Annotated in this window: 85 protein-coding genes, 2 other RNA genes and 3 pseudogenes (1 of these 90 cut by a window edge); 47 read left to right on the top strand and 43 right to left on the bottom strand. The window is 65.9% G+C overall.

Annotated elements, in window-relative coordinates; genetic code table 11:
• Window positions 1-924, top strand: partial view of a DUF885 domain-containing protein gene (locus tag LN450_RS19180; protein ID WP_011346878.1) — the 3' end only. Its footprint begins 1014 nt before the window's first position; only the last 924 of its 1938 coding nucleotides appear in the window; the start codon falls outside the window, past its left edge; the stop codon is at window positions 922-924.
• A gap of 80 nt (window positions 925-1004) precedes the next feature.
• Here the strand turns inward: LN450_RS19180 and mmuM are convergent, their stop codons facing one another.
• The 4 genes from mmuM to LN450_RS19200 all read right to left on the bottom strand — a co-directional run bounded on the left by mmuM (window position 1005) and on the right by LN450_RS19200 (window position 4671).
• The gene (gene mmuM / locus LN450_RS19185) at window positions 1005-1970 is read right to left on the bottom strand and encodes a homocysteine S-methyltransferase (protein WP_011346877.1); all 966 of its coding nucleotides are present in this window, start codon (window positions 1968-1970) and stop codon (window positions 1005-1007) included.
• Entirely contained in the window at window positions 1967-3364 is a 1398-nt protein-coding gene (gene mmuP / locus LN450_RS19190) for an S-methylmethionine permease (RefSeq protein ID WP_011346876.1), read from the bottom strand. Before mmuP ends, mmuM begins: the two co-directional genes overlap by 4 nt.
• A gap of 144 nt (window positions 3365-3508) precedes the next feature.
• Window positions 3509-3934: a hypothetical protein gene (locus LN450_RS19195; RefSeq protein WP_011346875.1), complete on the bottom strand. Its 426-nt coding sequence runs from the start codon at window positions 3932-3934 to the stop codon at window positions 3509-3511.
• Between the two features lie 56 nt (window positions 3935-3990).
• Window positions 3991-4671, bottom strand: a complete 681-nt coding sequence (locus LN450_RS19200; protein ID WP_011346874.1) for a hypothetical protein — start codon at window positions 4669-4671, stop codon at window positions 3991-3993.
• 640 nt (window positions 4672-5311) lie between these two features.
• Here LN450_RS19200 and gloA2 point away from each other — a divergent pair.
• The 18 genes from gloA2 (at window position 5312) to LN450_RS19290 (ending at window position 21635) form a co-directional block, all read left to right on the top strand.
• A complete protein-coding gene (gloA2, locus tag LN450_RS19205; RefSeq protein ID WP_041855113.1) occupies window positions 5312-5701 on the top strand; it encodes an SMU1112c/YaeR family gloxylase I-like metalloprotein in 390 nt (129 codons plus the stop codon).
• A 204-nt stretch (window positions 5702-5905) separates the two neighbouring features.
• Entirely contained in the window at window positions 5906-6451 is a 546-nt protein-coding gene (locus tag LN450_RS19210) for a hypothetical protein (RefSeq protein WP_011346872.1), read from the top strand.
• Complete coding sequence (locus LN450_RS19215; RefSeq protein WP_011346871.1) at window positions 6441-7004, top strand: hypothetical protein; 564 nt, start codon at window positions 6441-6443, stop codon at window positions 7002-7004. Before LN450_RS19210 ends, LN450_RS19215 begins: the two co-directional genes overlap by 11 nt.
• A gap of 89 nt (window positions 7005-7093) precedes the next feature.
• Window positions 7094-7543, top strand: a complete 450-nt coding sequence (locus tag LN450_RS19220; protein WP_011346870.1) for a DUF2147 domain-containing protein — start codon at window positions 7094-7096, stop codon at window positions 7541-7543.
• A 246-nt stretch (window positions 7544-7789) separates the two neighbouring features.
• Window positions 7790-9874: a methionine--tRNA ligase gene (gene metG / locus LN450_RS19225; RefSeq protein ID WP_011346869.1), complete on the top strand. Its 2085-nt coding sequence runs from the start codon at window positions 7790-7792 to the stop codon at window positions 9872-9874.
• 374 nt (window positions 9875-10248) lie between these two features.
• Complete coding sequence (locus LN450_RS19230; RefSeq protein WP_008578249.1) at window positions 10249-10839, top strand: HAD family hydrolase; 591 nt, start codon at window positions 10249-10251, stop codon at window positions 10837-10839.
• A gap of 1 nt (window position 10840) precedes the next feature.
• On the top strand, window positions 10841-11269 hold the full coding sequence (gene rnfB, locus LN450_RS19235; RefSeq protein WP_008578248.1) for an Rnf electron transport complex subunit RnfB: 429 nt from the start codon (window positions 10841-10843) through the stop codon (window positions 11267-11269).
• A gap of 613 nt (window positions 11270-11882) precedes the next feature.
• Window positions 11883-12671, top strand: coding sequence for a hypothetical protein (locus tag LN450_RS19240; RefSeq protein WP_011346866.1), 789 nt, complete (start codon window positions 11883-11885; stop codon window positions 12669-12671).
• Window positions 12672-12756: 85 nt separating this feature from the next.
• Window positions 12757-13125 carry a hypothetical protein gene (locus tag LN450_RS19245; protein WP_005911668.1) on the top strand — a complete coding sequence of 123 codons (369 nt, stop codon included), beginning with the start codon at window positions 12757-12759 and terminating at the stop codon, window positions 13123-13125.
• Between the two features lie 58 nt (window positions 13126-13183).
• Window positions 13184-13747, top strand: a complete 564-nt coding sequence (locus LN450_RS19250) for a sigma-70 family RNA polymerase sigma factor (protein WP_003485439.1) — start codon at window positions 13184-13186, stop codon at window positions 13745-13747.
• A complete protein-coding gene (locus LN450_RS19255) occupies window positions 13744-14577 on the top strand; it encodes an anti-sigma factor (RefSeq protein WP_005924881.1) in 834 nt (277 codons plus the stop codon). The genes LN450_RS19250 and LN450_RS19255 overlap by 4 nt, the downstream gene beginning before the upstream one ends.
• A gap of 224 nt (window positions 14578-14801) precedes the next feature.
• On the top strand, window positions 14802-15800 hold the full coding sequence (locus tag LN450_RS19260; protein ID WP_005911662.1) for an acyl-CoA desaturase: 999 nt from the start codon (window positions 14802-14804) through the stop codon (window positions 15798-15800).
• Entirely contained in the window at window positions 15797-17047 is a 1251-nt protein-coding gene (locus LN450_RS19265) for an NAD(P)/FAD-dependent oxidoreductase (protein ID WP_041855037.1), read from the top strand. Before LN450_RS19260 ends, LN450_RS19265 begins: the two co-directional genes overlap by 4 nt.
• On the top strand, window positions 17047-17931 hold the full coding sequence (locus LN450_RS19270) for a DUF1365 domain-containing protein (RefSeq protein ID WP_041855036.1): 885 nt from the start codon (window positions 17047-17049) through the stop codon (window positions 17929-17931). The genes LN450_RS19265 and LN450_RS19270 overlap by 1 nt, the downstream gene beginning before the upstream one ends.
• Window positions 17928-19223 (top strand): SAM-dependent methyltransferase, encoded by a 1296-nt coding sequence (locus LN450_RS19275; RefSeq protein ID WP_011346862.1) that lies wholly within the window; start codon window positions 17928-17930, stop codon window positions 19221-19223. Before LN450_RS19270 ends, LN450_RS19275 begins: the two co-directional genes overlap by 4 nt.
• Entirely contained in the window at window positions 19220-19765 is a 546-nt protein-coding gene (locus tag LN450_RS19280) for a DUF2878 domain-containing protein (RefSeq protein ID WP_011346861.1), read from the top strand. The genes LN450_RS19275 and LN450_RS19280 overlap by 4 nt, the downstream gene beginning before the upstream one ends.
• The gene (locus tag LN450_RS19285) at window positions 19762-20544 is read left to right on the top strand and encodes a DUF1295 domain-containing protein (protein ID WP_003485452.1); all 783 of its coding nucleotides are present in this window, start codon (window positions 19762-19764) and stop codon (window positions 20542-20544) included. The genes LN450_RS19280 and LN450_RS19285 overlap by 4 nt, the downstream gene beginning before the upstream one ends.
• Window positions 20545-20561: 17 nt before the next feature.
• Complete coding sequence (locus LN450_RS19290; protein WP_011346860.1) at window positions 20562-21635, top strand: SAM-dependent methyltransferase; 1074 nt, start codon at window positions 20562-20564, stop codon at window positions 21633-21635.
• 157 nt (window positions 21636-21792) lie between these two features.
• Here LN450_RS19290 and LN450_RS19295 read toward each other — a convergent pair whose 3' ends face one another.
• Both LN450_RS19295 and LN450_RS19300 read right to left on the bottom strand, forming a co-directional pair.
• Complete coding sequence (locus LN450_RS19295; RefSeq protein WP_003485457.1) at window positions 21793-22140, bottom strand: RidA family protein; 348 nt, start codon at window positions 22138-22140, stop codon at window positions 21793-21795.
• A 10-nt stretch (window positions 22141-22150) separates the two neighbouring features.
• Window positions 22151-23029, bottom strand: coding sequence for a DUF998 domain-containing protein (locus LN450_RS19300; RefSeq protein WP_011346859.1), 879 nt, complete (start codon window positions 23027-23029; stop codon window positions 22151-22153).
• A gap of 92 nt (window positions 23030-23121) precedes the next feature.
• Here LN450_RS19300 and mprF point away from each other — a divergent pair, with 92 nt between their 5' ends.
• Window positions 23122-25686, top strand: a complete 2565-nt coding sequence (mprF, locus tag LN450_RS19305) for a bifunctional lysylphosphatidylglycerol flippase/synthetase MprF (RefSeq protein WP_031421814.1) — start codon at window positions 23122-23124, stop codon at window positions 25684-25686.
• A 291-nt stretch (window positions 25687-25977) separates the two neighbouring features.
• Here the strand turns inward: mprF and LN450_RS19310 are convergent, their stop codons facing one another.
• The 7 genes from LN450_RS19310 to LN450_RS19340 all read right to left on the bottom strand — a co-directional run bounded on the left by LN450_RS19310 (window position 25978) and on the right by LN450_RS19340 (window position 31410).
• Window positions 25978-27351, bottom strand: coding sequence for a virulence factor (locus LN450_RS19310; protein WP_011346857.1), 1374 nt, complete (start codon window positions 27349-27351; stop codon window positions 25978-25980).
• 69 nt (window positions 27352-27420) lie between these two features.
• Window positions 27421-27615: an oxidoreductase-like domain-containing protein gene (locus LN450_RS19315; RefSeq protein WP_011346856.1), complete on the bottom strand. Its 195-nt coding sequence runs from the start codon at window positions 27613-27615 to the stop codon at window positions 27421-27423.
• A gap of 60 nt (window positions 27616-27675) precedes the next feature.
• Window positions 27676-28281, bottom strand: a complete 606-nt coding sequence (locus LN450_RS19320; RefSeq protein ID WP_011346855.1) for an HD domain-containing protein — start codon at window positions 28279-28281, stop codon at window positions 27676-27678.
• A gap of 35 nt (window positions 28282-28316) precedes the next feature.
• Entirely contained in the window at window positions 28317-28919 is a 603-nt protein-coding gene (gene thpR / locus LN450_RS19325; protein ID WP_011346854.1) for an RNA 2',3'-cyclic phosphodiesterase, read from the bottom strand.
• Between the two features lie 271 nt (window positions 28920-29190).
• Complete coding sequence (locus LN450_RS19330) at window positions 29191-29646, bottom strand: PA2169 family four-helix-bundle protein (RefSeq protein WP_011346853.1); 456 nt, start codon at window positions 29644-29646, stop codon at window positions 29191-29193.
• Window positions 29647-29865: 219 nt separating this feature from the next.
• Window positions 29866-30036, bottom strand: coding sequence for a hypothetical protein (locus LN450_RS19335; protein WP_014089715.1), 171 nt, complete (start codon window positions 30034-30036; stop codon window positions 29866-29868).
• A 162-nt stretch (window positions 30037-30198) separates the two neighbouring features.
• Window positions 30199-31410 carry an MFS transporter gene (locus LN450_RS19340; RefSeq protein ID WP_041855035.1) on the bottom strand — a complete coding sequence of 404 codons (1212 nt, stop codon included), beginning with the start codon at window positions 31408-31410 and terminating at the stop codon, window positions 30199-30201.
• Window positions 31411-31629: 219 nt separating this feature from the next.
• On the opposite strand from LN450_RS19340, the gene LN450_RS19345 reads away from it, so the two are divergent.
• The gene (locus LN450_RS19345; protein ID WP_011346850.1) at window positions 31630-32748 is read left to right on the top strand and encodes an alkene reductase; all 1119 of its coding nucleotides are present in this window, start codon (window positions 31630-31632) and stop codon (window positions 32746-32748) included.
• 547 nt (window positions 32749-33295) lie between these two features.
• Here the strand turns inward: LN450_RS19345 and LN450_RS19350 are convergent.
• Window positions 33296-33631, bottom strand: a complete 336-nt coding sequence (locus LN450_RS19350; RefSeq protein WP_011346848.1) for a zinc ribbon domain-containing protein YjdM — start codon at window positions 33629-33631, stop codon at window positions 33296-33298.
• A 114-nt stretch (window positions 33632-33745) separates the two neighbouring features.
• Here LN450_RS19350 and LN450_RS19355 point away from each other — a divergent pair, with 114 nt between their 5' ends.
• From LN450_RS19355 to LN450_RS19375, 5 genes and pseudogenes are all read left to right on the top strand, one after another.
• Complete coding sequence (locus tag LN450_RS19355; protein WP_014089712.1) at window positions 33746-34795, top strand: cation diffusion facilitator family transporter; 1050 nt, start codon at window positions 33746-33748, stop codon at window positions 34793-34795.
• 342 nt (window positions 34796-35137) lie between these two features.
• Window positions 35138-35604, top strand: a pseudogene (locus LN450_RS19360) (FKBP-type peptidyl-prolyl cis-trans isomerase).
• A gap of 152 nt (window positions 35605-35756) precedes the next feature.
• Window positions 35757-37133, top strand: a complete 1377-nt coding sequence (locus LN450_RS19365; protein WP_011346844.1) for an Hsp70 family protein — start codon at window positions 35757-35759, stop codon at window positions 37131-37133.
• Between the two features lie 189 nt (window positions 37134-37322).
• Window positions 37323-37508, top strand: coding sequence for a hypothetical protein (locus tag LN450_RS19370; protein ID WP_008578219.1), 186 nt, complete (start codon window positions 37323-37325; stop codon window positions 37506-37508).
• A gap of 425 nt (window positions 37509-37933) precedes the next feature.
• The gene (locus tag LN450_RS19375; protein WP_029818992.1) at window positions 37934-38527 is read left to right on the top strand and encodes a mechanosensitive ion channel family protein; all 594 of its coding nucleotides are present in this window, start codon (window positions 37934-37936) and stop codon (window positions 38525-38527) included.
• Window positions 38528-38710: 183 nt separating this feature from the next.
• Here LN450_RS19375 and LN450_RS19380 read toward each other — a convergent pair whose 3' ends face one another.
• Window positions 38711-38977, bottom strand: coding sequence for a DksA/TraR family C4-type zinc finger protein (locus LN450_RS19380; RefSeq protein ID WP_011346842.1), 267 nt, complete (start codon window positions 38975-38977; stop codon window positions 38711-38713).
• Between the two features lie 172 nt (window positions 38978-39149).
• Here LN450_RS19380 and LN450_RS19385 point away from each other — a divergent pair, with 172 nt between their 5' ends.
• Window positions 39150-39404 carry a DUF2789 domain-containing protein gene (locus LN450_RS19385; RefSeq protein WP_011346841.1) on the top strand — a complete coding sequence of 85 codons (255 nt, stop codon included), beginning with the start codon at window positions 39150-39152 and terminating at the stop codon, window positions 39402-39404.
• Window positions 39405-39562: 158 nt separating this feature from the next.
• On the opposite strand, the gene LN450_RS19390 is transcribed toward LN450_RS19385, so the two are convergent.
• Complete coding sequence (locus LN450_RS19390; protein WP_003489471.1) at window positions 39563-39736, bottom strand: DUF1328 domain-containing protein; 174 nt, start codon at window positions 39734-39736, stop codon at window positions 39563-39565.
• A 380-nt stretch (window positions 39737-40116) separates the two neighbouring features.
• Between LN450_RS19390 and LN450_RS19395 the strand changes: the two genes are divergently transcribed.
• From LN450_RS19395 to LN450_RS19410, 4 genes are all read left to right on the top strand, one after another.
• The gene (locus tag LN450_RS19395; RefSeq protein ID WP_306432167.1) at window positions 40117-40644 is read left to right on the top strand and encodes a YgjP-like metallopeptidase domain-containing protein; all 528 of its coding nucleotides are present in this window, start codon (window positions 40117-40119) and stop codon (window positions 40642-40644) included.
• 102 nt (window positions 40645-40746) lie between these two features.
• Window positions 40747-40824: non-coding RNA, sX9 sRNA (locus LN450_RS19400), on the top strand.
• A 16-nt stretch (window positions 40825-40840) separates the two neighbouring features.
• Window positions 40841-42097, top strand: coding sequence for a 2OG-Fe(II) oxygenase (locus LN450_RS19405; RefSeq protein ID WP_011346839.1), 1257 nt, complete (start codon window positions 40841-40843; stop codon window positions 42095-42097).
• A gap of 156 nt (window positions 42098-42253) precedes the next feature.
• The gene (locus LN450_RS19410; RefSeq protein WP_005924809.1) at window positions 42254-43354 is read left to right on the top strand and encodes a Glu/Leu/Phe/Val dehydrogenase dimerization domain-containing protein; all 1101 of its coding nucleotides are present in this window, start codon (window positions 42254-42256) and stop codon (window positions 43352-43354) included.
• Between the two features lie 98 nt (window positions 43355-43452).
• On the opposite strand, the gene LN450_RS19415 is transcribed toward LN450_RS19410, so the two are convergent.
• A complete protein-coding gene (locus LN450_RS19415; protein ID WP_011346838.1) occupies window positions 43453-46287 on the bottom strand; it encodes an autotransporter serine protease in 2835 nt (944 codons plus the stop codon).
• Between the two features lie 154 nt (window positions 46288-46441).
• Between LN450_RS19415 and LN450_RS19420 the strand changes: the two genes are divergently transcribed.
• The 12 genes from LN450_RS19420 (at window position 46442) to pdeM (ending at window position 57977) form a co-directional block, all read left to right on the top strand.
• A complete protein-coding gene (locus LN450_RS19420; RefSeq protein ID WP_003489456.1) occupies window positions 46442-47617 on the top strand; it encodes a thiolase family protein in 1176 nt (391 codons plus the stop codon).
• A 122-nt stretch (window positions 47618-47739) separates the two neighbouring features.
• Window positions 47740-48081 (top strand): hypothetical protein, encoded by a 342-nt coding sequence (locus LN450_RS19425; protein WP_003489455.1) that lies wholly within the window; start codon window positions 47740-47742, stop codon window positions 48079-48081.
• Window positions 48082-48309: 228 nt separating this feature from the next.
• On the top strand, window positions 48310-48636 hold the full coding sequence (locus LN450_RS19430; protein ID WP_011346837.1) for an XAC1346 family secretion chaperone: 327 nt from the start codon (window positions 48310-48312) through the stop codon (window positions 48634-48636).
• A 107-nt stretch (window positions 48637-48743) separates the two neighbouring features.
• A complete protein-coding gene (locus LN450_RS19435) occupies window positions 48744-50453 on the top strand; it encodes a diguanylate cyclase (RefSeq protein WP_011346836.1) in 1710 nt (569 codons plus the stop codon).
• A 233-nt stretch (window positions 50454-50686) separates the two neighbouring features.
• Entirely contained in the window at window positions 50687-51244 is a 558-nt protein-coding gene (locus LN450_RS19440; RefSeq protein WP_011346835.1) for a bactofilin family protein, read from the top strand.
• Window positions 51241-51606 (top strand): hypothetical protein, encoded by a 366-nt coding sequence (locus LN450_RS19445; protein ID WP_008578205.1) that lies wholly within the window; start codon window positions 51241-51243, stop codon window positions 51604-51606. Before LN450_RS19440 ends, LN450_RS19445 begins: the two co-directional genes overlap by 4 nt.
• 61 nt (window positions 51607-51667) lie before the next feature.
• Window positions 51668-51742, top strand: a non-coding RNA gene (locus LN450_RS19450) — sX9 sRNA.
• Between the two features lie 243 nt (window positions 51743-51985).
• The gene (locus tag LN450_RS19455; protein ID WP_011346834.1) at window positions 51986-53008 is read left to right on the top strand and encodes a ligase-associated DNA damage response exonuclease; all 1023 of its coding nucleotides are present in this window, start codon (window positions 51986-51988) and stop codon (window positions 53006-53008) included.
• Complete coding sequence (locus LN450_RS19460; RefSeq protein WP_029818981.1) at window positions 53005-53238, top strand: hypothetical protein; 234 nt, start codon at window positions 53005-53007, stop codon at window positions 53236-53238. Before LN450_RS19455 ends, LN450_RS19460 begins: the two co-directional genes overlap by 4 nt.
• Window positions 53235-54839 (top strand): ATP-dependent DNA ligase, encoded by a 1605-nt coding sequence (locus tag LN450_RS19465; protein ID WP_011346833.1) that lies wholly within the window; start codon window positions 53235-53237, stop codon window positions 54837-54839. Before LN450_RS19460 ends, LN450_RS19465 begins: the two co-directional genes overlap by 4 nt.
• The gene (locus tag LN450_RS19470; protein ID WP_011346832.1) at window positions 54836-57337 is read left to right on the top strand and encodes a ligase-associated DNA damage response DEXH box helicase; all 2502 of its coding nucleotides are present in this window, start codon (window positions 54836-54838) and stop codon (window positions 57335-57337) included. Before LN450_RS19465 ends, LN450_RS19470 begins: the two co-directional genes overlap by 4 nt.
• Entirely contained in the window at window positions 57327-57977 is a 651-nt protein-coding gene (gene pdeM / locus LN450_RS19475; RefSeq protein ID WP_011346831.1) for a ligase-associated DNA damage response endonuclease PdeM, read from the top strand. The genes LN450_RS19470 and pdeM overlap by 11 nt, the downstream gene beginning before the upstream one ends.
• Before the next feature lie 18 nt (window positions 57978-57995).
• On the opposite strand, the pseudogene LN450_RS19480 reads toward pdeM, so the two are convergent.
• The 10 genes and pseudogenes from LN450_RS19480 to rlmD all read right to left on the bottom strand — a co-directional run bounded on the left by LN450_RS19480 (window position 57996) and on the right by rlmD (window position 67759).
• A pseudogene (locus tag LN450_RS19480) lies at window positions 57996-59266 on the bottom strand (FAD-dependent oxidoreductase).
• Between the two features lie 94 nt (window positions 59267-59360).
• Window positions 59361-59567: a transcription antiterminator/RNA stability regulator CspE gene (gene cspE / locus LN450_RS19485; protein WP_003488188.1), complete on the bottom strand. Its 207-nt coding sequence runs from the start codon at window positions 59565-59567 to the stop codon at window positions 59361-59363.
• A gap of 87 nt (window positions 59568-59654) precedes the next feature.
• On the bottom strand, window positions 59655-60407 hold the full coding sequence (locus tag LN450_RS19490) for an S-methyl-5'-thioinosine phosphorylase (RefSeq protein ID WP_011346828.1): 753 nt from the start codon (window positions 60405-60407) through the stop codon (window positions 59655-59657).
• A gap of 87 nt (window positions 60408-60494) precedes the next feature.
• Window positions 60495-61049 carry a hypoxanthine-guanine phosphoribosyltransferase gene (locus LN450_RS19495; RefSeq protein WP_003488192.1) on the bottom strand — a complete coding sequence of 185 codons (555 nt, stop codon included), beginning with the start codon at window positions 61047-61049 and terminating at the stop codon, window positions 60495-60497.
• Window positions 61049-62053 (bottom strand): beta-N-acetylhexosaminidase, encoded by a 1005-nt coding sequence (nagZ, locus tag LN450_RS19500; protein WP_041855112.1) that lies wholly within the window; start codon window positions 62051-62053, stop codon window positions 61049-61051. The genes LN450_RS19495 and nagZ overlap by 1 nt, the downstream gene beginning before the upstream one ends.
• Before the next feature lie 115 nt (window positions 62054-62168).
• Window positions 62169-63809 (bottom strand): cryptochrome/photolyase family protein, encoded by a 1641-nt coding sequence (locus LN450_RS19505; protein ID WP_011346826.1) that lies wholly within the window; start codon window positions 63807-63809, stop codon window positions 62169-62171.
• Window positions 63810-63926: 117 nt separating this feature from the next.
• The gene (locus tag LN450_RS19510) at window positions 63927-64922 is read right to left on the bottom strand and encodes an NAD(P)/FAD-dependent oxidoreductase (protein WP_011346825.1); all 996 of its coding nucleotides are present in this window, start codon (window positions 64920-64922) and stop codon (window positions 63927-63929) included.
• A gap of 16 nt (window positions 64923-64938) precedes the next feature.
• The gene (locus LN450_RS19515; RefSeq protein ID WP_039416709.1) at window positions 64939-65622 is read right to left on the bottom strand and encodes a DsbA family oxidoreductase; all 684 of its coding nucleotides are present in this window, start codon (window positions 65620-65622) and stop codon (window positions 64939-64941) included.
• Between the two features lie 225 nt (window positions 65623-65847).
• Window positions 65848-66345, bottom strand: a complete 498-nt coding sequence (locus LN450_RS19520; RefSeq protein WP_011346823.1) for a CYTH domain-containing protein — start codon at window positions 66343-66345, stop codon at window positions 65848-65850.
• Window positions 66346-66424: 79 nt separating this feature from the next.
• Window positions 66425-67759 (bottom strand): 23S rRNA (uracil(1939)-C(5))-methyltransferase RlmD, encoded by a 1335-nt coding sequence (gene rlmD, locus LN450_RS19525; protein WP_039416713.1) that lies wholly within the window; start codon window positions 67757-67759, stop codon window positions 66425-66427.
• A 158-nt stretch (window positions 67760-67917) separates the two neighbouring features.
• On the opposite strand from rlmD, the gene LN450_RS19530 reads away from it, so the two are divergent.
• Window positions 67918-68640, top strand: coding sequence for a response regulator (locus LN450_RS19530; protein ID WP_011346821.1), 723 nt, complete (start codon window positions 67918-67920; stop codon window positions 68638-68640).
• A 400-nt stretch (window positions 68641-69040) separates the two neighbouring features.
• On the opposite strand, the gene recO is transcribed toward LN450_RS19530, so the two are convergent.
• The 10 genes from recO to rpoE form a co-directional block, all read right to left on the bottom strand.
• Window positions 69041-69763: a DNA repair protein RecO gene (gene recO / locus LN450_RS19535; protein WP_008574279.1), complete on the bottom strand. Its 723-nt coding sequence runs from the start codon at window positions 69761-69763 to the stop codon at window positions 69041-69043.
• Window positions 69764-69900: 137 nt separating this feature from the next.
• Window positions 69901-70677, bottom strand: a complete 777-nt coding sequence (locus LN450_RS19540; protein ID WP_228884927.1) for a hypothetical protein — start codon at window positions 70675-70677, stop codon at window positions 69901-69903.
• A gap of 26 nt (window positions 70678-70703) precedes the next feature.
• The gene (era, locus tag LN450_RS19545; RefSeq protein WP_011346819.1) at window positions 70704-71606 is read right to left on the bottom strand and encodes a GTPase Era; all 903 of its coding nucleotides are present in this window, start codon (window positions 71604-71606) and stop codon (window positions 70704-70706) included.
• Window positions 71603-72283 (bottom strand): ribonuclease III, encoded by a 681-nt coding sequence (gene rnc / locus LN450_RS19550; protein WP_011346818.1) that lies wholly within the window; start codon window positions 72281-72283, stop codon window positions 71603-71605. The genes era and rnc overlap by 4 nt, the downstream gene beginning before the upstream one ends.
• Window positions 72273-72680 carry a DUF4845 domain-containing protein gene (locus LN450_RS19555; protein WP_016850781.1) on the bottom strand — a complete coding sequence of 136 codons (408 nt, stop codon included), beginning with the start codon at window positions 72678-72680 and terminating at the stop codon, window positions 72273-72275. Before LN450_RS19555 ends, rnc begins: the two co-directional genes overlap by 11 nt.
• Window positions 72681-73481: a signal peptidase I gene (gene lepB, locus LN450_RS19560; protein WP_011346817.1), complete on the bottom strand. Its 801-nt coding sequence runs from the start codon at window positions 73479-73481 to the stop codon at window positions 72681-72683. It abuts the gene before it with no gap.
• Between the two features lie 105 nt (window positions 73482-73586).
• Complete coding sequence (lepA, locus tag LN450_RS19565; RefSeq protein ID WP_011346816.1) at window positions 73587-75377, bottom strand: translation elongation factor 4; 1791 nt, start codon at window positions 75375-75377, stop codon at window positions 73587-73589.
• Between the two features lie 189 nt (window positions 75378-75566).
• Window positions 75567-77144: a DegQ family serine endoprotease gene (locus tag LN450_RS19570; protein ID WP_039416718.1), complete on the bottom strand. Its 1578-nt coding sequence runs from the start codon at window positions 77142-77144 to the stop codon at window positions 75567-75569.
• Window positions 77145-77253: 109 nt separating this feature from the next.
• Window positions 77254-78150: a sigma-E factor negative regulatory protein gene (locus LN450_RS19575; protein WP_011346814.1), complete on the bottom strand. Its 897-nt coding sequence runs from the start codon at window positions 78148-78150 to the stop codon at window positions 77254-77256.
• Entirely contained in the window at window positions 78147-78767 is a 621-nt protein-coding gene (gene rpoE / locus LN450_RS19580) for an RNA polymerase sigma factor RpoE (protein ID WP_003488227.1), read from the bottom strand. Before rpoE ends, LN450_RS19575 begins: the two co-directional genes overlap by 4 nt.
• Window positions 78768-79003: 236 nt before the next feature.
• Here rpoE and LN450_RS19585 point away from each other — a divergent pair, with 236 nt between their 5' ends.
• The gene (locus LN450_RS19585; RefSeq protein WP_011346813.1) at window positions 79004-81085 is read left to right on the top strand and encodes a 3-hydroxyacyl-CoA dehydrogenase NAD-binding domain-containing protein; all 2082 of its coding nucleotides are present in this window, start codon (window positions 79004-79006) and stop codon (window positions 81083-81085) included.
• A gap of 215 nt (window positions 81086-81300) precedes the next feature.
• Here the strand turns inward: LN450_RS19585 and LN450_RS19590 are convergent, their stop codons facing one another.
• The 6 genes from LN450_RS19590 to LN450_RS19615 all read right to left on the bottom strand — a co-directional run bounded on the left by LN450_RS19590 (window position 81301) and on the right by LN450_RS19615 (window position 88205).
• Window positions 81301-82266 carry a cation diffusion facilitator family transporter gene (locus LN450_RS19590; RefSeq protein ID WP_011346812.1) on the bottom strand — a complete coding sequence of 322 codons (966 nt, stop codon included), beginning with the start codon at window positions 82264-82266 and terminating at the stop codon, window positions 81301-81303.
• Between the two features lie 213 nt (window positions 82267-82479).
• The gene (gene mmsB, locus LN450_RS19595) at window positions 82480-83382 is read right to left on the bottom strand and encodes a 3-hydroxyisobutyrate dehydrogenase (RefSeq protein WP_170811189.1); all 903 of its coding nucleotides are present in this window, start codon (window positions 83380-83382) and stop codon (window positions 82480-82482) included.
• Window positions 83383-83532: 150 nt separating this feature from the next.
• A complete protein-coding gene (locus LN450_RS19600; protein ID WP_057680276.1) occupies window positions 83533-84714 on the bottom strand; it encodes an enoyl-CoA hydratase/isomerase family protein in 1182 nt (393 codons plus the stop codon).
• Window positions 84714-85511, bottom strand: coding sequence for an enoyl-CoA hydratase (locus LN450_RS19605; RefSeq protein WP_011346809.1), 798 nt, complete (start codon window positions 85509-85511; stop codon window positions 84714-84716). Before LN450_RS19605 ends, LN450_RS19600 begins: the two co-directional genes overlap by 1 nt.
• Window positions 85508-86689 (bottom strand): acyl-CoA dehydrogenase family protein, encoded by a 1182-nt coding sequence (locus LN450_RS19610; protein WP_039417777.1) that lies wholly within the window; start codon window positions 86687-86689, stop codon window positions 85508-85510. Before LN450_RS19610 ends, LN450_RS19605 begins: the two co-directional genes overlap by 4 nt.
• Window positions 86690-86699: 10 nt before the next feature.
• On the bottom strand, window positions 86700-88205 hold the full coding sequence (locus LN450_RS19615; RefSeq protein ID WP_039417779.1) for a CoA-acylating methylmalonate-semialdehyde dehydrogenase: 1506 nt from the start codon (window positions 88203-88205) through the stop codon (window positions 86700-86702).
• Window positions 88206-88343: 138 nt separating this feature from the next.
• Here LN450_RS19615 and LN450_RS19620 point away from each other — a divergent pair, with 138 nt between their 5' ends.
• Window positions 88344-89729 carry a helix-turn-helix domain-containing protein gene (locus LN450_RS19620; protein WP_011346806.1) on the top strand — a complete coding sequence of 462 codons (1386 nt, stop codon included), beginning with the start codon at window positions 88344-88346 and terminating at the stop codon, window positions 89727-89729.
• 515 nt (window positions 89730-90244) lie between these two features.
• Window positions 90245-90618, top strand: a pseudogene (locus LN450_RS19625) (TonB-dependent receptor); the annotation flags it as partial.

The raw sequence follows: 90618 nt of genomic DNA on the forward strand, positions 1-90618 counted from the left end.
GATTTGACCCCGGAACAGGTGCATCAGATCGGCCTGGATGAGGTCGCTCGCCTGCAGGGAGAAATCCAGGCAGTGGCCAAACAGGTCAAATTCCGCGGCAACCTGCCCAAGTTCTACAAGTTCATGCAGACCGACCGGCGCTTCGGCTTCCGCAGCGACACCGAGTTGCTGGGCACGTACCGCAGCCTGCAGGGCCGCGTGCAGCTGGCGGTGCCGCGGCTGTTCAACACCCAGGGCATGCCGGCGCTGGAAGTTCGTGCGGTGGAACCGCAGCGTGCGCAATCGGCCGCCAGCGGCTCGTACATGCGCCCAAGCGGCGACGGCAGCACGCCGGGCATCTTCTACGTCAACACCTCGGACCTGCCTTCACGCAAGACCTGGGAGGCCGAGAGCCTGTACCTGCACGAAGCGGTGCCCGGCCACCACTACCAGCTGGGGTTGCAGCAGCAGTTGACCGACCTGCCCAAGTTCCGCCGCCTGGGCGGTGAGACCGCCTACATCGAAGGCTGGGGCCTGTATGCCGAATCGCTTGGCCGCGAGCTAGGGCTGTATGACGACCCCTACAACTACTACGGCTATCTGCAGAACGCCTTGTGGCGCTCGATTCGCCTGGTCACCGACACCGGCCTGCACAGCAAGGGCTGGACGCGTAGCCAGGCCATCGACTACATGGTGGACAACTCCGCCATGAGCCGTGCCGATGCCGAAGCCGAGGTCGACCGCTACATGGCCATCCCCGGCCAGGCGCTGGCCTACAAGGTGGGCGAGATGAAGATTGCGCAATTGCGCGAGCAGGCGCAGCGCGAGCTGGGCCCACGCTTCGATGTCCGCGCCTTCCACACCGAAGTACTCAAGGACGGCTCGGTGCCGCTGGATATCTTGCAGGACAAGATCCAGCGCTGGATCGCCACGCAGAAGGGATAAAGCGTACGGCTACGGTAGTTGGACGCTGCTGACCCGTTACTGCGGGTAGGCCTTCGATGCGCGCGCGTTCGCAGGTCGGGTCAGCCCAGCGCACGCGCCGCCGCCAGCGCGGCGATATCGCGCGGTGCGGTGCGGCAGCAGCCACCGATCAAGCGCGCGCCAGCCGCCAACCAGTGCGCATGCTGGTCGGCCAACGTGAGCGCAGCCCCGTGACCGGCATGCCAGCGCTTGTCGCTGGCGTCGTAGTGCTCGCCCGAGTTCGGGTATACCACCAGCGGTAGCGCAGTCAGCGCCGCAAGGCTGTGCAATGCAGCCCTCGCCTGATCCAGTGCAATGCAGTTGATGCCCACCGCAATCACCTGCGCGCAGGCATCCAGCGCCGGCACCACCTGCGCCAGCGGCGTGCCGTCGCTCAGATGCGCCGCATCGCGCAAGGTGAAGGAAAACCAGGCATGCAGCTGCGGAAATTCGTGTTGCAGTAACTGCCGCAGCGCCACGATTTCGCTGGCCGATGGCAACGTCTCGCAAGCCAGCAGATCCACGCCCGCCTCGGCCAGCGCGGCGATGCGCGGGCGATGGAAATCCATCAACTGCTCGATCGGCAGCACGTAGTCGCCACGATATTCCGAGCCATCGGCCAGATACGCGCCATACGGCCCCACCGAGCCGGCCACCCACAGCGGCGCCGCATACGGGTGCAGGGTCAGATGATCGGCACGCGCCTGCGCCGCCAGCGCCACGCTGCGAGCGATCAACGCCTGCGCTTGCGCAGCATCCAGTCCGCGTGCGGCAAATCCCAGCGGCGTGGCCTGATAACTGGCGGTGATCGCGCATTGCGCACCGGCAGCGAAGTAGTCGCGATGCACCTGATAGATCAGCTCCGGCTGCTCCATCAGCACGCGCGCCGACCACAGCGCATCGTTGAGATCGCAGCCGCGCTGTTCCAGCTCGGTGGCCAGCGCGCCATCCAGCACCACATACCCATCGTGCTGCAAGGCCTGGCTGAAAGGTGCGTTGGCACGCGGCTGGCGTGGAAGAATCGTCATGCGTGCAGTCTCCGGGCCGCAAGCCATTGGGTCAGTGCGTAGGCGCCATAGCACAGCGCGACGAACGGAACACCGCACCACAGCGCAATGCGCTGCTGCGGATCAAATGCCAGGCCGATGCAGGCGAGCAGACACAGCGAAAAGCCCAGAATTGGGGTCCATGGGTACCACGGCGCGCGATACGCCAACGTTTCCAGCGCAGCGCCATCGCGCAGCAGTTGGCGACGGAAACGGTAATGCGCCGCGCAGATGCTCAGCCACACCACCACGACCGCGAATCCCGAGACCGCCGAGATCGCAACGAACACCGTCTCTGGCGCATACACGCCGGTGAGCAGCGCCAGCAAGCCGCCCAGCATGCTCAGCGACACGGCACGCAGTGGAATGCCACGGCCGGTCAAGCGCGCCAGGCCACTCGGCAACGTGCCTTCATTGGCCAACGACCACAGCATGCGCGCGGCTGCATACAGACCGGAATTGGCCGCCGACAGGATCGCAGTGAGGATCACCGCGTTCAAGATGTCGGCTGCATATGGAATGCCCAACAGCTCGAAGGCGCGCACGAACGGGCTGGTTTCCACCGCCGCTTGTTTGGCGGGAAGCAGCGCCGCAAGCACCAGCACCGTGCCGACGAACAGCACCACCAGCCGCACCAGCGTGGTGCGGATTGCCAGCGGAATCGCGCGTGCAGGCTGGGCGGTTTCGCCGGCCGCCACACCAATCAACTCGGTGCCGGAAAATGCGAAATTCACCGCCACCATCGTCATCAAGATCGGCAGCGCGCCATGCGCAAACCAGCCCTCGGCGCGCAGATGGCGCAGCCCCGGTGCGGGCGAACCATCGGCCAACGGCAACAGACCGATCACCGCCGCGCCGCCAAGCACGATGAATACCAGGATGGTGACCACCTTGATCAACGAAAACCAGAACTCGCCTTCGGCAAACCAGCGCGCCGAGACTGTATTCAGGCCGAAGATCAGCGCGCAGAACAGCAGGCACCAGGGCCACGCCGGACTGTGCGGAAACCAGTACTGCATGCAGAACGCTGCGGCAGTCAGGCTCGAGCCCAATGCCACCGTCCAGGTCAACCAGTACAACCACGCCACCACGTAGCCGGTCGCCGGGCCGAGGTAACGCGCGGCATACACGTGAAACGCACCGGTTTGCGGCATCGCCACCGCCAGCTCGCCCAGGCATTGCATCACCAGGTACACCACCAGTGCGCCGATCAGATACGCCAATACCGTGCCAAGCGCGCCGGTGCTGGCAATGATGTACCCGGTGTTGAAAAACAGGCCGGTGCCGATCACGCCGCCCAGCGACAGCATCACCAGATGGCGCACCTGCATGCTGCGCTGGAACTGCGGCGCGGTGGCAGACGACGATTCGGGCATGGGTGCATCTGATCGGGTGGAAGCTTTATGCTGCCACGCGCAGCCAGACGGGCACAGCCGTGCGCGGGCCAGCCGTGGGCGAGGGCCCGCCTCTGACTGGCGGGCGGGCGGTGATGCTGCCGATCGGTTCGTTCGCCGTGCCGGTCAGGGATCGAGCCGGCAATAGGCGCCCGGTGTATAGCCGAAGCTCTCGCTCATCGCTTTGCGGAACTCGGCGAACGTGAAGTCGGTCGCCACCCGCATCAACACGCCGGCATAGGCACCGCCGGTTTTGCCGTTGCTGCCGGTGCCCCACTGCACCTGCCAGGTTGCGTAGGTATTACCGTCGTGGGCCTGCGCGCGCTGCAGGTCCACACGCAGGCCTTTGACCAGTTCCATGCCCGAAATCACGCCTTCGCTGTTGGCGTAGCTGGCGGGGACCTGGATCACGGTACCGTCGTTGACATCGCTGCGGCGGATGCCGAGATGGTTGGCGATCTTCGCCGCCAGGTAGTCGTCGAGCACATGCTTGCGGATCGCGTTGCTGGCACTACTGAAGGTGCCGGTGCCGTTGTTGGTGTAGGTGGTCATGGAGAAAGTCCTCTGGTGTTGGGTGGATGACCGGATGGCCGACGGTGCCGGGCCGGTCAGAGCTGGTGCAGGCGTTCGATGAACCGCGTGCGGTCCTCGGTGCGCTGGTCGGTGGCGATCAGCGGCCTGCCCTGCCAGGTCGCCTTGCCGACGCGGGCGAGGGTTACCTGGGCATCGGTGAGATCGGCGGCCTTAACCTCCACGCTCTCGGTCAACTGCGCATAGCGGATCAGCAACCGATCACGTGCGATGTAGACCACCTGGCTGGACGTCGCCGTGTCCATATTGATCTCGATCTGCTCCACCAGCGCCGGCAACCGGTGCGATGTCAGCAGTTCGAGGCGATTGACGCTGCAGATGCACGACCAGCCGGCAAACATGCCGTCCTCGGTGAGCAGGGGAGCAAATTGCGGCAGCCAGGCCAGCGAAAAGCAGCTATCGACGATCAGCGCCGGCGTGCGGATGCCGATGGTGACCAGATCCTCGATGAAGCTCGTGACCTTTTCGACACCTGTGCAGTCGTTTAACTTGGTCGGTGCTCCTTGGTTGTCGACATCGCCGTGGCCGCCGCCGATCCACAGCGTGTCGTAATGCAACTGCGGCGTGCCCTGCTCGGTGCGCGGCAAGGCCGCGACGATGGCGTCGCGATCGGGCAGCGTGCCGGCCGGGTGCCGGATCACATGCACGCCCTGGGGGATGGATTTGAGATGCTGCGGCTGGAACGCAAGAATGGACATGGGCAGGCTCGGTTGGCATGGAAGGACGATGCCGCGGCGGCGTCATGCAAACGCACACCGGTACGACATCGGTGTCCAGCATCGGCGGCGACGACAGTGCAGCCCATCGGCAAACCCCTGACATCGGCCTGCCACGCGGAGGATGTGGGCGGACAGCGCCGCGCTGCCCTTCCGCATCTGCGGCCAGGAATCGCGCATGCGGCACTGCAGGTCCGTGCAGGGGCCGTTGGCAAATCAGCCGTGCTGTCGTCCTTGATGTGCACGCACGGGCGCCGCGTTACGCGCATTGCATCGCTCCCGCCGGATTTCGATTCGGCCATCCTGCGACCGTGCGCAAACGGGCACAGCCGTGCGCGCGCCGTGAACCAGGGCCTGCGGCTAACGCTCGGGCGATTATGCTGCCGATTGGTTTCTGCTGGTCCTCTGACATGCCGCACCCTTACCTTCGATCTGCGCAAACATCCGTGCACTGCCTGCTTGCCGGGCGCTTGCCCATAAATCCGCCAAGGCCACAGCACGCTGCGTGCGATAGCGGTGCTGCGTCCTGCATCGCGGACGGGCGCCTGCCATCTGCATGCGAGGCGCCGTCGAGCGCGCCGGCACTGCCCGGCCGGTCAACGTCAATGCGCCGGAGCGCGGCATGATGCTCGCCGGCATCCACCATGTGGCGATCATCGCCGGCGACTACGCGCGTTCCAAACGGTTCTATTGCCAGATCCTGGGCCTGCGCGTGCTCGACGAGCATTACCGACAGGCGCGCGATTCGTGGAAGCTGGATCTGGCGCTGCCCGATGGCGGACAGATCGAGTTGTTCTCGTTCCCCGCTGCCCCGGCAAGCCCCAGCCGCCCTGAAGCCCAAGGGCTGCGCCACCTTGCGTTTCGCGTCGCAGATCTGGACAGCGCGGTTGCGCACCTCAATGCATCCGGCGTGGCCACCGAAGACATCCGCATCGACGAATACACCGGCCGCCGCTTTACCTTTTTTGCAGATCCGGACGAGCTGCCGCTGGAGTTGTACGAGGTCGGCTAGCGCGTATGCCTGACGGAACCGCAGTGCAGCGAGGCACGCGTACCCGTTGAGTCATGCGCCGACCTTCGCCTCGCTAAGGTGTCGACCGCGTGACTCAAGCGCAGGGGCGAGTGGCCGTTATCAAGAGGCTGGCGTCATGTCGCCGCGGTGGCGTCGCAGGCATGGATGCGGCACAGACAACGTACGCCATGCCGGACCTGACGCATGTTTCATTTCATCTTGCGCATCGTTGTAGCCGTGGCGATCGTACTTGCCGGCTGCGGTTTTCTTTTCCCCAAGCGCTATGTCGCGCCAAAACCTGGCGAGCCGTTCGCCACCCTGACGCTGGCCAAGCCCGCCAGGCCCAACCCGATACCCATCGAGCCGGTCCAATACTTCGATGTCTTCGACGATGCCAGCTGCGCAAAGGGTGGCCATGGCGGATTTCTGGGCGCACTGACGCCGCCCGTCAACGGCGTGCTCGGGAAGTTGAGCAACAATCAGTCTCGCGAGGCGTATTCGGTTGTCCCCGACAGACAGCTGTTTTTACGTGCACGAATGGTGCAAACGCTCGACTCGCGTCGTCGGAGCCTGACCACAAACAATTGCACCAACCTGGTGACATTCACGCCCGCGCCTGGCGAGCACTATGTCGCTAGCCAGCTCTATGATGATCAACGCTGCCTACTTACCGTCATCGACGAAAAGACCGGCCTTGCCCCGGCAGATTTGGAAGTTGTTCCGATTTCAGGCGAGTGCCATGCCGACTAGACGCATCCTGATCGCGGCACTGGTCGCGCTTCTGGCCGGTTGTGGGATGACGCGCAGCGCGTCGATTTCCTTGTCGACCTTCGATGAGCCACGCGATGGGCCGCGTGCGCGTATCCGCTTGGTCACCGAACGACCCGCACCCGTGCTTTATCCAAACCGCACATGCGTCGGCGGAGCGATCCGTGGCGCCGGAATTGCGCCAAGCTCGCGGCCCGGTCCGTTCGGCACGGGCGCAGGGCAGAAGATAGGGATACCTGCCGTTGCCGTCAGCGGAGGACGCTACGTGACTGAAACGCAGATCAAGGCAGCCGAGCCGATCACCCTGTCGCTGTCGGCAGGTGGCTGCATGGACAACCGCTGCGTAGTGAACGTACCGCTATGTACCGTAAGCCGCAGCTTTGTCCCTGAGACCGGCCAGGATTATGTCGCCACCCTCCTGTTGCAAGGGCAGCAGTGCGAGGTGGAGATGTTCCGCATCGTCACCCAGCAGGGACGAACACGCCTCATGGCCGAGCAGACGGTGGCGGCATCGCGTTGCCCCGTTTCAAACTGAACGCCCTGACTTTCCCGCACCATACCCCACGGTATACATTCGCGATCAGGCCGCCGACGGCGGCCCTAGCAAACCCTGGGAGGGGAACCATGCGCAAGACCTTCAAGACCCTGTTGCTCGCGCTGCCGCTTGCGGCCGCTTCGCTGATGGCCCATGCGGCCGATTCGCCGGTGGGCCGCTGGACGACCATCGACGATGAAACCGGCAAGCCCAAGTCGGTGGTGCAGATCGAGCAGACCGCCAATGGCACGCTGAGCGGCAAGGTGGTCGAGATCCTGCAGTCGTCCAAAGGGCCCAACCCGGTCTGCGACAAGTGCGACGGCGCACTCAAGGGCAAGCCGATCAAGGGCATGACCATCCTGTGGGGCCTCAAGCCCAACGGCACCGCAGTGTGGAGCGGTGGTTCGGTACTCGACCCGGCCAAGGGCAAGACCTACAAGTCCAAGATCACCCTCACCGACGGCGGCAAGAAGCTGCAGATGCGCGGCTACGTCGGCATCGAAGCGCTGGGCCGTACCCAGACGTGGGTGCGTGAGTAATCGGGATTCGAGATTGGTGATTCGGGATTTGCAAGAGCGGGCGTCCTTCGGGGCGCCCTTTTTTGTGCACAGGCGCATTTTGGGGCTTGCCTGCAAGCAGGATCAACGGCTGCCGCTGCTGCAGAGATGGCTAACGCCGCGCGGCTCGACAGGCAGGCGGCTTGATCCTGCTTTGACGAATCCCCAATCCCCAATCCCGGCTCACGACTAATGCGATAATCGCGCGTCCCCCGCATTACGCCCGCCATGACCCGCACCGCACTCGTCACTACTGCCCTGCCCTACGCCAACGGCCCGCTGCATCTTGGCCATCTGGTCGGCTACATCCAGGCCGATATCTGGGTGCGCGCGCGCCGGTTGCGCGGCGACAAGACCTGGTTCGTCTGTGCCGACGACACCCATGGCACGCCGATCATGCTGGCTGCAGAGAAGGCCGGGGTGACCCCGGAAGCCTTCATCGCCAACATCCAGGCCAGCCACGAGCGCGATTTCGCCGCGTTCGGCGTGACCTTCGACCATTACGATTCGACCAATTCGCCGGTCAATCGCGAGCTCACCGAAGCCTTCTACGCCAAGCTGGAGGCCGCCGGCCACATCAGCCGCCGCTCGGTGGCGCAGTTCTACGATACGGCCAAGGGCATGTTCCTGCCGGACCGCTACATCAAGGGCATCTGCCCCAACTGCGGCAGCCCCGACCAGTACGGCGACAACTGCGAAGTGTGCGGCGCCACCTATGCGCCCACCGAGCTGAAGGAACCGAAGTCGGTGATTTCAGGTGCCACCCCGGAACTGCGCGATTCGGAGCATTTCTTCTTCGAAGTGGGCCATTTCGACGGATTCCTGCGTGAGTGGCTGGCTGGCGACGTGGCATTGCCCGGGGTCAAGGCCAAGCTCAAGGAATGGCTGGATGCCGAGGGCGGCCTGCGCGCCTGGGATATTTCGCGCGATGCGCCGTATTTCGGCTTCCAGATTCCCGGCCAGCCTGGCAAGTATTTCTACGTGTGGCTGGATGCGCCGATCGGCTACCTGTGCAGCTTCAAGACGCTGTGCGCGCAGATGGGCGAGGACTTCGCCTCGCATCTGGTGGCCGGCACCCAGACCGAGCTGCATCACTTCATCGGCAAGGACATCGTCAATTTCCACGGCCTGTTCTGGCCGGCGGTGCTGCACGGCACTGGCCACCGCGCGCCGACCCGCCTGCACGTCAATGGCTACCTGACGGTGGACGGCGCCAAGATGTCCAAGTCGCGCGGCACCTTCGTCATGGCGCGGACCTTCCTGGATGTCGGCCTGGAACCGGAAGCGCTGCGTTACTACTTCGCGGCCAAGTCTTCCGGCGGCGTGGACGACCTGGACCTCAACCTGGGCGATTTCATCGCGCGGGTCAATGCGGACCTGGTCGGCAAGTTCGTCAACCTGGCCAGCCGCTGCGCGGGCTTCATCGGCAAGCGCTTCGACGGCAAGCTGGCTGATGCGCTACCCGATGCCGCCCAGTACGACCGCTTCGTCGCCGCGCTGGCGCCGATCCGCGAGGCCTACGAGCGCAACGATGCCGCCAGCGCGATCCGCCAGACCATGGCGCTGGCCGACGAGGCCAACAAGTACATCGACGACACCAAGCCGTGGGTGATCGCCAAGCAGGACGGCGCCGATGCGCAGCTGCAGTCGGTCTGCACGCAGGGCCTGAACCTGTTCCGCATCCTGGTGGCCGCGCTCAAGCCGATCCTGCCGCGCACCTGCGCCGAAGCCGAAGCCTTCCTGTCGGCGCCGATGACCAGTTGGGAAGACGTGGTCCGCCCGCTGACAGCGCACACGATCCAGCCCTACACCGCCCTGTTTACCCGTATCGACCCCAAACTGATTGACGCCATGACCGACGCTTCCAAAGACACGATGGCCGCACCCGCAGCACCGGCAACCACCACCAAGCCCGCACCGAGCAAGGCCGACGCAAAGCCTGCCGCCGTTGCCAATCCCGAATCCCAAACCACCAATCCCGGCTTCATCGGCATGGATGACTTTGCCAAGCTAGACCTGCGCATCGGCAAGGTGCTGGTGTGCGAATTCGTGGAAGGCTCGGACAAGTTGCTGCGTTTCGAACTGGACGCCGGCGAACTGGGCAAGCGGCAGATCTTCTCCGGCATTCGCGCCAGCTACGGCGAGCCGGACGCACTGGTCGGCCGCAGCGTGGTGTTCATTGCCAACCTGGCCCCGCGCAAGATGCGTTTTGGCATCAGCGAAGGCATGATCTTGTCGGCCGGCTTCGACGGCGGCGCGCTGGCGCTGCTGGATGCCGACAGCGGCGCACAGCCGGGCATGCCGGTCAGGTGATGGGATTGGGGAATCGGAAATCGGGAATCGTAAAAGCGGAGTCTACAAGGTCTGCTGATTGCGAGCTTGAGAATCGCCATACCCGACATCCACACACACCGATGTGAGCTTGAGAGGCTGACAAAACGTATTGGAAACACGAACTGATGAGGGATGCGCGAACAGCACGCTCTCAAGCCCCTCTTCTGCAGGAGAGGGGTTGGGTGAGGGTCCGGGGCGAAGCTCTGGTGTGGTTGTCACTGCACGTGGCTTCGCTCGTACCCTCACCCGCCCCTGCGGGGCACCTTCTCCCCCATGAAGGAGGACAATGTCCCGGTGGGAGAAGGGACATCCGGCACGGCTTCAACCAACTCCAATCCACCATCCACGCCCCAATGCACCTGGCCCTGTTCGACTTCGACCACACCATCACCACCTGCGACAGCTATGGCCGTTTTCTGCGCAAGGTGGCAACGCCGGCGCAGGTTGCGGCGGCCAGATGGCAGGCGGGGCCATGGGTGCTGGGGTTCCGGATGGGCGTGGTGTCTGCCGCCGCACTGCGCGCGCGGGTGACGCGGCTGGTTTTCAGCGGCCGCTCGCTCGATGAGATGGACGCGCATGGCGCCGAATACGCGCGCACCGCGCTGCCAGGCATGCTGCGCGGCGAGATGATGCAACGCATCGACTGGCATCAGGCGCAGGGACATGAAGTGGTGCTGGTGTCGGCGTCGCTGGATCTGTATCTGCAACCGTGGTGTACCCAGCATGGGTTGTCGCTGATCTGCAATCGGCTGGAACACGCTGCAGGTGTGCTGAGCGGGCGCTATGCCGACGGCGATTGCGGGCCGCACAAGGTCGCGCGGATTTGCAGTCAATACGACTTGCATCGGTACGACTGCGTGCACGCCTATGGCGACAGCCGCGAAGACAAACCGATGCTCGCGCTTGCGCAACAACGCTGGTATCGCGGGCATCTGCTGCACTGAAATGGCCGCGACGTCCGCCCCTGCACCCGATCTGGTCGAACGCCTCGACCGCCTGCTGCCGCAGACCCAATGCGGGCAATGCGGGTATGACGGCTGTCGTCCGTACGCGCAGGCGATGGCAGATGGCCAGGCGACGATCGATCACTGCCCGCCCGGCGGCGATGCCGGGGCACGCGCCTTGGCGCAGGTGCTGGGCGTGCCTGCACGTCCCTACGATCGCAGTCGCGGCGCACACAAACTGCCGCAGGTGGCCTGGATCGTGGAAGCCGACTGCATCGGCTGCACCAAGTGCATCCAGGCCTGCCCGGTGGATGCCATCGTCGGCGGCGCCAAGCACATGCACACGGTGATCGCACCGTTGTGTACCGGTTGCGAACTGTGTCTGCCGGCGTGCCCGGTGGATTGCATCGAGTTGCATCCGACCGGCTGAGGCTGCGGTCAGCGCGATACCGCGTCCAGTCGATGCCTGCATGTTCATGGATCGGCGCGCAGTCCAGCATGACCACCAGCTGCGAAAGGCGGATTTCGAACTGCGCGACAGGCAGGCGATGCCCCGATCGATCAGTGGCCTGCCGCATGCAGGTTGGAAGGCAGGCATCAAGAACATCGGCACCGCCGCAAGCGGGTTGGCATTGGTCCGAATCTCCGGGTTACAACCGCGTTTGGCTGCGCGCCAGTCGCATGCGCATGCAAACGTGTGCCACCGACATGTCGATGCGCCACGCTGCGGAGCGGTGGCCGCGAGCCACCGCGGACTGCGCGACCTGATCGCGCTGCGCGCGCATGCGCCCACCGTTGGAAACGTTGCACCACGCGCGCGCCGTGGCATATGCCACCACGCTTGCCGTCACTCTCGCTCGCCCATGGCGGCAAGACCACCGGTTGCCACACGAGGCCGTGCCGCTGCAGCACTGTCGCCAACCACTCCCAAGCCAGCCACGCCAGCGCCCACCACCCCGCCGTCAGGAACGTCCTGACGCAGCCGGCGCATCCGTGCTGCGGCCGCGCCCGTATTGGTAGGCACTCCCATCGAGGATCTGCCGATGCGTCCACTTGCCGCCACCCTCGCCGCGCTCACCGTCCGTTGCCGGCCGATTCCGCCGTTGTTGCTGCTGGTGCTGGGCAGCCTGCCGCTCGGCGCAGCCGCGGTGACGCGGGTGGACGGCGATGCGTTCGATGGCGAGAGCGGCGCGTTGCGATATCGCGAGTCGCACTGGTTGCTCGACGATGGCGGGCGGCTGGTGCTGTACCGCTGCCCGGACGGGCGAGCGTTCGCGCGCAAGCAGGTCGATGGCGGCGGCAGCTCGCCTGATTTCAGCCTGATCGATGGACGCGACGGATATCGCGAAGGCGTGCGCCAACGCAATGGCGCACGCGAAATGTATCAGCTCGCCCCAGGCAAACCCGAACGCCGCACCACGCTGCCGCCTGGCGGCGGCGCGCGGGTGATCGATGCCGGGTTCGACGCCTATCTGCGCGACCAATGGGACCCCATTGCACGCGCGCCGCAAAAGGTGGACTTCGTCTTGCCCAGCCTGCAGCGGCAGTTGGGCTTCCGGGTCGAACGCCTAGGCGATGCCGCCGGCCAGCGGCGCTTCCGCATCAGTCTGGATGCCTGGTACGGCGCGGCGGTGCCATCGCTGGAGGTGCGTTATTCGCTCGCCGACAAGCGGCTGCTCGAGTTCCGCGGAGTCGGCAATCTGCGCGATGCGAACGGCCGCTATCCGCGCGTGCGCATCGTCTTTCCGGACACCCCTGCGCGCGCGGCCAGTGCCGAGGAAGTACGTCAGGCGCGCGAGCAGCCGCTGGCCACCTCGTGCAGCGCCTCGTGAACCACGCCCGCGCCATCTTCACGTCCGACCACGCGCGCTTGCGTACAACGGCCCGGGCACCCATTCCCCGTACAGGAGCACCGTCGTGGCAAAAGCCTATCTCTGGATCAATGCAGTGCTCTACTTCGTCCTGGCGGTGTGGTGCACGCTCTCTCCGGCCAAGACCGCAACGGCGGTGGGCTATACCCAGCTCTCGCCGGCCGGGCAATCGGAGTATCTGGTCATCTACGGCGGGTTGCAGTTGGGCATGGCGTTCCTGTTCGGCTACTTCGCGTGGATCGATCAAGCCCGCACCGGCTTGGTGGTCGCCCTGGCGTTCTATGTCCCCATCGTGCTGTTCCGCAGCGTCTCGCTATCGCGCTTGTGGCCGGTCTCCGCACCCACGGTTGCGCTTGCCGGCGTGGAGATCCTGTTGTTGCTTGCCGCGGTGCTGCTGTGGTTCCAGCGTAAGTGAAAGACACGCTCGGCCCAGTCCGGTAGCATCGCCCCCACCTCACCCAACGCCCGACCGCATGAGTGCCATTCCTGGCCACGACGACGATGAGACCGGACGCCTGCTGACCGCAACCGCGGGCGGCGACCGGCATGCTTTCGAAGCGCTGTATCGGCAGACCTCCGCCAAGCTGTTCGGCGTGTGCCTGCGGATGATCCCGCAACGTGCCGAAGCCGAAGAGGTGCTGCAGGACGTGTTCACGCTGATCTGGCACAAGGCCGGGCAGTTCGACCCGAGCCGCGCACGCGGGCTCACCTGGCTGGCGATGATCGCGCGCAACAAGGCGATCGATCACCTGCGCGCCAACGCGCCGCAGCGCCGCAATGTGGCTCTGGACGATGCCGGCGAACTACGTGCCAGCGATGCCTCGCCGCTGGATCGCACCGAGCGCGCGAGCACGCGCCGGCGCATCGATCACTGCCTGGCCGAACTGGAACCGCCACGCAGCGAGTTGATTCGCACGGCGTTCTTCGAAGGCATCACCTACGAGGAACTCGCCGCGCGCACCGATACGCCGATCGGCACGGTCAAGAGCTGGATCCGTCGGGGTCTGGCCAAACTCAAGGCATGTCTGGAACGATGAGTACGCCCTTTCCCATCGACCAGGAACCGCCGCGCGACGTGCTTGCCGGCGAATACGTGCTTGGCCTGCTGAGCGCAGAAGAACGCCTGGCGGCCGAACAACGCATCGCCACCGACGGCCAGTTCGCCCAGGCAGTGCTGCAGTGGCAGGAACTGCTGGCGCCGCTGCTGGAAGAAATCGTGGCGCAGACGCCGCCGGATCAGGTGTGGGTACGCGTGCGCCAGGCGCTGGGCTTCGATACGCCCTTGCGCGCGGTGCCGTCTGCAGCGCCGGTCAGCACGACCGCGCCTGCAGCGCCGTTGTGGAACAGCGTGCGGTTCTGGCGCTGGGCCAGCGTCGGTGGCCTGGCCACGGCAGCGGTCTGCGTGCTCGCCCTGCTCAATCTGCGTACGCCGCCGCCACCGGTGCAGCCGCCGCACACTGGCGAAGTGGTGCAGACCCCGGTCACCCCGCCTGCGACCAATCCACCTGCCGCGACCGGGATCGCCATGACCTCGACCCTGGCCACCGAAGACGGTCGCCCGGGTTATGTGGCCTTGATGGACGCCGACAAGCACACCATCACGGTGACGCCGCTGGACCGCACCGCCACCGCCGACAAGGTGCCGGAGTTGTGGCTGATCACCCCCGATGGCAAGGCGCATTCGATGGGCACCTTCGACGATCAACGTGCACGCCGTGCGCAGATTCCCGATCAGTTGATGCCCATGTTGAGCAACGAGGCCATTCTGGCCGTCACGCTGGAGCCGCCAGGCGGCGCACCCGGTGGCGTTGCCACCGGCACCGTGGTGGCCAAGGGCGGCATCAGCACGCTGGCGATGGCGCCCTGATCCAGCGCGCCTGACCTCGCCTGCGGCCACTTCGCAGGCGGGGCTCTCCAAGACAGCCTCATCCGCGCCGGTATTCTGTGACGCGGGCAATGTGTGCGCAGCTGCGCGATTCGTTCGCGACGCCAAGCGAACCCCACCCATGCGTGCGACGATCAAGCGGCCTGGTGCATCTGTTTGCCGGCAGCGTCCGTACTGGGTCACGACTACTCTATGGAGAATCACGCGTGCCGAGCACTGGCCTCGACCCTCACGCCGCAGCGCCGCAGCCCGCCACCGCACCACCGCGTGGCGGGCTGGCCGCACGCGTCGGCAGCCTGCGGCGCTGGGTGGATTCGCAAACCGACGAGCCCCTGGACGAAGCGCGTGCCGATCGCATCGACTGGCTACGTGCGGTGCCTTTCATCGCCTTGCACCTGGCCTGCCTGGCGGTGTTCTGGGTCGGTGCGTCCTGGTTTGCGGTGGGCATGGCGGTGGCGTTGTACGCGCTGCGCATGTTCGCGCTCACCGGTTTTTACCACCGCTACTTCTCGCACCGCGCGTTCAAGACGTCGCGGGTGCTGCAATTCGTGTTCGCCGCCATCGGGGCCACCTGCGTGCAGCGCGGGCCTTTGTGGTGGGCGGCGCATCATCGCAACCACCATCGACATACCGACACCGGCCGCGATCCGCATTCGCCGGCGCAGCACGGCTTCTGGTGGAGCCATACCGGCTGGTTCCTGACCCCGCGTAATTTCCGCACCGACTGGGAAGTGATTCCCGACCTGCGCCGCTTTGCCGAACTGCGTTTTCTGGACCGCTTCGACATCGTGATGCCGGTGCTGCTGGCGCTGGGCCTGTACCTGCTCGGCGACTGGCTGGCAGTGGCTGCGCCCGCGCTGAAAACCAGCGGCGCGCAGTTGTTGGTGTGGGGCTTTGTGATCTCCACCGTGGCGTTGTTCCATGCCACCTTCACCATCAACTCGCTGGCGCATCGTTTCGGCAGCCGGCGGTTCGACACCCGCGACGACAGCCGCAACAACTGGCTGCTGGCATTGCTCACCTTCGGCGAAGGCTGGCACAACAATCACCATTTCTTCCCAGGCTCGGCGCGCCAGGGATTGCGATGGTGGGAATACGACATGACCTGGTACGGACTCACCGCGATGTCGTGGGTGGGGCTGGTGTGGGACCTCAAGCCGATGCCGAAGCTGCTCACCCAGCGCGCCGAACGGGTGAAGCGATGAGCGATGGCAGAATTGCCGTGGTCGGCAGCGGAATCGCCGGCCTCGGTGCAGCGTGGCTGTTGTCGCGGCGCTGCGAGGTGACCTTGTTCGAGGCCGCCGATTATCTGGGCGGGCATACGCACACGCACGACATCGACCTGGAAGGTCAGCGTTATGCGGTGGACAGCGGCTTCATTGTGTTCAATCCGCAGCATTACCCGCTGCTCACGCGCATGTTCGCCGAGCTGGACGTGGCCGCGCAGCCGACCACGATGAGCTTTTCGGTCCACGATGCACGCAGCGGGCTCGAATACAACGCCGGCAGCCTGAGCGGATTGTTCTGCCAGCGCCGCAATCTGCTCAGCCCGCGCTTCTGGGGCATGCTGGCCGACCTGCGCCGCTTCTATCGCCAGGCACCGGCGGTGCTGCACAGCGACGAGCGTTTCAGCACGCTGGGCGCGTATCTGCAGCGGCACGGCTATTCGGATGCGTTCCGCGACCAGCACCTGGTGCCGATGGCGTCCGCGCTGTGGTCCTCGCCTTCGCAGACCATTCTCGAATTTCCCATGGGCCAGCTGATCGGCTTCATGGCCAATCACCATATGCTGCAACTGAGCGGGCGCCCGCAGTGGCAGGTGGTGCGTGGCGGGTCCAACAGCTACGTGCGTGCGCTGCGGCGACGCTGGCAGGTGATCGAGCGCCTGTCCACGCCGGTACAGGCAATCCGCCGCACGCCCAATGGCGTGGTGCTGAAGGCTTCGCGTTGCGAGGAACATTTCGACCACGTGGTGCTGGCCTGCCATGCCGACGATGCGCTGGGTTTGCTCAGCGACGCCACGCCGGCCGAACGACACATCCTCGGTGGCATCACCTACCAGGACAACGACACCGTGCTGCACACCGATGCCAGCGTGCTACCGCGCGACCGTCGCGCCTGGGCAGCATGGAACGCGCACGTGCCGGCCGACCCGGACGCCGCCTGCACGGTGAGCTACTGGATGAACGCACTGCAGTCGATCGCGTCACCGCAGCCGTTCATCGTCAGCCTCAATCGCAATCACGAGATCGACCCCGGCAAGGTGCTGCGGCGCATGCGCTACCGCCATCCGGTACAGAACGCGGCGGCAGTGGCGGCGCAAGCGCGCAAGGCCGAGATCCAGGGCGTGCAGCACACCTGGTTTGCCGGCGCCGCGTGGGGCTTCGGTTTCCACGAAGACGGCCTGCGCAGCGGCGTGGACGTCGCGCATGGCCTGGGAGTGCACTGGTGATGCAGCTGCTGCGCGACGCCCACCACGACGCGGTGCCGTTGCCCCCTACCGAGGGCAGCGGCGCCGGTCGCGTGGCGAGGCCATTGCGCAGCGCGATCTACACCGGCTGGGTGCGGCACCGGCGCTTCATGCCCAAGGCGCTGCATTTCCGCTATCGCCTGTTCCTGATGTATCTGGATCTGTCCGAGCTGGATCAGGTGTTCGCACGACGCTGGTTGTGGTCGGTGGGGCGCGCCAATCTGGCGCAGTTCCGGCGCAGCGACTATCTGGGCGATGCGAGCATTCCGCTGGACCAGGCGGTGCGCGACTGCGTGCACACGCACACCGGCGAGCGCCCCGAGGGCGCGATCCGGCTGCTGACGCATCTGCGCTATTTCGGTCACGTGTTCAACCCGGTCAGCTTCTACTATTGCTTCGATCGCCACGACAGCCTGCGCTGGATCGTGGCAGAAATCACCAACACGCCCTGGCAGCAACGCCATACCTACGTGCTGCCGGTGGCGCAGGCGCGCACGCATCGCGATGTGCATGCGTGGCGCTTCGACAAGCGCTTCCACGTTTCGCCGTTCATGGGCATGCAGCAGCGCTACGACTGGCGCTTCAGCGTGCCGGATGCGCAGTTGCGTGTGCATATGGATGTGCTGGACGTCGTTGGCGACGATGCCGGCGGTGCCATCGACAACAGCAGTACGCGCCGCTTCGACGCCACCTTGGTGCTGCAACGTCAACCGCTCACCGCGCGCAACCTGGCGTGCACGTTGCTGGCTTATCCGTTGATGACGGTGTGGGTGGTGATCGCCATCCACTGGCAGGCCTTGCGCCTGTGGCTGCGCGGCAACCCAGTCCACGACCACCCTCACCCGCCTGTGCGAGAACCCCGATGAACGCCACGTCCCTGCCCGATCACGCTGCGCCGCGCGCGGCCTCCTGGACGGACCGTCTGCTGCGCAAGCGCCTGCTGGCCACGCTTGGGCAACTGCGCGATGGACAGCTGCAGCTGCATGAAGCCGGTACTGTCGCCACGCTTGGCACGGCCACGGGCGCGCAGGCCTTGCAGATGCAGCTGCGCGTGATCGACCCCGGTTTTTATCGGCAGGCGGCGCTCAACGGCAGCGTCGGTGCGGGCGAGTCGTATATGGATGGGCAGTGGCAGTGCGACGACCTGGTGGCGTTGATGCGGCTGCTGCTGCGCAACCGCGAGCGGCTGGACGCGATGGAGACCGGCACCGCGCGCCTGGGCGGCTTGGCCATGCGCAGCCTGCATGCGTTTGCGCGCAATACCCGCAGCGGCAGCCGGCGCAATATCGCCGCGCATTACGACCTGGGCAACCCGCTGTTCAAGCTGTTCCTGGATGAAAACCTGATGTACTCGTCGGCCATCTTTGTCGACGGCGAGGAGGCACAGGGCGAAGCGGCACTGGAGCGCGCGGCGACCCGCAAGCTCGAACGCATCTGCCAGAAACTGCGTCTGGCGCCGCACCATCATGTGGTGGAGATCGGTACCGGCTGGGGCGGCTTTGCGCTGTACGCCGCACGCGAGCACGGCTGCCGCGTCACCACCACCACCATTTCCCGCGAGCAGTTCGAGCTGGCCAACCAACGCATCGCCGCGGCAGGTCTGAGCGATCGGGTGACGGTGCTGTTGCGCGACTACCGCGACCTGGAAGGCCGCTTCGACCGCGTGGTCTCGATCGAGATGATCGAAGCCATCGGCCACCAGTATCTGGACACGTACTTCGCCAAGGTCGGCAGCCTGCTGGCCGACGATGGCGAAGCGCTGATCCAGGCCATCACCATCGAAGACCACCGCTACAAGCAGGCGCTGCACTCGGTGGACTTCATCAAACGGCACATCTTCCCTGGCAGCTTCATCCCGTCGGTCGCGGCGATGACCGGCGCGGTCGCGCGCGCCAGCGATCTGCGCCTGTTCAACCTGGAAGACATCGGCCCGAGCTATGCGTTGACCTTGCGCGCGTGGCGGCAGCGTTTCATGGCGCAGTTGCCGCAGGTGCGTGCGCTGGGTTACGACGAGCGCTTCATCCGCATGTGGGAGTTCTACCTGGCCTATTGCGAGGCCGGTTTTCTGGAACGCTCGATCGGCGATGTGCATTTGTGGCTAAACAAGCCCGGTGCACGCCCGCCGCAATTCGTGCCGGGCCTCACCGCCAACGCATGAAGCAGCTCGGCAACTACCTCGGCATGCAGGTGCTGTGGCTGATAGCGGTCAGCTCCGCTGCGCATGCGCGCATCTGGCCAACGCTGCTGGCGCTGGCCGTCTTTGCGCTGTATCAGCTGTGGCCAGCGCGGCGCGCACCCGGCGACGTGCAGTTGATGGTAGCAGCCTTGTCGCTGGGATTGCTGCTGGACACCACGCTGGCAGCGGGCAATTGGGTGCGCTACGCCGCGCCGTGGCCGGGCAGCCTGCTGGCGCCGCCGTGGATCCTGGCGTTGTGGCTGGGCTTTGCGCTCACCCTCAACCATTCGCTGGCCACGGCAATGCAGCGGCCGTGGCTGGCAGTGGTGCTGGGCGCCATCTTCGGGCCATTTTCGTACTGGCTGGCGCAACGCAGCTGGCACGCGGCGGAATTTCAGCCGCCCTACCTGCATGCCGTGCTCGCCGTGGGCATCGGCTGGGGCGTGGCCTGCGGCGTGTTGTCGCTGTATGCACGCCGGCTGGCGCGACCATTGCCCGATGACCCCACTGGAGAACTGCAATGACTGCCTGGCCACTGCTGCATGTGGGCGTGTTCGCAAGCGTGGTGATGGTGGTCGGCTGGCTGTGGCAACGCCGCAGCGGCAACGCCGGCCCGGTGGATGTGTTGTGGGCGGGCTGCCTGGCGCTGGCGGCGCCGTATTGCGCATGGATGGCCGATGGCGCACTGCTTCCGCGCGCGCTGGTGGCGGTGCTTGGGGGCGTGTGGGGGGCGCGTCTGGCGCTGCACCTGGGCGTGCGCGTATTCGGCGACCCGCACGAAGACGGCCGGTACCGCGCGTTGCGCGAGCACTGGAATGGCAGCCAGGGCAAATTTCTCGGTTTTTTCCTGGCCCAGGCCGTGGTGGTGGTGCTGTTCGCCGTGCCGTTCCTGGCCGCTGCGAGCAATCCACACGCGGAATGGAGCGCATGGACAGGCATCGCGATCGTCGTGTGGTTGATCGCGGTCGGTGGCGAGGCATTGGCGGACCGGCAGTTGTCGGCGCACAAGGCCAACCCGGCCAATCGCGGCAAGACCTGCCGCACTGGTCTATGGCGTTATTCGCGCCACCCCAATTACTTTTTCGAGTTCGTGCACTGGTTCGCGTATCTGGCGCTGGCCGTCGGTGCCGGCCCGTGGCCGGTGGCGCTGTGCGCGCTCGGGCCGGTGGTGATGTTCGTGTTTCTGTATCGCTTCACCGGCATTCCTTACACCGAGCAGCAGGCGCTGCGCTCGCGTGGCGAGGACTATGCCCAGTACCAGCGCAGCACCAGCGCGTTCTTTCCACTTCCCCCTTCGTCCTGAGTTGCCTGGAGAGTTGCATGTCTACCGTTACCGTCCCGCCCTCCGCGCAGCCTGAAGAAGCCTTCGCCACGCGGCTCGCCGAATCCGGTGTGCTGCCCGATGCCGTCTTGCGCCACGGCATCCGTCGCCTGTGCGCGCAGCGCCTGCGCGATGAGCGCGGCAACGATGCCGATGATGTCAACGGCGAGCGGCAGCGCGCCTTCATCGACAGCCTGCGGGCCAGCGCGATCGCGATCGAAACCGATGCGGCCAATCGCCAGCATTACGAATTGCCGCCGCAGTTCTTCACCCTGTGCCTGGGCCGCCGGCTCAAGTACAGCAGCTGCTATTGGGACGCCACCACGCCCAATCTGGATGCCGCCGAAGAACGCATGCTGGCGCTGTACGGCGAGCGCGCCGAACTGGCCGATGGTCAACGCATTCTGGAACTGGGCTGCGGCTGGGGCTCGTTGACCCTGTGGATGGCCGAGCGCTATCCGAACGCCAGCATCACGGCAGTGTCCAACTCGCGCCCGCAGCGCGCGCACATTCTGGAGCAGTGTCGCGTGCGCGGGCTGAGCAACGTGCAGGTGATCACTGCCGACGTCAACGCGCTGACCCTGCCATCGGGCGACTTCGACCGCGTGGTCTCGGTGGAGATGTTCGAGCACATGCGCAACTACCGCGACCTGCTCGCACGCGTCGGCAGCTGGCTGGCACCGGGCGGCAAGCTGTTCGTGCACATTTTTTGCCACCGCGATCTGGCCTACCCGTTCGAAGTGGCCGGCGAAGACAACTGGATGGGCCGGCATTTCTTTACCGGCGGGCTGATGCCGGCGGCCGATACCCTGCTGCATTTCCAGCAGGATGTGGTGATCGAACAACGCTGGCTGCTGTCGGGCGAGCATTACGAGAAGACCGCCAACGCCTGGCTGGAAAACCAGGACCGCCACCGCGGCCAGATCATGCCGCTGTTGAAGCAGACCTACGGCGACGACGCGCAGCGTTGGTGGCAGCGCTGGCGGATGTTCTGGCTGGCCTGCGCGGAATTGTTCGGCTACGACCAGGGCCGCGAATGGGGCGTGGCGCACTACCGTTTCGTCAAACGTTGACTGCACCGCCGGCAGTTGTTGCGACCATGACTGCCGGCCACCCTTGCACCACGCGTACGTGCGCGCACTGCGACAACCGCGCAGCAGTCACTTGGTTGCGCTGAAGCGGTGCGTGCCATCGCGCGCACCGCATCCAGTGCCGCACCCGGTGGTGCGATCAGCCCGCCGCAGCGGTCACCACGATTTCCACCTTCCACTCCGGCCGCGCCAACCTGGCTTCAACGGTGGCGCGGGCAGGCGTGAAGCCGTGCGGCACCCACTGGTCCCAGGCCGCGTTCATGCCATCGAAATCGGCGATGTCGGCGAGGAAAATTTCCGCACGCAGGATCTTGGTCTTGTCGCTGGCCGCCAGCGCCAGCAGCTTGTCGATCTCGCCCAGCACCTGGCGGGTCTGCCCGGTGATGTCCTGGCTGGTGTCCTCGGCAATCTGGCCGGCCAGGTAACACACGCCGGCATGGACAGTCATTTCGGACATACGCGGACCCGCATCGAATCGCTGCAGCATTTCAGGCTTCCTACGGTTGATTGACCCCTGCATTGTCCCGCGAATGCGGCAGGCGTGCAGCCCCGTCGCGCTCGCAGCGCGCCAACACGGTGCCCGCGCGCACCATCCAGACCACGATCAGCACGATGGCGATCTTCTGGCTAATGCCCAAGGGTGCGCTGGTCACGGTGACATGGAACAGCAACACAGCAAACGCTGCCCAGCCCAGCAGGAAGGCCGAAGGAAAGTGCGCACGCCACCGCACATCGCGCCGGAAGTACCACGACTGCAGCAGCACTGCCGCAATCACGCACAGAAACGTCGTATCCGCCGACAGCACATGCACCATCGCGGCCGCCTCCGGCGCCAGCTCGGGCATCCAGCTGTCGCCGATCGAGACCACGCACAGGCCCACTGCCGCCATCCAGAACAAACCCAGCACGGTGCGGCTACGCGCAGCCGGCGCCAACGCCGCATACAGACCCCGCGCCAACCACGCCATGCTGGCGGCCAGCAGGCAGTAGGCGGTGCGCAGCAACAAACCATACGGGCCGTGCAGATAGGCGCTCAGTTGCGCATCCACCCACCATAGATCGCGGCGCAACCATTGCAGCACCAGCACCAGCCCGATGAAGACCATGCCCGCGATGGCGGCGACGCGGCCGGCGTGGCCGCTCCAGCGCGGCGGCATGGCCCGCGCGTGCGGCGCAAACGTTGGGGAATCGGGTGGAGTGCGCATCAGCAGCCTGTCTGCCTTCCAACTGTCATGGCTGTCCTGTCGTGTTCGTTCGGCACGCGTGTGCGGCTTTGCCCTATGATGCGCGCGGCCGGCCCGCACGGACACTGTGTCGGTACGATCGAACCACGCGTTCACTGGATGTCGGCACCTTCGCAACCACGCTGCATGCACCCTCAACCCGACCGGCCCATGCATTGCAAACGCGCGCGCGGCACACCTCGTGCATGCACCCTCCTTCCCTTTCAGCAGATCCCGTTGCCCTCATGACGGATACCCCCGCGTCTTCCGAAACGTCCGCCAGCGGTTGGCGTCGCGCCTTGCCGGTCATCATCAGCCTGGCGATCCTGGCGATGGCCCTGCATGCGCTGTCGTCGCAGTTCACCGACCACGGCTACCGCCAGATCCGGCATGCGTTCCGTGCGCTGGGCGCGGGGCAGATCGCACTGACGCTGCTGCTCGGCCTGAGCAGCTACGCGTGCCTGGTGGGCTTCGACTGGGTGGGGCTCAAGCGCACCGGCAAGCAGCTGCATCCGGCACGGGTGGGCATCACCGCCTTCATGGCGCATGCGGTCGGGCAGACCTTGGGCTTTGCCGCACTCACCGGCGGCGCCGTGCGCCTGCGCGGCTACGGCAGCGTGGGCCTGACCCTGGCCGAGATTGGCCAGGTGGTGCTGATGAGCACCCTGGGCTTCATCTTCGGGGCCTGGGTGCTGCTGGGTCTGGCATTGCTGCTGGAACCGGAAGCGGCCGCGCGCGCGTTGCCGATCACTGCGCAGGCCATCCGCATTGCCGGCATCGCCCTGCTGGTCGGCTACAGCGCCATGCTGGCGCTGGTCGGCAAACAGGGCCGCGAGTTCGGCATCCGCACCCACCGGTTCTGGTTACCGGACCGCACCACGGTGCTGGGCGTCACCGCACTGAGCGTGGTGGAACTGGGCCTGGCCGCGGCCGCGTTCTACGTGCTGCTGCCGCCGGACCCCGGTACCGGCTACTTCGGCTTCATCGGCATCTGGCTGGTGGCCGTGGTGGCCGGGCTGATCTCCACCGTGCCGGCCGGCCTGGGCGTGTTCGAGTGGAGCCTGCTCAAACTGCTGCCGCACGTGACTCCCGCCGCGGTCCTGGCCGCGGCGCTGGCCTACCGCGTCACGTACTACATCGTGCCACTGCTGATCTCGGTGGCCATGGCGGCCGCCTCCGGGCTGCGCGCGCCGGTACGCGTCGGCGCCAGCACCGCGCGCACCGTGTGGAAGACCCTGCGCCCGTGGCTGCCGCAGATTCTGGCGTTGGCGGTGTTTGCAGTGGGTGCCGCGCTGGTGATCGACGGCACCCTGCCGACACCGCGCGCGCGCCAGGAAGTGGCGCCGCTGCCGCTGATCGAAACCTCGCATCTGCTGGTCAGCCTGGGCGGCATGATGCTGCTGCTGATCGGCCAGGGCCTGCAGCGCCGCAGCCATGCGGCCTGGGTGCTGGCGCTGGGCGTGTGCTTGCTGCTGCCGCCGTTGGCGCTGCTGCGCGGCAGCCATATCTCGGTGTCGTTGTCGGCGGCGCTGGCAGCGGTTGCGCTGTGGGCGGCGCGACGCGAGTTCTATCGCCAGGGCGCGCTGCTGGACGAAGCCTGGTCGTGGCGCTGGCTGAGCAACCTGGGCCTGGTGCTGGTGGCCACGTTCTGGCTGCTGTTCTTCGTCTACAGCCATGTCGAATACAGCAACGATCTGTGGTGGCAGTTCGCCACCTCGGCCAATGCGCCGCGTGCATTGCGCGCCGCGCTGATCCTGTGCGTGGGCGTGATCGTGTTCGGCATGGCGCGCCTGCTGCGTGGTGGACGCAGGCCGATGCCGGCGGCCGATGCGCAGACGCTGCAGACGCTGGCACCGATCCTGGCCACCAGTACCGATACCCAGGCCTGCCTGGCGCTGACCGGCGACAAGGCGTTTTTGTTGGATGAGCAGCGCCGTGGCTTTGTGATGATGCAGCGCTATGGCGGTTCGTTGATTTCCATGGGCGACCCGGTCGGTCCGCCGGAGGTGGCGTGCGCGCTGATCTGGCGCTTCCGCGAAGAGGCCGACCACATGGGCCTGCGCCCGGTGTTCTACCAGGTCGGCGAACGGTACTGGCAGACCTATCTCGACATGGGCCTGACCCTGGTCAAGCTGGGCGAAGAGGCGATCGTGCCGCTGGAGGGTTTCACCCTGGAAGGCCGCGACCGTGCCGACCTGCGCCAGGCCTGGAACCGCGGCAAGCGCGGCGGCCTGAGCTTCCGCATGCTGCCGCCCGAACAGGTGGAGGAGGTATTGCCGCGCCTGGCCGAGGTGTCGGAACAATGGCTGGAAGAAAAATCCGGCGAAGAGAAAGGCTTCTCGCTGGGCAGCTTCGATCCGGATTACCTGCGTCGCTTCCCGGTGGCGGTGGCCGAGGTCGAAGGCCAGATCGTGGCATTTGCCAATGTGTGGTGGGCACCGGCCGGCGGCGAACTGTCGGTGGACCTGATGCGGCACAGCGCGCAGGCACCGAAGGGCACCATGGACTTCCTGTTCATCGAGTTGTTCCTGTGGGGCCAGGCCAACGGCTACACGCGGTTCTCGCTGGGCATGGCGCCGTTGTCGGGCCTGGCCGAACATCGCCTGGCCGGGCGCTGGAACCGCTTCGCCAGCCTGGTCGCGCGGCACGGCGAGCGTTTCTACGGATTCAGCGGTCTACGCCGCTTCAAATCGAAGTTCGCCCCGACCTGGCGTCCACGCTACCTGGTCGCCCCCGGCGGCATGCATCTGCCGGCCGCCTTGCTGGATGTCACCCGCCTGATCTCGGCCGATCCTGGGCGGCAGGAGTAAGCCCGCGCGCGACGCTGGCGCCGAACATGCAGGTCTGGCCGCGTTCGCTGGCGCCCACCGTAGCGGATTGACAATGCAGGAGCACGCCGTTTCCGGCAATCCTGGTGTGCGGAGCAGCGGCCGCAGACCGTGAAAGCGCGGTGCCACGTCCGCGGGCCAGCGCATGTGGGGCGGCATGGATGCCGCCATCGAGCTTCCAGGACGGGTTTACAGCGTGTCGCGATTCCGGACCCGGCACCGCGCCGCCGACCAGGACACGGTCGGCGCACTCAGATCAAACACTGTCCGGCCTTACGGCTTCGACAGCGTGTGCAACTGGTCCATGATCGTCTTGGCCAGGGTCGTGTAATCGCCCTTGAAATGGTGATCGCCTGGCAGTGCGACCCGCTTGGCCACGTTTGCGGGCAGGTTCGGGCAAAGCGCATCGTCGTCGTCCTGGCCGTAGATGCACACCGTCGTGCCGGCCGGCAGACGCTGTACTTCCGGCGCGATCGGCAGGCCCTCGTCGTCCGAGCCCAGCCAGTTGCTGACGTGGAACTCGTAGTCGGCCAGCTTGCCGACCGACAGCAGCGCCGTCATACGCAGGTTCTGCTTGGTCGCAGCGGGCAGTTTATTGATGGCCGCCGGCAGCACGTCGGCGCCCTGCGAAAAGCCGATCAGTACCACGCGCTGGCGATCCCAGCGCTGCGCATAGATGCGGGCAATGCGATCCAGGTCGTCGGCAAAGCCTTGCGGGGTGCGTTCGGTCCAGAAGTAACGCAGCGAATCCAGGCCGACCACCGGAATGCCTTGCGCGGCGAGTGCATCGGCCACCTCTTCGTCCAGGCCTGCCCAACCGCCATCGCCGGACACGAAGATCACGAAGGTGTCGTCGTCGCTGTCGCCATCGGGCTTGGCCGGCAGTTCCACCACCGGCAGATCCGCCAGACCGCCCGGCGGCGGCGGCAACGCCACGCCCTTCTGCTCGCCCAGCGAACGCACCGCGGCGCGCAGGCCGGGCAGGATGTCGCCTTTGGCAGAGCGCCGGAAGGTTCGCGCCTGCGGCACCTGCTTGAGGAAACCCTCTTCGGCAGCCGCCGGGCAGCGTTTGTCCTGGCTGGCGGCAAGCACCCAGGGAATCTGCAACGGCACCGGCAACAGCGTGTTGGTCCCCGGGCGTACACCCGGCTGGCAGATTGCCCGGTTGGACACGGTGGCCGGGCAGAGCCCGTCGGTGAGCACGCCGGCCAGGACGTGCGGCTTGGCCTGAGCCGCGATCGCATAGGCCAACGCGGCGCCCTCGCCATCGCCCACCAGCAGCGGCAGACGATAGGTGGGGATGTGATAGAAGGCCTGCACGTAACGCGAGAAATTTTCCACGTCGCCGACCGAGAACGTGCAGGTGCCGCCAGCCTTGCGCAGCACTGCGTACAGGTGCGCGGTGTCCACCACCGCCACCATCGCACCGTCGGCGCGCAGGCTTTCTGCCTGGGCCTGGCGCTTGGCGGCATCGCCCGCACCGGCCAGCCAGATCACCACCCGTTGCGGCTCGCCCTTGGGCATCAGCACCGGCACCTGCTCGAAACGGCCGTGGCTGACCGGTTCCGGCGCCTGCGCGGCGGCCATGCCCGACAGCGTCAACATCGCCGCGCCGCAGAGCGCGCTCCACATTTCAAGTCGTCGCATGTCGCACCATCGGGAAAAGTGGTTCAAAGATAATCGTTCCGGACTGCAGCGCGAAGCGCAGGACCTGGCTCATTGCGCCTCGGGGCGGCTGACCGCCGGCTGGCGCGCTTCCCACGCTGCCAGGGCCTGGCGGTAACGCATCAGCTCCTCGGCATACAGATCGTGCACGCACAGCGGGCAGCCGCTCTCACAGCATTCGTTGGGCGCAGGCGGCTGCGGGGCGATCGGGCGTGGGTCTGGGCGGGAAGCAGCGCTGTCGTGCATGCGGCCATTGTAGCGTGCGCATCGGACTCAGCCGGACATGCAGCCGGCTGGGGCGTAGGCTCAGCGCCCCAGCCGCCGGCGCAGATTGGCGCGCGCTGCAGTGTCGTGGCGGGTATGGAAGTAGTCGCTCAGGAAGATGCGCGGTTGCTTGAGCACAGCCGCCAGGAATCGACGGCGATTGCGCCGGAACAGCACGCTGGGCACGTGCCCGCGATACTCCTCGGCGATGGCCTGATCGTAGGCATCGAATACAGCCGCGGGCGCGGCCAGGATCGCCATGTCGCAGTCCAGGAACAGCGCGGCGTCTTCATCCACGTCCTGCGGCTGCACTTGTCCATGCCGGGCCGTGAGCAGGATCAGCGCCTGCACCCGCTCGACATCCACCCGCGCCTGCGGCCACCAGCGCGGGATGGCTTCGGCCGCCATCAGTGCCGATTGCGCCTCGTTGTCGCTGCGTCCGGGCTGATACACCGCATCATGGAACAGCACCGCCAGCCAGACTTCTGTCGGCTGGCGCCAGCCCGGCCCGGCCGCGACCTCGGCGTAGTGCTGCAGCACCGCGCGAACGTGGCCGAAGTGGTGGTAAGCGCGCGGCGGGGCGGCATAGGCCTGTTCGAGCGCGGCCAGGTGGTCGGCGTGCAATGGCAATGGCGTGGCGATGTCCATGTCCGCAGGCTACCGCGTACGCGCGGCCATGCACATCAGCGCAGCGACCAGCGGCCTTCGATCTGGTAGCGCGACTGGCCAAGAAAGCTACGTACCAGCGCGAAATCGCGCACTGTCCAGGCAAGCGCATCGCAGCGTCGCTGCGGCACCGCCTGATTGCAGTACAGCAGCGTCATGTGCGGCGTGTATTGCGCATCACCGGCAATGCCCACATGCCCCAGCTGCCTTCCCAATGCGCCCTGCAGCTCGTAAAGCCCGCGCACCTGCTCTTCGCCACGCAGCACGCAGGGAAGTTGCGAGCGCCTGCCGCCGAAGGTGCCGACGCGATCGAACTCCACCTCGAACGCGTCCATCTGCACGCGCGTCGCTGCCTGGCTGGCGCGGCTCACCAACGATGGCGGCAGACCACCGGCGTAATCACCCAGATGATGCAGGGTCACATGCAGCCGTTCGCGCGCAAGCGCCTTGCCTTGGGCGTGCCCGCCTTGCAACAGGCGGTCGGCAATGCGCGCTGCATGCTCGGCAGTGGACGCATCGGCCATCACCGCGAAAAACAGACGTTCGGTGGTCTTCTCTTCTCCAAGCCCGAGCGACAGCTGTGCCTCGGCCGATGACAGGTACAGGAACTGTTGCTTCATGGGTGGATGCCGCGACCGCGCAACGCGGGCCTGCCTGAAGAAGGGCGGCGGATACTAGCAGACCCAACGCGTGCCGGACATGCCGGCATGCATGGCGTGGATGTGGAACCTCTTGCATTGCGTGGAACTGCGATTGCGGCCTTGCGCCATGCATGCGCGCCTGCGGCGACACACAAAGAAACGGGCAGCATGCGCTGCCCGTTTCCGCCTTTATCGTCTTACTCCGGAGCTGCATCGGATCGGTGACGATGCACTCGGTTCAACGCGCAGCTTATGCGGCGCTCTTCATCGCATGCTTGCGGTTGCGCATGACGTCATGGCAAGCGCGTACCTCAGGCAGCAGGCGCAGCGCGGCTTCGCGTGCAGCGGCCGGGGTGTCCTGGTCGGCGATGGTCTCGTCGAACGCCTTCAACAGACGGTCTTCGGACTCTTCCAGCTCGGCCACATAGCCGTACTTGGTGTTGCCCAGGGTTGCGCGAACCTTGCCGTAGAACTGCTGCATGCTGCCCACCATGGTGCCGTGCTGTTCCGGCGTGCCACCGGCGGCGGCGACCACACTGCTCAGGCTGCTGACGATGTCGGTCTTGACGCCGGCAATGCGGCGGAACAGCGTCGCGAGCTCCGCGTCGCCCACCTTGGCCGCGGCTTCTTCATAGAAGTCCTTGCCGTCGCGCGAGATGGCGATGAGGTCGTTGAGGCTATGCTCGGTTTTGCTCTGAATGCTCATGTGTGGCTCCTTGTTTGGATGGACCGACGCCGCGCGGTGCGATGACTGCGCGTGCGGCGGTTTAACTCAATCGATGGGTTGATTGCAGTGCCGTCGCGTTGTGTACGGCCTCATCCTCGCGTCGCCCGCATAATCGATATGTGAGCGATGTGGGCATCGTCCTCACGCCATCATGCAGGCGATGAATTGCAATTCATCCATGCCAACAGCGAGTCAAGATCACTTCGGCTGGCGACTGGCCCACATGTTGTCGACCAGATTCGGATACGGCCGCCCTGCCTCTTCGGCGCGTTGCTTGGCGGCTGCTTTTTGCGCATCGGTCAACGGTGTCGACTTCGCCTTGCCCTTGGGATTGGAGCGCTTCCAAGGCGGTGGAGTGAACTCGTTCATGGCACTGTTCGGTCCGCTTGATGGAGCGCGAAGTCTCGCCGGCGCCCCGTGAGATGGCTGTCGTGATGGCACATGGGCTGTGCGAATCGCTGCATGGCGCCGCAAGCTGCCACCGGAGCGAAACGGCGCCGCGGGCGCTTGACGCATCGCGGCACCGGCAGCTCAGCAATTCGTCAGCACCGCACGTTGCCGATGGCGTTCCTGCCACACCGCCGCTGCATAGACCAGCAACCCGCCGAGCGCGGTGGCCGCGCCGACGTAGCCGGTGGAGGTCCAACCCCAGCCTGCCGTGATCGCCATGCCACCCAGCCATGGACCCAATGCATTGGCCGTATTGAACGCTGCATGGTTGGACGCTGCGGCCAGGGTCTGCGCTTCTGCCGCCACGTCCATCAAACGCGTTTGCAAGGCCGGCGCCAACGCCCCCATGGTGCCGACCGCCACGATCGAGACAAACACCCACACGCCTGACTGCGCTGCCAGCGGAAACGTCAACATCACCACCACCGACCACAGCAGCAATACCGGTACGGCGCGGAACTGCATGCGATCGAACAACCAACCGCCCAGGATGCTTCCCAGCACCCCGCCCACGCCGAATGCCACCATCGCCAACGGGATGCGCGCTGCGGTCACGCCGGTCACCGCAGTCAAGGTCGGCGCAAGGTAACTGAAGACGCAGAACATGCCGGAAAATCCCACCGCCCCGATCGCCAACGCCAGCCACACCTGCGGCTGATTGAACGCGCGCAATTCGCGCAGCGGCTGCTGGCGCAGCTCCTCCGGCTGCGGCGGCAACAGGACCGCCACGGCGGCGACCGTGCCCAGCGCAATCACCGACACCGACGCATAGGCCCAGCGCCAGCTCACGATTTGCCCCAGCCAGGTTGCCAGCGGGTTGCCCACCAGCAGCGCAACGCTCAGACCCAACAACACGCGCCCCACTGCAGTGGCACGTTGATTGGGCGGGCTGATCGATGCGGCCACCAGCGACGCGACGCCGAAGTAGGCGCCATGCGGCAGCCCGGCGATAAAGCGGCACAGCAGCATGGCGTGGTAGCTCGGTGCCAGTGCGCTGGCCACATTGCCCAGCGCATAGAAGACCATCAACAGCAGCAACAAGGTACGCCGCGGCCAGCGCGCGCCCAGGATCGCCAGCAAGGGCGCACCCACCACCACGCCCAACGCATACGCGCTGATGACGTGACCGACCTGCGGCTCGGTGATCTGCAAGCCCTGCGCAATCTGCGTCATCAGGCCCATGGTGGAGAATTCGCTGATGCCGATCGCAAAGCCGCCCATCGCCAGCGCAAGCAGGATCAGCACGTAATCGCGCCGGGACACGCGTGGCGAAGAAAGGTCGGTATCGGTCATGCCCGACTCCAGAGTTGCGGGGCGGTCTATTATTGTGCAATGCAGCACGACAGGAAAGCGCGACACCAGGGGCGATTCAGCGCCAGCGCCCACTCCATCACAGTTGCCGCGCATTCGACGCGACGGGGACGCTGTGTCCTATCTACATCGCTCGAATCTGCTTGAGTCCGCCACCATCGCTACCGGGCACCGCGATCGGCGCGGCGTCGCGCCTGGCGCGTGATCAATTTCGACTGGTTGCTGATGTCCAAATCCACTCAATCCCCCTTGTTCTCGCCGGTGCGCCTGGGCGCGCTGGAGCTTGCCAACCGCGTGATCATGGCCCCGCTGACGCGCAATCGCGCGGTCGCCGGCCAGGTGCCCTCGCCGCTTGCCGCTGAGTATTACGGCCAGCGCGCCACCGCCGGCCTGATCGTGGCCGAAGGCACCCAGATCAGTCCGCTGGGCCAGGGCTACCTCGATACGCCCGGCATCTACACCAAGGAACAAATCGAGGGCTGGCGCGCCGTCACTGACGAAGTGCATCGCCGCGGCGGCAAGATCGTGCTGCAGCTGTGGCACGTTGGCCGCGTCTCGCACACCAGTGTGCTGCCGCCGGGCGAAGTGCCGGTTGCGCCCAGCGCCATTCGCGCGGAAGGCAAGACCTTCACCAAGAACGGATTCGAGGACGTGTCCGAGCCGCGCGCGCTGGCATTGGATGAAATCCCCGGCTTGATCGAGGACTACCGCATCGCGGCGCGCAACGCGATCGATGCCGGCTTCGACGGCGTGGAAGTGCATGCGGCCAACGGCTATTTGTTGGACCAGTTCCTGCGCGACAGCTCCAACCAGCGCACCGACACCTACGGTGGCGATATCGAAAACCGTACCCGCCTGCTTGCCGAAGTGGTGCAGGCGATTGCCGATGAAATCGGCGCCGACCGCACCGGCGTGCGCTTGTCGCCGGTGACCCCGGTGTACGGCGCGCACGACTCCGACCCGCAGCCGCTGTTCGAACGTGCGGTCGAGCGCCTGAACCTGATCGGCGGGCTGGCCTTCGTGCACGTGATCGAGGGCGCCACCGGCGGCCCGCGAGACAACATCGCCTTCGACTATGCCGCGCTGCGCGCCAAGTTCGACGGCGCCTGGATCGCCAACAACGGCTACGACCGCGGCATGTCCGAACAGGCCATCAGCAGCGGCTACGCCGATGCGATCGCCTATGGCCGCCCGTTCATCGCCAATCCGGACCTGGTGCGTCGCCTGCGCGAGAACGCGCCGCTGGCCGAGATCGACCAGGCCACCATGTACGGCGGCGGTGCCAAGGGTTACACCGACTACCCCGCTTTGCCGGAGTAATCGCCTGATCAGCCGCTGACCAGGCGACCGCACCTGCCGGCTGGCACGGTGCGGTTGCCGTGGGTGACGCCGATGCACTGCATGCCTGCTGTTGGCCGATAAGCAGCGACCGGTCTTGCATGCGCGCCGCTGGCCATGCGGCCGCTCGGTGATTGCCAGGCGGACCGCTGCCGGCATCCTGCGCATCGCCTGCGCGCACCTGGTCGTGCGTTATTGGCGTCGAGTTTTTTGCCGGTTGCCATGCGCGCCCGACACTCGTCACCCTGCATCATCTGATCCGCAACGCCACCCCATCACCACACGTGATTTCGCAGCGGCGCATGCGCGCTTGCCGTCGCGATTGCCAGTACGCCAACGCTGCCGATGATGCAGCTATCTCATTGCCAAGGCTCTCGCGCATGCGACAGGGCTGCATGGTGGCGGCGGTGTATCCGCGCGACTAGCGCAACGGGCCTGCACTGCCTATCCGCAGGTGCGCTGCGCATTGGGGCCATAGCGCGCGCCGGCTTCCGCCAACGCACACTGCCGCGCCACTGGGTCACCGCGCTTACGCCTTGCGCAGGAAACAGGTCTTCAACACCAGGCCCTTGATCTTTTCCGAGTTGCCCTCGATGTGCTCGGCATCGTCTTCGACCAAGCGAATGTTGCGGATCACCGTGCCCTGCTTGAGCGGGATCGAAGAGCCCTTGACCTTGAGATCCTTGATCACGGTCACCGTGTCGCCGGCCTGCAGCACGTTGCCGTTGCTGTCGCGCACCACCGTCGTGTCTGCCGCGGCATCGCCTGCGCTCCATTCGAAGCCGCAGTCGGCGCAGATCGACATCGCGCCATCGGCATAGGTGTTTTCCAGTCCGCATTGCGGACAGGCGGGGACGGTAGGCATGCAATTCCTTGATCGAAGCGGGCGTGGATTGTAGCCGCCCGGGTGCGCGATCACGCACCCGGCACGGGGATGGGGCGATAGTGCGGCGCTTGTCGAATGCCCCGCAGGTCGCGCGTGTCCAATCAGCCAGTGTCCACTTCCCCGCGCACAACGCCGCCCTCCCCTCACACCCAACAAAGCGACCCCGCCGCCAGCGAGAATGGCCCAGGCAAGCCCAAGGGTTCGCACGTGGTGGTGTACGTGGCACTGGCGGGCAATCTGGCCATTGCCGTGGCCAAGTTCATCGCCGCCGGCATTTCCGGCAGCTCGGCCATGCTCAGCGAGGGCGTGCATTCGCTGGTGGACACCGTCAACGAAGTGCTGCTGTTGTATGGCTTGCGCCGCGCTGCGCAGCCACCCACCCCGACCCATCCGTTCGGTTACGGGCGCGAGCTGTATTTCTGGAGTTTCATCGTCGCCCTGCTGGTCTTTGCGATGGGTGCAGGCGTGTCGCTGTACGAAGGCATCGTACATTTGCGCAACCCCGAGCCGGCCAAGAGCCACCTGATTGCCTACTGCGTGCTCGGCGTATCGATCGTGTTCGAAGGCATTTCATGGGTGGTGGCGGTGCGCGAATTTCGCTCCAAGAAAGGCCGCATGGGCTATTTCCAGGCATTTCGCCAGAGCAAGGACCCCACCACCTTCACCGTGTTGCTGGAAGACAGCGCTGCGTTGATCGGCCTGCTGATGGCACTGCTCGGTCTGGCCGGTGCGCAATTGTTCGACATGCCCGAACTCGACGGCATCGCCTCGATCGGCATTGCCGGCGTGCTGGCGTTTACCGCGTTCCTGTTGGCGCGCGAAACCAAGGGCCTGCTGATCGGCGAGCCGGCGCATGCGCATGTTACCGACTCGCTGCTGCGCATCGCCGCCAGCGACCCGGACGTGCGTGCGGCCAATGGCGTGCTCACCATGCAAATGGGCCCCAACCAGGTGGTGGCGGCGTTGAGCGCCGAGTTCGAAGACAGCCGCACCACACCGCAGATCGAGGCCTGCGTCGGGCGGATCGAAGCCGCCGCCAAGCAGCAACATCCCGAGCTCACCGCACTGTTCATCAAGCCGCAGACCCCGGAAACCTGGCGTGCACGGCGTGCGCAGATCGAGAGCGGAGCAGCGCCGGATTGAGGGAGACCGAAGCGTGCGGCATGCAGATGTCGTGAAGCATGCCCGTGGGTCACCGCGTCGCTGCGCGTTGGTCCATCGAACACAGCGCCAACGTCGCAATCGCCGATCGCGCCGCGGACGGTCGGCCCAACGCACTCCACGCTCCGCTCCGTTTTCGCGCCGAGCCAGCCGGCGCGAGCCTGGTCGTGGCGGTCGTGCCGCCAAGCTGATCCCCGCCTCAACCGCAAACCTGGCTGCGGTTGCATGATCCGGTGCGATTGCCTACGGTGTGCGTGCGGCACCTCTTCGCATCGTGAATCAGCCGATGCATTCCCCTCGATCACCCATTCATGGAGGTTTCCAATGGAAATCAGCCAGGGTCGCGTTGCGACCATCCACTACACCCTTTCCGACGACAACGGCCAAGTGCTGGACCGCTCCACGCCCGACACTCCGCTGAGTTATCTGCATGGCGCCGGCAACATCGTGCCCGGCCTGGAGCAGGCACTGGAAGGCAAGCGGCTGGGCGATACGCTCACCGCCGACGTCGTGCCCGAACAGGGCTATGGCCCGCGCCACGAGCAGCTCAGGTGCCGCGCGATGCGTTTCCGACCGATGTCGACGTGGTACCCGGCGTGCAGTTCGAGGCGCGCACGCAGCAAGGCCCGGTCCTGGTCACGGTGACCGCGGTTGGCCCCGATCAGGTCACCGTGGACGGCAACCACCCGCTCGCCGGGCAAACCCTGCACTTCGCGGTCGAGGTGGTGGCAGTGCGCGAGGCCACCACGCAGGAATTGAACGACGGTCACGTGGCCGAGCTGGCCGCCTGACCCGGCGCGCGCCGCGCGCCCTCCTGGCTGCGGCGCGGGCCAGTGCGCAACACAGCGCTCGCGCTGGGCCATGGCGTCACCGACGCTGCCGATCTCGACGGCAGGTGCGGCGGGCGTAGTAAAGTGCGCGGCCCGCTCCCAGACCTGTCTGCATGAAACTCGGCATCGACTTCGGTACCAGCAACTCCGCCGCCGCGGCGATCGTCGATGGGCAAGTGGTGCCGGTGCGCTTCGGCGAGGCCTTGCAGTTCCGCACCACGGTGTATTTTCCCGAGACCATGCGCGACCCGGACGATTTCAGCCTGACGCCAGCGCTGGAGTACGAGGTAGAGCGGCTCATTGACTCGGGCCGGCGCGATGCATTGGCCGCCGGCGGCACCCCCAACACCGACCGCCTGCGCCGCGATGCGATCCGCATCGTGCGGCGGCAGTGGATGGAAGAGCAGGTGCGTGAGCCACGAAGTTCCGCCGCCCTGCTGCAAAACGCCGTCTACGGCGACGAAGCGCTGGATGCGTATTTTCTCGAAGGCGAAGGCAGCCTGGTGCAAAGCCCCAAGTCGATGCTGGGCTACAACCTGCATCCGCGCGCACGCCAGACCATTACCGGCATCGCCACCCATGTGCTGGAACACATCCGGCTGACAGCCTCGCGCCAGTTCGACATCAACATCCGTCACGCCACGCTGGGCCGGCCGGTGCAATTTCGCAGTTCGATCGGTGAGGCCGGCAATGCGCAGGCGCTGGAGATCCTGCAGACCGCCGCGATCGCCGCCGGTTTCGACGGCGTGGACTTTCTCGAAGAACCTGCAGCGGCGGCGATGCATTACCACGTCAGCCATGACAGCCGCCACGACACCGTGGTGGTGGATATCGGCGGCGGCACCACCGACATTGCCCATGCCAGCGTCGGCGGCAGCGCTGCGCCGCAGGTACACCGTGCCTGGGGCATCGCGCGTGGCGGCACCGATATCGATCTGGCGTTGAGCCTGGCGGCCTACATGCCCCTGTTCGGCCGCGGCATCACGCGCGTGCCCACCCACCATTACGTGGAGGCGGCGATGGTGCAAGACATGACGCGACAGCGCGAATTCCGCCTGCACAAGTACCAGGACGTGCCCGCCCCCTTCGACAAGCGTCTGCAGGCCTTGCAGGACACCGGCAACACCGCGCGCCTGTACCGCGGCGTGGAAGCCTGCAAGATCGCGCTCAGCGAGCTGGATCGGCACCAGGCCGCGCTCGACTTCATCGAGCGCGGCCTGGGCGTGGAGGTGCAGGCCGATGCGTTGGTTGCGTCCGCTTCCAGCTATCTGGGCGAACTGGCAGGCCTGCTGGCACAGGTGCGCGCCGACATGGCCGCCGCACCGACGACGGTGTTCCTCACCGGCGGCATGTCGCGGGCGGGCTACATCCGCGAGACCGTGGCCGCTGCGTTCCCCGAATCGCGCCTGGTGCATGGCGATCCGTCATTCGGTGTGGTCCAGGGATTGGCCTGGGCTGCCGCGCAGGTAGCCCACTCGTCGGACGATTAACACGCGCTGCAACGTAATCCCCTATAATGCACGGTTGCTGCTCGACGCCCAGCCGTCTTGCCTGCAACGGCACGTACACCGTGCCGCCGCGACGGCGCACCGAACGCCGCCGCACTCTCGACACCGCTTCCGCGCGCGCCACCCTAGCCGCACGCGGTGTCACCGCACTTCCCCGCTACAGGAGGCCACATGGCACGTCCCGCGACCAAGCAGAAATCCCAGCCCAGCATCGCTCGCAGCGAAGGTAAGTCGCAGCCGCTCAGTCGTGAGCGCATCGCTGCCGACATCGCCGCGTTCCGCAAGACCGGCGGCCGGATCGAAGTGCTCACTACCAACTTCGGCCCGGCGCGCAACGACGGCGACAAGAGCGCCTAACGCCACCAACACCGCGGCAGGTTGCAATGCATGTTGCCGCGAAGTTGCATTGGTGTACCAACATGCCACCGCAAGGTGGCATGTTTGTGTCTGGCTTCCGCCGATGTCATTCATACGCATCGCGCAGGACTGCAACTCCAATGCGGCCTCGTGTCGCTTCTGGCGATGACCCGCACAATGACTTCGCACAGGCCGCCGATGCGTGGCAACCGAACGCTGCGGACGCGTCGGCGCCTTGCGCTGCATCCGCGCAAAAACTCCAGGCGTGTACCCACGACTCCATCCGCATGCGCGCGTAGGCATGCATTGAACGCATGCAATCTGCCGCACTTCTGCATTCGCAGACGAGCATGCATTCACTCTGCACACCGACAGCGCAGAGTTGGCCCGCTACAATGGATTCCCCTTTGATTCTGCACGCCGTGATGCCTGCCTCCGATGCGTTGCCCGCCATGATCCGCAGCCTGTTGCCCCATTGGAATCCCGAATGGCTGGCGATTGCGGTACCGACGGTCAAGATCGTGCTGATCCTGGCAGTTGCCGCGTTGGTCCGCCTGCTGCTCCGGCAGTTGCTGCGGCGGCTGTGCACGCGTTACAGCGTGCCCGCCGAAATGATGATCGGCATCCGCCGCGTCGGCAGCTTCGTCATTTCGGTCAGTGCCTTGCTGATGGTGCTACGGGTCATCGGCGTCTCGGGCGGCACGTTGTGGACCGCATTCACCGGGTTCGCAGCCGTCGGCGCAGTGGCGTTCTTCGCTGCATGGAGCGTGCTGTCCAATATCTTCTGCACATTCCTGATCATCACCACGCGGCCATTTCGCCTGCACGATCACATCGAGGTTCTCGAAGGCGGCGACAAGCCCGGCTTGAAGGGACGTGTGATCGATATCAACGTGATCTACACCACGCTGGAAGAAACCGGCGAGCGTGCCGGCAGCGTACTGCAAGTTCCCAACAGCCTGTTTTTCCAGCGCACGACGCGTCGCTGGCGCGAGACCGGCAGCTTCAACGCCAACTAGGCGCAAGGCCAAGACGCGATACTGCGGCGAGTTCGCCAGTGGCAGAACCCATACACGGCGATATCGGCAAGCGGCAACCTTCGACGACCGCAGTAGGCTCCACTGCGGCGCACGCTTGCGATAGCGGCGCCGTCTGCGGGGATTGCAGTCGCGGTCGCATCGCGGGCATGACCCATCAGCCACTCAACGCAGCTGACTGTCCTTGCTGCCGCGACGGTTGTAGCCGCTTTGCCCAGCCTGCTCCAGGTCATGCGCCTCTTGGCAGTGCACGCACAAGTGCACGCCGGGCACCGCCTTGCGGCGCGCCTCGGGAATCGGTGCCTCGCACTCTTCGCAGTGCGTCAGGCTCGGGCCGTGATGCAACTGACTCCGCGCGCGCTTGATCGCATCGTCGACAGTGGCATCGATCTGGTCCTGTACCGCTCCATCACCCGCCCATCCGGTCGCCATGATCGCCATACCTCGCTGGTCTGGACACATATATGGTCACTCGCGCAGGCAAATCCAAGCCGCGTGTGCACAGTACGCTCAAGCTGGTTGAACTAGCATCAAATCAACGCCGCCGGCCGCCGCGCGCGGCAGTGACCATTACTCCGCCATCCGCACCCACGAAGGAACAGCAATGGAACAGCCCGTCCACCCGTTTTCCGAACTCTTCGCCCAGCTTGGCCTGCCGTCCGACGAAGCCAGCATTCGCCGCTTCATTGCCGAGCACTCCCCGCTGCCGGGCGATATGCGCCTGGAAGAAGCGCCGTTCTGGACGCCTGCCCAATCCCAGCTATTGCGTGAAGAACGCCTCGACGATGCCGACTGGATCGTGACCATCGATCAGCTCAATATCGCCCTGCATACCACTGCCGACGATACCGGCGTTTGAGCCAGGCGCGCGCTCGCGTGCGCCACGCTTGAGATCGCCTGCAGCTGACATGCTTGCCAGCGCATTGGTGAAAAAAAAGGAGCGGCCAATGGGCCGCTCCTTTGCATCGCAGGCAGTACAGCGGGCGACCACGCGCGTGCCCGGCCGTGCAACCTGCGTCAGGTCACTTTCTTGGCAATCGTCATGCCCAGCACGAACAGCACGATGGCGATGATGATGCCCGCCCAGAACAGGAACTTGGCGATACCCATCGCCGCGCCGGCCATGCCGCCGAAGCCCAGCGCACCGGCGATCAAGCCGATAATTGCGAAAATGATGGCCCACTTGATCATGATGTTGTCTCCTCATCGGCACCGTGCCGTTGTTCGATCGTGTGCTTGCGGCGCAGCGCCGCAGAACATGCACCGCACGCTACCGATTCGAATGTGCCGCACTCGTGAATACGCCTGACACACGCTGCAATACACGCGTTGCATTCAGAGAGTAAGCGCCGTGTCCACGCGAGCGCACGCGCCCGTGGAGGGATCATCGCAGCTGCGCGCGTGGCCGTCCTTGCACGACGAAACACCACATGCGCATGGCATCGTGCAAGCCGCACTGAGCGCAACAGATGCACGCGCTTGCCGCATCGACTCTCAGCGCGCATGCGCGGCTGGTTCGTAGTCACGCATCTGCACGGATGGATTGGTCAGTGGCCGACACATCGGCGATCATGCGCGCCTGCCCGCGACAGATCGCCATGGACACTCTTCGCTACCTCACCGGCTACCCGCCCGCCGTCCTGGATCAGGTGCGCGAGCTGATCGCCCAGGACAAGCTCGCCACCGTACTGGCGCGACGCTACCCCGACCGGCACGCGATCCGCACCGATCGCCATCTCTACGAGTACGTCAAGGCGATGAAGGAGCGCTACATGCGCTCATCGCCGACCCTGCACAAGGCGACGTACGACAATCATCTGCACGTGGTCAAGCACGCCCTGGGCACGCATACGGCGATCTCCCGCGTGCACGGCGGCCGCCTGAAGGCCAGCCGCGAGATCCGCATCGCATCGGTGTTTCGCGACGCGCCGGAGCCGTTCTTGCAGATGATCGTGGCGCACGAACTGGCGCACCTGAAGGAGGCCGATCACAACAAGGCCTTCTACCAGCTCTGCAACCACATGACTCCGGACTACCATCAGCTGGAATTCGATCTGCGCCTGTATCTGACGCAGTTAGCCTTGTCTGGCGATCGCTGAGCGTGCAGGACACGTGCAGGACTTGGCGCGGCTGACCGAACCACTGCGCTCACCGACAGGCGGGCGCGCACGCCATCGGTGCCCGGAATCGGCAAGTCTCCTTCGCACACTCTCGTACACTGCAGTTCCGAGCGCGCCGCCCACCTCCACCTGACGACCGCTCGCCACGTGGTGTTGGCCACTTTAGGATGCGCGCATGCAGCCCTCCTCTTTTGCAGACCTCACCCGCGCGGCGCAACGCCAGCAACCCGGCGCGATCAACGCGCTGGCCCAGGCGCTGGTGCGTGCCGGCCAACCGGAAGAAGCGCTTGTCTGGTATTTGCGCAGCGCGGCCGCCGGCGATGCGCTGGCGCAGGTCGAAGCCGGGCGCATGCGGGCCTATGGCGTCGGTTGCGAGGTGGACGTCGGTCAGGCGCGTGCGTACTGGGAGCTGGCCGAGCGGCAGGGCGCTGCAGCAGCACGCTATTTGCTGGCGACCCTGGCTGTGGGAGAGCAGCCGCTGACCCTGGCCGGCACTGCGCAGGATCGACTGCAGTCGGCAGCCAATGCCGACTACCCGCCAGCACTACGCGCCATCGCCATCCAGCACGGACGTGTGGCGCATCCGGAGCGGCAACGGCAGTGCGTCGCCTTGCTGGAACGCGCGGCGGCCGGCGGCGATGCCGTGTCGGCCGCCCTGTTGGCCGAGCGCCTGCTGCGCGGCGAAGGCGTGCCGCCCCAGCCCGATGCCGCTGCACAGCTCTTGCAGCAGTTGCAGCCCCTGGGCATGACCGCGCTACCGCCGGTGGACGTCGCGCCGCCGGACCCCGCAGACGACACCGCCGGTCACCGCATCGCATTCGCGCCGCGTGTTGGCCCGGTGCGACGCCACACAGCCCCACGCATCGAAGAATATGCCGCAGTCCTGTCGGCCGACGAATGCCGCTTGCTCATGCTGCTGGCGCGACCGCATCTGCGTGCCTCGAAGGTGATCGATCCCAACGATGCCAGCACCGGGCGCGCGCCGGTCCGCACCAGCCACGGCGCGACATTGGACCCCATCATCGAAGACTTCGCCGCGCGTGCCGCACAGTCGCGGTTGGCGGCCTGCGCGCAGCTCCCGCTCGCCCACGCAGAACCACTCTCGGTGTTGTGTTACGCACCGGGCGAGCAGTACCGCGCGCACCGTGACTACCTGCCGCCCGGAACGATCGCCGCCGACCGCCCCACCGCCGGCAACCGCCAGCGCACCGTCTGCGTCTATCTCAACGACGTCGGCGCCGGTGGCGAGACCGAATTCCCGGTCGCCGGCGTTCGCGTGCGGCCACGTCCCGGCACACTGGTCTGCTTCGACAACCTGCATGCCGATGGCCGCCCGGACGCCGATTCGCTGCACGCCGGCCTGCCGGTCACGGCAGGCAGCAAATGGTTGGGGACGCTGTGGTTCCGCCAGCAACGCTACCGGGATTGGTGAACAGATTCATACACACCCCCCTGCCGACGTGGTTTAAAATGTTGCAGCGCGACGTGATCGGACAGGATCTGCAAACGTCGCGTTTTTTGTTTCCCACGGCACGGGTGCACGCCCGGCTTCAGGGAAGGCACATCACGCAGCCCCGCGGAGCCTTCGATGCTTTTCGAAACCCTCGATACCACCGGCCACGAGCAGGTGATTTTCTGTCACAACCGCGACGCCGGGCTCAAGGCGATCATCGCCCTGCACAGCACGCGCCTTGGGCCAGCGTTGGGTGGCGTGCGGATGCGCCCCTATGCCAGTAGCGAGGCGGCACTCAACGACGCGCTGCGGCTGAGCCGCACCATGACCTACAAGAACGCCCTGGCCGGCCTGAATGTCGGCGGCGGCAAGGCGGTCATCATCGGCGACCCTCGGACCGACAAGACCGAAGCGCTGTTCCGCGCGTTCGGCCGGTTCGTCGATACCCTCGGCGGGCGCTACATCACCTCCGAGGACGTCGGCACGGACGTCAATGACATGGAGCAGATCTACCTGGAAAGCGAGTACGTCACCGGTGTGCACCAGGTGCACCGCGGCTCCGGCGACCCTGCCCCGTTCACGGCCTACGGCGCCCTGCAGGCACTGATGGCCTCGCTCAACCGCAAGCTCGGCCACGAAGAAGTCGGCAAGGCCAGCATTGCGATCCAGGGGCTGGGCCATATCGGCATGGAGTTGGTGAAGCTGCTCAAGGAGCGCGGCGCAAAACTCTATGTGGCCGACCTGAATCAGGCGCTGGTGGACCGCGCAGTGGCCGAATACGGCGCAGAAGCGGTGCGCCCGGATGAAATCCATCAGGTATCGGCCGACGTATTTGCTCCCTGCGCGCTGGAAGGCGCCATCAACGAAGACACGCTGCCGCAGCTCAAGGCCAAGATCATCTGCGGCACCGCCAACAACCAGCTTGCCAGCGCCGCCATCGGCGAAGAGCTGCACCGGCGCGGCATTTTGTATGCACCCGATTACGTGGTGAATGCCGGTGGGGTGATGAATGTGTCGCTGGAGATCGACGGCTACAACCGTGAGCGTGCGATGCGGCTGATCCGCAGCATCTATCACAACCTGGAAAAGGTCTTCGATCTATCCACGCAGCTGGACGTTTCGCCGCAGCAGGCGGCCGATCAGATTGCCGAAGCGCGCATTGAGGCCATCAGCAAACTCAAGCTGCCGCTGGGTCGTACTGCGCCGCGCTTCCTGCACAAACTACGCGGCGAGTAACTGGCAACAGATAGATTGGGCGTAGCGATCAGCGCAGTACGTGATTGCCGCTGAAAACGCCACGCCCGGGCATTGCGCCCGGGCGTCATGCACGCCGATCAGAAATCGGCGCTGTACTTCAGGCTCAACGCACGGTCGTCGCCGCGCTCGCCCACCCGCTGGTCGTAACCGAAACGCAGCTGGCTCTGCTGGCCAAGCGGTGCTGCAGCGGTGATGCCGAACAGACCCCCCGAACGTGCCGGTTGCATGCCACGCAGCGGTGCCCACGCATCCACCCCCACGAAGCTGGCATCTAGCGTCAAGCCATCGCTGCTCAGCGCCTGCTGCCATTCCGCATAGCCGCCCAGCTGGATACCGCGCCAGCGATACGCCGATCGCACGCCGGCAAGCGCCTGCGTGCGCGATGACGTATTCGCGTCGGCACGCAAGCCGAAGCCATCGCCGCCGCTTTCGCGGAAACCGTCGCTGCGCAAACGCACGTAATCCAGGCCCATATACGGCGTCAGGCTTGCATGCGCGCCACCCAGGCGGTACCCGGTTTCCAGATTGCTGCTGAGGTAACTGCCGCTGTAGTCGCTGAAGGCGCTGCTGCGGTCTTCGCCCAGCTGCAGGGTGCGCTCGATCTGCCGATTGACGTTGCCAAAGCCCACTTGGCCCAGCGTGTACGCAGCGCCCAATGTCGTGCCCCAATACAGCTGCGCCTGCACCTGACGATCGCGCCCGCGTGCCCCATCCAGGTCGCCCAGACTACTGGAGCGCGTTTCGCCGAACGCAAAACCGGTGACCGCACCGGAAGCCAGACGCACATCGTTGCCCATCATCCAGCCGGAGGTGGCAAAGCCCGAAGTGGTTGCACCGCCCTCGCCCGGCCCGCCGAGTGCCCGTTGCCAGTTGCCCAACAGACGCGGCTGTTGCGAGAGCCCATCGAAATGCGCTGCCAGCGCGCGGCGACCCAGATCGATGGTGTGGAAGGTCATCGCCGCAGAGTCGGCATGCGCACGGCCGGACAGGCTGCGCAGCGAATCCGCCGCGGCCTTGGCGGTTGGCGATTGTTGCAAGGCAGCTGCAGCGCGAATGAAGCCGCCGCTGAGCGCACCGTTGCCCTGGAACTGCTGCGCATCGACCTGCTGGAACGCCTGCTCGACGCGGATGGCCGAATCCATCGACGCGGTGCCGATCGCGCCCAGCGACGCAGCGACCGCGGTGACATCCATGCGCTGCAGCGACACATACGCGGTGTTGGCGTCGTAGCTGCGCGTGGCGCTCAGAAAGGTCACCGCCGGCCCGCTGCTCAGCGTGTCGAATGTGCCTTGCAAGCCATTGGTCGCCTGCAGCACCGCGTAGGTCGTGTTGTTGGCGACGTAGTCGCGCCGACCGAGCAATTGCAGGTCGCCGGCGATGGTCGCCGTGCCCGCGACATTCAACCGGTCACCCACATTCAGTGCCAGGCGACCATTGCTGGCCTGCGTGTAGTTGCCGGCAATGGAGGCGGTCGCGCCGTTGACCTGCAAGGTCCCGGCGTTGTCGACCCGACCACCGATGTTGCCTGCGCCAACCAGGCGCGCGCCATTGGCGACGCTCACCCGCGCACTCTGCAAACTGGCGGTCTGCAAGGTGCCGCCAAGGACCTGGGTGTCGCCGCTAAACGTATTGGCCGTGCTGCTCAATACCAAGGTCCCGGTGCCGCGCTTGGTCAGGCCGCCGGTGCCACTGATGTCGTTGGCCCACGTCGAACGCAAGGTCGTGACATTGACATCCACCGTGCCCCAATCGAAGCGTGCCGGCCCCAACACTGCCTTGCCGACGTTGAGCAGGCCGTAGCCGAAGACCGGATCCACGCCCGCAGCCCCCAAGTCGGTGGCGGTTCCCAGCAAGGTCTGGCGCACAAGATCATTGTTGAAATACGGAAATGCCTGCCACACCAGCGCAGCCGCACCGGAGACCAGCGGCGCTGCGAACGAGGTGCCGCTGCCGTAGAAATAACGGACATTGCCGGCAGTGGCGTCCGGGTCGATGAACAGCGAAGTGCCTGGCGCGACCAGGCAGTAGCGCATCGCCACACCACAGGCGTTGGAGTACGACGCCAGTTGCGTCGGGTTGGCGGTATCCAGCGCGCCGACCACCAACCAACCGCGCTCCAGATCGGCCGCCGGCAGCGTCCCGTTCGGGCCAGGCTGACTGGGCAGCGCCGCCGTATCCGAGGGCTGCGAGCGCGATTCATTGCCCGACGCGAACACCACCAGCCCATCGTTGCTGAGGATGAAAGGGCGGTACTCCTGGGCAATCTGATTGGTCACCGTCGGGTCGTTCCAATACAGGCCGCCCCACGAATTGTTCATGATGCGCACACCGGCACTGATCAGATCGGCATGCACCGGCCCCAGACCGAGCGGTCCATCGACCTCGTTGCCGTCGCCGCTGCCGTCATCGTCCGGCGCACGGTCGCTGATGATGCGTGCAGACACCAGGCCCGCACCCGGCGCGATGCCGCCGGGCCATTGCCCGACCGCACGCCCGGCGGCCAGCTCGGCCACCACGGTCCCGTGCCCGACCACATCGCCCACCGCGGTGTTGTTGGTGCGTGGATCCACATAGATGAAGCTGTCGCTGACGCGTCCCTGCAACGCCGGATGATTGGCATTGATGCCGGTATCGATGACACCGATGCGGTACCCCGCGCCGGTAAAGCCAAGCGCCTGTGCCGCACGCGCGTTGGTCAGCGCCAGATGCGCATCGATCGCAGGCTCCGGGGTCGTTGGCGTCGTCACCGGTGGCGGCGGTGATGTTGGCGGCGGAGGCGGTGGTGGCGAGGTCACCGGCGGTGCGGCCGGGGTGCTTTGACGGGCAATGCCCCCGCCGCCGCCGCCACACGCGGTCAACGCAACCGCCAGCGCCGAGGCCAGTACGGTCCTGGCGACGTCTTGCTTCTTCATTGGTGTTCTCCCCGAACCCATTCCATGGATGGGGCCCAATCGGGCCCGAATAATGCTTTGCTTACTTTAAATCGGAAAGCGTGCGCGTGGGGCGCGCGCTGGCGCGGCGCCGCCATGAGGCAGATAATCGTTTCACTTTAAACGGTATCTGCTCATGTCCGACATCGTCATCGTTGCTGCCAAACGTACTGCCATCGGCTCGTTCCTCGGCCAATTCAATGCGGTGCCGGCACCCACGCTCGCCGCGGCTGCTATCCAGGGCGCACTCGCGCAATCGGGCATCGCGCCTGCCGATATTTCCGAAGTCATCGTCGGCTGCGTGCTGCCGGCCAATCTGGGCCAGGCACCTGCGCGTCAGGCCGCGATCGCCGCAGGCATTCCTACCTCGACCGGCGCCACCACCATCAACAAGGTGTGCGGCTCGGGAATGAAGGCGATCATGTTGGGGCACGACCTGATCAAGGCCGGCTCGGCCAGCATCGTGGTGGCCGGCGGCATGGAGTCGATGAGCAATGCCCCGCATCTGCTGCCCAACTCGCGCACCGGCAACCGCTACGGCAATTTTCAGGCGGTCGATCACATGGCCTGGGACGGTCTGACGAATCCGTATGACGGCCAGGCCATGGGCGTGTTCGGCGAAGCCACTGCGGAGAAGTTCGGCTTCAGCCGCGCCGACCAGGATGCGTTCGCCATCGCCTCGGTGGAACGCGCGCAGGCGGCGCAGCGCAGCGGCGCGTTTGCCGACGAAATCGTGCCGGTGACGGTGACCACGCGCAAGGGCGACGTCGTCGTCGACAGCGATGAGCAGCCGGGCAAGTCCGACGTGGCCAAGATTCCGACGCTGAAGCCAGCCTTCAAGAAAGACGGCAGCGTGACCGCGGCCAGTTCCTCGAGTATTTCCGATGGAGCGGCAATCACCGTGCTAATGAGCGCGGACGACGCGCAACGCCGTGGCGTGACGCCGCTGGCACGCATCGTTGGCCATGTCACCCACGCTCAGGAACCGGAGTGGTTCACCACCGCACCGGTCGCTGCGATCCAGTCGCTGGTCAGCAAGCTCGGCTGGCGATTGGACGATGTGGATCTGTTCGAAATCAACGAAGCCTTCGCCGTCGTGGCGATGGCACCGATCAGGCAACTCGGCATCGCGCACGATAAGGTCAATGTGCATGGCGGCGCCTGCGCATTGGGTCATCCGATCGGTGCATCCGGCGCGCGTTTGGTGGTGACATTGGTGAACGCGTTGCGCAGCCGCGGAGGCAAGCGCGGAATCGCCACGCTGTGCATCGGCGGCGGCGAAGCCACTGCCATTGCTATCGAATTGATTTAATTATCTTTAACGGCGATTTTGCAAAACTGAATGCGCGTGCGCTTGACACTTGTCTTGTGGCCGTCATCATGTCGGGGGCGCGCAATAGCGCGTTGCCTAATCTAACGACGAGGATTGAAACAATGACCATTAACAAGCTGCTGATCGCAATGGCTCTGGGCCTGGCCCTGACCGCTTGCTCGAAGCCGGAACAGGCTCAGGACGCTGCTGCTTCGGCTAACGAAGCTGCTGCCGACGCTCAGACCGCTGCCGACCAGGCTGCTGCCTCGGGCTCGCAGTCGGCTGACGCCGCTCAGGCTGCTGCCAACACCGCTGCTGCTTCGGCCGACACCGCTGCTGACGCTGCTCAGGCTGCTTCCGGCGCCGCGACCGACGCTGCTGCTGACCAGGCTGCCGACGCTGCCAAGACGGCTGAAGACACCGCCAAGGCTGCCAAGGACACCGCAGAAGAAGCCAAGAAGTAATCACTTCTTGACTCCAAGCGAGTTCGGAAAAAGCCGCTGGTTTCCAGCGGCTTTTTCTTTGTCTGCCAATCAAGCCTCGCACACCGTGACAGCAGCAAGGACACGAACAACCTGCACGATTGCGTCTGTCTCCCCGGCGGCTGAATGGCCAGCGACGCATTGACGCAGACTGCATCGCCTCCTGCATAAGCTCCGGCTTCCAACACCGGAACAGGAACAGGACCACCCATGAAGACGATCCGCATGCTGTCGTTGAGCGCCATCGCCGCTCTCACCCTTGCTGCCTGTCAGGGCCCGGATGCCGAGCAGGCGCGCCGCGATGCCGCTTCTGCCGCCAAGCACGCCGCCGCCGCGACCGAACAGGCCGCCGACCGTGCGGCAGTGGAAGCGAAGGCCGCAACTGCCGATGCACGCGTGGCTGCGCGCGAGTTGGCCGCAGACGCCAGCCGCGCCACCGCCAATGCGGCCGATGCCACTGCCGACAAGACGCGCGAAATGGCCAACAAGGCCGAACAGAACGCCGACAAGCACGACGCCGACCACGCGCAGCACTGAGTCGCTCCCCTCTCGCAGCACCCGCAACGCGCCGGCCATGTGCCGGCGCGCTTGTCTCGGCCGACGGGTGGCTCGTGTTGTCGAGGCCGGCAGGCTAGCATTCGCATATGTCCTCTTCTTTTACGTCGCGCCGGCGCAACCAGCTGGCGCTGATTTTTTCTGCGCTGATCTTCGTCGTCATCGGAATCGGCATCTTCGTGGGTGCCCGCCGTTCGCTGGCCGACGCTGCGCTGGTGTCGCACACCCACGAGGTGATCGGGCGGGTGGACGAGATCCAGGCGCGCGTGCTCGATGCCGAATCGGCGCAGCGCGGCTTCCTGCTTACCGGCAACGACGCCTACCTGCTGGACTACCAGACCAGTGTCGAACGTCTGCCGATCCTGCTGGACAACCTGCGCCGCCTGATCGTCGACAACCCCGCACAGGAGCAGCACCTGGCGCAGTTGCAACGGCTGGTGGAAACCCGCCTGCGGCAGATTCAGCACGTGCTCGACCTCTATGCGCAAGGTGGGCTGGAGCCGGCACGTGCCGACATCCGGCAGAGCGCATTCCGCACTACCAGCGCCATCCGCGAGCAGGCATTGACGATGGTGCAGCGCGAACAGGAGCTGCTGGCACAACGCGCGCGAAGCAGCGAACAAAGCGCCAACCTGTTGCTGGCACTGGCATTGGCCGGCATTCCGTTCGGGCTGTTGGTGGTGGGCATGGTCTATGCGCTGTTGATGCGCGAACTGCGCCACCGCGCGCAGGCAGAACAGCTGGCGGCGCAGGCCAATCGCGAGTTGGGCGAGAGCATCGAGGCACTGCAGCGCAGTACCGCCGATCTCAACCTGCTCAGCCGTTACACCGGCCTGCTGCAGAGCTGCATCAGTGCCGAAGAAGCGTTGATGGTCAGCAGCCGTACCCTGGCCGGCCTGCTGCCGGGCGTGGCGGGAAGCGTGTACCTGCTGCGCGCCTCGCAGGACCGCGCCGAGGCGATCAGCCACTGGGGCGAGCCGCTGGTGCGCAGCGCGCCGCATCTGTCGCCCGAGCAGTGCTGGGCGCTGCGCCGCGGCCAGCCGCATATCGTCCAAGACCTGGGCCGGGATGCGCTGTGTGCGCATATCGAAGAACCCGCACACGATGCATCCGTCACCACCGCGTGCCTGCCGATGTCGGCGCAAGGCACCCAGCTCGGGTTTCTGTTCCTGTCTGCCGCCGGCCCGGGGCCGATGCCGCGGCTGGAAATCGCCGAGGCGGCCGCCGAACAGTTGTCGTTGGCGCTGAGCAACCTGCGTCTGCGCGAGTCGCTGCGCCGGCAGTCGATCCGCGATGCGCTGACGGGGCTGTATAACCGCCGCTATCTGGAAGAATCGCTGAGCCACGAGTTGGCGCGGTGCGCACGGCGTGGTCTGCCGTTGTCGGTCTTGATGCTGGACGTGGACCATTTCAAGCAGTTCAACGACAGCCAGGGCCATGCCGGCGGCGACCTGTTGCTGGCAGCGGTGGGCGAATTGCTGCTGACCCGCCTGCGCGCCGAGGACGTGGCATGCCGCTACGGCGGTGAGGAATTCACCGTCCTTCTGCCCGAAGCCGATGGCGAAGAAGCCATGCGCGTGGCCGAGCAGATTCGCAGTTACATCGCCGCGCTGGCGGTCAGCGACGGTGCGCGCGCCTTGCCGAAGGTGACTGCCTCGATCGGCGTGGCCAGCTTCCCTGCCGATGGCGAACAGGGTGCGAGCCTGATCCAGAAAGCCGACGCAGCGCTGTATCGTGCCAAGCATGCTGGGCGCAACCGGGTCGAGCGATACGGTGCTGCTACGGACAGTGCGGACTGAAGGCAGCGGACGAGGCCACGGCGGGCAGCCAGGCGCGGCTGCGCACGAAGCCGGGAGGTAGCACGCGGAGACTGCGGCCCTGGTGCGCCGCGCGCACCCACTTGACGGCTGCTCGCAGCGTTTGCCGACAGCTTCGGCGCGCGCGTCGTCCATCCCGGTTTGCGGAGTTCGTCACACAAAAGATCCAGTTGCGCAGCGATAGTCGGCCTCGACCCCTAAAGCGAGGCAGTCCGATGTCGATGTGGCGCGATCAAGGTCCCAATAAGAAAGACGGCGTTCCGGTCACCCCCGAGGTTCCTGCGGCCGATGGCAGGCTCTTCACCGCCGAGGCCAGCCCCGCGCCGCCGGTGCCCGCCGCCGCAGCGCCCAGCGTCGCGCCGGCAGCTGCGGCCACGCAGCGTCACAGCGAAGCGAAAGAGTCGCTGATCGCTGCCGACATCAGCATCGAAGGCAAGATCGAAGGCGCCGGCCATGTGCGTCTGGCCGGCCGCTTCAAGGGCGATGTCAACGTCAAGGGCGATCTGACCATCGAACGCGGCGCCAAGCTCAATGGCGGCGTGCGCGCCAACAAGGTGATCATCGCCGGCGAGCTGGAGGGCAACATCGAATCTGCCGCGCAGGTCGAACTGCAGACGTCCGGTGTGTTGGTCGGCGACGTCAAGGCCGGCAGCCTCACGGTGGCCTCGGGTGCGCGCATGCGCGGCCAGGCCGATTTCGGCTGGGGCGATGATGGCGGCAAGCCGGTCACTGCCAGCAAGCCGGTGGTCAGCGGAGACAGCGACGCCACATGAGTGCACCTCGCCCGGGCACGCCCGGCGCCACGCGCAGCTGCCCGCACTGCAAGGCGACGATCCTGGAAAGCGCCAGCGTCTGCCCTGCGTGCAAGCACCACCTGCGCTTCGATTCGGCGGCTGCGCAACACGCGCAGCCGGCGCCGATCGTGCCGCTCAAGGTCGACGGCACCATCCGCCACCCGGCCGACGGCGATCCGTGGGAATACACGGTGGTGGTGGTGGTGCGCAACGGGAAGGGCGAGGAGATCCGTCGCCAGGTGGTCGATGTCGGCGCCATGCACGGCGGCGAAGAACGCGGCTTCACCCTGGCGGTGGAAGCGAGCGCGGTGCGTTCGCCCGGGCGGCGTACGCGGCATTGAGAACAGCTGACAAAACGACTGCGCAGCTGCCAGGCGGGCGCGGCCGGTGCTCGGAATCGGCATGTACCACGCGTACACCGCGGTTCCTTCGTACCGTCCACGCCACCTGACGGCCGCTCGCTACGTTTTGTTGGCCGCTCTGAGGCGTCCACGATCCACGCGGCTGCCAACACTAAACGCGCACTGCCGGACGAACGTGGCGGTGAGTTGATCGGCATGTGCCGTGCGTGCACCCGTAGCCCCTGTGCGCCGTCCACGCCCGTCCGGCGGCTGCTCGCGAGGGAGTGGCACCTGCCGGTAAGCGCGCGCCGCGCGAAGGCACCGCCGCACGCGGTTCCCATTCTCAGGATCTGCACACCGGCTTGGCCAGAGTTGCCGCATGCGCAACGGCAACGATGAGACATCTCACACACGCGGCGATCTGGTGGTGCTCGGGCCGGAGGGCCTGTATTGCCCGCAAGGCGATTTCCATATCGACCCGTGGCGGCCGGTGCCGCGCGCGGTGATTACGCATGGTCACGGCGACCACGCCCGCAGCGGCATGGGCGAGTACCACTGCACGCGCGAGAGCCTGTCCATCCTGCAATGGCGCCTGGGCGAACAGGTCTATCACACGCATGCGGACGGTGAAGCGTTTCAGCTGGGGCGTGCGCGCGTGTCGCTGCATCCGGCCGGACACGTGCTGGGATCGGCGCAGGTGCGCATCGAAGTGGATGGCGAGGTCTGGGTCGCCTCCGGCGACTACAAGCGCCAACCCGACCCCACCTGCAAGCCGTTCGAAGTGGTGCCATGCGACACCTTCATCACCGAAGCGACCTTCGGCCTGCCGGTGTACCGCTGGCCCGACACCTCCCAGGTTGCGGCCGACATTTCTGCCTGGCGCCGCGAATGCGCCGAACGCGGCGAAGCGGCCATCCTGTACTGCTATGCGCTGGGCAAGGCGCAGCGCGTATTGGCCGAATTGCGCGCGTGGGAGACGCAGCCGGCATTGCTGCATGGCGCAGTCGCGGTGGGTGTGGAGGTCTATCGCCAGGTGGGCATCCCGATGCTGGATACCCAGCCGGTCAGCGAGCATGCGCGCGGCGCCGACTATGCCGGGCAGTTGGTCATCGCGCCGCCATCGGCGGCCGGCAGCGCCTGGATCCGCCGTTTTCGCAGCGCACAGCAGGGGTTTGCCTCGGGCTGGATGCGCATCCGCGGCAATCGCCGCAGGCGCAATTACGATCGGGGCTTTGTGGTCTCCGACCATGCCGACTGGCCCGACCTGCTGCGCACCATCGAAGAAACCGGCGCACAGCGCGTCATTGCCACCCATGGCAATACCGATGCATTGATCCAACACTTGCGGGAACGCGGCGTCGCAGCAGAAGCCTTCCGCACCGATTTCGGAGCCGAGGAATGAACCCGCTGCCCGCACGTCGTTACGTTCGCGCGCGTCCGCGCATTCGCTTGAGCGGTGCGCTCGCGTTCCGCCGTCATGCCTTGGCGTTTTGCGTGCATCGCAACGCGCCAGCGGCCACCATCGGCCCACCGCGACCGCTGCGGCGCCCACGCGTGCTTGCCGCGTTTACCCGACGCGCACTGGAGCTGCGTGCTGCCGACAGGCGCGCAGCGACACAGGCGCTGCCGTGAAGCGTTTCGCGGCGTTGTACCGCGCCCTGGACCGCAGCACCGGCACGCTCGACAAGCGCGCTGCGCTGGTTGCGTATTTCCGCGATGCGCCCGCGCTGGACGCGGCATGGGCGCTGTATCTGCTGGCCGGTGGCAAGGTGGCCAGCGCGCGCATGCGCATTGCCAGCAGCGGCGAACTGCGTGAATGGATCACCGACACCGCCGGCGTTGCCGATTGGCTGGTCGCCGACAGCTACGACCATGTCGGCGATCTGGCCGAAACCCTGGCCTTGCTGCTGGACGACCCGGTCGCCGAGGCGGCCGATCTGCCATTGGCAGAATGGATCGAACAGCGGCTGCTGCCGATCGCCAACCAGGACGTGCAAGTCCGCAAGGCCTGCATCGTGCAGGCGTGGCGCAGCCTGGCCTTCGACGAGCGGCTGGTGTTCAACAAGCTGCTGACCGGCGCATTGCGGGTTGGGGTGTCGCAACGGCTCGTGCAGCAGGCGCTGGCCGAATTGTCGGGGGTGGATATCGCGCGCATTGCGCAGCGCATGCTCGGCAGTTGGCGGCCGCATCCCACCTATCTTGCAGACCTGTTGACCAGCGAAGAACTGCCCGGCGACCGCCAGCAGCCCTATCCGTTCTTTCTGGCATCGCCGCTGGAAGCGGAGGTCGACACGCTGGGCGCCATCGACGACTGGCTGCTGGAATGGAAATGGGACGGCATCCGCCTGCAGCTGATTCGCCGCGCCGGCGAAGCGGCGCTGTGGTCGCGCGGCGAAGAGCGTCTGGATGGACGTTTCCCCGAAATCGAACACGCCGCACTGCAATTGCCGGACGGCACCGTCATCGATGGCGAGCTGCTGGCCTGGCAACCCGAACAGCCCCTGCCAATGCCGTTTACCGCGTTGCAGACGCGCATCCAACGGCTCAAGCCCGGGCCCAAGACATTGGCCGCCGCACCTGCGCGCGTGGTGGCCTACGACCTGCTGGAACTGGCGGGCGAAGACCTGCGCGAGCGCCCGTTGCAGGAGCGGCGCGCACTGCTGGAAGGCGTGCTCGCCACGCTGGCAGATCCGCGCATCGTTGCCTCGCCGCTGGTGCAGGTCAGCGATTGGCAGGCCGCAGCGCAGGTGCGCGTGGAAGCGCGCGAACGCGGCGTGGAAGGGCTGATGCTCAAGCGCGCCAGTTCGGTGTATCAATCCGGTCGCCGTCGCGGCGATTGGTGGAAATGGAAGATCGACCCACTGACCATCGACGCGGTGCTGCTGTACGCGCAGGCCGGCCACGGCAGACGCAGCACGCTCTACACCGACTACACCTTCGGGCTATGGCACGAGGGCCAACTGGTGCCGATCGCCAAGGCCTATTCGGGCCTGGACGACAAGGAAATTCTTCAACTGGATCGCTGGATCCGTGCCAACACCACCGAGCGCTTCGGCCCGGTGCGCGCGGTCACCGCCCATCATGTGTTCGAGCTGGGATTTGAAGCGGTGAACCGCAGCGCGCGGCACAAGTCCGGCATCGCGGTGCGCTTCCCGCGCATCCTGCGCTGGCGTCACGACAAGCCGATGGCCGAAGCCGATCATCTGAGCACCCTGCAGGCACTGGCGCGGTGAGCGTCACGCAGCACACGTATGGCACGCCACTGCAACAGTGGCGTGCCTGGTTCGCGCAGCGCGGCTGGGCGCCACTGCCGTTTCAACGCGATGTGTGGAAGCGCTATCTCGACGGCGAATCGGGCCTGCTGCATACGCCCACCGGCAGCGGCAAGACGCTGGCGGCATTTGGCGGGCCGTTACTGGAGGCATTGGCCGCGCGTGGGCGCAAATCCCCGCGCAAACCGGGCAAACCCACCTCCCCTGCGCGCCGCCAGCCGCAACGCAATCTGCAAGTGTTGTGGATCACGCCACTGCGTGCACTGGCCGCCGACACCGCACGCGCGCTGCGCGAGCCGGTGGACGCATTGGGGCTGGATTGGCAGGTGGGCCTGCGTACCGGCGATGCCAGCGCGCGCGACAAGCGGCTGGCACGCAGCGGCAAGCTCGACGTGCTGGTCACCACGCCCGAATCGCTGGCCTTGCTATTGTCGTATCCGGATACCGCGCCGCAGCTGTCGGCATTGCGCTGTGTGATCGTCGACGAATGGCACGAGCTGCTGGGCAACAAGCGCGGCGTGTTGCTGCAATTGTGTCTTGCGCGCTTGCGCGGATGGACGCCGCACCTGCGCATCTGGGGGCTGTCGGCGACGCTGGGGAACTTATCGCAGGCACGCGATGTGCTGTTGCCGCATCGCCCCGAGGCGGCGCTGGTCTCCGGCGTCAAACCGCGCACGATGACGCTTGAAACCTTGCTGCCGGACAGTGGCGAGCGCTTTCCCTGGGCAGGCCACCTTGGTCTGGCGCAACTGGCGCGCGTGCTGCAAAAGATCATGCAACAGCGCACCAGCCTGGTGTTTACCAATACGCGCGCGCAGGCCGAGTTGTGGCATCAGGCCTTGAGCGCGGTGTGGCCGGATGAGTTGGCCACGCTGGCGCTGCATCACGGCTCGCTGGATCCATCGCTACGCGCGGCCGCCGAACGCGGGCTGGCCGACGGCAGCCTGCGCTGCGTGGTGGCCACCTCCAGTCTGGATCTGGGCGTCGACTTCCCGGCCGTGGATCAGGTGCTGCAGGTCGGCAGCCCGAAAGGCATCGCGCGCCTGCTGCAACGCGCCGGGCGCGCACGCCATCGTCCCGGCGAATCCGGGCACGTGGTGTGCGTGCCTTCGCATGCGCTGGAATTGGTCGAATACGCCGCGGCACGTCGCGCGCTGGTGCACGGCCATATCGAAGCGCGTCTACCGCCACGGTTGTCGCTGGACGTACTGGCGCAGCACTGCGTCACCCTCGCCCTCGGCGGCGGCTTCCACGCCGATGCGTTGTTCGAGGAAGTGCGCGGTACCGATGCCTTCGCCGCGCTGGAGAAAACCACCTGGAACGCGGTGCTGGATTTCATCGTGCAAGGCGGCAGCGCGCTGGCGCATTACCCGGACTTCCACAAGGTGGTGCGCGACGACGAGGGTCTGTACCGCGTGATCGACCGACGCGTCGCGCTGCGGCACCGGCTGTCCATCGGCACGATCACCAGCGACGGCAGCGTGCGCGTGCAGTTCCTGCGCGGCGGGCGGCTGGGCGCGGTGGAAGAACAATTCATCGGCCGCCTGCGCCGCGGCGACCGCTTCCAGTTCGCCGGCCGCCTGCTGGAACTGGTGCGCCTGGAAGACATGACCGCCTACGTGCGCGTGGCCAAGGGCGGCAGTGGCGTGGTGCCGAAATGGATGGGCGGGCGCATGCCGTTGTCGTCGGCGCTGGGCCGCGAGGTGGAAGCGGTGTTCGCCGACCCTGGCGATGCGCCGGAGATGCAGGCACTGGCGCCGTTGCTGCACCTGCAGGGCTCGCTTTCTTCGCTGCCGGGGCCGGACCATCTGCTGGTGGAAAGCGTCAAGGCGCGCGACGGCCGCCACGTCTTCGTCTACCCGTTCGCCGGCAGGCAGGTCAACGAAGGCCTGGCCGCGTTGCTCGCGGCACGCTGGGGCCGGCGCCAGCGCAATACCTTCAGCTTCGCTGCCAATGACTATGGATTTGTGCTGTCGCCGGCGCAGGATGTCGACATCGATGCCGATGTACTGCAAGCCCTGCTCTCGCCGGTGGGCCTGTTCGACGATCTGCGCGACAGCCTCAATCTGGGCGAGTTGGCGCGCCGGCAATTTCGCGAGATCGCGCGCGTGGCGGGATTGTTGTCGCCCTCGTTGCCTGGGCGTGCGCCGCGCAGCCTGCGTCAGCTGCAGGCCTCCAGTGGCTTGCTATACGACGTATTGCAACGCTTCGACCCCGATCACCTGCTGCTCGCCCAGGCCGAGCGCGAAGTGTTCGAAGGCCAGCTCGAACTGGCGCGGCTTGCGCATGCGCTGGAAGATTGCGCGCGCCGTGCGTTGCGTCTGTGCAAACCGCGCAGCCTCACTCCATTGTCGTTTCCACTCTGGGCCGAACGCGTGCGCGGGCAACTGAGTACCGAAGACTGGAAGGCGCGCGTCTTGCGCGCTGCCCAACAACTGGAGCGCAAGCATGGGCGATAGCGTGCAGCTGCAGCTGGCCGGCGAAACCGTGGAATTGCTCGGCGAACGCGCGTTGTATCGGCCGGCACAACGTGCGCTGTTGATCGCCGATCTGCATCTGGGCAAGGCCGATGTGTTCCGACGTGCCGGCATCGGCTTGCCGGCCGGCGGCACCGCGCACGATCTGGAGCGGCTGGATGCGTTGCTCGATCAACGCGATGTCCAGGCGCTATGGATTTTGGGCGACCTTTTGCACGGCCCTGCCCCACGCGCGGCCTGGCACCGACGCTGGAGCGCATGGCGCGAACGGCATTGCGCGTTACGCGTGATCGCCATTCGCGGCAATCACGACCGCGCCCTGGCCGGTGCGGAGCTGCACATCGAAGCGGCCGGCGAACAGGTCGAAGATGGCCCGTTCGTGCTGCGCCACGACCCGTTGCCGCATCCCAGCGGCCACGTGCTGTGCGGGCATCTGCATCCATTGGTCAAGCTACCGGGGCTGTCACGGCGCTGGCCGGCGTTCTGGTTGCGCGAGCGCGTCACCATCCTGCCGGCGTTCTCGCAGTTCACCGCAGGCATCGTGCCGACGCTGGCCGAAGGCGAGCGCCTGGTTGCCTGCGTGGAAGGCGATGCGCTGGCACTGCCGATGCGTAGCCAATGACGCACGCACCGGCCGATGCTACGACTGCGCAGCTGCTTCGGCGTTAGCGTCGGCCAGCCGCGCGACTGGTCGCGCCAAAGCCTCGACGAATTCAGGCGCCAGCGCCAGCTTGCCGAACCAACCATGCTGGGTGCCGCTGAGCACGCGCAGCATGTGCCCGCGCCCGCCCGGCACGCGCCCCATCGGGCGTAGCAGCAGGTCGCGGCCATGTGCCCACAGATCGCGTTCGGACTGGAACAGCGGCGTCAGCCAGCGGCTCCAGCGTGATAGATCGCCACGTGCGCCTTGCGTTCGCGCTGGTAGCGCTGCAAGGCAGCGTCCAGATCGGCGCTGGCGCGCAAGGCATCGCGCATCGCCAACGCATCCAGCAGCGCCATGTTCACGCCCTGCCCCAACTGCGGGCTCATCGCATGCGCGGCATCGCCTGCAAGCACGAAACGGCCGCGATGCCAGCGCGACACCACCGCATCGCGATAGCTCGCGCGCGCCAGAGCACCATGCACCTGCACCGTAGCAAGCCGCGCATGCGCCTCTGGCCACATCTGCGCCACCTCATCGCGCCAGGCGGCAATGCCGCGCTGTTCCCACGCAACGAAATCGCTGCACGGCAGGCTCCAGAAAAAACTCAGCCGCGGCGTGTCGTCGCCCGGGCGCGTGCCCACCGGCAACAGGCCGATCATCTTGCGTGCGCCGATATAGCGCTGGCGCAATTCGTCCACAAACGGCCAGTCTTCGCGCGGCAGCAGGCACCACAGCGCTCCCCATGGATACACCCGATCCAGCTGCGTTCCCTGTGCCTGCGCACGCAACGTGGAAGCCGAGCCATCGGCGGCGATAATCAGATCGAAGGGGCCATGCCACTTCCCACGTTGATCCTGCACGCGCACGCCCGCGTGATCGATCGCGGTAATCTGCGTATCCACATGCAGTTGCGCGTGCTGCGGCCAGGCCTCGCGCAGCAGCGTAAACAACGCGCCGCGCTGCATGCCTACACCCATCAGGCGCGTATCCAGATCGCGGTACTGCATGTCCATCACCGCGCCCCCGCACGGCGTGTCGCCATACAAGCGGCGCACCGGCGCGCCATGCGCGAGCGCCTGCGGCAGCAAGCCCATGTTCCAGAGCACCTGCAACCCGCTGGGTTGCAGCAGAAAACCGGCGCCCACCGGCCCGGGTGCAGCTGCGCGCTCGAATACCTCCAGCTGATGCCCATCGGCGCCCAGCAGCACGGCCAATGCCTGCCCCGCGGTTCCGTAGCCCACCACTGCAATACGTAATGCTCGTTGCATCGTCCCTGCTCTGTTTGGCTATTGCTGCCCGCGCACAACCGGCGCAAAAAAACCCCGCCGTGGCGGGGTTTTTCAACCGCACAATCGAGTCAGATTACTCGACCGGCGTGATGTTCGAAGCCTGGGCACCCTTGGGGCCCTGGGTCACGTCATAACTGACGCGCTGGCCTTCCTGCAGGCTGCGGAAGCCCTTGGAATTGATCGCGGAGAAGTGCGCGAAGACATCGGCGCTGCCGTCCTCCGGTGAGATGAAGCCAAATCCCTTGGCGTCGTTGAACCACTTGACGGTACCGTTCGGCATGGTGATGCGAGACCTTTGCAATAATTAATGGGTGGTGTACGGCGGTGCGTACGCGCCGAGTATGCAAAGCTTATGCCCCGATGACAATCACCCGCGTGCAAGTTCGCCAATCAGCTCGGGCAGCCCGGACGACGCCGCATCGACGTTGGCCAAGACTTCGGCCATGGTGATTTCCAGCGCGTCGCCACAGCCGGCCGCCCAGTTGGCCACGATCGCCAAACACGCATATTCCAGGCCTTTTTCGCGCGCCAGGCCCGCTTCGGGCATGCCGGTCATGCCCACCAGATCGCAGCCGTCGCGACGCATGCGTGCGATCTCTGCAACCGTTTCCAGTCGTGGTCCCTGCGTTGCGCCGTAGCAGCCGCCGGCCACCAGCGTGACGCCGGTCACCTTGGCTGCCGCAATGACCTTGCTGCGAAACATCGGCGAATACGGATGGCCGAAATCCACATGCTGTACCTCGCTGCCGGGCTCTTCGCAGAAGGTGGACACGCGGCCCCAGGTGTAATCGATCAACTGATCCGGGCACGCCAACACGCGCGGGCCAAACTGTTCGGTGATACCCCCCACGGTGTTGAGCGCCAGCACGCGCGAGGCGCCGATTTGCTGCAATGCAGCGATGTTTGCGCGGTAATTGACCTTGTGCGGCGGCAGCGAGTGGCCTTCGCCATGGCGTGCCAGGAAGGCGACGCGATGGCCGAGCAGCATGCCGACGCGGATCGGCCCGGACGGCGCGCCATAGGGCGTTTCGACGTCGTGCGACTGCACATCGTCCAGCTGCGCGAGCTTGTAGACACCAGTGCCGCCGATGACGGCCAATGCGATGGAATTTGCGGACACAACCGACCTCTGCAGCGAAAGACATGATGGGGCGCGCAGGCGTGCGCGCCGATCTGCCCGCAACGATGCGGGCATGGATTTCGAGCGTTACTGCTTCATCGCATAGATGGCAGGAATGCCGCGCAACTGCTCGTTGACGTCCATGCCGAAGCCGAACACGTAACGGTCGGGCACTTCCACGCCCACGTAGTCGGCAGTCACGCCCGGCACGCACCGGTCGTGCCGCTTGACGGTCAACACCGCCACGCGCACGTCGGTGGCGCCCTGCTCCAGGCACCACTGGCGCACGCCCTGCAGCGTGTAACCCTCGTCGAGAATGTCGTCGACCAGGATCACGCGGCGGCCGAACAATGCGGTGGCCGGGCGGTGCTTCCACACCAGTTCGCCGCCGGTGGTTTCGCCGCGGTAACGGGTGGCATGCAGGTAATCGAACTGCAGGTCCTGGCCACGTGCGCCCAGCTCCAGCGCCAGCTGGCCGGAGAACGGCAGCGCACCGTGCATGATGGTGAGGTACACCGGCACTTCGCCGGCGTAGTCGCGTGCGATCGCATCGGCGATGGTGGCAACGGCGGCATCGATGGCGGGACGGTCGACCAGCAGATCGGCTTGGGCCAGGGCCTGGGAAATGGTGAGCGTGGACATCAGGCAGTTGTTCCGAAATGGGCAGAAGGAGGAGTGGTAAATGAGGCGTCGGTGCCGGCGAGCAGGCCATCCCAGCCTAGTGCGCCGCGGCCGATCAGGCCGATCAATGCAGCGGTATTGAGGCTGCGGCCCTGCACGGCCTGCAGCGATTCGGCGACCAGCTCCGGATGGCACACCAGCACCACGTCGCAGCCGGCATCCAGATGCGCATGCACCCGGCCCGCCACACCGCCGGCACTGAACGAGGCAGCCATGCCGATGTCGTCGGAAAAGACCACGCCGCAGAAGCCCATCTGGCCGCGCAGGATCTGCTCGATCCAGCGCTGCGAATAGCCGGCCGGCTCCGGCGCGACCTGCGGGTAGACCACGTGCGCCATCATCACGGCGTCGGCGCCGGCCTCGATCCCCGCCACGAACGGCACCAGGTCTTCGGCCTGCAGCACCTCCAGCGGCCGCGGGTCGCTGGCGTGGTCGACATGGGTGTCTTCCAGCACGGTGCCGTGGCCGGGAAAATGCTTGAGCGTGGCGGCCATGCCGGCGCCGTGCAGCGCCTGCACATAAGCACGCGTGAAGGTGGCCACGATCTGCGGGTCGTCGCTGAAGGCGCGATCGCCGATGGCGCGGTTGCCGCGCCCCAGGTCCACCACCGGGGCAAAGCTCAGGTCCACGCCGCTGGCGCGGACCTCGCTGGCCATCAACTGCGCATGCGCGCGCGCGGCGGCCAGTGCAGACTCCGGGTCATGCGCGTACTGCGCACCGAAGCTTTGCAGCGGCGCCAGCGCGCTGAATCCTTCGCGAAACCGCTGCACGCGCCCGCCTTCCTGGTCCACGCAGACCAGCACCGGGCGTGGCGCGGCGGCGCGAATGGCAGCCGACAGCTCGGCCACCTGGGTGCGCGAGGCGAAGTTGCGCTTGAACAGCACCACGCCGGCAACCGCATCGTGCTGCAGCCAATCGCGTTCCTGCGCGCTGAGTTCGGTACCGGCAACGCCGATCAGAAGCATGTTGGGGACTCCCGGGCCAGGCGCCACGGTGGCGCAGCGCGGCATTGTCGCAGATGCGCGTGGCAGCGTCAGATCGCGCATTCAGGTGCGTGCCCTGCGGGCGCGGCGGGCAGGCTTACAGCACCTCGAGGTGGGCGCGCCAATGCGCGGCCTGGGCCTGCACCTGTGCCAGCACTTCGGGGGCCATACCGTCGAGCTGGCGGTACGGCAGCGCCAGGCGTTCGTTGGCGCCCAACAGCAGGCGCTGGCGCTGCAGAAAGTCCCAGTACAACGCGTTGTACGGGCAGGCGTTCGGCCCGACCCGCAACTTGCGCTGATACCGGCAACCACCGCAGTAATCGCTCATGCGATCGATATAGGCCGCACCGCTGATATACGGCTTGCTGCCGAGCAGGCCGCCATCGGCGAACTGGCTCATGCCCACCGTATTGGGCAGCTCCACCCACTCGAAGGCGTCGATATACACGCCCAGGTACCAGCGATGCAGCGCCTGCGGGTCCAGCCCCGCCAGCAGCGCAAAATTACCGATCACCATCAGCCGCTGGATGTGATGCGCATGCGCATTGGCCAACGAATTGCCGATCGCATCTGCCAGGCAGCGCATGCCGATCTGCCCGTCCCAGAACCAGTGTGGCAGCGCTGCATGCTGATCGAGATGATTCGAGTCCGCATAGCCGGGCATCTGCGACCAATACACACCGCGCACGTACTCGCGCCAGCCCAGAATCTGCCGGATGAAGCCTTCCACCGCCGCCAACGGCGCATGCCCTTGCCGCCATGCCGCTTCGGCGCGCGCGATCACTTCGCGCGGGTGCAGCATCTTGACGTTGAGCGCGAACGAAAGCAGCGAATGGAACAGGCGCGGGCTACGCGTGCTCATCGCATCTTCGTAGCGGCCGAAATTGGGCAATGCATGCGCGATGAAAGCGTCCAGATGCTGCAAGGCTTCGTCGCGATCCAGCGGCCATGGCAGGGCGTGCGCATTCGGTGCGCCAAAACTGCGCACCCCGGCGGCTTCGATCGTGCGCCACAGCGCGCTGTGGTCGTGGGTCGTGCGCCAATCCTGTGGGGCAGGCGGGTCGCCCGGCCACGGCGCACGGTTGTCGTGATCGAAGTTCCAGCGCCCGCCTTCCGGCTCGCCCGCGGCATCGAGCAGGATGCCATGCTGGCGCCGCATGCGCCGATAAAACACTTCCATGCGCCACGGGCTGCCGGCGCGAAAACAGCCGGCGACTTCACTGCGTGCGGTCAAAAAATGTTCGCTGCCGAGCATGCGCGTGGCAAAGGGCTGCGCGGCGCTCCAGTGCTGTAGTGCTTCGTCCAGCCGCCATTCGTCTGGGGCCTGGTACTCCAGATGGCCGGCGCGGTAATGCGCCATCAACGCCTCGAGGTTGTGCGGGATCGACTGCCGGTTGCTGGCATTGTCGATGGTCACATAGCGCACCCGATGCCCGGCACGCCGCAGGCCCGCAGCGAACGCGCGCATGGCCGCGAAGATCGCCAGGACCTTCTGCGCGTGATGCAGCACGTAGTCGGTTTCCTGCCGCACTTCCATCAATACATAGACCACGCCTGCATCGCGCGTCGCGAACCAGCTGTGGTGCGGATCGAGCTGGTCGCCCAGAACCAAACGCAGCGTATGGGCCGGCGTTTGTGGGGTGGTTTGCGCGACAAGTGCGCTGGAATCATGCATCAAAGTGACGCCCGATGATGCGGGGCGCATGGGCGCGTCCGTGCCGACGCGGCGCATGGGCATGCCTTGGACCCGAAAAAAACACTCGAATCACCGGCAACGCATGCACCAACGACTGCCATGACCGCGGTATGGACTTGCATCGCACTGCCCTTTAGTTCTGCGCTGCCTGGCACAGCGTCAGTGGCCAGCGCTGTACAGCACATCGCCGGCAGACACGCGCCGGGCCAATGCCATTGCGCTCTGCCATGCGCCCTCCACCTTGCCGCCGGCCAGCCAGTCGCCGCACATGCCCAAGCCCAGCTGCGCATCCCAGACGCAGCCAAGCTGCAATGCCGGGTCGCTACTGGCAACCTTCCAAAAAAAAGCATCGCAGGACTGCGGCACTGGCAACCCGAGCGCTGCAAGCTCCGGCACCAGGCTGGCGCTGACGTGCCCAGGCATGGCATCGCAGTGCGCCTGGCTCCACTCGGCCGTTGCATGCGCCAGCCAGTTCTCCGCACCCGCACGCGCAGGCTTGCTGGAGTTGCGCGCCACCCAGCGTAACGCGCCGGCATTGACGAACAGCGCGTCGTAGCCCGGATCGATGGGCGCATCGAAGTGCGCCATCACCGCCAACGCAGGCGCAGCCTGCGCGAGTAACCCAGCCGCACTCGGCGCCGGGACGGCCAGCAACACCGTATCGAACAGATGCTCTGCAGCATCTTGCGACACCGACAGGCGCCATCCCTGCCGGCTGCGCTGCAGCGCGCGCACCTCGGCACTCAAACGCACATCCAGCTGCGCGGCAAGCGTACGCGCCGGCGCGGTCATCTCGGACACACCCACGTAGCGCATCAGCGCGCTCTGGGATCGGCGCAACTGCGTGCCGTCCCAGCTTGCGATACGCGCCTGCCAGGGCGCGGCAATACCGGCATCGATCCAGGCATCCACGACCGCTGCAAATGCAGGATCGCGCGCGGTGAAATACTGCGCTCCGTGATCGCATTGCCACTGCTCGGCGCTGTAGTGGCGCATGCGGCCGCCCGGGGTCTGCGCCTGATCGAACACCGTCACTGCATGGCCTTCCATCTGCAGTTGCTGCGCGCAGGCCAACCCGGCCAGCCCGGCGCCGATCACGGCGATCGTCTGCGCGCGGTCGGGCAGTGTCATGCCATCGCGCACGTGCCGGTGCATGCGGCAGGCATGCGGGTCACACCACGCAGCCGTCAGGCCCGCAGGCATCGGGCCCGCCGACGGGCGTCGATTCGGCCGCCAACTGCAGCAGCGCCTGCGCAAAACTTTCCGGCGGTTGCGCGCCCTGGATCAGCGCACGGCCGTCGATCACGAAACTAGGCACTGCACGGATGCCCAACGCGGCGGCCTGCGCTAGCTGCGCTTGCACCTCGACGGTGCCTTCGTCCGATTCCAGCATCGCCTGCACACGCGCCGCCGTAAGGCCACCGGCCTCACCGGCACGCACCAGCGTGTCGAACGCGCCCACGTTTTGGCCTTCGGCAAAATGCGCATGGAACAGCGCTTCCATGACCGCATCCACATCGCCCTCGTGGCTGGCCAGCCAGATCAAACGATGCGCACGCAGGGTGCTGACCTGCACCTGCCCACGGCCGAAATCCAGCGGCAAGCCTTCCGCCTGCGCGGTGGCCTGGGTCTGCGCCAGGATCTGTTCGACGCGTGCCGTACCGCCGAACTTCGACGCCAGGGCCGCGCGCAATGGCGTGGGCTCCAGGCCGGCATCCGGATCAAGCTGGAACGCGTGGTAATGAATGTCCAAGGCCGGCGCCTGCGCGCCAAGTGCCGCAAGGGCGGCCTGGAAACGGCGTTTGCCGATCCAGCACCAGGGGCACACTACGTCGGACCAGATGTCGATGCGCATGAGCTGGGATTCGTTTGTGGGATGGGATTGGGATTTGCAGAGCATAGACGGGATTCTGCAATCGCAAAGCGTTCGCCAGTGCCGAAACCGGGGAGCGATGATCAAGCGTTGCAAGGCGGCCTGGCGCCGCGCACTCATCTGTTCTACGCATCAGCGATCCACCTCACGCATCAGGCCTCCAAGGCACCGGGCTGCGTGTCCGCCTTTGCGAGTCCAGATCCCGCATCACAAATCCTCTTTCCACTGCTTGAATGGATGCGAGGCCAGGGCCAGGTTGTAATAGCGCACGTCGTCGGTGACTTCGGTCCCAATCCATTCCGGCGTGGCGAATGCTTCGTCGGAGCGTTCGAGTTCGATCTCGGCCACGATCAGGCCGGCGTTGTCGCCGAGGAATTCGTCCACTTCCCACACATGTCCCTGGTAGGCGACCAGATGCCGGCGTTTGTCGATCAGGCCGCCTACGCACAGCGCCAGCAATGCGCGTGCATCAGCCAGTGGAATCGGATATTCGAACTCCTGCCGCGTATGCCCTACCTCGCGCGATTTTAGATTGAGAAATGCGCTTTCGCCCTGAATCCGCACCCGTACCGAGGCATTTTGCGTGCCACTGCGCAGCGCCGCCTGGTCGTTGATATAGCCCTGCGCCATCGGAATCACCGCATGCGCGGCGTCGCGCCAGCCATCGCCGGTAACCAGGAATTTGCGTTCGATTTCTACAGGCATGGGAATCGGGAATCGAGAGTCGGGAATGGCAAAAGCATAAGCCGTTCGCCGTTACGATTCCCGATTGCCTCCTCCTGATTCACCGCCTCTCAAACACCGCAATGCTTTCCACGTGCGCGGTGTGCGGGAACATGTCCATCGCGCCTGCGCAGACCAGCGTGAAGCCCTGATCGTTGACCAGATAGCCGGCGTCGCGCGCCAGCGAGCCCGGGTGGCAACTCACATAGACGATGCGATCGAACGTTTTCAACGGCAGCTGCTGCAGCACTTCCAGGGCGCCGGAGCGCGGCGGGTCCAGCAGCAGCTTGTCGAAGCCCTGGCGCATCCAGGGTGCGCTGCGCTGATCCTGGGTCAGGTCGGCGGCGTGGAACTGCGCATTGTCCAGGCCATTGCGCTGGGCGTTCTCTTTGGCCCGTGCCACAAGTCCGGCGTCACCTTCCACCCCCACCACCTCACGCACCACGCGCGCCAGCGGCAGGGTGAAGTTGCCCAGGCCGCAGAACAGGTCCAGCACGCGGTCGTCGGGCTTGGCCTCCAGCAGTGCGACCGCATGGGCGATCATCTTCTGATTGAGCGACGCGTTGACTTGAATGAAATCCAGCGGCCGGAACGCCAGTTCCACCTCCCACTGCGGCAAGCGGAACGATAGCGGCACGTCCTGCGGCCACAGCGGATGCACGCTGTCCACCCCGCCGGGCTGCAGGAAAATCGCAAAGCCGTGCTCCTGGGCAAAGGCGACCCAGGCCTGGCGATCGCGCTCGCTGAGCGGCTGCATATGCCGAATGGTCAAGGCCACCGCATCGTCGCCGGCGATGAATTCGATCTGCGGAATGTCGCGCTTGCCGTCCATGCCTTCGATCAGCGCGGCAAACAAGGGGATCTTCTCGCCGATCTGCGGAATCACCGTGTAGCAGATCGACAGATCGGCCACGAACCGCGGGTCCAGCTCACGAAAGCCGACCAAGGTCTTGTCCTTCTTCTCGACGCGACGCACCGAGAACCTGCCCTTGCGCCGATACCCCCAGTTGTCGCCGGTCAGCGCGGGCAGCACGGCTTGCGGAGTGACGTGACCGATACGTTCCAGGTTGTCCATCAGCACGCGCTGTTTGGCCACGATCTGCTGCGACTCCTCCAGATGCTGCAACACGCAGCCCGCGCAGACGCCAAAGTGCGGGCAGCGCGGGGTGACCCGCTGCGGCGATGCCTCCAGCACCTCCACGGTCTTGGCCTCATCGAAATGCCGGCTACGGGCGGTGGGTTCGGCGCGCACCAACTCGCCCGGCAAGGCGCCGCTGATGAAGGTGACCTTGCCGCCCTCGCCGTCGCGGCGGGCGACCCCGCGGCCGTCATGGCTCAGGTCGGTGACCGCGGTCTGGAAGGGGGTACGGTCGAGACGGTTTCGGGTTCTGGCCACGTGGCGACAAGCTGCGGGCAAAAAGGGTGCGTATTGTCGCAGATGCGACCGACGGAGGCCGCGCCGGTCAGCGCAACAATTGTCGCGCCCCGCAAACACAGGCAAACTTCCGCTGCGCGCGACAAATCAGGACGCGGCATCGCTGACAAGGAGGCAGCATGAACATGGCCACACGCCAGGAACCCCACCCACGCCTACTGCTGGTGGAAGACGACCCGATCAGCCGCGGGTTCTTGCAGGCTGTGCTTGAAAGTCTTCCGGCCACGGTCGACTGTGCCGATTCCCTTTCTTCCGCACTCGACCGCGCGCGCGAACGTCGCCACGACCTCTGGCTGATCGACGTCAACCTCCCCGATGGCACCGGTAGCGGGCTACTGCGTGCATTGCGCCTGCTGCACCCGGACGTGCCGGCACTGGCGCACACCGCCGACGCGACCATGTCGATGCAGCACAGCCTGCAGTCCGACGGGTTCCTGGAAATGCTGGTCAAACCAATGACCTCCGAGCGCCTGCTGCAGGCGGTGCGGCGCGGCCTGGCACGCGGTCGCTACAGCGTGGCCCCGGTGGGCGTGCTGGACATCGCCGCCAGCGACTGGGACGAGACCGCTGCGCTGAGCGCGCTCAACGGCCAGCAGCATCATCTCAATGCCCTGCGCGAGCTGTTCCTGGCCGAGCTGCCGGGCACCCGGGATGCGGTGGATTCGGCCTTGCAGATCAGCGACGAACAGGCACTGCGCAGCCATCTTCATCGGTTGCAGGCCAGCTGTGGCTTCGTCGGCGCGGCGCGGCTTGCCGGCGCAGTGCGCCTGCTGCGCGGCGACCCGCACTCGCGGACCGCACGCACCCAATTCCACGCGGCGGTGGCTGCATTGCTGCATTGAGCGAATCGAGCGCAGCACCTCCTTGCCAGAGGAGGTGTGCCAGACGCCGGCGTCGGTGCGCTTCCGGCTCGCCGCCGCGGTCGATGCATCGTCGTCCTGCCGATCGAGCTGCGTATGGCAGGCAGCACCGGCTCCAGTTGCTGGCGTTTGACTGCCTGGATGATCTACAGCTCGACGCAGGGCATATGCAGTTGCTGCTCGCCCGGTCCATGTCGGTGACGAGAGTGGCGCTCGTGGTCGAGGGCAGGCGAAGGGCTTTATAAACCGACGGGCACGGGTGCTGTCTGCCGGTTTTCCGAGCGCCCGCTTCGCTCAATTCGCTGCTGGCTCGTGGGATCGCCGGTCGCTGCTGGACTTTTGTCCAGCGCTATCACGCATGGGCCTCCAGCACTCCGCGCCATTAGCGGCGGCGCGCCAGGTCCTCGAGCATTTGCCAGGATTTCAGACCACGCCCGCCCAGATGGTGCAGCAGTACCCCGCGCATGCTGCGCCGCAGGCCTGGCATGTCGTCGGCATCCGGCATGACGTCTTCGCCCAGCGCCAGCAGCGCCGCACCGGTGACGGTTTCGCGGCGGTCCTGGGCTAGCCGTTCGCTCAACACGCGCAAGGCGCCCTCCTGCGGATCCAGCCGATACCGCGCCGCCGGGTCGATCGGCTGCCCGTCGCTGTCATGCTGCAGATCGAAGGCGAACCCCAGCCCGTCCAGCACGTCGCGCTCGAACCGGCGCAGCCCCCACGCCAACGGCAGATCGGACGCCAGGTAAGTACGTGCCTGCGCATAACAGGCATAAAGTTCGGGCACCGGATCGTTACGCGGGGCCAGGCGCAGCAGCAATTCGCTGATATAAAAACCAGCCAGCATGGTGTCGCCGACCAGTCGCGGCGCGGTGTCCAGCGCTTCGGCCTGGCGCAGCTGGGCCAGCTCGCCGCGCTGCACGGCACTGAACTGGATCAGCTGCAAGGGCTGCAAGGCCGCGCGCAGCGCCTGCTTGCGCGGCCCCTGCACACCGCGCGCCAGCAGTCCCACCCGCCCGTGCTGCTCGGTCAGCACTTCCACCAGCAGGCTGGTCTCGCGCCAGGCCCGTACGTGCAAGACGAACCCGCGCTCGTGCTCGATCAGCATCTTAGGTCCATGCGTTGCAGCCCTCGATCAGCCGAAGCCGTGCAGGACCATCCCATTCCCAGGAACCAGGGTCCTCACGCAGCCGTACGTCCCACATGCCGAAGACGGTCAAGAAGGACACACGACACAGGATTCCGCTACGACATGCCATCTGCAGCAATACACTGCCTCAATCGATCTCTGGCTTGATGACCATCGTGCCACTCGATTTCGAACACCTGCTTTTTATCGATAAGTAACCTGTAATGCGCCTTGTCCTCTATCCCGCCAAGCAATCCCTCGGCACTGGGGACTGCGAACGCAATCGTGGCTAAATCCGTGCCTGGAGTGAGGTAGTGAAACGCGCGCACGGTTTGCGGCCTTCCGTCGCCATCGTCCAGAGTGACTTTGATCACACCGTCTTTCTTAGGCTGCGGTAACCCGGCTCCAGTGAACGCCATCGTTGCACGGCGATAGTCACCCGCAGGGCCGGCCAGGGTCACGAGGCCCTGCAGATTACCGTAGGCCGCAACGCAGTTATCGCCAGGTTTCGAACCTGCACGGGGCTCGAAATGCTGCCAATAGCCATCACGGAAACGCCGATAATTCGGATCGCTCGCGAGCTTGGCTTTCTCGCTCAATAGCATCTGAGCCATACCCAGGGCAGCGGTTGCCCGTGCCTTCAACGGATCAGGTTCTGGCTGCGCCGCAGCTGTTGAGGCGGCATCGTCACGAACACATAGAGGTGTAGGCGCGACACCAGGCCCACCCGGTGCCATCCCCACCCTTCGCTCACCTGATCCGGCCGAATTTGAGCATGGAAAGGTCTGTGCATGACTGGCAAACGGCAGCAACAACAAAAACAGCGCCGCAAATAGCGTCCGACTCGCATCCCAGGACTGCATACCGCAAAAGTTCGTCTTACTGCACCACATTGTGAACCTCCTTGTTTTTACCGAAATTATTCGCTGTAGCCGAACGCCTTCAGCGCAGCCTCGTCGTCCGACCAGCCTTCGCGCACGCGCACCCAGGTTTCCAGGAACACCTTGGCACCGAACAGGCGCTCCATCTGCAGGCGCGCCTTGCCGCCGATTTCTTTCAAACGGGTGCCGCCCTTGCCGATCACGATGGCCTTCTGGCCTTCGCGCTCGACCCAGATCACCGCACCGATGCGCAGCAGCGCCCCATCTTCGGCGAAGCGCTCGATCTCGACGGTGGTGGCGTACGGCAGCTCTTCGCCGAGCTGACGCATCAGCTGTTCCCGCACCAGTTCGCCAGCCAAAAAGCGCTGGCTGCGGTCGGTGATCTCGTCTTCGCCAAACATCGCCTCGGCTTCGGGCACGAGCTTGAGCAGGTCGCCGACCAACGCGTCCAGGCCCTTGCGCTTGAGCGCGGACACCGGATGCACGGCGGCGAAGGTGCGCCCCTCGCTGACCTGGGCCAGGAACGGGAACAGCGCGGTCTTGTCCTTGAGCCGGTCGACCTTGTTGACCACCAGCACCACCGGCACGCCGGCGTCGCTGAGCACGCGGAACGCCAGCGTGTCTTCCTCGTCCCAGCGGCCGGCTTCAATCACCAGGACCGCCGCGTCCACGCCCTCGAGCGAGCCGCGCGCAGCGCGATTCATCACCCGGTTCATTGCGCGCTTCTGCTCGCGGTGCAAGCCCGGTGTGTCGACCAGCACCAGCTGCCCTTCCGGGAAGGTGGCGATGCCCAGCAACCGATGACGCGTGGTCTGCGGCCGGTTGGAGACGATGCTGACCTTCGCGCCGACCAGGGCGTTGGTCAGGGTGGACTTGCCGACGTTGGGCCGGCCGATCACCGCAACGCTACCGCTGCGGTGGGGGGAAGAGGTTTCGCTCACGTGTTTGAATCCAGTTGTGCGATGACAAGAGTCGCCGCCTGTTGCTCTGCGAGGCGACGCGAAGTGCCCTGGCCCTCGGCGCGGGCGACGGGCTGCTCCAGAATGCAGGCGACGTGGAACTGCTTGGCATGCTCGTCGCCGCTCTCGCTGATCAGCGCGTAGGTGGGCAGCGGCAGTTGCCGTGCCTGCAGCCATTCCTGCAGCCGGGTCTTGGGATCCTTTTCTGCCTTGCCCACCGGCAATGCCGCCAGCGACGCTTCGAACCACGGCAGCACCACTGCACGGCAACGCTCGAAACCGCAGTCCAGATAGATGGCTGCGACGATCGCCTCGACCGCATCGGCCAGGATCGAATCGCGCCGGTGACCTCCGGATTTCAGCTCGCCTGGCCCCAGCGTGAGGCGCTCGCCGAGGTTCAACGTGCGTCCGATCACTGCCAGCGCACCTTCGCGCACGAGCTCGGCACGTGCACGGGTCAATGCGCCTTCGTCGGCCTTGGGCCACCGTTGATACAGCGCCTCGGCGATCAGCAGGTTGACGATGCCGTCGCCGAGAAATTCCAGTCGCTCGTTATGCGGCGTCCCGGCGCTGCGATGCCGCAGCGCCCGGGCGAGCAGAGCCGGATCGGCGAATGCGTGCCCGATCGGATCACCGCGTTGGAAGGTTCTATTCGACACCGCGCTTCGTCAGATCCTGTGCCGTATCGAACTTGCCAACCACATCCAGATTGCCAACCAGCTCGCGGCGGACTTCGTAATTGACCTTCATGCGCCAGCCGCCTTCGATCCGCTCGAACTTGACGTCTTCCTTTTTGACATTTTCAGAATAGTTGATGTACAGGCGCTTGAAGAACATGTCCTGCAACTTGGACGGATCCATGTCGGAAGTGCCTGCTTCATTTGCCAAGCCCTTCATCGACGTACGCACTGCGTAATATTCCTGATACATCGGGAACAGCTTCATCCCGATGTACAAACCGAACCCCACTACCGCCAGCACCACCACGAACGACGTCAACGTCATACCGCTTTGCTTGCGCTTCATTGTGCTTCCCCTGGCACGCCGTGCGTGCATTTACTGGATTCCAGTCCCGATCCGCGATGGATCGAAACTCCCCTTGCAGAACCACCCTTCGCAATTGAGCCAGATCAGGAACGCCTTGCCGCGCAGATTGGCTTCCGGCAGAAAGTGCGTCTGGGTCCAGAACCGACTGTCCTCGCTGTTGTCGCGATTATCCCCCATCACGAAATAGCTGTCCGCCGGTACGGTCCAGTCGCCCTGCCCGGCCGGCATGTTGCGGTCCAGCCATTCCAGCACGGTGTGCGTGCGGCCCGGCAGGTCCTCGACCAGCAGCGTGGTGCCGGTCATCTCGGCGCCCTTGCCCTTGCCGATGTACTCGCCCTTGACCGTGTAATGCATCGGCTTGTCGTTGATGTACAGCGTATCGCCGTGGAAGCCGATCCTGTCGCCCGGCAGGCCAACCACGCGCTTGATCCAGTTCTGGTCCGGCGCGTGCGGCGGCTTGAACACCACCACGTCGCCGCGCTTGGGCTCGCCGGTGGGAATGAACTTGGTATTGGTGATCGGCAGACGGAAGCCGTAGGCGAACTTGTTGACCAGGATGAAATCGCCGATCAGCAGGTTGGGCATCATCGAACTGGACGGAATCTTGTACGGCTCGGCCACGAAGCTGCGCAGGATCAGCACCACCGCCAGCACCGGGAAAAAGGCGCGCGAGTAATCGATGATCGCCGGCTCGCTGTCCAGCAACCCGGCACGCGCCGCACGGCGCTTGGCCAGAAACAGCTTGTCCAGCAGCCAGATGAAGCCGCTGCCCAGCGTCAGGACAACCAGGATGATTTCAAACCATTTCATTGATGTTCCTTCGGAACGGGATTCGAGATTTGAGATTGGGGATTAGTAAGAGCAAGAGGATGGGCAAGCCGTTGCCAATCCCGAATGACGAATCCCGAATCCCTGCTACTTGTCCATCTGCAGGACGGCCAGGAAGGCTTCCTGTGGAATCTCCACGCGGCCGACCTGCTTCATGCGTTTCTTGCCTTCCTTCTGCTTCTCCAGCAGCTTTTTCTTGCGCGAAACGTCGCCACCATAGCACTTGGCCAGCACGTTCTTGCGCATCGCCTTGACCGTGGAGCGCGAGATGATCTGCGAGCCGATCGCGGCCTGAATCGCCACGTCGAACATCTGCCGGGGAATCAGGTCTTTCATCTTTTCGCACAGCTCGCGGCCGCGACGATCGGCGTGGCTGCGGTGCACGATCAACGACAACGCGTCGACCTTGTCGCCGTTGATCAGCACATCCACGCGCACGAACGGGCCGGCATCGAATCGCACGAAGTGGTAATCCAGCGAGGCATAGCCACGGCTGACCGACTTGAGCTTGTCGAAGAAATCCAGCACCACTTCGGCCATCGGCAGCTCATAGCTGATCTGTACCTGGCTGCCCAGGTAGTTGATGCCGATCTGGGTGCCGCGCTTTTCCTCGCACAACTTGATGATGTTGCCGATGTACTCCTCGGGCGTGAGGACGTTGGCGCGAATGATGGGCTCGCGGATTTCCTGCACCAGGTTCAACTGCGGCAACTTGGCCGGGTTGTCCATGTTGATGACCGTGCCATCGGTCTTGAGCACTTCATACACCACGGTGGGGGCGGTGCTGATCAGGTCCAGGTTGTACTCGCGCTCCAGGCGCTCCTGCACGATTTCCATGTGCAGCATGCCCAAAAAGCCGCAGCGGAAGCCGAAGCCCATCGCTTCGGAGCTTTCCGGCTCGAAGCGCAGCGCGGCATCGTTCAAGCGCAACTTGTCCAACGCTTCGCGCAGATCCGGGTAATCCTCTGCATCGACCGGGAACAGGCCGGCGAACACGCGCGGCTGCATTTCCTGGAAGCCGGGCAAGGCATGCGGCGCCGGATCGCCGGCCAGGGTCAGGGTGTCGCCGACCGGGGCGCCGTGCACGTCCTTGATGGACGCGTTGATCCAGCCCACTTCGCCGGCGCCCAGCGCGGGCAGTTCCTTACGCTTGGGGGTGAACACGCCAACCTTGTCGACCAGATGAGTGCGCCCGGTAGACATCACCAGGATCTTGCTGCCGGGCTTGATTTCGCCCTGCATCACGCGCACCAGCGAGACCACGCCCAGGTAGTTGTCGAACCAGGAATCGATGATCAACGCCTGCAGCTTGTCGGTCTCGCGCGGCTTCGGCGGCGGGATGCGATGCACGATCGCTTCCAGCACCAGATCGATGTTCAGACCGGTCTTGGCGCTGACAGCTACCGCGTCTTCGGCATCGATGCCGATCACCGCTTCGATCTCGGCCTTGGCGCGGTCGACATCGGCGGTGGGCAGGTCGATCTTGTTCAGCACCGGCACCACTTCCAGCCCCTGCTCCACCGCGGTATAGCAGTTGGCCACCGACTGCGCTTCCACGCCCTGCGCGGCATCCACCACCAGCAGCGCACCTTCGCATGCAGCCAGCGAGCGGCTGACTTCGTAGGAGAAGTCGACGTGCCCGGGGGTGTCGATGAAATTCAGGTGGTAGGTCTGCCCGTCCTTTGCCGTGTACGGCAGGGACACCGACTGCGCCTTGATGGTGATGCCGCGTTCGCGCTCGATCGGGTTGGAGTCGAGCACCTGGGCTTCCATCTCGCGCGCCTGCAAGCCGCCGCACAGCTGGATGATGCGGTCGGCCAGGGTGGATTTGCCGTGGTCGACGTGGGCAATGATGGAGAAGTTGCGGATATTCCGCATTGAATCAGAGGACATTGAGGTGGGCGCCGGCGCAGCCGTCGTCAGGGTAACGCAGCATTATCGCACGGCCGACCCCTCTGGGGCCGGGAATTGGGAATCGGGATTCGGGAATCGCAAAAGCAGGGGGGCCGCGTAGCGCGGACCCGCTGCTGCCAATCCCGAATCCCAAATCCCCAATCCCGGCCGCCCTTAGCCGCCGGCCTTCAAGGCCACGTAGCTGGTTGCCTTGCCGTCAGTCACCAGCAGCATGACCACGTCGCCCTTCTTGTAGCTGGACAGGGCGCGGTTGAGTTCGGCGACGCTGCCGACCTTGGTCCGGCCGACGCGGGCGATGATCAGGCCCGGCGACAGCGGCGGCTGGGTGCTGCGCGCCGCCGCGCCGGTGACCGCCGCAATGCGCACGCCCTCGCCCGCCTCCAGGCCCAGGCGGCTGCGCTCGGCGGCGGTCAGGTCGGCAACTTGCAGGCCGAGCAATTCCACGCTGGCCGGAGCGCTGGGCTTGGCCTCATCGGCGGCGGTGCGCGGTGCGGCGTTCTCGCCGCCGTCCTGCAGCGGTGCAAGGGTGACCGTCACCTTGCGCGGTTTGCCGTCGCGCAAGACGTCCAGGGTTACCTTGGTGCCAGGCGCCATCAGCCCGATCATTGGCGGCAGATCGCTGGCGACGTCGATCGACTTGCCATTCACTGCACGAATCACGTCGCCCACCTCAATGCCGGCCTTGGCTGCCGGGCTACCGGCCGGGATGTCGTTGACCAAGGCACCACGGCTGTCCGGCAAGCCCAGGCCCTGGGCCTTGAGCGAGTCGATCGGGCCGACCGCCACGCCCAGCATGCCGCGACTCACGTGGCCGGTGGCCTTGATCTGCTCGGCCGCGCTGAAGGCCAGGTCGATCGGGATCGCGAAACTGATGCCCATGTATCCGCCCGACGCGGAGAAGATCTGCGAATTGATGCCGACCACCTCGCCACGCGTATTGAGCAGCGGGCCGCCGGAATTGCCCTGGTTGATCGCCACGTCGGTCTGGATGAAGGGCACGTAGCGCTGGTCGGCGTAGGGATTGCTACGGCCGGTGGCGCTGACGATGCCGGCGGTGACCGAGTGATCCAGACCGAACGGCGAGCCGATCGCCACCACCCACTGCCCCGGCTTGAGCGTGTTGGAATCGCCCAGGCGCACGGTCGGCAGGCCCTTGGCCTCGATCTTCAGCAGCGCCACGTCGTATTGCTCGTCACTCCCCACCACCTTGGCCTTGAATTCGCGGCGGTCGGTGAGCTTGACGGTCACCTCGCTGGCGCCATCGACCACGTGGTGATTGGTCAGCACATAGCCATCGGCCGAGATGATGAAGCCCGAGCCCATCGACTTGCCGGCGATGCCGCCGTCGTCATCGCCGCCACCCGGCCCCTGCCGCGGACCGCCCGGCATCTGGAAATCCGGCCCGAAGAAGCGGCGGAAGAATTCCGGCATCTGATCGTCATCCGGCATTGCACCGCCACCGCGACCACCCGGGCCGCTGCGCTGCTGACGCGCCATGGCGTCCTTGCGGGTGATGGTGGTTTCGATATTGACCACGCCCGGGCCGACCTGCTCGACCAGATTGGTGAAGTCCGGCAGCCCCGCCACCAGCTGCGGCGCCGGCGTGGCACTGCGGTTGGCGGCAATCGGGGCGAGGTCCTTGGCAGCAGGTGCGGGCTGCTGCGCGCAGGCGGCCAGCGGCAGGGTCATGGCGATCAGGCCGAACATCTGGTTGCGGATGCGATGGTTCATCAGGTTGCCTCCGATGGCAGGGCGACAGGGGCCAGAACCCGCGTAGCAACACGGGCCCGGCACGATAACGGGAGGGAGATTGCCGAACGGATGAAGGCCGGCGACAGGGTCAGTCCTGCGGGGCCTGCGCCGACGCCGGCCGGTTCGGCGCCGGGCTGGTAACGGCCTGTGGCGCGGGTTCGAACGGATAGAACGCCGTGCCGGGCTGGCTCTGGCGGAAGCTGGCATTGAGCGAGCTTTCGCCAGCCCCGGACAGGGCCGCGCGCGGCCACGGGCGTGCCTGCAGCGTGGTATCCGGATGCGTAAACGGATTGGACGGCGTCGCCGCAACCGCAGATGCGGTGCCCGTGGATGCCGGTGCTGCCGCAGCGACCATACGGGTCGGCGCCTGCTGCTGACGCGCAGCCGCACTGCGTGCGACTTGCTGATTGCGCGTTGCCGCGCCGCGCCGAGTAGACGCCAGCGCAGCGACAGGCACGGCTGCAGCAAGCGCGGCCACCTCATCCGGCGCCCCAGGAGCCGGTGCGGCCGGCACCTTCGGTGCCTCAGGTCCCTGCGGCGCTTGCGAGGCGGGCGGAAGCTGCGCGGCGGTGGCATAGACGGGGGTTGTTGCAGCACCCGGCGCGGCGGTGTCTGGCAGGCGCTCGCGCGCCAGGAACAAGGCAATCGCCGCGACCGAGGCGGCAATCGCTGCACCGCCGCCCCAGCGCCAACGTGCACCAGGGCGGGTCGCCGGCTGCGCTTGCGGTGCCGGCTCCTCGGCAATGGCGCTGCGCACACGCGCCGCAAAATCCAGCGGCGCCGGCGCACTGGCCGCACCGCGCAGCACATCGCCGCACAACTGCCAGCGCTCGTGGCAGCCGGCCAATTCTTCGTCGTGGGCCAGACGGCGCAGCAGGAAGCGCGACTCGTCGGCGCTCAACTCGCCGTCGACCAGCGCAGACAGCTGCTGGCGATAGTGAAGCTCGAATTTGTCGGTGGTGGACATGGCAGGGTTCTGGTTCATACGCGGTGTCGCTCACGGGTAGCGCTTTCGGTCTCCAGCAGAGGCCGCAGCTCGATGTCGATGGCCTCGCGCGCCCGGAAGATGCGCGAGCGCACCGTTCCGATCGGGCAATCCATCTTTTGCGCGATTTCGTCGTAGCTCAGGCCCTCCACCTCGCGCAGGGTGATGGCCAACCGAAGTTCTTCCGGTAGCGCTTGGACCGCGCGCATCACCGTTTGTTCCAGCTCCTGTCGCATCAATTCACGCTCCGGGGTATCGGTGTCGCGCAACCGGGTCGCTCCATCGAATTGCTCGGCATCGCTGATCTCGATGTCGTCGGTGGGCGGGCGGCGGTTGTGCGCAACCAGATGGTTCTTGGCAGTGTTGACGGCAATGCGGTGCAGCCAGGTGTAGAACTGGGCGTCGCCACGAAAACTGTTGATCGCGCGGTAGGCGCGCACGAACGTGTCCTGGGCAACGTCCTGGCATTCGCTCCAGTCGGCGATGTAGCGCCCGATCAAGGCAACGATCCGATGCTGGTATTTGCGCACCAGCACATCGAACGCTGCGCTTTCGCCGCGCTGCACGCGCCGGACCAGTTCCAGGTCCAGCTCCTGAGGTGTATCGACTTCGGCCATGTCGGGCCGCACTCCTGTCAGCCCACCGAAGTCGGGCAATGAGACCGCCGTTGAAAAGAAAAGTTCATACCGATCCGTACGACCGTCACGCATCAGGGTAGCGGCAGCGATGCACCGCTGGCGACGCCGCGCGCATTGCGCGGATCTCCCCTGTCGACAGGTATGGGTATTTGACGTGAAGGAAACAACCTCTGGATGATAACGACCTTTCCTTCTATTGCCGGACGGCCAGACGCATGCTTCCAGGTTTCGACGGGCTCCGATTCAGCCATTGGCAGGCCGATCTGCGCGAGGACGGCGTGGTGGTGCTCAGCCTCGATCGGCAGGGCGCACCGGTCAACGCATTTTCGCAGGAGGTGCTGCTGGAGCTGGGCGCCGTGGTCGAGCGGCTGGCACTGGATCCGCCAAAGGGCGTGGTGCTGCGCTCGGGCAAGCCCAACGGCTTCATCGCCGGCGCCGATCTGAAGGAATTCCAGGAATTCGATCGCAAGGGTACGGTCAACGATGCCATCCACCGCGGGCAGCAGGTCTTCCAGAAGCTGGCCGAACTGCCCTGCCCGACCGTCGCGGCGATTCATGGCTTCTGCATGGGCGGCGGTACCGAAATCGCGCTGGCCTGCCGCTACCGCGTGGCCTCCGATGACGGCAGCACCCGCATCGGGCTGCCGGAGACCAAGCTGGGCATCTTTCCCGGCTGGGGCGGCAGCGCCCGCTTGCCGCGCCTGATCGGTGCGCCGGCCGCGATGGATCTGATGCTCACCGGCCGCACGGTATCGGCCAAGGCTGCGCGCGCGATGGGGCTGGTCGACAAGGTCGCCGCGCCTGCCGTGCTGGTGGATGTGGCAGCCAGCCTGGCGCTCGCCGGCACCGCGCGTGCGTTCAAGCAGCGCGCCACTGCGTGGGCCACCAATACCTTGCTCGCGCGCAAACTACTGGCGCCGCAGATGCGCAAGCAGGTGGCGCGCAAGGCGCGCAAGGAGCATTACCCGGCGCCCTACGCCCTGATCAACGTCTGGGAGCGGGCGGGCGGCAGCGGCATCCAGGCGCGCCTGGCGGCCGAGCGCAAGGCGGTGGTCAAACTTGCCAGCACGCCGACCGCACGCAACCTGATCCGCATCTTCTTCCTGACCGAGCGCCTGAAAGCGCTGGGCGGCAAGGACGCAGCCGGTGCGGCGGCGGCCCCGATTCGCCATGTGCATGTGATCGGCGCCGGCGTCATGGGCGGCGACATCGCGGCGTGGGCGGCTTACAAGGGCTTCGAGGTCACGTTGCAGGACCGCGAGCAGCGTTTTATCGATACGGCGCTGACGCGCGGCGGCGAACTGTTCGCCAAGCGCGTCAAGGACGACGCCAAGCGGCCGGCCGTGGCCGCGCGCCTGCGCGGCGATCTGGCCGGTGCGGGTGTGACGCAGGCCGATCTGGTGATCGAGGCGATCATCGAAAACCCGCAGGCAAAGCGCGATCTGTACCAATCGATCGAGCCGCAACTCAAGCCGGATGCCTTGCTGACGACCAATACCTCGTCGATTCCGCTGACCGAATTGCGTGGCCACATCCAGCGCCCGGCGCAATTTGCCGGCCTGCACTACTTCAACCCGGTGGCGATGATGCCGCTGGTGGAAATCGTGCAGCACGATGGTCTGGATCCGGCCAACGTCGCGCGCCTGGCTGCGTTCTGCAAGGCCTTGGACAAGTTCCCGGTGCCGGTGGCCGGCACGCCGGGATTCCTGGTCAACCGGGTGCTGTTCCCCTACCTGCTCGAGGCGGCCACCGCGTATGCCGAAGGCATTCCTGGCCCGGTGCTGGACAAGACGGCGGTGAAGTTCGGCATGCCGATGGGGCCGATCGAACTGATCGACACCGTGGGCCTGGATGTGGCGGCGGGCGTGGGCGCGGAGCTGGCGCCGTTCCTGCGTTTGCCCATCCCGGCGGCACTGGCGACCGTGGAAGCCGGCAAGCGCGGCAAGAAGGACGGCCAGGGCCTGTACAAGTGGGAGAACGGACGCGCCGTCAAACCCGAGGTTGCCAGCGGCTACACCGCACCGGCGGATTTGGAAGACCGCCTGATCCTGCCGCTGCTCAACGAAGCGGTGGCCTGCCTGCACGATGGCGTGGTGGCCGACGCAGACCTGCTGGACGCCGGAGTCATCTTCGGCACAGGTTTCGCACCTTTCCGTGGCGGCCCGATCCAGTACATCCGCAGCGTCGGCGCAGACGCGCTGCTGGAGCGCCTGCACGCGCTGCATGCACGCTATGGCGAACGCTTCGCGCCGCGCCCGGGTTGGGACTCGCCGTTGTTGCGGGAAGCAGTGGCTTGAGGCCGGCAGGCATCTATCGACAAGTCTGATTTGCAGGAAGGCTGCCGTTGGCAGCCTTCTTTTTGCGTCAGGGCCGCAGCGTGCAGATGCTGGCACCGATTACTTGGCAGTCGGAGTCGATCTGGATATGTCACGCAAGGGCCGGACAGGTGCGGTGGATTACGCAGGTCGAAACGCGCTGATTCGATGACCTGCCGACCTGCTGTTACCAGAGGTTAATGATGGGAATGCCCATGCGCATGACTGTGCCCATGGTGCGCGTCATGGCCAGCGTCTGCAGTCGGCTTTGGTGTGTCGCAGGGTTCAGTGCCGCAGTGGCCGCTTTCCACCTGCAAGGTGACGTGGGCGATGTCGAAGCGGTCGTGCAACAGGGCGCCGAGCGCATCACGCAGGCGGTCGCGGTCGGTGGCCTCGTTGACCACGACGTGCGCTGTGAGCGCGGGCGTGCTGGAGGCCAGCGCCCAGACGTGTAGGTCATGCACGTCTTCGACGCCGGGATGGCTGGTGAGTGCCTGCTGCACCTGGGCCAGGTCGATCCCCTTGGGCACGCCTTCGAGCAACACGTTGATCGCCTCGCGCAGCAACACCCAGGTGCGCGGCAAAACCCACAGGCCGATCAGCACGGCCAGCACCGGGTCGATCCATTGCCAGCCGGTCCAGCGGATCAGCAGGGCACCGATGATCACTGCCACCGAGCCGAGCATGTCGCTCCAGACCTCCAGATAGGCACCCTTGACGTTAAGGCTTTCGCCGCTGCCGGCGTGCAGCAGCTTCATGGCGACCAGATTGATCACCAGGCCGAAGCCGGCGATCAGCAGCATGCCGCTGTACGCGATGTCCTGCGGAGCGCGGAAGCGTTGCGCGGCCTCCCACAGGATGTAGCCACCCACTACGAACAACAGCGCGCCATTGGCCAGTGCGCCGAGCGCTTCGAGCCGCACATAGCCATAGGTGCGACGCGCGTCGGCCGGACGACGACTCAGGCGCACCGCGACCAGCGCGATCATCAGGCCGACGGTGTCGGTGGCCATATGCGCAGCGTCGGACAGCAGCGCCAGGCTGTTGGTCACGAATGCGCCGATGATCTCTGCCAGCAGGAAGGCGGCGGTCAACCCCAGTGCCCACCACAAGGGAGCTTCGTGACGGATTTCGCTGGGTGCGTGGTTGTGGTCGTGTCCCATGGGTGTCGTGGCCTGCTGCAATGCGCGCACCTTAGGCGTACGCGATAGCGGAGACTATTACACCTGTGCGTAATGACATCACATCACGCGAGCCGTGCGGCGGGCCGCACAAGGCGCAGTGGTTGCGCTATTTGCGGGGCGAAAGAAAGCACGCTCTGGAAGCATGCCCCCCCCCCCGCCAATCCACACTCCGCGGCGCGAGCGGATCGCCCGTTATATCTTGGCGACCAGCTTGACCACGCTGGAAAAATCCAGCGCCCCGTTGCCTGCCTGGCTGTTCATCGCATACAGGTTGCGCGCCAGCTCACCGAGCGGAATCGAGACGCCGGCCTGCACCGCCGATTCGGCAACCAGGCCCAGATCCTTGAGCATCAGGTCGTTGCCGAAGCCGCCGCTATACCCACGCGACGCCGGCGCATTGGGCAGCACGCCGGGCCACGGGTTGCACACCTCGGTAGCCCAACTGCGGCCGGTACTGACCGCCATCATCTGCGACAGCACCACAGGGTCCAGGCCCTGCGCGACGCCGAGCGCCAGCGCTTCACCGGTGGCGGCCATGATCACGCCCAGGGCCATGTTGTTGCATAGCTTGGCGACCTGCCCTGCCCCGTTGTCGCCGACATGGAAGATGTTCTTGCCCATGGCCTGCAGCACCGGGCGGGCGCGCTCCAGCGCATCGGCAGCGCCGCCGACGATGAAGGTCAGCGTGCCGGCTGCAGCCCCGGCCGTGCCACCGGAGACCGGGGCGTCGAGCATCGTCAGGCCACGCGCCTTGGCCGCATCGGCCACCCTGCGCGCAGACACCGGTGCGATGGTGCTGCAGTCGATGACCAAGGCGCCATCCGGGATCTGCGCCAGGATGCCGGATTCGCCCAGGTACACACCTTCGACGTGGCGGCTTGCAGGCAGCATCGAGATCACGACCTCGGCATCGGCCAGCGTGTCCTGCGCGGAGCTGGCAGCATGCGCACCAGCCGCCGAGGCAGCCTCCAGGGCGGCCGGTGCGAGATCGAATACCCGCAGCTGATGCCCTGCCTTGATCAGATTGGCAGCCATTGGCCCGCCCATATTGCCCAGGCCGATAAAAGCGATCTTGCTCATGGTGTCGGTTTCCAAAATAGGACCATCTTCAACAGATGGCCGGGATCATCGCGGATTGCGCGCGCGGAGCCACCGCCGGTTTTCAGCTGCGATGACGCAGGTCAGAGATGGCAACCGCACTGCAATCCGGCGTGAGCCGAACGCGCTTCGCAAGTTGCCAGCCACTCACTGCACACCCAGCTCGCCTGCCCCCAGATCGGCAAGCGGATGCGATGTAGGCGACCAGGGCGCAACAAAGAAGGCTGCGGCCCACTGCGCATCGGCTGCTTCCAGCGACGCCGGTTGCCAGTGCGGTTGACGATCCTTGTCGATCAACAGCGCGCGGATGCCTTCGGCAAAATCGCCGTGCGCCGCCGCATGCAATGCGACCACGTATTCGGTACGGAAGGTGTCGGCCAGCGTCGTGGTGCTCGCATGGCGATGCAGCTCCCAGGCAAGGCGTGCCGAGCCCGGAGCACCCGCGGCCAAGGTGGCACGTGCAGCCTGCAGCCAGCCGTCTTCGCTTTGCAGCGCCAGGATCGCAGCGACAACGTGCTCCAGTGATTCGCCGGCCACCAACTGTTCGATCAACTGTGCGTGGACTTGTAGCGGGCCCGGCTCGGTCGGTTGCGCGATGCCATGCAGAAATGCACTGAGCTGGTTGCGGTCCGCATTGCCTGTCCATGCGTGCGCGCTCAGCGCATCCAGCACTGCTGCGTACTGCGCATGCTCCAGGCGTACATCTGCCAGCCCCGCGTAAATGGCATCACTGGCATCCAGCGGCGCGCCAGTCAGCGCCAGAAACAGGCCGGCCCCCTGGGGCACGCGGCGTAACAGCCAGCTGCCACCCACATCGGGAAACAGCCCCACGCTGATCTCCGGCATGGCAAGTCGCGAGCGTTCGGTGACCACGCGATGGCTGGCGCCGGACATCAAGCCGATGCCACCGCCCATCACGATGCCGTGGCCCCAGCACAGCAGTGGCTTCGGATAGGTATGGATGCGGTAGTCGAGCCGGTATTCCTCTTCGAAAAATGCGGCCGCATGCGCGTTGGCCTGCGGCGCTGCGCGTCGCGCTGCACTGTCGGGCACTGCATCGCGGTGCGCACGCATGCTCTGGTACAGGCCATGCAGATCGCCACCAGCACAGAACGCTTTTTCGCCGGCGCCACGCAACACCACGCACGCGATCTGCGCGTCGTCGGCCCACGCGCGCAACTGCGTCTCCAGTTGCCGGGTCATCTGCAGCGACAGGCCGTTGAGCGTCTTGGGCGCATTCAAGGTGGCAATGCCGATGCGATGCCCATCGGCACACGCACGCTGCTCGAACAGCACCGGTGCCTCGTCGGTTGCGCTGACCTGCCCCATCAGCGGTTGCTCCACTGCGGCGCGCGCTTGTCCAGAAACGCGGCCACACCTTCGGCCTGATCGGCGTGCTCGAACAGATCGACGAAGGCTTCGCGCTCGGCAATCAACGCCGCTGCGTGGGTGCCATGGCGCGTGGACTGCACCAGCTGCTTGCACGCCGCCACACTGACCGGGCTCTGCTTGCCGGCACGTTGCGCCCAGGCAACCGCCAGCGCGCGCGACTCGCCCTTGCCGACCACCTCTTCCACCAGGCCGATGCGCTGCGCGGTTGCCGCATCGATACGTTCGCCCAACAGGATCATGCGCTTGGCCCAGCCCTCGCCCACCAGACGCGGCAGGTTCTGGGTGCCACCGGCACACGGCAGCAAGCCAACGCTGGCTTCGGGCAACGCGAGCTGTGCATGCTGCTCGGCAATGCGCAGATCGCAAGCCAATGCGCACTCCAGCCCGCCGCCCATCGCATAGCCGTTGATGGCGGCAATCGACACGCCGCGGAACGCACTCAAGGCTTCGAATGCTTCGCCGAACCGGCGCGCGGCCTGGCGTGCATTGGCCTTGTCGCCGTCGGCGAACTGCTTGAGATCGGCCCCGGCGCTGAAGAACTTCTCGCCTTCGCCGGTGATCACCAGCGCATAGATGCTGCGGTCGGCATCCAGTGCGCGCACCAGGTCGCGCAGGGCCGCCAGGCTGTGCACGGTCCAGGTGTTGGCCGGTGGGTTGCTCAAGGTCACGATGGCCACGTGCCCATCGCGCTCGACCTGCAGACCGGTATGGAGACGTCCTTCCCAATCGCTCATCGCAATTCCTCCTCGCCATTGAGCAGGTGACGCGCCACGATCATGCGCATCACCTCGTTGGTGCCTTCCAGAATGCGGTGCACGCGGCTATCGCGCAGCAAACGCTCGATCGGGTATTCGCGGATATAGCCGTATCCGCCATGGATCTGCAAGGCATCGTCGCAGATGGCAAAGCCGGCATCGGTGGCGAAGCGCTTAGCCATCGCACACCACACGGTGGCGTCGTGGCTGCCGGCATCGAGCTTGCGCGCGGCGGTGTGCACCATCTGCCGCGCGGCCACCAGCTGCGTGGCCATGTCGGCCAACTTGAACTGCAATGCCTGGAAATCGGCCAGTTTCTTGCCGAACTGGCGCCGCTCGCCCATGTAGCGACGTGCGGCATCCAGCGCGCCTTGCGCGGCGCCCAACGAACATGCGGCGATATTGATGCGGCCACCATCCAGCGCCTTCATCGCCATCTTGAAGCCTTCGCCTTCCTTGCCCAGCAGGTTCTCGGCCGGAATACGCACGTTTTCGAAGCTGACACCGCGCGTCGGCTGGCTGTTCCAGCCCATCTTCTCTTCCTTGCGACCGTAGCTGATGCCAGGCGCATCGGCCGGCACCACGAAGGCGCTGATGCCACGCGCACCGTCTTCGCCGGTGCGTGCCATCACCACCAGCACGTCGGTTGCGCCGGCGCCGGAAATGAAGGCTTTGCTGCCATTGAGCACATAGCTGTCGCCGTCGCGCTGGGCGCGCGATTTCAGCGATGCCGCATCCGAGCCGCTGCCCGGTTCGGTCAGGCAGTACGAGCCCAGCTTGGCGCCGCTGGTCATCGCCTGGCCCCACTGCGCGCGCACCGCATCGGTGCCGTAGCTGGCGATCAACCAGGTGGCCATGTTGTGGATGCTGATGAACGCCGAGGTGGACGGATCCACCGTGGCGAGTTCTTCGAACACCACTGCGGCATCGAGGCGGCGCATGCCCAGGCCGCCCACGCCTTCGTCGGTGTAGAGACCGCAAAAGCCGAGCTCGGCGGCCTTGGCGATGGCCTCGCGCGGGAAGTGACCTTCTGCGTCCCACTGCGCTGCATGCGGGGCGAGTTCCTTGTCGGCGAAGTCGCGCGCGGCAGCGCGGAAGGCTTCCTGCTCGTCGTTCAAATCGGCCGCGTTGGGGTGGAGCTGGATGGCTGCATTCATGGCGATCGGGTCACTTGAGGGAGATGGTGGTGTTGACGCCATGGGCCAGCGTCTGATCGTCGAACCAGCGCGCGGTCACGGTCTTGGTCTGGGTGTAGAACATCACCACCTGCTTGCCGTACGGGCCCAGGTCGCCGAGCTTGGAAGCGCGCGAGCCGGTGAAGGAAAACAATGGCACCGGCACCGGAATCGGCACGTTGATGCCGACCTGGCCCACATCGATGTCTTCCTGGAAACGCCGCGCAGCCGCGCCGGACTGGGTGAACAGCGCCGTGCCGTTACCGTTGGGGTTGGCGTTGACCAAGGCAATGGCCTCGTCCAGCGTGGCGGCTTCCAGAATCACCAGCACCGGCCCGAAGATCTCTTCGTCGTAGATCCGCATGCCGGGTTTGACGCCGGAAAAGATGGTCGGGCCAACAAAGTTGCCCTGCTCGAAACCCGGCACCTGTGGCGCGCGGCCATCCAGTTCCAGGGTGGCGCCCTGCTCCACGCCGGAGGCGATCAAGCCTTCCACCCGCTCGCGTGCGGCGCAGGAAATCAGCGGACCGACCTCGGTGCCCGGCGCGTTGCCGGCGCCGATCTTCAAACTCTTGGCCTTGGCCACCAACTCCGGAATCCAGGTACGGGCGTCACCGACCAGGACCAGCGTGGAGGCGGCCATGCAGCGCTGCCCGGCGGCGCCGAACGCGGCACCGACCATCGCATTGAGCGTCTGCTCGCGGTTGGCGTCGGGCAGCACCACGGCGTGATTCTTGGCGCCCATCATGCATTGCACGCGTTTGCCGGCCAGCGAGGCACGTCGATAAACGTGCGTGCCCGCCTTGGTGGAACCGACAAACGACAACGCCTTGATGTCGGGGTGATCGCACAGCGCATTGACCACTTCCTCGCCGCCATGCACGACGTTGAGCACGCCCTTGGGAATGCCGGCTTCCAGCGCAAGTTCCACCAGCCGCATGGTCACCATCGGGTCTTGCTCGGAGGGCTTGAGCACGAAGGTGTTGCCCGTCGCAATCGCCATCGGAAACATCCACAGCGGAATCATGGCCGGGAAGTTGAACGGGGTGATGCCCGCGCACACGCCCAACGGCTGCAGCAGGCTGTAGGTGTCCACGCCGTTGGCGACGTTGTTGGCCAGCTCGCCCAGCTGCAGGTTGCCGATCGCCGCGGCGTGCTCCACCACTTCCAGGCCACGGAACACATCGCCTTCGGCATCGGCCAGGGTCTTGCCCTGCTCGGCGCTGAGCAGCGCAGCCAGTTCGGGCATGTTTTCCCGGATCAGCTGCTGGTATTTGAGAAAAATACGCGCCCGGGTGCCAATCGGCGTCTTGCGCCAGGTCACGAAGGCGCGGCTGGCCGCCGCCACTGCGGCATCCACTTCGGCGGTGGTGGCGAACGGCACCTGGGCCAACACCGATTGGTCGGCCGGGTTGACCACGTCCTGCCACTGCGTGCTGGCGGACACCACCATTTCGCCATCGATCAACAGGAAGACGCGGGGGACGGATTGGCTCATTGCAGGGCTCGCTTGTTGAGAAGGACATCGGGCCATTGCAGGCCAATACTTCGCATTGTTTGCATCGACACCCTCCATTCCCAGCCCGCTATTGCTTAATCGCGCTAAGCTGACGACACAATTTTGCGAATCTTGCGAATGCCCCAGTCGCACGCTCAACTCCGCCACCAGCTTGGGCTGCGCCTGCAGCGGCTGCGCCAGCGCCATGGCCTGACCCAGGCCGAGCTGGCGCGCCGGCTCGAGCTGTCGCCGAGCTATCTCAACCAGATCGAGCGCAATCAGCGCCCGCTCACCCTGGCCATCCAGCAGCGGCTCAAGAGCGCGCTGGGCGACCTGGACGGCCTGCTGGACCTGGACGACCCGGCCGCACTGGTCGAGCCGCTGGACGCATCGCTGCGCAGCCTGGGCCATACGCTGTTGCCGGCCGAGCTGCGTGCGCTGACCGGCAATCTGCCGCAGGTAGCGCAGGCGCTGCTGGACCTGCACCGCGCCCATCAGCATCTGCTCGAACGCAACGCAGCGCTGGAGCTGCAGATCGGGGTCGAGCACGCGGCAATCCCATCGCTATCGCCCGGCGAGCAGGTGCGCGACTACTTCAACCGCGCGCACAACTATCTGCCGGAACTGGACGAGCGCGCCGAAGCGCTTTACGCCGAACTTGGGTTGACCCCGGAAAATCTGCCGCTGCGGCTGCGCCAACGCCTCGCCGATCGCCACGGCCTGCTGGTGCAGGACGCTCCCGACCTGCACAGCGACAAACGCAGCATGGATGCGCAAGCCCGTGTGCTGTGTCTGCCGGCGCACTTGCGGCCGGGCCAGCAGGCATTTCAGATGGCCGCACAGCTGGCCTTGCTGGAATGCGCGCCGCTGCTGGACGCGCGCATTGCCGATGCCGGTTTCGAGGACGCCGAGCGCATCGCGCTGTCGCGGATTGGCCTGTCGAACTATTTCGCCGGCGCGCTGGTGATGCCCTACAGCGCTTTCCTGCACAGCGCGCAAACCTCGCGCTACGACATCGAATGGTTGGCCGACCGCTTCGAGGTGGGCTTCGAAGCGGTGTGTCACCGGCTCAGCACCTTGCAGCGGCGCGGGGCAGCCGGTCTGCCGATCTTCTTCCTGCGGGTGGACCGCGCCGGCAATGTCTCCAAGCGCCACTCGGCCACCGATTTCCATTTCTCGCATGTCGGCGGCGCCTGCCCGCTGTGGATCGTGTACGAGGCGTTCAACCAGCCTGACCGCATCCTCACCCAGATCGCGCGCATGCCCGACGGCCGGCGCTATTTCTGGCTGGCCCGCCAGGTCAGCAGCGGCCCGCCCGGGTATGGCCGCCCGCGCAAGACCTTTGCCCTGGCAATGGGCTGCGACCTGCGCCACGCCGATCAGTTGGTGTATGCGCGGGGTTGGGATCTGAACGCGGTCGACGATGCGGTACCGATCGGCCCGGGCTGCCTGACCTGCGAACGCAGCGACTGCGTGCAGCGCGCGTTTCCTGCGCTGCCGCGCCTGCCGGCGCGCGCGCGTTAGCGAGTTGGTGGAATTGGATCTGGTTGTCGGACGTGGCCGTGCGTCGGCCCGCGATCGCAATGACAGACCCACTGCACCTGGGTTGGTTGCATTGGCCACTCTGGCGCTCCCGCCGCGTGCACAAGCGGCAACAGCCTTGGGCAATCGCATCAGTCCACGTCAGCCAAGCACCCGCCCCGATGCCAAAGCTTCTGCCGCATCACCGCCTTACCTTCAGGGGCCAAGCAAGCGCGAGTGCCGCAGCGCAGCATTCCAAGCCGAGATAGCTGCCGCAAAATGCTTCATTGGAATGGAATGGCTTGCGCTTCTACCCTGAAGCGGACACATGCAAGACAGGGGGGACGCCAGCGCGCCGCAGCGCGCGTGCGGCGTCACGCACCGAACGACCAACAGCGATCACGCAGCACAGCACCACTGGCCACACCCGCGCAGATGCGCCCGCCCCGCTCCATGCGGCTGGCCGCACCCGCAGCTACCACCGTATTCGGTCACTTTGTCCTGGGAGGGATCAACCGATGCCTGTTCACCATACCGGCCACCCGGCCAGTCGGCGCCTGCGCCGCACGCCCGTTCGCGCCATCCTGTGCACCACCATCGCTTGTGTGCTGGCCACCGCGTTCGGCGCGCATGCACAGGACACTGCACCCGCCGCGCCGCCGGCCAACGACACCAGCAGCGCCGCCAGCAATGGCCAGGCGCCGGTCACGTTGGACAACATCACCGTGATCGGCCAGCGCGCCAGCCTGAATCAGGCGGTGCAAGCCAAGCAGATGTCCGATCATGTCGTGGAAGTGATTTCCGCAGACAACATGGGCCAGATGCCCAACGTCACCGTGGCCGAGGCGCTGGTGCGGCTGCCCGGCGTCAATGGCACCCGCGACCGCGGCAA

The sequence above is a fragment of the Xanthomonas euvesicatoria pv. euvesicatoria genome, from assembly GCF_020880415.1.
Classification (GTDB): domain Bacteria; phylum Pseudomonadota; class Gammaproteobacteria; order Xanthomonadales; family Xanthomonadaceae; genus Xanthomonas; species Xanthomonas euvesicatoria.

What these genes read in the sequence shown, in the direction of transcription:
- LN450_RS19410 (WP_005924809.1), top strand. Translation starts at nt 42,254, where the DNA reads ATGCTTTTCGAAACCCTCGATACCACCGGCCACGAGCAGGTGATTTTC.
- LN450_RS19620 (WP_011346806.1), top strand. Translation starts at nt 88,344, where the DNA reads ATGCCCCAGTCGCACGCTCAACTCCGCCACCAGCTTGGGCTGCGCCTG.
- LN450_RS19240 (WP_011346866.1), top strand. Translation starts at nt 11,883, where the DNA reads ATGCGTCCACTTGCCGCCACCCTCGCCGCGCTCACCGTCCGTTGCCGG.
- LN450_RS19555 (WP_016850781.1), bottom strand. Translation starts at nt 72,680, where the DNA reads ATGCACGCACGGCGTGCCAGGGGAAGCACAATGAAGCGCAAGCAAAGC.
- LN450_RS19295 (WP_003485457.1), bottom strand. Translation starts at nt 22,140, where the DNA reads ATGCTGCAGCGATTCGATGCGGGTCCGCGTATGTCCGAAATGACTGTC.
- mmuP (WP_011346876.1), bottom strand. Translation starts at nt 3,364, where the DNA reads ATGCCCGAATCGTCGTCTGCCACCGCGCCGCAGTTCCAGCGCAGCATG.
- LN450_RS19280 (WP_011346861.1), top strand. Translation starts at nt 19,220, where the DNA reads ATGAAGCAGCTCGGCAACTACCTCGGCATGCAGGTGCTGTGGCTGATA.
- LN450_RS19320 (WP_011346855.1), bottom strand. Translation starts at nt 28,281, where the DNA reads ATGGACATCGCCACGCCATTGCCATTGCACGCCGACCACCTGGCCGCG.
- LN450_RS19455 (WP_011346834.1), top strand. Translation starts at nt 51,986, where the DNA reads ATGCGCAACGGCAACGATGAGACATCTCACACACGCGGCGATCTGGTG.
- LN450_RS19570 (WP_039416718.1), bottom strand. Translation starts at nt 77,144, where the DNA reads ATGAACCATCGCATCCGCAACCAGATGTTCGGCCTGATCGCCATGACC.
- LN450_RS19460 (WP_029818981.1), top strand. Translation starts at nt 53,005, where the DNA reads ATGAACCCGCTGCCCGCACGTCGTTACGTTCGCGCGCGTCCGCGCATT.
- LN450_RS19415 (WP_011346838.1), bottom strand. Translation starts at nt 46,287, where the DNA reads ATGAAGAAGCAAGACGTCGCCAGGACCGTACTGGCCTCGGCGCTGGCG.
- LN450_RS19575 (WP_011346814.1), bottom strand. Translation starts at nt 78,150, where the DNA reads ATGAACCAGAACCCTGCCATGTCCACCACCGACAAATTCGAGCTTCAC.
- LN450_RS19195 (WP_011346875.1), bottom strand. Translation starts at nt 3,934, where the DNA reads ATGACCACCTACACCAACAACGGCACCGGCACCTTCAGTAGTGCCAGC.
- LN450_RS19200 (WP_011346874.1), bottom strand. Translation starts at nt 4,671, where the DNA reads ATGTCCATTCTTGCGTTCCAGCCGCAGCATCTCAAATCCATCCCCCAG.
- mprF (WP_031421814.1), top strand. Translation starts at nt 23,122, where the DNA reads ATGACGGATACCCCCGCGTCTTCCGAAACGTCCGCCAGCGGTTGGCGT.
- thpR (WP_011346854.1), bottom strand. Translation starts at nt 28,919, where the DNA reads ATGAAGCAACAGTTCCTGTACCTGTCATCGGCCGAGGCACAGCTGTCG.
- LN450_RS19430 (WP_011346837.1), top strand. Translation starts at nt 48,310, where the DNA reads ATGAAGACGATCCGCATGCTGTCGTTGAGCGCCATCGCCGCTCTCACC.
- cspE (WP_003488188.1), bottom strand. Translation starts at nt 59,567, where the DNA reads ATGCCGAACGGTACCGTCAAGTGGTTCAACGACGCCAAGGGATTTGGC.
- LN450_RS19275 (WP_011346862.1), top strand. Translation starts at nt 17,928, where the DNA reads ATGAACGCCACGTCCCTGCCCGATCACGCTGCGCCGCGCGCGGCCTCC.
- gloA2 (WP_041855113.1), top strand. Translation starts at nt 5,312, where the DNA reads ATGATGCTCGCCGGCATCCACCATGTGGCGATCATCGCCGGCGACTAC.
- LN450_RS19395 (WP_306432167.1), top strand. Translation starts at nt 40,117, where the DNA reads ATGCGCGCCTGCCCGCGACAGATCGCCATGGACACTCTTCGCTACCTC.
- LN450_RS19340 (WP_041855035.1), bottom strand. Translation starts at nt 31,410, where the DNA reads ATGACCGATACCGACCTTTCTTCGCCACGCGTGTCCCGGCGCGATTAC.
- LN450_RS19420 (WP_003489456.1), top strand. Translation starts at nt 46,442, where the DNA reads ATGTCCGACATCGTCATCGTTGCTGCCAAACGTACTGCCATCGGCTCG.
- LN450_RS19405 (WP_011346839.1), top strand. Translation starts at nt 40,841, where the DNA reads ATGCAGCCCTCCTCTTTTGCAGACCTCACCCGCGCGGCGCAACGCCAG.
- LN450_RS19285 (WP_003485452.1), top strand. Translation starts at nt 19,762, where the DNA reads ATGACTGCCTGGCCACTGCTGCATGTGGGCGTGTTCGCAAGCGTGGTG.
- LN450_RS19510 (WP_011346825.1), bottom strand. Translation starts at nt 64,922, where the DNA reads ATGCACCGGCACGTGCGCGATGGCATGACACTGCCCGACCGCGCGCAG.
- lepB (WP_011346817.1), bottom strand. Translation starts at nt 73,481, where the DNA reads ATGAAATGGTTTGAAATCATCCTGGTTGTCCTGACGCTGGGCAGCGGC.
- LN450_RS19425 (WP_003489455.1), top strand. Translation starts at nt 47,740, where the DNA reads ATGACCATTAACAAGCTGCTGATCGCAATGGCTCTGGGCCTGGCCCTG.
- LN450_RS19585 (WP_011346813.1), top strand. Translation starts at nt 79,004, where the DNA reads ATGCTTCCAGGTTTCGACGGGCTCCGATTCAGCCATTGGCAGGCCGAT.
- rpoE (WP_003488227.1), bottom strand. Translation starts at nt 78,767, where the DNA reads ATGGCCGAAGTCGATACACCTCAGGAGCTGGACCTGGAACTGGTCCGG.
- LN450_RS19380 (WP_011346842.1), bottom strand. Translation starts at nt 38,977, where the DNA reads ATGGCGACCGGATGGGCGGGTGATGGAGCGGTACAGGACCAGATCGAT.
- LN450_RS19445 (WP_008578205.1), top strand. Translation starts at nt 51,241, where the DNA reads ATGAGTGCACCTCGCCCGGGCACGCCCGGCGCCACGCGCAGCTGCCCG.
- mmuM (WP_011346877.1), bottom strand. Translation starts at nt 1,970, where the DNA reads ATGACGATTCTTCCACGCCAGCCGCGTGCCAACGCACCTTTCAGCCAG.
- LN450_RS19610 (WP_039417777.1), bottom strand. Translation starts at nt 86,689, where the DNA reads ATGAATGCAGCCATCCAGCTCCACCCCAACGCGGCCGATTTGAACGAC.
- LN450_RS19505 (WP_011346826.1), bottom strand. Translation starts at nt 63,809, where the DNA reads ATGCCCATGCGCCGCGTCGGCACGGACGCGCCCATGCGCCCCGCATCA.
- nagZ (WP_041855112.1), bottom strand. Translation starts at nt 62,053, where the DNA reads ATGCTTCTGATCGGCGTTGCCGGTACCGAACTCAGCGCGCAGGAACGC.
- LN450_RS19255 (WP_005924881.1), top strand. Translation starts at nt 13,744, where the DNA reads ATGAGTACGCCCTTTCCCATCGACCAGGAACCGCCGCGCGACGTGCTT.
- LN450_RS19250 (WP_003485439.1), top strand. Translation starts at nt 13,184, where the DNA reads ATGAGTGCCATTCCTGGCCACGACGACGATGAGACCGGACGCCTGCTG.
- LN450_RS19330 (WP_011346853.1), bottom strand. Translation starts at nt 29,646, where the DNA reads ATGAGCATTCAGAGCAAAACCGAGCATAGCCTCAACGACCTCATCGCC.
- LN450_RS19265 (WP_041855037.1), top strand. Translation starts at nt 15,797, where the DNA reads ATGAGCGATGGCAGAATTGCCGTGGTCGGCAGCGGAATCGCCGGCCTC.
- LN450_RS19390 (WP_003489471.1), bottom strand. Translation starts at nt 39,736, where the DNA reads ATGATCAAGTGGGCCATCATTTTCGCAATTATCGGCTTGATCGCCGGT.
- LN450_RS19520 (WP_011346823.1), bottom strand. Translation starts at nt 66,345, where the DNA reads ATGCCTGTAGAAATCGAACGCAAATTCCTGGTTACCGGCGATGGCTGG.
- LN450_RS19210 (WP_011346872.1), top strand. Translation starts at nt 5,906, where the DNA reads ATGTTTCATTTCATCTTGCGCATCGTTGTAGCCGTGGCGATCGTACTT.
- LN450_RS19440 (WP_011346835.1), top strand. Translation starts at nt 50,687, where the DNA reads ATGTCGATGTGGCGCGATCAAGGTCCCAATAAGAAAGACGGCGTTCCG.
- LN450_RS19335 (WP_014089715.1), bottom strand. Translation starts at nt 30,036, where the DNA reads ATGAACGAGTTCACTCCACCGCCTTGGAAGCGCTCCAATCCCAAGGGC.
- LN450_RS19270 (WP_041855036.1), top strand. Translation starts at nt 17,047, where the DNA reads ATGCAGCTGCTGCGCGACGCCCACCACGACGCGGTGCCGTTGCCCCCT.
- LN450_RS19615 (WP_039417779.1), bottom strand. Translation starts at nt 88,205, where the DNA reads ATGAGCCAATCCGTCCCCCGCGTCTTCCTGTTGATCGATGGCGAAATG.
- LN450_RS19220 (WP_011346870.1), top strand. Translation starts at nt 7,094, where the DNA reads ATGCGCAAGACCTTCAAGACCCTGTTGCTCGCGCTGCCGCTTGCGGCC.
- LN450_RS19370 (WP_008578219.1), top strand. Translation starts at nt 37,323, where the DNA reads ATGGCACGTCCCGCGACCAAGCAGAAATCCCAGCCCAGCATCGCTCGC.
- rnfB (WP_008578248.1), top strand. Translation starts at nt 10,841, where the DNA reads ATGGCCGCGACGTCCGCCCCTGCACCCGATCTGGTCGAACGCCTCGAC.
- LN450_RS19350 (WP_011346848.1), bottom strand. Translation starts at nt 33,631, where the DNA reads ATGCCTACCGTCCCCGCCTGTCCGCAATGCGGACTGGAAAACACCTAT.
- metG (WP_011346869.1), top strand. Translation starts at nt 7,790, where the DNA reads ATGACCCGCACCGCACTCGTCACTACTGCCCTGCCCTACGCCAACGGC.
- LN450_RS19365 (WP_011346844.1), top strand. Translation starts at nt 35,757, where the DNA reads ATGAAACTCGGCATCGACTTCGGTACCAGCAACTCCGCCGCCGCGGCG.
- LN450_RS19215 (WP_011346871.1), top strand. Translation starts at nt 6,441, where the DNA reads ATGCCGACTAGACGCATCCTGATCGCGGCACTGGTCGCGCTTCTGGCC.
- LN450_RS19515 (WP_039416709.1), bottom strand. Translation starts at nt 65,622, where the DNA reads ATGCGCATCGACATCTGGTCCGACGTAGTGTGCCCCTGGTGCTGGATC.
- LN450_RS19290 (WP_011346860.1), top strand. Translation starts at nt 20,562, where the DNA reads ATGTCTACCGTTACCGTCCCGCCCTCCGCGCAGCCTGAAGAAGCCTTC.
- lepA (WP_011346816.1), bottom strand. Translation starts at nt 75,377, where the DNA reads ATGCGGAATATCCGCAACTTCTCCATCATTGCCCACGTCGACCACGGC.
- LN450_RS19385 (WP_011346841.1), top strand. Translation starts at nt 39,150, where the DNA reads ATGGAACAGCCCGTCCACCCGTTTTCCGAACTCTTCGCCCAGCTTGGC.
- LN450_RS19605 (WP_011346809.1), bottom strand. Translation starts at nt 85,511, where the DNA reads ATGAGCGATTGGGAAGGACGTCTCCATACCGGTCTGCAGGTCGAGCGC.
- LN450_RS19230 (WP_008578249.1), top strand. Translation starts at nt 10,249, where the DNA reads ATGCACCTGGCCCTGTTCGACTTCGACCACACCATCACCACCTGCGAC.
- LN450_RS19435 (WP_011346836.1), top strand. Translation starts at nt 48,744, where the DNA reads ATGTCCTCTTCTTTTACGTCGCGCCGGCGCAACCAGCTGGCGCTGATT.
- LN450_RS19530 (WP_011346821.1), top strand. Translation starts at nt 67,918, where the DNA reads ATGAACATGGCCACACGCCAGGAACCCCACCCACGCCTACTGCTGGTG.
- LN450_RS19600 (WP_057680276.1), bottom strand. Translation starts at nt 84,714, where the DNA reads ATGGGGCAGGTCAGCGCAACCGACGAGGCACCGGTGCTGTTCGAGCAG.
- LN450_RS19310 (WP_011346857.1), bottom strand. Translation starts at nt 27,351, where the DNA reads ATGCGACGACTTGAAATGTGGAGCGCGCTCTGCGGCGCGGCGATGTTG.
- LN450_RS19540 (WP_228884927.1), bottom strand. Translation starts at nt 70,677, where the DNA reads ATGTGGTGCAGTAAGACGAACTTTTGCGGTATGCAGTCCTGGGATGCG.
- LN450_RS19495 (WP_003488192.1), bottom strand. Translation starts at nt 61,049, where the DNA reads ATGTCCACGCTCACCATTTCCCAGGCCCTGGCCCAAGCCGATCTGCTG.
- LN450_RS19590 (WP_011346812.1), bottom strand. Translation starts at nt 82,266, where the DNA reads ATGGGACACGACCACAACCACGCACCCAGCGAAATCCGTCACGAAGCT.
- LN450_RS19375 (WP_029818992.1), top strand. Translation starts at nt 37,934, where the DNA reads ATGCCTGCCTCCGATGCGTTGCCCGCCATGATCCGCAGCCTGTTGCCC.
- LN450_RS19315 (WP_011346856.1), bottom strand. Translation starts at nt 27,615, where the DNA reads ATGCACGACAGCGCTGCTTCCCGCCCAGACCCACGCCCGATCGCCCCG.
- recO (WP_008574279.1), bottom strand. Translation starts at nt 69,763, where the DNA reads ATGCTGATCGAGCACGAGCGCGGGTTCGTCTTGCACGTACGGGCCTGG.
- pdeM (WP_011346831.1), top strand. Translation starts at nt 57,327, where the DNA reads ATGGGCGATAGCGTGCAGCTGCAGCTGGCCGGCGAAACCGTGGAATTG.